The organism is Staphylococcus sp. HMSC062H10, assembly GCF_001836945.1.
GTDB lineage: Bacteria > Bacillota > Bacilli > Staphylococcales > Staphylococcaceae > Staphylococcus > Staphylococcus aureus.
The window spans coordinates 49,779-149,739 of record NZ_KV830993.1; the positions used below are offsets into that span (position 1 = coordinate 49,779).

A 99,961-nucleotide genomic window follows, 5' to 3' on the forward strand; every position below is an offset into this window, starting at 1 on the left:
CTTCTTGTACCAGCCGTAACTTTATCATTAGCCGCATGTGGGAATGATGATGGAAAAGATAAAGATGGCAAGGTAACAATTAAAACGACAGTTTATCCATTGCAATCATTTGCAGAGCAAATTGGTGGAAAACACGTGAAGGTATCATCAATCTATCCAGCAGGGACAGATTTACATAGCTATGAACCAACACAAAAAGATATATTAAGTGCAAGCAAATCAGACTTGTTTATGTATACAGGGGATAATTTAGATCCGGTTGCTAAGAAAGTTGCATCTACTATCAAAGATAAAGATAAAAAACTGTCTTTAGAAGATAAATTAGATAAAGCAAAGCTTTTAACTGATCAACACGAACATGGTGAAGAGCATGAACATGAGGGACATGATCATGAGAAAGAAGAACATCATCATCATGGCGGATATGATCCACACGTATGGTTAGATCCTAAAATTAACCAAACTTTCGCTAAAGAAATTAAAGATGAATTAGTGAAGAAAGATCCAAAACATAAAGATGACTATGAGAAAAACTACAAAAAATTAAACGACGATCTTAAGAAAATTGATAACGATATGAAGCAAGTTACAAAAGATAAGCAAGGTAATGCAGTATTCATTTCACATGAATCAATTGGATACTTAGCTGATCGTTATGGTTTTGTTCAAAAAGGTATTCAAAACATGAATGCTGAAGATCCATCACAAAAAGAATTAACTAAAATTGTTAAAGAAATTAGAGATAGCAATGCAAAATATATTCTTTATGAAGATAATGTTGCGAATAAAGTGACTGAAACAATTCGTAAAGAAACAGATGCGAAGCCTTTAAAATTCTACAACATGGAGTCTTTAAATAAAGAACAACAGAAAAAAGATAATATTACGTATCAATCATTAATGAAATCGAATATTGAAAATATCGGTAAAGCTTTAGACAGTGGTGTTAAAGTGAAAGACGATAAAGCTGAAAGTAAACACGACAAAGCAATTTCTGATGGGTATTTTAAAGATGAGCAAGTTAAAGACCGTGAATTAAGCGATTATGCTGGTGAATGGCAATCTGTTTACCCTTACTTAAAAGACGGTACGCTTGATGAAGTGATGGAACATAAAGCTGAAAATGATCCGAAGAAATCTGCTAAAGATTTAAAAGCTTATTATGACAAAGGATATAAAACTGATATTACTAACATTGATATAAAAGGAAATGAAATTACATTTACTAAAGATGGTAAGAAACACACTGGTAAATATGAATACAATGGTAAGAAAACATTGAAATATCCTAAAGGTAACCGTGGCGTGAGATTTATGTTTAAATTGGTCGATGGTAATGATAAAGACTTACCGAAATTCATCCAATTTAGCGATCACAACATTGCACCTAAAAAGGCAGAACACTTCCATATCTTTATGGGTAATGATAATGACGCGTTATTAAAAGAAATGGATAACTGGCCAACATATTATCCTTCAAAATTAAATAAAGACCAAATCAAAGAAGAAATGTTAGCGCATTAATTCAACAGGTTTGCACACTCTACTCAACTGTTAATAGCTGAATAGAGTGTGTTTTTTATTTCGTAGTTATCAATTTCAACAGAGGGAATGATTAATATTACTATAGTTTATAACAAATGATTTGGTAACATATGTTACTCAATGCATGTTAAGATGAGTAAATATAAAAGATAGGGAGTGGGAAGATGACGATTAAAGTTGAAGATAATAAAATTATTTTTTCAAGAACGATAGAAGCACCGATTGAAAAGGTGTTTGATGCCTATACGACAAAAGCATTATTTGAAAAATGGTTTCATCCAAAAGACGCTAGTACCAAAGTGTTTCGCTTTAATGCTGTTTCAGGCGGTGATGCATTTTACGCGATTAAAACACCTACAATGACCAGCTATACATTAGCAGAATATAAAACGGTTAAGCGTCCATATTTAATTGAATATATTGACTCATTTGCGACACCTCAAGGTGCAAAAGATACGAAAATGCCAAGCATGAAGATTACTTTGTCATTTTCCGAGAGCAATACAACGAAAACGACAGTGACATCAACATCGGTATTTCCAACAAAAGAAGCCGCTCAACAAGTCATAAACATGGGTGTTGAGCAAGGGATGAATCAAACATTAGATCAACTTGATGCTTTATTGAAATAAAGTTGTTGAAAATATGTAAAAAATTTTATATGCCATTCAGTTTATAATAATAACGTAATATTATTAATTGAATGAAGGGTGATTCGATGGCACAACGTTACATTAAAGTATTAATATTATATATTTTTACAACGCTTTTATCTTCAATTACTGTTACTTCGAAATGTGTACCAAATAAAGTTGTTAGATTTATTTTGCGTACAGTCGTAGGCTACGGTATATTTGCATATGGTTTACATTACTTTTCAAATTTAAAAAAGAATAAGTAATACTTTACATAAAGCGAGATGAGCGCAATTAAAATGATACCAATTGTTTTATGTCGCGATATCTATCTCGCTATTTTTATGAGTAAATATTAGTTTTGAATTGGTAAAAAGAATTTTCTGAATTTTAATCTATGAATTACATCTAAATACTAATATAATTAATAGGTAAAATTTATTTGATAATAGTAAATGGGGGAAGTGCTGTGATAAAAAATAATAAAACAGTTGAAGATACGTATTCAACTAAAGCAATCGTAGACTCAATATCATCATCTGTTCAAATGAAACAAGTGATGGTACAGCAAACACCAGGACGATACATGCTTAAATCTATGATGGCAGGTTTCTTATTGTCCATTGTTACTGTTTTTATGTTTGGTATTAAAACACAATTCGCAAGTACACATGTTGATGGTCTCATTAATTTAATGGGAGCAATTGCTTTCAGCTTAGGATTGGTCTTGGTTGTACTAACGAATTCTGAATTATTAACAAGTAATTTTATGTATTTTACAGTTGGCTGGTATTATAAAGTTGTTTCTCTTAATAAGATGATGTGGATTTTATTATATTGTTTCCTTGGAAATATTTTAGGTGGTTTTGTATTATTCTTCTTAATGAAATATGCACATGTTATGACACCAGAAATGACACAAGCCTTAACTGCCTTAGTTCAGAAAAAGACAGTCGATTCGACTTGGTTGAATATTTTTACAAAAGGTATTTTCTGTAACTTCTTTATTAATATCGGTATTTTTATTTCTATGCAATTCAAAGGCGGATTGACAAAAGCATTTTTCATTGCTTGTGGTGTTATAGTCTTTGTATACATGGGATATGAGCACGTTGTATTCAATGCTGGTTTATATGCAGGTATGGTGTTCTTCAACCTTGATGCTGTATCTTGGTTACATGTATTAAAAAATATCGTTTTTGCATTCCTTGGTAACTTTGTAGGTGGCGGTATTTTTGTAGGACTTGTTTATGCATTTTTAAATGGTAAGCGTAATCGTTTAGAGCAACAGTAATTAAGATGTAGTGATTAAATAGCGTAACAATGAATCAACCTTCTAAACCATTCATGAATTTGAATGGTTTTTTTACGTTAAGAGAGTGAATTTTAATATGATTAATGCGAGTATTGGTTTACTCAGCTGAAGCATACCTTCTGACATATGATAAATTTATTGGTACACTTTGATGGATATTTATTTTAAAAACAAAATATGGTTAAATCATTTTAAAAAAAGTGGGGATTAATATGACAAAAACAATGATTCGACTCGCAAATGAAAATGATGCAGAAGTGCTACATCAATTAATGCATGAAGCATTCACACCTCTTAGAGAACTAGGTATTGATTGGCCTTCGGTTAATGCTAATTTAGATGCTGTTAAAGAAAATATAGATAAAAATACTACATTTGTCATGACCATTGATGATGAAATTATATCTACGATTACGGTTAGATATCCTTGGGGAAGTGTGAAAAGCATTTCGGGCTATCCTTTTGTCTGGTGGTTTGCGACAAATCCTGAGTATGAAGGGAAAGGCTATGGTAGCCAATTACTTACTTATGTTGAAGAAGCATTTTTGCGAGATACGTTAAAGTCAGCGGCAGTTACTTTAGGTACATCTGCAAGATTGCATCCGTGGTTACTTAAAATTTATGAAAAAAGAGGTTATGAAATATACAGCGAACATGAAAATGATGATGGCGATTTAGGTGTGATCATGCGCAAAGTATTGATACCCGAGCGCTTTGATGAAACAATATTAGGCCAACCACCATTTTAAGATAATAATATACACTACAAGCGACCGATATATTGATGCTTGCTCAAATAAATGTTGAGTAGGGATTCATATATGGTCGCTTTTTTGATTTAACAAAAAGGGAAAATGTATAAGGAATATGCATGACTACAGGCATCAGGGAATTCCCTGATTTTACACTATAATGTGATTCTTTTCACAAAAACGAAATGATTTGGTATACAATACGTGTGAAAGGGTTGGTAAATGTGAATGGGAATATCATTGTTGCACATGGCATGAGGCGCGGTCGGCAGAATCAAGCGTTAGAAGCGTTTATATCTGAATTAGTAAAAGATGACATACATCATTACCATATTGCATTTTTAGAAAGTGAGCATCAGGATTTAGAAACAGTAATGACAACGTTGATTCAAAGTGGCGTTAAACAGCTTAAGGTTGTACCTTTGCTTCTCTTTAGTGCCATGCATTATCTCAAGGATATACCGAATATCGTTCATGAAATGAAACGACGGTATCCAGACATAAAGGTAGAAGTAAGCGAGCCACTTGGCACACATCCTTTAATGAGACGATTAATTGAACAACGTATTTGTGACGCATTAGCAGGTGACGAACAACAAGTTGGAGTTGTCGTTGTTGCGCATGGCAATATTAATGGCAAGTTTACAAAAGCACATGAAGAGTTACAGACATGCGTTCAACATTTGCAGATTAATAAACCTACTTATGCGAGAACGCTATATGGTGAAATTAGTTTTATACATGATTTAGAAGATATTGCGAGACAGTATCAAAAATTAATTGTCGTACCTTTATTTTTATATGACGGAAGACTTGTTAACAAAGTGAAGCAGCAAATGAGTGACATGGCTATTAATACAGATATACACATCACACCTTCAATTAACTTCGACCCAATTTTAAAGCAAATTATTAAAGATAGATTAGAAAGCTTAATGATTCCAATGAAAATATAAAAGCACAAACGAAATTTAAAACCTTTTTGAAATAAATATTATGAAGTAAAGGGGCATATTTTATGGCAAAGCAAAAACTAGTAATGATTGGTAACGGTATGGCGGGCATTCGAACAATCGAAGAAATATTAGAGCGTGCCAACGATTTATATGATATTACGGTAATAGGTAAAGAACCTTATCCAAACTATAACCGCATCATGCTTTCAAATATTTTACAAAATAAAATGACAGTTGAAGAAACAATTATGAATCCATATGAGTGGTATGAGAAACACGATATTAAGTTAATTACCAATGATCCAGTAGTTGACGTGGATAGAGCAAATCAAAATGTAACGACTGCAAATGGTATTGAAGTATCATACGATAAATTGATTTTTGCGACAGGTTCTAAAGCATTCGTCATTCCAGTTCCAGGTTCGACATTACCGAGTGTAATTGGTTGGAGAACGATTGATGATACTGAACAAATGATGAACATTGCTAAGACTAAAAAGAAAGCAATTGTAATTGGTGGAGGCTTACTAGGTTTAGAGTGTGCACGTGGTTTATTAGATCAAGGTATGGAAGTAACGGTGTTACATTTAGCTGAATGGTTGATGGAAATGCAGCTAGACCGTAAAGCTGGAAATATGCTTAAAGCAGATCTAGAAAAGCAAGGTATGAAGTTTGAAATGCAAGCCAACACAACTGAAATCTTAGGAGAAGATGATGTTGAAGGTGTTAAATTAGCAGATGGACGTGAAATTCCAGCAGACTTAGTTGTCATGGCGGTTGGTATCAGACCGTATACTGAAGTTGCAAAAGAATCAGGTTTAGAAGTTAATCGAGGTATTGTAGTCAATGATGTGATGCAAACAAGTGATAATAACATATATGCTGTCGGTGAATGTGCAGAACATAATGGTAAAGTTTATGGTTTAGTTGCACCTTTATATGAACAAGGTAAAGTATTGGCAGATTATTTAACGAATAAAGAAACAGATGGATACAAAGGTTCCACTACATTTACATCATTAAAAGTTTCTGGTTGTGACCTATATAGTGCTGGTCAAATTGTTGAAAATGCTGAAATCAAAGGTATTGAAATATTTAATAGTGTTGATAATAACTATAAAAAAGTATTTTTAAAAGACGGTAATGTAGTTGGTGCAGTACTATATGGTGATATCGATGATGGTTCACGCTTTTATAACATGATGAAAAAGGGTGAATCAACAGAAGATTATACGCTTGTATCATTACTTACTAAAGGTGGAGAAGAGGCATCGCTATCAATTGCTGATATGGCTGATGATGAAACAATTTGTGGCTGTAATGGTGTCGATAAAGGCACGATAGTAAATGCAATTACGGAAAATGGTTTTACTACAGTTGAAGAAGTTACGGCTAAAACGAAAGCAGGTAATTCATGTGGTAAATGTAAACCGCAAATCGCTCAAATCTTACAGCATACGTTGGGCGATGACTTTGTTGCTGCTAAACCTGCAGGTATATGTGGTTGTACTGATTTGACACGTGATCAAATTGTTACTCAAATACGAGCGAAAGGTTTAAAAACATCTAAAGAAGTTCGACATGTTTTAAACTTTAAAAACAAAGGTGGATGTCCAAAATGTCGACCTGCGATTAACTATTATTTGAATATGGTTTATCCACATGATCATGAAGATGAAAGAGAATCAAGATTTGCTAACGAACGTTACCATGCGAATATTCAAAATGATGGTACATTTTCTGTTATACCTCAAATGCGTGGGGGTGTTACAGATGCAGACCAACTGATTCGTCTCGGAGAAGTGGCTAAGAAATATCATGTGCCACTAGTTAAAGTGACAGGTTCGCAACGTGTTGGTTTGTATGGAGTTAAAAAAGAAGAATTACCAAATATATGGGAAGACCTAGGTATGCGTTCAGCATCAGCTTATGGTAAGAAAACACGCTCAGTTAAAAGCTGTGTTGGTAAAGAGTTTTGTCGATTTGGTACACAATATACGACACGACTTGGTATTCGTTTAGAAAAAACATTTGAATACATCGATACACCTCATAAATTCAAAATGGGTGTATCGGGCTGCCCAAGAAGTTGTGTTGAATCAGGTGTTAAAGATTTTGGTATTATCTCAGTTGAAAATGGATTCCAAATCTATATCGGTGGTAATGGTGGTACAGAAGTTGAAAAAGCTGAATTTTTAACAACTGTAGAAACAGAAGATGAAGTAATCAAATTATGTGGTGCTTTGATGCAATATTATCGCGAGACAGGTATTTATGCTGAAAGAACAGCACCGTGGTTAAGAAGACTAGGGTTTGAAAATGTTAAAGAAGTGTTGCTTGATCCAGAAAGACAGAATGAATTATTTGAACGTATTATGGATGCTAAAAAAGCAGTCGAAGCTGAACCTTGGGAAGCAATCACTAGTAATGCGCAAGCTCGAAAAATCTTTGAAGTGGAGAAGGTGTAATACATGGAAACGAAAGAGAAAATCAAAGTGACAACTTTAGATGAATTGACACCCTTAATTGGTAAAAAGGTTATTGTCAAAGGCAAAGAAATAGGATTGTTTTTAACTGAAAGTGGTACAATTCACGCGATTCACAATGTTTGTCCGCATAAACAAGGTCCATTGTCAGAGGGAACAGTGAGTGGTGAATATGTATTCTGTCCACTCCATGATCAAAAGATTGATTTAAATACTGGGATTGTACAAGAACCTGATGAAGGTTGTGTAGATGTATATGAGGTAGAAGTTACAGACGGGAACGTATATATATGTCTGTAAATGGTTACGGCAAGGTTTACTTGATAGGTGCGGGTCCTGGTAATCCTAACTATTTAACTAAAAAGGCTGAGCGTTTAATACGTGAAGCGGATGTTATTCTATATGATCGATTAGTGAATCCGTTGATTTTACAATATTCGAAGTCGACAACTGAGATTATAGATGTTGGTAAAAAGCCATATGCAAAACACATTCAGCAAGAAAAAATAAATGAATGTATCGTGGAAGCAGCACGTCGCTATAATAAGGTTGTGAGGCTTAAAGGTGGCGACCCAGCAATATTTGGACGAGTTCAAGAAGAAGTTGACACACTAAACAACTTTAATATTGCGTTTGAAATTGTACCTGGTGTGACATCTGCGAGTGCTGCAGTTGCTACGATGCAAACAGGATTAACGATGCGTGCTGTTGCTAAAAGTGTTACATTTTCGACGGGGCATTTTAAAGATTCAGAAGAAAATGAAGTAGATGTCAACGCTTTAGTAAATGGTGGTACGTTGGCGATATATATGGGAGTTAAACGTTTAGGTAAAATTATCGCCCAGATACAACAGTACACAGATATTGATTATCCGATAACGATTGTTTTTCAAGCATCTTGTTTTAATGAATTCGTCGTTAAAGGGCGCTTAAGTAATATTGTTGGGAAATTGGAGCATTACGCAATTGAAGCAAAACCAGGTATATGTATTATAGGTGAAGTAGTGGGTTATACTGAAAATGTCTCAACAACTTCTAATCCGGATCAGCAATTTTATGTAGTAAGTGGTGTTAAGCATGATGCCCTTATGCTTTGCGAACGACTATATGACAAAGGTTATGGATGCTTGCTAAACCCAAATGATACATCGAATGACACATATCATTCGTCGCAATATGATTACTATGATGCGTTTATTAAGCAACAAGAAAATGTAACATATATTTCAACCGATCGTGCAGATACTAATACAGTGTTATGTCACTAATTTATAAAAAATAAATGAATAAGTAAGGTTTCAACCGAGAGAATATATTCGTGTTGAAGCCTTATTTGTCGTTGTGCCAAATTTGAACGATTTAGATTAGCAATAAGTATGACCACACATGATTGTGTATTATTTCAATGAAATCCCGTTATTGATAGGGAGATTCCTATATTTATTAGGTAATTCCCTAATATTCTGCGATTGTGAAAAAATGTACAATCTAATTAAAGCAATAGTCTTGGGCATTTTAAAGTATTTAAAAACACGACATCTACACATCGTATTTTTATACGTAGGAGGATATAAATATGGGAAAATTTGGATTGAATTTCTTTAAGCCAACAGAAAAATTTAATGGGAATTGGTCGATCCTAGAAAGTAAAAGTAGAGAATGGGAAAAAATGTACAGAGAACGTTGGAGTCATGATAAAGAAGTAAGAACAACACATGGTGTTAACTGTACTGGATCATGTTCTTGGAAAGTCTTTGTGAAAAATGGTGTGATTACCTGGGAAAATCAACAAACTGACTATCCAAGTTGTGGTCCGGATATGCCTGAATATGAACCGAGAGGATGTCCAAGAGGTGCGTCATTCTCTTGGTATGAATACAGCCCACTTCGAATCAAATATCCATATATTCGTGGAAAACTCTGGGAATTATGGACTGAAGCATTAGAAGAAAACAATGGTAATCGCGTTGCTGCATGGGCGTCTATTGTTGAAAATGAAGACAAAGCCAAACAATATAAGCAAGCCCGTGGTATGGGTGGACATGTGCGTTCAAATTGGAAAGATGTTACGGATATTATCGCAGCACAATTACTATATACAATTAAAAAATATGGTCCTGACAGAATTGCTGGATTCACACCGATTCCAGCAATGTCGATGATCAGTTATGCAGCAGGTGCTCGATTCATCAATTTACTTGGTGGTGAAATGCTTAGTTTTTATGACTGGTATGCAGATTTACCACCGGCCTCTCCACAAATTTGGGGAGAACAAACAGACGTACCTGAATCAAGTGACTGGTATAACGCATCATACATTATTATGTGGGGGTCTAATGTACCACTAACGCGTACGCCAGACGCACATTTTATGACAGAAGTTCGCTACAAAGGAACAAAAGTTATTTCAGTAGCACCTGATTATGCAGAAAATGTGAAGTTTGCTGATAACTGGTTAGCACCGAATCCTGGTTCAGATGCTGCAATTGCTCAAGCAATGACACATGTTATTTTACAAGAGCATTATGTTAATCAACCGAATGAACGCTTTATTAATTATGCGAAACAATATACAGACATGCCATTTATCATCATGTTAGATGAAGATGAAAATGGATATAAAGCAGGTCGATTTTTAAGAGCAAGTGACTTAGGACAAACGACAGAGCAAAGTGAATGGAAACCGGTAATCTACGACACAATCAGTGACAGTATAGTGGTACCTAATGGCACAATGGGTCAACGTTGGGAAGAAGGTAAGAAATGGAACTTAAAACTAGAAACAGAAGATGGTTCTAAAATTAACCCTACATTATCAATGACAGAAGGTGGATATGAATTAGAAACAATTCAATTCCCATACTTTGATAGTGATGGAGATGGGATATTCAATCGCCCAATTCCAACTCGACAAGTCACTTTAGCAAATGGTGACAAAGTCCGTATTGCTACAATTTTTGACTTAATGGCAAGTCAATATGGCGTGCGTCGTTTTGATCATAAATTGGAATCAAATGGATACGACGATGCAGAATCAAAATATACACCTGCTTGGCAAGAAGCCATTTCAGGCGTAAAACAAAGTGTTGTCATTCAAGTAGCTAAAGAATTTGCTCAAAACGCTATCGATACTGAAGGGCGTTCAATGATTATCATGGGTGCGGGTATTAACCATTGGTTCAACTCAGATACGATTTATCGTTCAATCTTAAACTTAGTGATGTTATGTGGCTGTCAAGGTGTGAATGGTGGCGGTTGGGCTCACTATGTGGGACAAGAAAAATGTCGCCCGATTGAAGGATGGAGTACTGTCGCATTTGCGAAAGACTGGCAAGGACCACCACGTTTGCAAAACGGAACAAGTTGGTTCTATTTTGCGACAGACCAATGGAAATATGAAGAGTCAAATGTAGATCGTTTAAAATCTCCATTAGCTAAAACAGAGGAGTTAAAGCATCAACATCCAGCTGATTATAACGTGTTAGCAGCTAGACTTGGTTGGTTACCATCATATCCACAATTTAATAAAAATAGCTTGTTGTTTGCAGAAGAAGCTAAAGATGAAGGTATAGATTCAAATGAAGCGATTTTGCAACGCGCAATTGATGAAGTGAAATCAAAACAAACACAATTTGCAATAGAAGATCCTGATTTGAAAAAGAATCATCCAAAATCATTATTTATATGGCGTTCAAACTTAATTTCAAGTTCTGCAAAAGGTCAAGAATACTTTATGAAGCATTTACTTGGCACAAAATCAGGATTATTAGCTACACCAAATGAAGATGAAAAGCCAGAAGAAATTACGTGGCGTGAAGAAACAACAGGTAAGTTAGATTTAGTGGTCTCTTTAGACTTCAGAATGACGGCAACACCGTTATATTCTGACATTGTTTTGCCGGCAGCGACTTGGTATGAAAAACATGATTTATCATCAACGGATATGCATCCATATGTACATCCTTTCAATCCTGCTATTGATCCATTATGGGAATCACGTTCAGACTGGGATATTTATAAAACATTGGCAAAATCATTTTCAGAAATGGCAAAAGACTATTTACCTGGAACGTTTAAAGATGTTGTGACAACTCCACTTAGTCATGATACAAAGCAAGAAATTTCAACACCATACGGCGTAGTGAAAGATTGGTCGAAGGGTGAAATTGAAGCGGTACCTGGACGTACAATGCCTAACTTTGCAATTGTAGAACGCGACTACACTAAAATTTACGACAAATATGTCACGCTTGGTCCTGTACTTGAAAAAGGGAAAGTTGGAGCACATGGTGTAAGTTTCGGTGTCAGTGAACAATATGAAGAATTAAAAAGTATGTTAGGTACGTGGAGTGATACAAATGATGATTCTGTGAGAGTGAATCGTCCACGTATTGATACAGCGCGTAATGTAGCTGATGCAATACTAAGTATTTCATCTGCTACAAACGGAAAATTATCGCAAAAATCATATGAAGATCTCGAAGAACAAACTGGAATGCCGTTAAAAGATATCTCTAGGGAACGCGCTGCTGAGAAAATTTCGTTTTTAAATATAACTTCACAACCGCGAGAAGTCATACCGACAGCAGTATTTCCAGGTTCAAATAAACAAGGTCGACGATATTCACCATTTACAACGAATATAGAACGTCTAGTACCTTTTAGAACATTAACAGGACGTCAAAGTTATTATGTGGATCACGAAGTTTTTCAACAATTTGGGGAAAGCTTACCAGTATATAAACCGACATTGCCACCAATGGTATTTGGTAATAGAGATAAGAAAATTAAAGGTGGTACAGATGCTTTGGTACTGCGTTATTTAACGCCACATGGAAAATGGAATATACACTCAATGTATCAAGATAATAAGCATATGTTGACACTATTTAGAGGTGGTCCAACGGTTTGGATATCAAATGAAGATGCTGAAAAACACGATATCCAAGATAATGATTGGCTAGAAGTGTATAACCGTAATGGTGTTGTAACGGCAAGAGCAGTTATTTCGCATCGTATGCCTAAAGGTACAATGTTTATGTATCATGCACAAGATAAACATATTCAAACGCCTGGGTCAGAAATTACAGATACACGTGGTGGTTCACACAACGCGCCGACTAGAATCCATTTGAAACCAACACAACTAGTCGGAGGATACGCACAAATTAGTTATCACTTTAATTATTATGGACCAATTGGGAACCAAAGGGATTTATATGTAGCAGTTAGAAAGATGAAGGAGGTTAATTGGCTTGAAGATTAAAGCGCAAGTTGCGATGGTATTAAATTTAGATAAATGCATAGGATGCCATACGTGTAGTGTGACATGTAAAAACACTTGGACAAATCGTCCAGGTGCTGAGTACATGTGGTTCAACAACGTAGAAACGAAGCCAGGTGTAGGGTATCCGAAACGTTGGGAAGACCAAGAACACTACAAAGGTGGTTGGGTACTAAATCGTAAAGGGAAACTTGAATTAAAATCTGGAAGTAGAATTTCAAAGATTGCATTAGGTAAAATTTTCTATAATCCGGATATGCCACTAATTAAAGATTATTACGAGCCATGGAACTATAATTATGAACATTTAACAACTGCGAAATCAGGGAAGCATTCGCCAGTTGCTAGAGCGTATTCAGAAATTACAGGGGATAACATTGAAATTGAATGGGGACCTAACTGGGAAGATGACTTAGCAGGTGGTCATGTTACAGGTCCAAAAGATCCTAACATCCAAAAAATAGAAGAAGATATTAAATTCCAATTTGACGAAACTTTTATGATGTATTTACCACGTTTATGTGAACATTGCTTGAATCCAAGTTGCGTTGCCTCATGTCCTTCAGGTGCTATGTATAAACGTGATGAAGATGGCATTGTATTAGTTGACCAAGACGCATGTCGTGGATGGCGTTACTGTATGACAGGTTGTCCATATAAGAAAGTTTACTTCAATTGGAAAACGAACAAAGCTGAAAAGTGTACATTCTGTTTCCCGAGAATCGAGGCGGGTATGCCTACGGTATGCTCTGAAACTTGTACAGGACGTATGCGTTACTTAGGTGTTTTATTATATGATGCAGATCGAGTTCATGAAGCGGCTTCAGCAGTAGACGAGAAAGATTTATACGAAAAACAATTAGATATATTCTTAAATCCATTTGACGAAGAAGTCATTGCTCAAGCTGAAAAAGATGGTATTGGTTACGATTGGATTGAAGCTGCACAAAACTCTCCAATTTATAAGTTAGCAATTGAATATAAACTTGCATTTCCGTTACATCCTGAATTTAGAACGATGCCGATGGTTTGGTATTGCCCACCACTTAGCCCAATTATGAGCTATTTTGAAGGTAAAAATACAACTCAAAATCCAGATGCGATTTTTCCGGCTATTGAAGAAATGCGTTTACCAATTGAATACTTAGCTAATATTTTCACTGCAGGAGATACAGAACCAGTAAAAGGAGCCCTACAACGTATGGCAATGATGAGAAGTTATATGAGATCTCAAGTTACTCAACAGCCATTTGACACGTCTCGATTAGAGCGATTAGGTATAACGGAGCGCCAAACTAAAGACATGTATCGTTTATTAGGACTAGCAAAATATGAGGATCGATTCGTTATTCCAACGTCACATAAGGAAACATATTTAGATACGTATCATGCTCAAGGTAGTACGGGATATAACTATGGTGGCGAACACTTTGGTGATAACTGTGAAGGTTGTGGTGTTGCAGTAGGTTCAGGAAAAACTGGTCAAGAAATTTATAATGAGAATTTCTATGGAGGGATTTTCCGTGATTAATTTCGATAATTTTAAAAAGTATCAAGAAAGTTTTGGATATATAGCGCAACAGCTATGCTTTCCGGAAAAATTAACATTTCATCCAAAGACTTTTGAAGAAACAATTTCGAAGGATCATCCAGGGTATGACGATTTAATAGCATTTAGAAATGTAATGATGACATTTTCATTATCAGAAATCAAAGCGATTTATACAGATACATTTGATTTTACGAAAAAAGCACCATTATATATGACGTATAACAAATTTGATACGCAAAAAGAACGTGGGCAAATGTTAGCTAAATTAAAGGTATTATATGAAATGTTTGGACTAGAAATGGTAGATAATGAACTTTCTGATTATCTACCGTTGATGCTTCAATTTTTGCAAGTGGCAGAATGGCGAAATGATCCAAGAGCTGAAGAGAATATTCAATTAATCATTATGATTATTGAGGATGGAACGTATGTGATGGCGAATGCACTTGGTGAAGATAACAATCCATATGCCTATGTGATTCAAGCACTTAGAAAAACATTGAAATTATGTTTGACATCACCAAAAGGAGTGAAACATCATGCTTAATCAGTTTTTATGGGTTATATTTCCGTATTTATGTTTAGTTGTCTTTGTCGCAGGTCATATTGCACGTTACCGTTATGATAAATTTTCTTGGACGGCTAAATCTAGTGAACTAATAGAAAGAAAAAGGTTGATGTGGGGAAGCTTATTATTTCACTTAGGTATTATTCCGGTATTTTTTGGACATGTTGTAGGATTATTAATACCTAAGTCGTGGATGGATGCTGCCGGTGTGTCTGAGCATTTATATCATATTGGTGCTGTTTATATAGGGAGTATCTTTGGTATAATTACATTGGTAGGGATGTTTTTATTAACAGCGAGACGTGTTACTACGAAAAGTATTCGCAGATTAAGTTCAGCGTCCGATATCTTTGTTAACTTCTTATTATTACTTATTGTATTTATGGGATGTTATGCAACATTAGTAACAAACGTACAGCATCCAGATTTTAACTACAGAACTTCATTATCAATTTGGTTTAGACAATTATTTATGTTAAAACCAGATGCGTCATTGATGAGTGGTGTGCCGATTGCATTTAAAATGCATATATTGTTAGGTTTCACTATTATGGCTTGTTGGCCATTTACACGTTTGGTGCATGTTTGGAGTGTACCTTTGACATATATAAATCGCAGATATATTATTTACCGTAAGAATAAAGTGTAAGTATAAGAGGTGAAAGGATTTGACACCAGAAGCAATTATTGAAGATCGTAGATTTCAAGAGACATTAGATAAAATACGCAAAGAAGAAGGTTATGATTTTGCGGCAATCGCTTTCTATGAATCTAACAAACCATCATCTCCAATAAAATGGCACTATGTTTCAGGTAATAAAAATAATCGGTTTAAATTAATTATTTTAAGAAAAGGCCGTGGATTAGCTGGAACTGTTATGAAAACAGGGAAGCGTATGATTATAGCTAATGTCGGTTTAGCATTGGGATCAGAAGAAAAGATTGACTATCCAATTTTATTAAGCGAATCATTAACAGCAGTCTTAGCTGTACCGCTTTGGTACAAAAATCAAGTGTATGGTGTACTATTATTTGGTCAAAGAGATGGACGTCCTTTACCAAAAATATTTGATAACGATGATATTCAACGCAAATTTGGTATTTTCAATGATGATAAATAATGAGATGAATTAGGGTGTAGGTCATGATTAATGAGGACAGTATACAATTAGAAGCTTTATTAAAAAAATACTATGAACATTCAATCGAAAAAATAGTATTTGCCGACGATAGTGGTAAAATTATTGCGATGAATGATGCAGCTAAAGATATATTATCCGAAGAAGATAATTATAGTGCAGTAGCGAATGCGATTTGTCACAGATGTGAAGGGTATACGAATGCCTATGATGTACAATCATGTAAAGATTGTTTCTTAGAGTCCATGCAAGTACAAGCTACGAATTTTCAAGTGTTTATGAAGACGAAAGATCAAAAAGTGATGCCGTTTACTGCAACTTATCAGCTTATTGATCAGGATAGAGGGATTCATGCATTTACGCTTCAAAATGTCTCATCACAAATTGAACAACAAGAAAAATTGCATCAACAACGTATGATGCGTAAAACGATTTCCGCACAAGAAAATGAGCGAAAACGAATTTCTAGGGAATTACATGATAGTGTGATTCAAGAAATGCTCAATGTAGATGTTCAATTGCGATTGTTGAAATATCAAGAAGATACAGCAAAGCTTTTGGAAGACGCAGAAAATATTGAATACATTGTCGCTAAATTAATCGATGATATACGTAATATGTCGGTGGAATTAAGACCAGCCTCTTTGGATGATTTAGGCCTTGAGGCAGCGTTTAAATCATATTTTAAACAATTTGAAGAAAATTATGGGGTTAAAATCATATATACTTCCAATATTAAAAATACCCGTTTTGATAGTGATATTGAAACGGTTGTTTACCGAGTAGTACAAGAAGCTATTTTAAATGCGTTGAAATACGCTGATGTAAATGAAATAAATGTAGGTATCCGTCAAACTGGGCGCCATTTGGTTGCTGAAGTAATAGATGCGGGAAATGGTTTTGATCCAAGTTCTAAGCCTAAAGGTTCTGGACTCGGTTTATATGGAATGAATGAACGAGCTGAATTAGTCAGTGGTAGCGTCAACATCGAAACGAAAATTGGTGAGGGCACCAATGTTACACTGAACATTCCAATTTGAAACATACATTGGGGGAATAAAATTGAAAATAGTCATTGCCGATGATCACGCTGTTGTCCGCACGGGATTCTCTATGATTTTAAATTATCAAAATGATATGGAAGTTGTTGCAACAGCTGCAGATGGTGTCGAAGCTTATCAAAAAGTAATGGAATATAAACCTGATGTGTTACTAATGGATTTAAGCATGCCACCAGGTGAGTCAGGTCTTATCGCTACGAGTAAAATTGCTGACAGTTTTCCTGAAACTAAAATTTTAATATTAACCATGTTTGATGATGAAGAGTACTTGTTCCATGTGTTGCGTAATGGTGCGAAAGGTTACATATTGAAAAATGCACCTGATGAACAATTATTGTTAGCTATTCGAACGGTATATAAAGGTGAAACATATGTAGATATGAAACTTACAACATCTTTAGTGAATGAATTTGTATCTAATTCAAATCAGGACACTGCAAACACATCAGATCCTTTTAAAATCTTATCAAAACGAGAACTAGAAATATTGCCACTTATTGCCAAAGGTTACGGGAATAAAGAAATTGCAGAGAAGTTATTTGTTTCTGTAAAGACAGTAGAGGCACATAAAACGCATATTATGACAAAGCTTGGCTTGAAAAGTAAACCAGAGCTCGTTGAATATGCATTGAAAAAGAAATTATTAGAGTTTTAGAGTTTGAAATTAATACCATACAAAGCGCCAGAGGAAACGGGGAATCTTCTGGCGCTTTTGTATGTTTCGAAATATATTTTTTTATAACCGTATGAAAGCTAATACTTTCTCCTTTTGGAAAGCCATACTTATTTTATTGGAAACGGAATAACTTTTAATATAGTTATTGATATAGAGAATAAATGAGTAGTTGTTTATTTTGGACATGACATGTTAGTTAGGGTGTATTCAGTGTTTTAGTCTCTATGTGAGGATTAAAAATTGTCTTTCTTATTCTCATTGCTCAAAAAATAATTAACAGCTTCTGAAATATATGATGCTAAATTTTGATTATCATATGAATTAAAGTAATCTTTGAAACGCGTATCATTTTCATATGTTTTAGCAATACAGCATAATGTTTCATCATCAAAATCAGCGATTGTGTTCATAAAAGATTTCCATTCTGCCACGATATCATTACAGTTTTGGATAGGAAAGTGACTCAAAGACATTTGATTGAATTGATTGAAGATCGTTGTCAATTTCTGTCTGATATCCTGTGATTGTAAGTTATCTTGACGGTTAATAAATGATTGATATGCCTTCGTATGACCATACTTTATAGATGCTTCTTTATCATACTGTGTCTGTAGTGACTTGTTTAAAATGCTGGTATCTATTAGAGAGTGTCCTTTAATAAATTCACATACAGAGCGTCTAATTAATTGTAATTCAGAAATCTTTTTATCTAACTTGCTTACTTGCTCTGATAATAACTGGCGCATTTGTTCATTATCATATGAAATGTATTGTTTTATTTTAGCGATATCAAAATCAAAAGACTTGAGTATTAAAATTTTTTGTAATTTTTCTAAGTCTTGCTGTTTATAAACGCGATAATTTTTATCATTTTTATCTGGAACTAATAATCCTATTTCATCGTAATAATGTAAAGTTCGTTTAGTTACACCTGTAATTTCAATAATATCTTTTAAAGTGTATGTGTATGCCAAAATTCAGTCACCTCATTTATTATTTTTTGTGCTGGAAGTGTTGTGGCAACTTCAATAGGTATGTTTGTTTTTTGTAAAAAGTATTTCACCAAGTGATAGCCACATGCATACCCGGCAGCATGAGATAAGCCAACGATAGACCTACCTTGAAGTTTATTAATATCATCACCATAGAGAAAAGGCATCGATTCAAATATATGCTTTAAATGTAAATGATTATAAATAGTATTTTTAATTTTTACGTTATCACGACTCCAATTAGTATTTGTTACCCAAGGTCCAATATGCGCTTTACCATACAATGATTCTACATAGTTTTCAGCTAATCCTTCTGCGATAATCAATTCAATCAAACTTCCGCCATCCCAATCAATATATTGATAGCGCATATTATGATTTACTTCATGTGCAATTAAGCTTTTCATAGAATTAATTGTACTTGTACTCGGCACTAAATAAATCATAATATAACCTGGTATGCCACCATCACCACCGCGATTTTTATTTAGATACATAAGTGGTTTTTGGCTATCTCCAAGTAATACTGTGAAATGATAGTTAGAAACTTGAGATGAGATACTATAATTTGCAAATTGATCTATAGCAGCTTTTAAATGTTTTTCGCAATTACTCCAGAAATCATTATTCAGGTATTGTATTGATATTTGGTCAGTTTCAACCAGTTCTTTGGGTGGAATTTGAAAGGCATTTAAAAATTGAATCGCACTCATTGTCTGTTTGGCATCATTATAAATAGGCATCTGTTGCACCTCAAATTTCTTTTTAAAAGGTACTAATATTTCTTTAGTGAAAATTGAATCACGGTCCTTTAATGGTGCCTTGAGTATATTCTTATAGACTGAATCTGATCTAATAATATTGATTTTATACATGATAAACCTCCTTACGTTGTAAGAATAAAGGGTAACGTAACGTGATTTTCAAGCAGTAATTGTAACTAATTGAAAAAGTTTTAAGAAAAGTATGTGAGTGTTCCTTAATAATCTGATTAAAATGATGACAAAATAGTGTCTAAATGCATCGTAAAGGGACATTGTATAGGGGAAATTACACCATAAATAAGGGAAAATCCTTATGTTCACTTTTTCACAATCATAATAAAATATATATGTAGTCAATACTTTGTCTATATTGAATGCTTTCATATAAATGAATGCATGATTAAATAACATTGACCTCTAACATATAGGCAGAGTATTGATATCTATTAAAAAAAATGATTTTGGTGAAGGTGAAACGTATGTACAAAACAAAAGGTGGCTTTCAACTTACATTACAAACATTAAGTTTAGTGGTTGGATTTATGGCTTGGAGTATTATTGCTCCTTTAATGCCTTTTATTAAACAGGATGTCAATGTAACTGAAGGTCAAATATCAATCATTTTAGCGATACCAGTTATTTTGGGATCAGTGCTCCGTGTGCCGTTTGGTTATTTAACAAATATTGTTGGTGCTAAATGGGTATTCTTTACAAGTTTTATCGTATTGTTATTCCCGATATTTTTCTTGAGCCAAGCACAAACGCCGGGGATGTTAATGGCATCAGGATTTTTCCTTGGCGTAGGTGGCGCAATTTTCTCTGTTGGTGTTACATCAGTTCCTAAATATTTCCCTAAAGAAAAAGTAGGTCTAGCAAATGGTATTTATGGTATGGGGAATATCGGTACAGCAGTTTCTTCATTTTTAGCACCACCGATAGCGGGTATTATTGGTTGGCAAACAACAGTTAGAAGTTACTTAATTATTATCGCTTTATTTGCATTAATTATGTTCATTTTTGGTGACACACAAGAACGTAAAATTAAAGTGCCATTAATGGCCCAAATGAAAACATTATCTAAAAACTACAAATTATATTACTTAAGTTATTGGTATTTCATTACTTTTGGTGCTTTTGTTGCATTTGGTATTTTCTTACCTAACTACTTAGTAAATCATTTTGGAATTGACAAAGTAGATGCTGGTATTCGTTCAGGTGTATTCATTGCGCTGGCAACATTCTTGAGACCAATAGGAGGTATACTAGGTGATAAATTTAATGCAGTTAAAGTACTGATGATTGATTTTGTTATTATGATTATCGGTGCCGTTATTTTAGGTATTTCAGACCATATCGCATTATTTACTGTAGGTTGTTTAACAATAAGTATTTGTGCAGGTATTGGTAACGGCTTAATTTTTAAATTAGTACCATCATACTTCTCAAATGAAGCAGGATCAGCAAATGGTATCGTATCAATGATGGGTGGTTTAGGAGGATTCTTCCCACCGTTGGTCATCACATACGTAGCTAATTTAACAGGTTCAAGCCATTTAGCATTTATTTTCTTAGCGGTATTCGGATGCATTGCATTATTTACAATGCGCCATTTATATCAAAAAGAATATGGTTCATTGAAACACAGTTGATATGTAATACGAAGCATTCTTAAATTTAAATGACAAAGCCTTAATACCATGTGTAACGTTAGTAGCATGACATTAAGGCTTTAGTAATGTATTCATTTTAAATTTAACTAAGAAATTGGAATAGATGTTGATGAAGTAGTGTCATTGCTTGGTTTGATTTTAGGCAGGGTAATGGTTAATAGCCCATTTTCAAAACTAGCAGTAATATTTTGCTTATCAACAGCTTCAAAATCAAATTGGCGTATTAATGATTCGAAGTTTCGCTCATCTAAAATGAGTTTTCCGGATTTATATTTAGCACTTCTAGTAGCTTGAATAGTAAGCACATTATTATTGAAATCGATACTAATGTCTTCTTTATTTGCACCTGCTAGCTCAGCTTCTAAGTAATATAATTCGTCTGTTTCATATATATTCGTTACAAATGAAGGTGTTGCAAAGTAATTAAATACTTGTTTACCTAAATCTTTAAATGTATCACTTGGATTACCGTTAAAAAAGTTTTGATTCTCGAATTGATTGAAGTTCAATATCATCACTTCCATTATATAAATTTGTATTACAAAGTCATTATATGAGTAGAATAAAAAAAGATAAAGTAAAAGGGGGGATAAAAATGTTATAAATGGGTAGATTTGTGCCTGATAAGGAATCAGGGCAAAAGAACTGAGCATCGAGATTTATACAAGTAATAAAGATAATGAATAAACATAGCGATGCATACTTCTGCCCATCACCTTATGATAGGGAGTTACTTTTTGTCGGAATTGTCGAAATTTTTCGAAACAAAATTTCGCAAATTATGAACAATGTCTGATGCTTCTCGTTCTGAAATGTTGAATTCATTAAATACTTTAACAGAAATTTCAGCAAGAGGACTTTTTATTGCTTTACCTTGTTCTGTTAGAGAAATTTGTAGGTTTCTTTCATCTTTCTCTTCGCGTGTTCGAACAACGTAATCTTTCTTTTCTAATTTCTTTAGTAATGGTGTCAGTGTTCCAGAATCTAAGAATACACGTTCACCTAATTTTTTGATGTTAAGTTTTTCATCATTTTCAATCGCCATTAAAACAATGTAACCAGTATAGGTTAAATCATAATCCTTAAGATAGTTTGTGTATTTTTTAATTATTTCTTTTGAAGAAACATAAAATAAAAAACACAACTGTTTGCTAAGATAGCTGTTTTCTACATACATCCAATCACTCCTTGTTAAAATAAACAATATTATGAAGTGTAATAGTTGTCAAGTACTGATTTCATCGCAATTATCGAATTGTCTATAATTGAATTTAAATGTTAAATAATGCAAAACATATCAATATCTTAGTATTTTCATCGGTAATGACTGATATGACTGATTTTTTAAATTGAAAAAAATGTAATTGTATCATCCTTAATTGTTAAAAGTAGTCAATTATTTTGATAGATAGTAAAATGAAATTTGTTATTAAATTTTTTAAAAGCATCGTGTATGTAATTCGATTTCTATAATAATATTGAGAAGAAAAAATTGTTACAATCTGGTAAAAACTCTTTATTAAATAAATTGATTCGTTCATACTGAATAGATAAGCAAAAAGGAGTTACATAATGAAGAAGAAAAAAAACGCGATTAAAGTTATCATTATATTATTTATTTCATTAATTGTTGCTGTAGCATTTTTCTTTGGTCTGAAAACATATCAAGGCCATAAGAATATTCAACTTATTGACAGTTACTTGGAAGAGAAAAATCTAAAAGATAAAATTAAATCAGAAAAAACAGAGTATAGTGCTAAAAAAGGTCTCTTCTATAAGGAAGTTACGTTTAAAGATGAACCTGGTGTAACTTATGTTGTGCAACCAATCAGTACTAATAAAGGATTATTTGTTGAAGGCTTTGATACAGAGACTAAGAAAAGTTTGAAAACTGCAAAGCATAAATATTTCAATCAGAATTATAAACCATCAAAATAGTGAAACGTATAACTGGTGAAACAGTTTAGTGCCTGCAATTTTAATTATTTAAGGTAAACAGTTTTTGTATGGAAATTAGTGATTTTTGACATCTATAAAAGATAAATATTTTAATTTTTTATAGATAATTATCAATTTTCTGATATAATTGAGTGATGTCAGATGAAGGGGAGTTTGTACTATGGCTCTATTCAAGAGAAAAATTAGCCTACCTATGCAAGTAGTTATTGCATTAGTGTTAGGTGTTGTCGTAGGACTTTTATTATATGGACAAGAAAACGTAGCAAATTACATTAAACCATTTGGTGACGTATTTTTAAATTTAATTAAAATGATCGTTATACCAGTTGTATTTTGCTCACTAGCGCTTTCTATTTCGAACGTTGGGGAATCGAAAACTGTAGGGCGTTATGGCTGGAAAACAATTTTATACTTTGAAATTATTACAACAATCGCAATAGGTTTAGGGATTATCTTCGGTAACCTATTTAAACCAGGTGCTGGATTAGACCCAACAAAATTACCTAAAGGTGATATTTCTAAATATCAATCAACTGCACATGCAGCAGAACAATCTACATATGGAAATCATTTTATTGATACCATTGTACATATTATTCCGACAAACTTTTTTGAAGCTTTAAATAAGGGTGAATTATTACCTATTATCTTCTTCGCAGTATTCTTTGGATTAGGATTAGCTGCAGTAGGTAAAAAAGCAGAACCAGTTAAAGAATTTTTAAGCGGATCGCTTGAAGCTGTGTTCTGGATGATTAATAAAATTTTAAAATTAGCACCACTTGGAGTGTTTGCATTCATTTGTACTACAATTATTACATTTGGTGCATCAGCATTATTACCACTATTAAAATTAGTATTAGTTGTTGTCTTTGCAATGGTGTTCTTTGTATTCGCTATACTAGGACTAGTTGCATGGATGTGTGGTATTAATATCATGAATATTATTAGAATCTTGAAAAGTGAATTGCTTTTAGCATTTTCTACATCAAGTTCGGAAGCTGTTCTTCCTGTAATGATGAAGAAAATGGAAAACTTTGGTTCACCAAAAGATATTACATCCTTTGTTATACCGATTGGCTATACGTTTAACTTAGACGGATCAGCACTTTATCAATCTATTGCAGCATTATTCGTTGCACAGATGTATGGAATGCACTTAACATTATCAGAGCAAATTGTGTTGATGTTAACATTAATGATTACATCTAAAGGTATGGCGGCAGTACCAGGAACTTCAATCGTTGTTTTATTAACAACATTAGGTGCCATGGGCTTACCGGCACAAGGTTTAGCATTAATTATTGGTGTTGACCGTATTTTAGATATGGTTCGTACATGTGTAAACGTTATTGGTAACGCATTATCAACAATTGTTATTGCTAAATGGGAAAACGTATACGATAAAGCAAAAGGTCAAGAATATTTAAAATCAATTTAAAAAATACTATCTGACATTTAAAGCCCCTTACAACCTTCGGTTGTTAGGGGCTTTTATGCATGCGCTAAAGCGCAGGCGAACCGAAACGAAGGTACCTTTGGTTGTTAGGGGCTTTTATGCATGCGCTAAAGCGCAGGCGAACCGAAACGAAGGTACCTTCGGTTGTTAGGGGCTTTTATACATGCGCTAAAGCGCAGGCGAAACGAAGCGAAGGGACCTCTGGTTGTTAGGGGCTTTTATGCATGCGCAAAGCGCAGGCGAACCGGAAATAGATTGACACATTAATTCTTAAAAAGCAGCAGTAAGATAATTTTCAATTAGAAAACATCTTACTGCTGCTTTTAATATCTTATATAATACTCAAAATTAAAGCTTAATTAGTGTTTCATGTGCATTTTACCCATGTCATGAATTTTCATCATTAAACCATGTGGTACATCGTCATGATCAACTTTTTTTACTTTAACAATTTTATTAGAATCTGCTAATTTATAAACAATTACAAAATCACCTTTTTTAACTGAAACGTCTGCATCTGAAGGTAATTTAACGTTCTTCTCAATGCTTTCATCTTTTTCACTAATCATTTTTTCAATTGTAGCATTGTCTTTCATAATTCCATAATATGTATCTTTCTTTCCACCAGTCATCATCATGATTACTAGTACAATACATACAATCAACATGATGGCAATTAAACTAATACCAAGACCAAAACCTTTTTTATTTTTCACGGTTCATCAATCTCCTTAAATGTAGTTAATTCTGTTATACCTAAAAGTACAACAGTTTGCAAATGCAGTATTTATATTACATAAAATTAATTTAAAAAGACACACCTTAATCACAATAAATGTGAATAAAATGTGTCTAAAATATTGTTATATAATAAAAATATAGTTAAAAGTATTAAACGCTTTCAAAAGCGAAATATATATAAATAGGATACTGTTGAAATTTATAGCTAACATGTTCAATTGCTGGATAATTTTAAAGCCAAAAACTTACATATTATAAATCAATTTTAATAGGTGTTTCTAATGATTTATCATTCATTAGCTTAATGGATTGCGGAATTACTCTTAAAACACATAACTCTGGGTCTTCTTTTGAACTGAAAAAGCTTTTGTCTTGTGTTTCCCATAGCCAATCAATCACTTCTTGTTCTGTAACGATTTCGATTGTCGCTTCCATCTCAACGAAACTACGGTTAGTTGTGTCGTTATAGCCTAACAAAACATATGCTGCTGGATTATCTTTAATTTCTTTGACCTTAGCAGAATGGATATTCGTTTTAGTATATAAAGTAAGACCATCATTATAAAAGACCATATATCTGCTATTAGGTTTGTTATTATATGCAGTTGATAATACGCCGACTTTTGACGTCTCTAGCACGCCTCCAATTACTTGAATTGCTTGTGAGTTACTCATTACATATCATCTCCTTATGATATAAATAGCCTTTAACGTAAGAAACTAAACACAAGAGGACTGTTAGTATTTAACTTGGTTTAAAGCAAATATATTTAACCTCGTCGTGATTTAACTTGAGTTCAAATGTACGACCAGTTTCTTCTTGAACTGCAAGCTCCGTTTTAGGGTAATTCGTTTTGTCTAATTCATCTAGAATTTCTTTTTCTATATAGACAAGTTGATCGCTTGTTGGAAGCAAATGTTGAATTGAACCATGTTCATGATTCAATGTTTTAATAATCATCAAAGAGTCTTGAGGTAATTCATTATGGAAAATGAAGTCTTGTTTTACGTCTGACATATATCGGTCATTAATTTTATTGAATAATAAGAAATGGTAGTTATTATCTTTACGACTCAATACATAATTATTTGTAATTTCAATGTCTTCATTAACAAAAGGTCTAAACATTTTATATAAATGCATTAATGGTAGGGGGCTACCATATTTGTTGTACAAGGAAATATAATTTGAATGGTCATCTAATAATTGATAGCTAATGCCACCGCCATATCGTAATAATGCGATTAAGTGATACACTATGTCAGATAATTGAATTGGATTCTTACCATCATTAGTATATTTAAATCCGCTTACAGACAGGTTATTATATACAAATTGTGTTGATGATATACCTGAATCTAAAATAAATTTCTTATACTGTTCAAAATGAGTGTCAGTTTGATGATAGTGTTGGTTTTTAGTGATAAGATGTGTTGCAGTTTTTGAATTTTCAATATCAATAAAGTAATAATGGAATTTAAGACGCTGCATGACATCATAAACTTGTTCCACGGTTGAATAAGTTTCTAAAAAGCCATCGACTGTCACACTATATTTAATTTCTTTATTTTTGTTTTTAATTTTAAGATGACATAAATGAATTTCTTCTGCTGTCATAGAGTTAGAGCAAAATACGAGCATAAATTTAACTAATTTCTTGCTTGTCTTATAGTCTTGATTGCCTTGTAAAAATGTTAGTATTAATTGCTTCATCGTTTCGAATTGTTGTGTTGATTTAATAGCGATTGCTAAACCTATATTTTTTTCAAAAAGCTTTTCAAAACATCTATTTAACAGGTTGTAATTCGTTTGGCTAATCTCAATATCGTGAATATCGTCAATGAAAACGACAGGTTTTGGTAAGTGCTCAAAGTTAATATCGTAATATTCATTGAAAATAAATTGAAATAGTTCATTGAAATTACTAAATCGAACAAATACTTTGGCACGCTGACTTCGATCTTTTGGATTAAAATCATCTATATGAATATCTGTTGTATTTGTAGCCAGCTGAGCTGTTAAATCGATTGTTGAAATTAGCTCAGTGAATTGTGATACGTTATCTTGTTGGAAATGTATTTGTGGTGGTTCAGTAATCTTGGAAACGAGTGAACGGAACTGTTTAGGACTAAAATGCAAGTAATTCTTAAATTGATTTGCAAAATTTGTATGACTGTTAAAACCGGCCAATTCAGAAACAGTTGTAATAGAATGTTTTGTAGAAAGTAATAAATTGATGGCGTTAACAAGTTTAATACTTGTAAAATAATCTTTAAAATTCATACTCAAATATCGAACAAAAAGATTAGAACAATATGATTCAGAGATGTTGCAATGCATCGCTATATCTTTTAAAGACAAGTGCGCATCAATATTGTCATGAATATAGTTTACACAGTCTATAAACACCGGATTGCTTAAAGCAATATTTGGTAAATATTCATGATCTATTCTTATAAAAGCTTCTTTAAGTAAAGTGTCAATAATACTTTGACCTATATTTTTACCCATTAAAGAAGAACTTGTTGGTGTACTGATTAAATCGGCAATTAATGACTTAATATAATTACTTGATTGTAATAAATGACGATCTAAATAACCATTAAAGAAATCATCATCTTGTTGATAAAAATAAAAAACGGGTATCATTAATTCGATTATATTTTCGCCGTGGTTAATATTATAAATATCACCATGGTTAATTAAGATAATATAATTACTTACGTCTTTGGTTTCACCATTAATCGTAATATTGAGTTTACTTGTAAGTGAAAATAGCACCATAATATTATTAATATTACGACTTGGTATTGTCGATAATGTATGATGTATTTTAAGTTGGCATGTCATATTTCTCTCTCCTGCCTAATATATATTGAAATCTATCATTTAAATGTAAAACATGGAAATTTTTAAAATCATGGATAGTATACCTATTATAGTTGAATATTTTTGAAAAGGTAATAGTGAAAAATAAAAGAAATTAATGAAAACTCCTAGGAAAACGCTTGTTTTTATGCATTGTGCACAATATAAAAGTAAAATTAGAAAGATAGCAAGCAAAATTTGGAAATTTTCGATAGAGTCTAATTAAATTATTTGGTGCATAATTAATATAGATTTCAAACCTATGTATTTCATAAAACAATACATAGCCATTTTGAACTAACTTGCTAATCTTTTATTGATATTCAACTATGTTATAAAAAAAGCAAATTGACCAAAATGGAAGTTTGAATCAAAAAACATTAAATGTACCCATGACTTAAATTTTATCGCCATTATTTAAGTTTGGACATACACTTTTGTCATCAAACGCTGAAAATTAGTACGATTGAAATCACTTCTTGTTATAAAAATTCTTAGTAGCCCTGTTACAAAATATTCGCTACAAATTATTCAAATCAACAACAATAACCATCAACTAAGAAATTTTAAACAATCTACTAAAAAATAAAGCGTTTAAAAGTTCTGTTTAGAAAACATCAAGATAAGTATAAACATCTAGAAAAGTGAACATCTAAGAAAATCCATCTAGTTATTGCCGTAACAATTAGAATAATCATTTGAAAAAGTGCATTAGACAACGAAATTCACCATCAAGATAATGAAGCAACAAGAAACAGCACACATCAATGAATTAACACCTTAGATTCATCATGAGAAAATGCATGGCACAACTAGATTTACCATCAAGATAATTCTTAAGCAGCGAAGAATTAACATCTAGAAATGCATAAACATCTTAGATTTTACATCAAGAGATGCGATAACTATAAACAACTAGAAACGGCACCAAGATAGTGCAACAACAAAGAATCAGCATCTTGAAATCGCACTAACATCTAAGAATCAACATCAAGTATTATATTAACATCATAGATAACTTCATCAAGACAGGCATCCACATCTAAGAAACTCATCTAGAATAGCTAACACCTAACATCAAAGAATATTCATCAAGAACAGTATCTAACAGAACTTTTTGACTATATATGAATTAATTATGTTACTAGCTAAATCATCTATTATTAACTTTCACACTCAATTTCTACATCTAATATCAATTTATTAACAATAGAATTAGCAGCAACAAGATATTACTTAAAATTACTCCCCCGAATTTAAAATATAAACAATGTAATAATTAAGGGTATAAATTGATTTATGCTGTAACTAATTAAATGTGTATGGTATCTTCTAACATCATGAAACGCATTTTAATATAGATATGTACATTTAAACCTTGAGAGATAGATTATAGTAAACTTTAGTACAAAGTATGAATTGCTGAACTCCAATGACTACTATTTGTCCGTTACAACTAAAGTTTCAATCTATCTCTTTCTTTTTGTGTTTAAAACACGACTTTGTAGTAAATATTGAACATCATATTTATTAGCAAGTTCTGCTAAAAAATCTAATAAAGTTTGGGTGTCGATTTTACCATTAATAAAATCAGCTTTAAGTAGTTTTGATTGTTGTCTTTCTTCTTCATTCGCACATTTTTTAAAATATCCCCACATATGATCAAAAGCATTACATACACTTCCTATACTCGGTTCAATTAACAAAGCATCATCAATCATTTGTTGGACTTGATGAAGTGATAAATTCTTTTTTAAAGCATTCCTTATCATTTGGTAAGACTGTTGACTGTGTAACAATACATGATATTTTTCTTCACGCCAAAGCTGTTCGATATGGCCACGTTCTTTCATAAAATTACCTCCGATAATTAATGTTAATATACATGCATGTAGTATAGCAATAAAAATGAATGCGCTATCAAAAGTGATGTAATTGTTTATATAAAATGATAATAGAGTGTTGCAAATATTTTTGGAACCGGTTACAATAAAGTGGAATAAATGGAACCGGTTCTAATTAGGAGGCTAAATATATGAATTATAAGCAATCCGCAGAAGATATTTTGAACGCGATAGGCGGAGAAGAGAATTTAGATGCAATGGCGCATTGTGCAACGAGACTACGATTAGTTTTAAATGATGAAAGTTTAGTAAATGAAGAGGCGCTAAACAATATGGATGTAGTTAAAGGGACATTTTCTACTGGGGGACAATACCAAATTATTATTGGGTCTGGTACAGTCAATAAAGTATTTAGTGAACTGGAAAAATTAACTGGAAAAGAAGCATCAACCACTTCGGAAGTCAAAGCACAATCTGCTAAAAATATGAATCCGTTACAGCGATTTGTAAAAATGCTGTCAGATATCTTTGTTCCGATTATACCAGCCATCGTTGCTGGTGGTTTATTAATGGGGTTAAATAACATTTTGACTGCGAAAGATTTATTCTTTTCAGGTAAATCATTGATAGATGTATATAGTCAATTTGCTGGATTAGCTGAAATGATAAATGTTTTTGCGAATGCACCATTTACATTATTACCAATTTTAATTGGATTTAGTGCAGCAAAACGTTTTGGTGGCAATCCGTTTTTAGGTGCTGCATTAGGTATGATATTGGTTCATCCATCGCTAATGAGCGCATACGATTTCCCAAAAGCAGTTGAAGCAGGTAAGGCTATTCCATATTGGGATGTATTTGGTTTGCATATTAATCAAGTAGGTTATCAAGGACAAGTGTTACCTATGCTTGTAGCAGCTTATATCTTAGCCTCAATTGAAAAAGGGTTACGCAAAGTTATTCCAACGGTGTTAGATAATTTGTTAACACCATTGTTATCTATTTTTATAACAGCATTTCTAACATTTTCATTTGTAGGTCCAATCACTCGACAATTAGGTTACTGGTTATCAGATGGTTTAACATGGCTTTATGAATTTGGTGGTGCAATTGGTGGATTAATATTCGGATTATTGTATGCTCCAATTGTTATTACAGGTATGCATCATAGCTTTATAGCTGTAGAAACGACATTAATTGCAGATGCCACTAAAACGGGTGGATCATTTATATTCCCGATTGCGACAATGTCTAATGTTGCACAAGGTGGTGCAGCAATTGCAGCGTTCTTTATTATTAAACAAAATAAGAAGTTAAAAGGTGTGGCATCTGCCGCAGGTATTTCAGCATTACTTGGTATTACAGAACCGGCTATGTTTGGTGTTAACTTAAAACTAAGATATCCATTTATTGGCGCTATCGTTGGATCAGGTATTGGTTCAGCATATATTGCTTTCTTCAAGGTTAAAGCAATCGCATTAGGAACTGCTGGATTGCCTGGATTTATCTCAATCAATCCAGTACATGCAGGATGGTTACATTACTTTGTTGGTATGACAATATCATTCATCGTTGCCATAACAGTTACTTTAATTTTATCGAAAAGAAAAGCAAATAAAAAAGTTGTAGAATAAAAAAATAGGTATGACAGTAATCAAAGTATCAGTCATTGCAAATGCAATAGGATGAAACTTTAAGCTGTCATACCTTTTAATTTAGTTATAATTTCTGTTTTCGCCATAAGAAAATACTAACAATTACGACAAGAATTAATGAAATACCTACCACAATAATCCAAGATATATAACTATGGTCATCAATTGGCAACGGCACATTCATACCGAAGAAACTAAATACGAGCGTTGGTAACGTTAATAGTACCGTGAAAAGTGTTAATGTCTTCATAATCGTATTCATATCATTAGATAATAAGGAAGCGTATGATGTTGTGATACTTTCTAAGATACGTTGATGTAATTCTGTTGTTTCGATGGCTTGGTTATTTTCAATGATTAAATCTTCTAGTAATTCTTCATCTTCTTCAAAACGTTTAATTGCAGGTAAACGGAATAATTTTTTAATAATTGTATCGTTACCTTTTAAGGCAGCTAAAAAGTATACTAAACTTTTTTCAACTTCCATTAATTTGAAAAGTTGTTTGTTAGTAATGTTATTTTTTAGTTCTTTCTCAATACGAATTCTACTTTTATTAAGTAATCGTAAGTTACGATTATAATGGTCGGCAATAGTAGTTAAAATTTCTAATGCAAATCTGCTGTGAAATTTTAAATTAATATCACGCTTAGGTAAATTTTCTAAAAATTCATTTTCAGCGTCACAAACTGTTACGATAATACCGTTGCCAATAATAATGCCTAATGGAATCGTTACAAAAGATAGAACGCTACGATTAGTTGAATTGACGATAGGTAAATCAATAATGATTAATGAGTAACCAGTATCTTCGTCATATTCAATACGGGAACTTTCTTCTGAGTCCAAAGGGTCACGTATAAAGTCTTCAGGTATATTATATTGTTCCATAAGATTTTCAATTTCTTCTCGGTCTGGTTCTACTACATTAATCCATGACGCTGTATGATCTAATGGTGTTTTTATAATATGTTTATCTATATCTTCAGAATGTCTGAATGAAGTAATCATGATATATAGTTCCTTTCTAAAGGATTTAGGAAAAGCGAGTATTACTTAAGTTAGTGAATCAAGGTTTGATTTATGCAAACGGTTTTCTGCCATTATTCTTAATGGACCATTAAAAACAATATTATGCACATGTTTAGCTAATTCATCAACTGAAATGGGCTGTTTGTCCATTACCCAGTATTTAATAATTGAAATTGTTGCTCCGGAAACGTAACTGTAAAAATACATCTCTGGAATGCCTCCGATAGAATGATTGATACTAATATAACGTTGCATATTATTTTTAATATGTTCGTTGATTTTCAATTCTAATTGACTCGTGCGTTCCAATTGTAAAATAGTATGATAAAACTCTAAATTATCATGAATATGCTGGAAAATATTTTTGAGTATATTATTTACAAAAGTATTCGCAATGTCTTCAATTGAAGAACCGCGTAACAAATCAAATTGAGTATATGTCGTTAGTTCTGAAATATACTCATCTTCCATATCTGCGAGTAACATATATTTATCCTCGTAATGTAAGTAAAATGTCCCTCTATTGATATCAGCGCGTGTTGTTATGTCGCGAATGGTAATCTTTTCTAAATCTTTTTCTTGTAGTAATTTAGTGAACGCTTGTTTAATGGAGGACTTTGTCTTTCTAATTCGCCTATCTTCTTTCAAAAATAAATCAACCTCCTTGTGTTATTGAACAATGTGGGTGTATTTGTCTATTAATAAACGTATTGATGAACATTGTGTATTGTTTATTCCCACTTACATATTATAATAGACAACATGCGAAATATTCAACACATTGTCTAATAAGGAGGTAATTAATAAAATGAATATATTTAAAAATAAATTATTATGGATTGCACCAATAGCAACTATGATTATCTTGGTAATTTTTTCTTTAGCTTTTTATCCTGCATATAACCCTAAACCAAAAGATTTACCAATTGGTATATTAAACGAAGATAAAGGTACAACGATTCAAGATAAAAATGTTAACATTGGTAAAAAATTAGAGGATAAATTATTAGATAGTGATTCTAATAAAATTAAATGGGTTAAGGTTGATAGTGAAAAAGATCTTGAAAAAGATTTGAAAGATCAAAAAATCTTTGGAGTAGCTATTATTGATAAAGACTTTTCAAAAGATGCTATGAGTAAAACACAAAAAGTAGTTATGGATAGTAAAAAAGAAGAAATGCAACAAAAAGTTGCTTCAGGTGAAATTCCACCACAAGTAGTTCAACAAATGAAACAAAAAATGGGGAATCAACAAGTAGAGGTTAAGCAGGCTAAATTTAAAACGATTGTAAGTGAAGGATCAAGCTTACAAGGTTCACAAATTGCATCAGCTGTGTTAACTGGTATGGGTGATAATATTAATGCTCAAATTACGAAGCAAAGTTTGGAAACATTAACGAGTCAAAATGTTAAAGTCAATGCCGCGGACATCAATGGTTTGACGAATCCAGTGAAAGTGGATAATGAAAAACTTAATAAAGTTAAAGATCACCAAGCAGGTGGTAATGCACCATTCCTAATGTTTATGCCAATTTGGATAGGTTCAATCGTAACGTCTATCTTATTGTTCTTTGCGTTTAGAACTAGTAACAATATCGTCGTGCAACATCGTATCATTGCTTCAATTGGACAAATGATATTTGCAGTTGTTGCAGCATTTGCAGGTAGCTTCGTTTATATTTATTTCATGCAAGGCGTTCAAGGATTTGATTTTGACCATCCAAATCGTGTCGCAATTTTTGTAGCACTTGCGATTCTTGGTTTCGTGGGCCTTATTTTAGGTGTTATGGTATGGCTAGGTATGAAGTCAATTCCAATTTTCTTCATTTTAATGTTCTTTAGTATGCAACTTGTAACGTTACCTAAACAAATGTTGCCTGAAAGTTATCAAAAATATGTATATGATTGGAATCCATTCACACACTATGCAACAAGTGTAAGAGAACTATTGTACTTGAATCATCATATTGAATTAAATAGTACAATGTGGATGTTTATAGGGTTTATGATTTTTGGCGCTGTATCAAGTTTAGTTTCAGCTATTGTTAGAAAACATAGCACAAAACGTACTGAAGTGCCGTCATAATTTAATAAATAGGACTATAGCTATACAAGACGTTTGTAGCGAGCGTCATGGTATAGCTATTTTATTTGTATAGCACTTGATGTAAAGTTATTTTAGCTGTCATACTGTGTGCTAAACCAAATTCAGTTGTGTCACATCTTCGCTTTTTTGTCACTGTTATAATAGGTATAATCGGATATAATGAAAAGGTGAGGGAGGATTCAAAATGCGTAGGTTATTATATTCATTTCTTTTTTATATGATCATAGGTTTATTTAGTGGCTTTTTCTATAGAGAGCTAACAAAAGCATATGATTTTACTGGTACAACACAATTATCACTTGTACACACACATACACTTATTTTAGGTATGTTTATGTTTTTAATATTATTACCATTGGAGAAGTTATTTAAATTATCAAGTTACTACTTATTTAACTGGTTCTTCTATGTATATAACATAGGCGTTATCGTTACTATAGGTATGATGGTGACAAAAGGATTCTTCCAAGTCACTGGTAAATCATACTCTCCAGAAGCATTTGCAGGCTTTGCAGGTATTGGGCACACAGGTATGCTTGCAGGTTTATTGTTGCTATTTTTCCTTTTAAGACAAGCAATTCTTAAAGAACCACGTGATGAGTCTTTAAAAAAATAATATAACTAGAACTAAAAAATATACACATCTTTCAAAGGGACATTGTTGTTTCGTACTTTGAAAGGTGTGTTTTTATATTGTGATGGGATAGTTATTGATAATTCATGGCTAACTATGCGATTTATTTTAACAATATAAATATTAATAGTATAATGTCTTTAAATGATAATAATTATCAATTTGAGCGCGTTAATGAAAGAAATGAATATAGAGAGTCATAGGAGGCACATAATGAAAGACGTTACAATCATTGGTGGCGGTCCGTCTGGTTTGTATGCAAGCTTTTATGCTGGATTGCGAGATATGTCTGTAAGATTAATAGATGTTCAATCTGAATTAGGGGGTAAGATGAGAATTTATCCTGAAAAAATTATTTGGGATATTGGCGGCATTGCGCCAAAACCTTGTCATGAAATTTTAAAAGATACAATTAAGCAAGGATTATATTTTAAACCGGAAGTTCATTTGAATGAACGTGTGGTAGATATTAGGAAAAAGGCAGAACGTCATTTCGAAGTTGAAACAGAAGCGGGAGAAATATATACATCGAAAGCAGTTATCATTGCTATTGGTGCAGGTATTATTAATCCAAAACAATTAGATGTTAAAGGTGTAGAGAGATATCAATTAACTAATTTACATTATGTTGTACAAAGTTACAGACGTTTCAAAGATAAAGACGTATTAATTTCAGGTGGAGGAAATACAGCATTAGATTGGGCGCATGATATTGCCAAGATTGCTAAAAGCGTGACAGTTGTTTATCGAAAAGAAGATGTAAGTGGTCATGAAGCGATGAAAACGCTGGTGACAGATTTAAATGTGAAACTATGCCCGAAAACACGTATTAAATACTTGATCGGCAATGATGATGAAACGCATATAAGTGAAGTTGTTTTGGAACATGTTGAAAGTGGTGATACGCATACAGTTAAATTTGACGATGTCATTATTAGTCATGGCTTTGATCGTTGTAATACATTATTGAGTGAAACATCTTCAAAGCTAGATATGCATGATGATTGTCGTGTTAAAGGATTTGGTAATACGACAACAAGTATACCTGGTATCTATGCGTGTGGAGATATTGTTTATCATGATGCAAAATCACATCTAATTGCAAGTGCATTTAGTGATGGTGCAAATGCAGCGAACCTTGCTAAAACATATATCCAACCAGATGCGAATGCAGAGGGTTATGTTTCAAGTCATCATGAAGTGTTTAAAGAAGCGAATAAGACTATTGTAAATAAACATTTATACTAGGTTGATATATTGTGTGATGAAAAGTGGGGTAAATAATGGTTAAAGTGACATATGATATTCCGACTTGCGAGGATTATTGCGCATTAAGGATTAATGCAGGTATGAGTCCAAAGACGCGCGAAGCAGCTGAAAAAGGATTACCTAATGCCTTATTTACAGTAACCTTGTATGATAAAGATCGGTTAATTGGTATGGGTAGAGTGATTGGCGATGGAGGAACTGTTTTTCAAATTGTTGATGTTGCAGTTTTGAAAAGTTACCAAGGTCAAGGTTACGGCAGTCAAATTATGGAACATATTATGAAGTATATTAAAAGTGTGGCTGTCGAAAGCACCTACGTAAGTCTGATCGCAGACTACCCGGCGGATAAATTGTATGCAAAATTTGGATTTATGCCTACCGAACCAGATTCAGGCGGTATGTATATTAAGTTTTAAAAATGAAAAATCGTACCGATAAACATACTGAGTTTTCTTCACAGCTTAACTTAGTATGTTTTTGTTTTTCTAAGTAATGATATTAAAAAAATGTGTGTTTTATGGTAAAGTTCAAGTTGATATGATATAGAAGTTTCGACTTTGTAACTAAGGGAGTTAGAACAATGAAAATCGATACATTAAGACAAGCTATAATATATTATTTTGTTGCACTTGTGTTATCAGCTTTAATGATCTATTTATTTTTAACAAATATTGAGAGAGTTATTTTGTATAGTTGTGTATTCACAGTCGTTTATTGGGTAATTTATGCCTTTGATGTATATAGAAAGAGAAATTAAATTTTATTTTTAGACACACTAATCAGTATTTGACTAGTGTTGCAAGTATGATAGGGGCGGAGAATACATGATTCCCTAAAATGTATTAAAGTAAAGTGCTATTTGATGAAGTATCAGAAATTTTATAAACAAAAAGAAATTAAAAAAGACATCTCGCATAACGGGATGTCTTTTTCACGAATACTATTTATCTACACCGAAATCGATAACAATGCGGCCTTTATTTTCATGTTTAATTACTTTGTTAAGTTGTTCTGGAAGTTCATCAAATGTAATAACTTGCTTGATCTCATGTAAATTTTCAGGCTTTAAATCTTTTGCGAGACGACGCCAAACGCGCTGTCTTAATTTTATAGCAGTAAATACTGAGTCAATTCCCAAAATGTTTACGCCTCTTAAAATGTGAGGGAATACAGAATTAGTATAAGTATTACCGGCAGTCATACCAATAACTGCAATTGATCCACTATGATTTAAACGCTTTGTAACATAATTAATACCTTCGCCACCAACAGGGTCTACACAAGCTTGCCAAGTTGATGATGCGAGTGGCTTTTTATGATCAACTTCAACAGGAAGTCGATCGATAACTTCTTTGGCACCAAGATCAAGTAATTGATCGCTAACATCTTGTTTACCTGTACTTGCGATAACTTTATAACCAAGTTCATTAAGCATGAGTACTGCTAAAGTACCGACACCACCTGAAGCACCGCGAACGAGTACAGGACCATCTTCAATATTCATTCCAACTTTTTCAAGTCTTTCAATTGCTAAACCGGCAGTATAACCAGCTGTGCCATATATCATTGATTCTTCTAATGTTAAAGTATCAGGAAGCTTGATAATCCATTCTGATTTTACACGCGCATATTCACTAAAACCGCCATAATGGCTGACACCTAGGTCATAACTCGTTACAATTACTTGTTCTCCTTTTTCAAAGCCTGGTGCTTCGGATTCAACAATTGTACCAGCTAAATCTATTCCTGGAATCATAGGATACGATTTTACGACTGCATTATGATCTTGACTCGCTAAAGCATCTTTATAATTTATACCAGAGTAATGTACTTTAATCAGCACATCTCCTTTAGGTAAATCAGTAGTCGATAATTGTTTGAAAGTTGGTGTCACTTTACCGCTCTCATCTTTATCAATTACAAACGCTTTAAATGTTTCTGTCACAACGATACATCCTCTCTTTTTCTCTTTTAAAAATACGGCCATTTTACTGGAATAAATGTATCATTTATTGATGTTACACACAATCAATACAATTTGTAATTGATTTGTGTTAATGTATTTTTAAATAGTTTTGGCAGAAAAATACATAAGTAATATTTTGATTCGATCACTGTTTATTGGAGGATTTATATGGCTGGGATAATCAAAGAAATTTCAAAACAAGATGCTAGTGAATTAGTTGAATTAGCAACTAGAACATTTTATGACACGTTTGGTTCTTACTATGATGACAAAGATTTTGATCAATTTTTTAAAGATAATTATACTGTAGAAAAATTTACACAAGAGATTAACCATGTAGATTCATTTCATTATTTTTATCAAGAAGATGGTGCGAATGTTGGTTATATAAAGATGAATATTAATAGTGCTCAAACTGAAGAAATGGGGGAGACCTATTTAGAAGTGCAGCGCATATATTTTTTGAAAGACTTTCAAGGTGGCGGAAGAGGTTCACAATTGATAGAATTGGCCGAAAAAATTGCACAAGAACATAATAAACATAAAATTTGGCTAGGAGTTTGGGAGCATAATCCTCGTGCTCAAGCATTTTATAAACGTCATGGATTTAAAGTGGTTGGTGAACATCATTTTCAAACAGGTGATGTAACGGATACAGATTTAATTATGGAAAAAGAGTTATAATGATTGTTTTTGCAGCAGATAAAATGAAATCATAGTAATAAATATTGTGTATGCCTTGAAATGCTAAATGCGTAATGAAGTGTTAAAGTAAAATAATTAAATTTATAGAAAACATAAAATTCACAAAAATTAAATAATAATGAACAAAAATTAGGGTATAATAAAAAGAACCTTAGATTGTAGTTATGGGTATTGTGATTATTCAAATCATATTAATGTTTACGTCTTTGGTAACAAGCCATGAAATGATACACATGGTAGATATGTATTTCAAGCTTATTCAATGAATATCGAATTATAGGAGGAGATATGTATGAAAAGATTAGTTACAGGGTTACTAGCATTATCATTATTTTTAGCTGCATGTGGTCAAGATAGTGACCAACAAAAAGACAGTAATAAAGAAAAAGATGATAAAGCGAAAACTGAACAACAAGATAAAAAAACAAATGATTCATCTAAAGATAAGAAAGACAATAAAGATGATAGTAAAGACGTAAACAAAGATAATAAAGATAATAGTGCAAACGATAACCAGCAACAATCTAATTCAAATGCAACAAACAATGACCAAAACCAAACAAATAATAACCAATCAAGTAATAATCAAGCGAATAACAATCAAAAATCAAGTTACGTTGCACCATATTATGGACAAAACGCAGCGCCAGTGGCTCGTCAAATTTATCCATTTAATGGTAATAAATCACAAGCATTACAACAATTGCCTAATTTCCAAACAGCTTTAAATGCAGCTAACAACGAAGCAAATAAATTTGGTAATGGTCATAAAGTTTATAATGATTATTCAATTGAAGAACATAATGGTAACTATAAGTATGTGTTTAGTTTTAAAGACCCAAACGTAAATGGAAAATATTCAATTGTAACGGTTGATTATACTGGACAAGCAATGGTTACTGATCCAAACTACCAACAATAATGTTAATGTAATTATGATGCAAGTTAAAAAATTAAAACGGTAAACTCTATAATATGAATTAGGGTTTACCGTTTTTTGCGTATTTTAAAGTAAAAAGGTTTACGTTCTATAGTACTTTTAAACCTCATTCACAGCCACTGAGGGATTTAAACACTATTGATTAGATGTCATCTTAGACAATATAAGTTGTGAAATAGATTCTAATGGTTGTTCTTTATGTTGTATTTGTGGATATTTAATCACTGGTATTGCCTGGGAAATTAAATTATTAATTAATAATTGTCGGTCTGTATACCAAATTTTTGATAGATGACGCCAAATATCTTCGTTAACACCTTGAGACTCAATATATTGACTGTGATTTGGAGTATATAATGCTACTGTTTTGTCTATAGCCATCGCATCAAATATTATATTTGAGTAATCAGTGATAACGACATCAGACATTAGAATTAAGTCTTGAGCACTAAGATACTTTGGTGCAACAAGCGCCTCTTCTGGTAACATCGCTTCGTCAACCCCCTGAACCACAACATGATAGGCTTTGAATAAAGCATCTGATAGTGGTAATTGTTGCGCACTCACTAATCCAATAGGTGCGTATAATAAAACTGGTTTTTGATCATTTATTTTAAACGATTTCTTATACTGTTGTTGAGTAGTACTTTCGTTACGCTTTTGTAGTAAGTATTGGTGTTTAGGATTACCATAAGCCAATACATTTGCTTGGTGACTAGGAAAAGCCGTTTGATAAAAGTGGCTAATATCATCAGCAGAATGTATAACATAATCGAATTGCAACCAGCGATTATACCTTTTAGCACGATAAAAAGGTGTTTCTATATTTTTAATAGGTTCTTTACTATCTAAAAATAATTGCATTATTGGTGTGCCTTGATGTAATTGAATTAAAGTACCGTTTGGTTGTAACGTTTCAGGTATATCATTTTCAACTAAAACTACGCGTGCGCTGTTAATTAATTCGTCAGCTTTTTCAGACTTAGGTGATATGAAATGTGGTCCGCGACGATCGTCAGTAACAAAATAACAGGCAGTCATTGGGTTATGTTTAACGAAGTAAGTAAATAAATATTTTGAATTACCTATATATTGATGATGATCACCGATAAAAACGATGTGATCTTTTAAAACGTTTGGTTGCTTCGTATACAAGCCGAAGTTTTGTAATTGTTTGTTATCAGCACGTTGCTTTGCTATTTTATATAACCATTTAGGTAGCATAAACTTGGTAGAATACAACCAATTGTCTGGCGAATTAAGTTGTTCTGAATCCTCGATAAAAAGGTTGCGAAAAGGTATAGGATGATGATCAATATAAGCCATTTTATTCAAATAAAACTGAGACATCATATCAAAATCTTCAATAGTTTTAATAGTTTCCCATATTGAAGCACTTGTTGCTAAAGGGGCTTTAAAATCAAAAACGACATGACCATCGATTGATAAATCACCTTTCAGAAGTGTCAATAAAGCTAAATCGAAAATCGTTTCTACAGAGTAATAATGTATTAAATCAAGAGTCTGTTGAATCGCATATATTAGGTTAGGATAATAATTATTGTTTTGAGCCCAATCGGCAATGTTAATCGATGATTGACCGAAATAGTGACAATCATTTTTGTATTGTCCATCCACAGTATAATCAACCACGATAGACTTAGGATATAATTGAACCGCATCTAACATAGATTGATAAATCATTATCTCATTGGCATATGGAACGACATGTGTATAACCTTCAGACTGAGCTTTCATTAATTGAGATTCAAACTTTTGCATATTAGAAACATTTATCTGTTTAATCATTGCTATAACTTCCATTTCTCATCGTAGTATCTTCCTTATTTTAGCACGGTCTTATGTAAAATTCATGAATAGTATAAGTTACTTCATTACATTAAGTACAATTCATTTTGATGAACAGATTTAAAATGAAAAATAAAACAATTAAATAGGAAAGTGATATTGTTAATAGTCTGAAAAAATGGTATATTTTAATTGTGAAAAAAATCACATTAATCTCACTGTTCTGTAAAATGTTATCGATAACAAAATGCTATAGCCAGAGCATGATTTTAATGAAGCAATTACACTACTACTTTATGGAAAGAAGAGTCAGCCTATGTTAGTAAATACGTTTAACCCATTTGATAATTTATTATTATCGTCTTTAATTGCAGCAATACCGATTGTACTGTTTTTACTATGTTTAACTGTTTTTAAAATGAAAGGTATTTATGCAGCCATTACAACACTTGTTGTAACATTACTCATTGCAATACCATTTTTCAAATTGCCAGTTGGTATCGCTTCTGGTGCAGTAGTCGAAGGTTTCTTCCAAGGTATCATTCCGATTGGCTATATCGTTATGATGGCAGTATTGTTATACAAAATTACTGTTGAATCTGGACAATTTTTAACAATTCAAGATAGTATTACAAATATTTCACAAGACCAACGTATTCAAGTTTTACTTATTGGATTTGCATTCAACGCATTTTTAGAAGGTGCAGCAGGATTTGGTGTACCAATTGCAATTTGTGCACTTTTATTAACACAATTAGGATTTAATCCATTAAAAGCAGCGATGTTATGTTTAGTTGCAAATGCAGCGTCTGGTGCTTTTGGTGCGATTGGTATCCCTGTAGGTGTTGTAGAAACGTTGAAATTACCTGGAGATGTTTCAGTATTAGGTGTTTCTCAATCAGCAACTTTAACATTGGCAATCATAAATTTCATTATTCCATTCTTACTTATCTTTATTATTGATGGTTTTAGAGGTGTTAAAGAAACATTACCAGCAATTTTAGTAGTTTCAATCACTTATACACTTACTCAAGGATTATTAACTGTATTCAGTGGACCTGAATTAGCAGATATTATTCCACCGTTATTAACAATGTTAGCATTAGCAGTATTTTCTAAAAAATTCCAACCAAAACACATTTATCGTGTTAATAAAGATGAAGAAATTGAACCTGCAAAAGCACATTCTGCAAAAGCAGTATTACATGCATGGAGTCCATTCATTGTATTAACAGTCATTGTAATGATTTGGAGTGCGCCATTCTTTAAAAACTTATTCTTACCAAATGGTGCTTTATCATCATTAGTATTTAAATTCAACTTACCTGGAACAGTCAGCGAAGTTACGCATAAACCATTAGTATTGACTTTAAATATTATTGGACAAACAGGTACAGCTATTTTATTAACTATTATTATTACAATTTTAATGTCTAAAAAGGTTAACTTTAAAGATGCAGGTAGATTATTCGGTGTTACATTTAAAGAATTATGGTTACCAGTTCTTACAATTTGTTTCATCTTAGCAATTTCTAAAATCACAACTTATGGTGGTTTAAGTGCGGCAATGGGTCAAGGTATTGCTAAAGCAGGTAATGTCTTCCCAGTTCTATCACCAATCTTAGGTTGGATAGGTGTGTTTATGACAGGATCAGTTGTAAATAACAACTCATTATTTGCACCAATTCAAGCTTCTGTTGCACAACAAATTGGAACAAGTGGTTCACTTCTTGTATCTGCTAATACAGTTGGTGGTGTAGCGGCAAAATTGATTTCACCACAATCTATTGCAATTGCAACTGCAGCAGTAAAACAAGTTGGTAAGGAATCAGAATTATTAAAAATGACATTGAAATACAGTGTATGTTTACTGATCTTCATCTGTATTTGGACTTTCATCTTGTCATTACTATAAATTAACGTATTTCAAAATATAAATATACAGAGGGTGAGATGTTTTCTAACATCTCATCTTTTTTAATGGATCATTAATGAAAGAAGTTTGACATTATAATAATGGTAGCGCTTTATGTTAAAATGAAGAGTGAGTAATCAGCAATCAAGTTAAATTGGTTGATAGCTGTTAAGGTTTATGGTTTTGTCTTTGTGCTATCGCACATAAAGTATATAATTAAAGTGGTTTCGTTATTATAAAATATTAATATACATAGTAGATAGCAATAGAGCATCACCATGGGAACCTATTGAGACACTTATTGATTCAAAGTGGTATTAATATGTCGTATTTGTCGAACGTTCCATTATTCATTTTAAAAAGGGGGACTGTATTTGTTATGACAACACAACATAGCAAAATAGATGTCATCTTAATTGGTGGCGGTATTATGAGTGCAACATTAGGAACATTACTGAAAGAATTATCACCTGAGAAAAACATAAAAGTGTTTGAAAAATTATCGCAACCTGGCGAAGAGAGTTCAAATGTATGGAATAATGCTGGTACAGGTCACTCAGCATTATGCGAGTTGAACTATACAAAAGAAGGTAAGGATGGCACAGTTGATTGTAGTAAAGCAATTAAGATAAATGAGCAGTACCAAATTTCAAAGCAGTTTTGGGCATATTTAGTTAAAACAGGACAATTAGATAACCCAGATCGCTTTATTCAAGCGGTGCCACACATGAGTTTTGTCATTGGCGAAGATAATGTAGCTTTTATAAAAAGTCGTGTTGCAACGTTAAAGAAAAGTGTTTTATTCGAAAAAATGAAATTATCGCAAGATGAAGAAGAAATGAAATCTTGGGTACCGTTAATGATTGAAGGTCGTAAGTCTGATGAACCAATTGCTTTAACTTATGATGAAACTGGTACAGATGTTAATTTTGGTGCGTTAACTGCAAAGCTATTTGATAATTTAGAACAACGTGGTGTGGGAATTCAATATAAGCAGAATGTATTAGACATCAAGAAACAGAAACCTGGAGCATGGCTAGTTAAAGTTAAAGATTTAGAAACTAACGAAACGACAACATATGAATCTGATTTTGTATTTATTGGTGCTGGCGGTGCGAGTTTACCATTACTCCAAAAGACTGGAATTAAACAATCAAAACATATTGGTGGTTTCCCGGTAAGTGGATTATTCCTGCGCTGTACAAATCAAGAAGTGATTGATCGTCATCATGCTAAAGTGTACGGAAAAGCAGCAGTGGGTGCGCCACCAATGTCAGTGCCGCACTTAGATACACGTTTTGTAGACGGCAAGCGTTCATTGTTATTTGGTCCATTTGCAGGTTTCTCACCTAAATTTTTAAAAACAGGTTCACATATGGATTTAATTAAATCGGTTAAACCAAATAATATCGTGACGATGTTATCTGCAGGTATCAAAGAAATGAGTCTTACGAAGTATTTAGTGTCACAATTGATGTTATCTAATGATGAGCGTATGGATGATTTAAGAGTCTTTTTCCCAAATGCTAAAAATGAAGATTGGGAAGTGATTACAGCAGGGCAACGTGTCCAAGTAATCAAGGATACTGAGGATTCTAAAGGTAACTTACAATTTGGTACCGAAGTCATTACGTCAGATGATGGCACATTAGCTGCATTACTTGGTGCATCACCTGGTGCGTCAACAGCTGTAGATATTATGTTTGATGTTTTACAGCGATGCTATCGTGATGAATTCAAAGGATGGGAACCAAAGATTAAAGAAATGGTGCCGTCATTTGGTTATCGCTTAACAGATCATGAGGATTTATATCACAAAATTAATGAAGAAGTAACTAAGTATTTACAAGTTAAATAATAAACGAAACGGTAATGTCTTTTAAATGTGATAGACATTACCGTTTTTTAGTGGTTGTTTTTATTATCAGTGCTTTATATTTAGAAGCTTATCTTGATTGAAGTCATTTAAAAGTTTTGTAGTATTTATACCTGTCTGTATCGTTTTAAACCAACTATATTTAAGATAATAAAGACCATGATAAAAATCATTAGAATTAGTAAATCGAACCATATATTACTCCAACCTTGCCCCTTAATCATAACATTGGTTAAAGCATCACCAGCATATCTGAGGGGGAAGATATAGCCAATGTTACCTAGCCAATCAGGCATATTTTCAAGTGGGAAAATTCCTGAAAAGAATACCTGAGGTACAGCAACTAGTGGAATAAATTGAATCATTTGAAACTCAGAATTAGCAAACGTTGAAATGAAAATTCCCATAGATAATGCTGTAATAGCTAAACAAATATTAATCAAAATTACATACCATAAGCTACCTGCTAAATTAATGTTCAATAAATATATTGAAAATAGGACTATGATTAATGTTTGAATGATTGCGAATATACCATAGCCAATCAGATAACCAAGGACGATTTCACTTCGACGAATTGAAGTTGATAATACACGTTCTAACGTACCTGTTGTACGTTCACGTAATAAAGCTATACCTGATATTAGAAATACAAATAAAAATACAAAGAAGCCCATTAGTATTGGAAACATTTTATCGAAATAAGTACTATCAGAATTACCGTATAAATAGGAATGTGAAATCTTAATATCTTGTTTGTTTGGTGCTTTCATGGTCGGAGGTGCTTTTTCAATTAGATGCTTTATACTGCTTATTTTATCTTGTTGTAAAGCTTTGCCAATCATTTGTTTGATCATATTAGATTTGTTAGGATCTTCATTTGTGTAAATGACATGTAATGTTTGATTTTCTTGGTAAATATAACCATCAAGATGATTTTTCTCGATTTTAGATTTGATATTTTCATGAGAATGGAACGTTTGAGTTTTTATGTCGGATGATGGCAATTGTTTTGTTATATTTGATGAAACAGATGTATCGATACCGATTTTTAAATCGTTTTCATCACCGTTAAAAATAAAATACATAAGCGTCAATATTAAAATTGGTGCTAGAAACATTAGCGCAAGTGTACGTTTATCACGTAACATTTCTTTTAATACTCGTCTAACAATAGCTAAAATTTTCATGATTGACGAACCTCCTCAGCTTTAATAAATACCGCTTCAATTGTATCTACATTAAATCTTTGTTTTAAATTGGTTGGCGTATCTATAGCAAATATTCTTCCGTCGACAATAAGTCCAACTTTATCGCAACGTTCCGCCTCATCCATAACATGTGTTGTGATGACGACACTCTTTCCGTCTTTGGTCATTTGCTTGAATTGTTGCCATATTTGTTGGCGCAATTTAGGGTCAATGCCTACAGTTGGTTCATCTAATATGATTAATTCTGGTTCGGCCAACAATGTTATTGCTAAAGATAATCGGCGTTTCATGCCTCCTGAAAACTGTGCAACTTTTTTATTTAACGCTTGCTCTAAATTCACTAGAACGATATGTTTTTCAATATTATCTTTTAATAAATTTCCTTTTAGTCCTGACAAACGACCGTAAAACTCTAGGTTTTCATAAGCAGTTAAGTTTTCGTATAATGCATCAGTTTGCCCCATATAGCCTAATCGATTTAAAGCTTTGCGATTAGGCATCTTATGAGCGAAAATTTCTGCAGATCCAGAATCTATCTTTTCCATACCTAGTAAACACTTTATTGTTGTTGTTTTACCAGAACCACTAGGACCTATTAACCCTAGCAGTTCACCTTTATTGATTGACATACTAATTTCGTTTAATACGTGATGCTTGTTATACGTTTTTACAACTTTATCCAACTTCGCGATAGTTGCGTCCATGACAACCCCTCCTAAATTGAGATACATTTCACTTTATTTATATATCATCTTAAGCGTATATTAAGATTGCGAATAAAATATTAATAGATAGTGAACATATCTCCTTTTAGTGTTCAGAAAAAAGGTGAGGCATATGGATCAAACAGCTTTTACGGATAGTCGTGTAACGAAAACGATAAATCGCATACATGATGGAATGATAAATCTATTAAAAACGAAGGCATATAATGATATAACTGTTAAAGATATATGTGAAAAGAGTCAAATAAGTCGGACAACCTTTTATACACATTACAAAACTAAAGATGATTTTATATACAGCTATCTTAATACATTGTTAAAAGAAGCAAAAAAGAAATTTCTTAAAAGTGAAACTCTGACACAAGCAATATTTTTAAAAAAGATGATTTATTTTTGGCTAAGCGAAGGTCAACTCATTTTAATGTTATTAGGTGATGAGAGTGCTTATAAATTACATCAAGTCATAAAAAAATCACTACAACAACGTATCGAAATTAATGTTGTACCAGTATTAAATACAAAAATGTTAACGACGAAGGAAAAGTATTTTTTACTTATTTTTATGAGTAATGCAATCATTGGTGTGTTACAAGATTGGGTCAAACGAGGATATAAAGAGAGTCCTAAAGAAGTAGCAGAAATTATGAATAAAATATTTGAAAATGCATTTCGTTAGGTTTTTATCATGATGAGTTGATGTCGTAAAGGACAGTTGTAGTTACAATTCAATTTGAAAATAGTAAAAAGATATTATTCAGTTCATGCGTATTTAAAATAAATACAACATAAAGCTATACATTGCAGAAGAGACTACTTTAATGCAATGTATAGCTTTTATAATTTTAATAAAAATCATTTTAATTGTTTCAGTTGCTCGTTAATAGTGTCTACGTAGTTCTTGTTTTTAAAGAATTGAATAATCCAAATCAATGTGTAAACCACAATAAAGATAATTGTAAATATGATTAGGTAATTTATTGTTAGTGGAAACCAACCGGCAAGTATTGCTAAAGGTAAGAATCCGACATACGTTGTTATGAAATGCACTATAGTTGCTTTAGTAATGCCCCAATCTGTGTATTTAAAGATAAAATCTCCAAGGAAAAAGACGACGCCTATGAGTAACCATAAAATGATAGAAATCAACATTACGGTAGTTTCTGTGAAATTCGTATAATACCATATGCCAATAGTTGATTGTGGGTTCAGTGGATAATATTTGCCGTCTGCAAATAACATACTAAAGAACAGTGAAAGGGACAAACCAATGATTAAGCTAATAAATAATGAGTTTTTCAAATTTTTCATATTGATAAGCGCTCCTTTATAGATTTTAAAAAACGTCTAGAAGAATAGGTGTAGTGTGCATCTTTAAGATACATACGTATAAGTCCATTTGGCTCTAATAATAATTTTTCAATGTAATACTTGTTGACGATTTCTGATTTGGAAATGCGAATGAAATGTTGTGGTAATTGTTTTTCTAGTTCATAAAGTCGTAATTTTAGTTTGAATTTTTGATTGCTTGTAATGGCTGTTACATTTTTATTAATAACTTGGAATGTTATAACATCTGATATCTGAATGATATGGATTTCTTTGTCTATGTATCCGACTAATGTATGTGATTTGTCTAAATCATTGACTGCATTAATAATACTTTGAACGTGATCATTCATTTTAGGTGCATGTATATCAATATAAGATTCCGTCTCATTTGCATTGATAAATAAATTGAGTTTCATCATAGGTTAATGCCTCCTTCAAAATTATTAAACCATAAACGACCATAGATATATTTAAATTGTGTTGAATGGTAGAAATTAAATGTTAAGTGGCTAGAAAGCGCTAATCAATATAAAAGATACCTCCTGAAATAAAAACAGAAATGTTTTTCAGGAGGCAGAGTAGAGATTAATGTGAATTATTTGGCAGTGTAATAGTAAAGGTAGTTACATACTCGTTACTTTGTGTGAATTGGATTGTACCATGATGCAATTCAATGATGGATTTTGTAATTGCAAGACCTAAACCATTGCTATTATCATGTTTGCTCACTTTATAGAAACGTTCAAATAAACGTGCTTCAGCTTGTGGACTAATTGGTGAACCATCATTACTTATTGTGAAAATGATGTTGTTGTGACTATGTTGCAAAGCGATGTCAATGGCACCACCAACATCTGTATACTTAATAGCATTTATTAATAAATTACTCAATGCTTGATGTAACAAACGTTGATTTCCTAGGAAATCGATTGATTCTAGGTCAGCTAAAATGATTAACGACTTTTCATCAGCAGCAAATTGTTCATGTCGAATGATATCTTTAATGAGTTGATCGACTTGAATCTTATCATCGAATAATAAATGTTGATGATTATCTAATTCGGATAAGAGCAACAATTCAGTTGTTAATCCGCTCAGCTGCGTTGTAATGGTATAAATATCATTTATATATTGTTGTCGTAATGTTTTATCAGAAGTTTGTTGTAACTCGCTTAATAAATGATGAATATGTGTTAATGGTGTTTTGATTTCATGAGATACATTTTGTACAAAATGCTGCCTCATTTGATCAACTTGTCCCAATGACTCTCTCATCTTATTAAAGTGATACTGTAATGTTCCAATTTCATCTTTGCGTGTTTGTTTGATAGGTGTTTCAAAATCACCATCAATTAAGCGTTCGGTCGCTAGCTTTAACTTTTTTACTGGACGAATGATTGAATAGGTTGATGCGATAACTAATGAAATCGAGATAAATAATAACAACATTAACAAGACGGCTAAGAATGTTCTAAACTCGCTAAATGTTTCTCCAATATCTGGACGCATGAATACTGCTATTGAACCGTCGTTTGTCTTAAAGTTAATACCAACAGTATTGTCTGTTACATTGTCGAAAAATCCAGTTACGAATAATGCGAATGGTTTATCTTTAATACCATGGTAATCTTTATTATTTAATACGTTGTTAATAGCATTTTGTGATAAAGTATCTTCTCTAAAAGGTTCACCATAAAATGTCTTATGACCTTTTTGATCAACGGTCATTATTTGGTAATTCATTTGCCCTAAATGTTTGAAATATTGTTGAATGTGCGTTGGTTTAGCTGATTGTTCATATTGTCTTGCTTCTTTAAGCGTCTTCATGATTTTCGCGTCATTAGATGCTTTTAAATTATAATGATAGTAAACATTTGTTAATACAAAACTTATTAATGCACTAAATAAAATAACCGTAATGGAATAAATCGCAATTCTAGCATAGAGTGTTTTAAACATGATTCTCCACCTTATAGCCTTGTCCTCTTACTGTTTCAATTGTAAGTGTGGCATTTAATTTTTTTAATCTTTGGCGTAGTCGCTTAATATGAACGTCAACTGTTCGTTCATCTCCTTCATAATCATAGCCCCAAATTTTTTCTATTATCTGTTCACGAGTAAAGATTTGCTTAGGACGTGCTGCAAGCATAAATAATAATTGAAATTCCTTGTTCGGTAACGTCATCGTTTTATTAGATACTTGGAGTTCCAAATAGGATTGGTTTAGCGTTAAGTTGCCAATGGTCATTTCTGAATTTGAATTGATATTATATCGACGTAATACCGCACGAATTCTAAAAATAAGTTCCTTAACCTCAAAGGGCTTGGTTACATAATCGTCAGTACCACTTATAAACGCACGCTCTTTGTCACTAAGTGCATCCCGTGCTGTTAACATAATAACTGGTATATCATAATCATTTTTTAATGTATTACATAATTGAAAGCCGTCCATACCATCCATCATAATATCTACCACTACAATATCGACACGCTGTTTTTCTAAAAGTTTTAATGCAGCTTCACCACTTGGTTGTGTGTATGCATCAATGTGCTCTGTTTGTAAATGGCTAGCTATATAATTTAGGATTCGAGGATCGTCATCGACAACAAGACATTGCACCATAGCTATAAACTCCCTTATCTTTTTCATTTATTATACATGTAAAATATTTTTGCGTAAAAAAACAATTGTTCATATTGAGTTCATATTTCAACCTTATACTGACGCTAAAGAAGAAATAGGGAGAAGTGAATCGATATGAAATTAGCGATAAAAGAGATTATGTTTTACAAATTTCGTTATATTTTAATCACATTAATCATTCTTTTATTAAGTATTATGGTGTTATTTATTAGTGGTTTAGCTCAAGGGCTTGGTAGGGAGAATATTTCGTTATTTGAACACTTTGATAATGATGAATATGTTGTTCAAAAAATGAAAGAGCCGCAAATTGAGAAATCGCAACTTAGTGATACGCAACAGAATCAAATTAAAAAGGTAATTCATCAAGAACCATATAAAATGAATGTTCAAACATTGAAATTATCTAATAAAGAACAAGATGTGATTACAATGAATGACGTTAAACAACAACGCTTACAACTTAAAAAAGGTGATTATCCTAAAAATGCTCATGAGGTCGCTATTAATGATAAGTTAGCTGCAGACAACATTAGAGTCGGGGATAGATTACATTTTAAAAATAATTCAACTAGTTATAGAGTTTCTGGTATTTTAAACGACACAATGTATGCGCATAGTTCCATTGTGCTATTGAACGATAACGGATTTAATGCATTGAATAAGGTTAATACGGCGTTTTATCCAGTGAAAAATTTAACGCAACAACAACGTGATGAGCTTAATAAAATAAATGACGTTCAAGTTGTGAGTGAAAAAGATTTAACAGGTAATATTGCGAGTTATCAAGCAGAGCAAGCACCGTTAAATATGATGATTGTTAGTTTGTTTGCTATTACAGCAATTGTTCTAAGTGCATTTTTCTATGTTATGACGATTCAAAAAATATCACAAATTGGCATTTTGAAAGCAATTGGTATTAAGACAAGACATTTATTGAGTGCATTAGTTTTACAAATTTTAACACTAACAATAATTGGGGTAGGTATTGCTGTGATCATCATAGTAGGACTATCATTTATGATGCCTGTAACGATGCCTTTTTACTTAACAACGCAAAATATTTTATTGATGGTGGGGATATTTATATTAGTAGCGATTTTAGGTGCCTCACTATCATTTATCAAATTATTTAAAGTGGATCCTATCGAAGCAATTGGAGGTGCAGAATAATGGCATTAGTCGTTGAAGATATCGTCAAAAATTTCGGGGAAGGTTTGTCTGAAACAAAAGTTTTAAAAGGTATTAATTTTGAAGTAGAACAAGGGGAATTTGTCATTTTAAATGGTGCCTCTGGTTCTGGGAAAACAACATTGCTAACGATATTAGGCGGATTGTTAAGTCAAACGAGTGGTACAGTACTTTACAATGATGCACCATTGTTTGATAAACAGCATCGTCCTAGTGATTTACGATTGGAAGATATTGGTTTTATTTTTCAATCTTCACATTTAGTTCCTTATTTAAAAGTGATAGAGCAATTGACACTCGTAGGCCAAGAAGCGGGAATGACCAAACAACAAAGTTCGAAAAGAGCAATACAACTTTTGAAAAATATTGGTTTAGAAGATCGCTTGAATGTATATCCGCATCAGTTATCTGGCGGTGAAAAGCAACGTGTTGCGATTATGAGAGCATTTATGAATAATCCGAAAATCATTTTAGCAGATGAGCCCACAGCAAGTTTAGATGCCGATAGAGCAACAAAAGTTGTTGAGATGATACGTCAACAAATTAAAGAACAACAAATGATTGGTATTATGATTACACACGATCGAAGATTATTTGAATATGCAGATCGAGTGATTGAATTAGAAGATGGCAAAATAACTGATTAGTGGCTTGCAAAGACGCTAAATGTTAATGATTTAAGACGTAGTAGTATAAAAGTTAGAAAAGAGAATACGATTTGGGTTTACAAAAAAGCACGTCACTATTGTATAAAATGATGACGTGCTTTAGTTTATTTATTTTCAATATAACAATTGTCTAATCAAGGATTAACGAATATTTAAAGATAGTTTGACGCAATATTAAAAACAACCTATAATAATAGTTTATTTGTGGATTAACTATGATAAATAAAAGCGGCGTAAAGACATATAAACCAACTACTTGAACAATATAACGTTAATAACAATCTATACTGATACATTACGCCTAGATAATCTTTAATGAGCACATGTAAGAAAAAGTGATATGGTGTATGGCTTCCGACACCATCGATAGATAAACCTAATTTTTGGGCTAGTCGTAAGGCGCGTAATACATGAAACTGACTTGTTACACAAACAATTTTAACTGCTTCATGATACAAATTGTTGATGATTTGTTTAGAATATAAAAAGTTTGTGTATGTATTTATAGAGTGAGATTCCATTAGTATATCTGTTTTATCAACACCATGTGCAATCAAATAACGTTGCATAGCTAAAGCTTCAGGAATTGGTTCGTCTGGTCCTTGTCCGCCAGATACAATGATCTTTGTTGCTGATGCTTGTTGTTGATAGATATCAAGTGCACGGTCTAAACGCGCTGCAAGCATTGGTGTGACAAATTCGGTAAAAATACCAGCACCTAACACAATTATGATATCAACTTCTTTGTTGTATGATCTATGTCTATATGATACTGTCCAAACGAGATAACAAATAAAGGTTAGTAACAGGGAAAGACATAATATAGCTAACCACATAGACAAACCTTTCACAATAGGTGACTGAATCGTACTTATAAATAGAAGTGCTGATGTGTAGAGTACAAATTTATATGAAAAAGATAATAATTTTTTAATAAATAAGCGACTAGAAGTATGAGAAAATAAATATCTATGTTTGAATAGCATGATAATACTGATTATTATAAATGTTACAAACATAGACCAAGGGAAAGTATAGGTCATGATGCTATAGATGAGTGACAAAAATATCGATATGACAACTAAGATGTAGCATGTTAAATTTAACGTCAGAGTATAGTTGAAAATTAACGGACAAATAACGATAAGTATAAATATTAATAATAAATTCAATAACATACTGACACCTCGCTTATAATAAATATTAAGTATAAATGTAGATGATTTAAATTATTAAAGCAAGGAGAACGTAGCAACATGTAAGTCTTAATTTGTTATATTATATATGGGTCAATATTTTTGTGTTTTTTAGATGTGCGATACAATGATTGCTGAGGATACTTTATAAAAATAGTAATTAGGGAGAAATAATTATGGTAAAACATTTACAAGACCATATTCAATTTTTAGAGCAGTTTATAAATAACGTTAACGCATTAACTGCAAAAATGTTGAAAGATTTACAAAATGAATATGAAATTTCATTAGAGCAGTCTAACGTATTAGGTATGTTAAATAAAGAACCTTTGACAATTAGTGAAATCACGCAAAGACAAGGTGTGAATAAGGCCGCAGTAAGCCGACGAATTAAAAAGTTAATCGATGCTAAATTAGTTAAGTTAGATAAACCAAATTTAAATATTGATCAACGTTTGAAATTCATAACCTTAACTGACAAAGGTAGAGCATATTTGAAAGAACGTAATGCGATTATGACAGATATTGCGCAAGATATTACTAATGATTTGAATTCTGAAGATATTGAAAATGTAAGGCAAGTATTAGAAGTCATCAATCATCGCATTAAAACATATAGCAATCATAAATAGGTTTTTGAAGGTGTTCAAATATAAGACTAAATATGTATGTATTGAACACCTTCTTTTTAGTTATAATTGAGAGAGTACTTTCATAAATAATGTAATAAGGTACAATTCTAAAGTAAAGTTAATCATTTCTTGAATTGTATTCTTGGGATAATATTTGTAAAATAATAATGGTAAAATAATAAAATAATTTTTGTGATATACATATAACAATTGAAGAGGAACAGAATTGAGGTGAAAGTATGAAATCTTGCCCGAAGTGCGGACAACAAGCACAAGATGATGTACAGATATGTACACAATGTGGACATAAATTTGATAGCCGTCAAGCATTATATAGAAAGTCAACCGATGAAGATATACAAACTAATAACATCAAGATGAGAAAAATGGTGCCTTGGGCAATTGGTTTTTTCATTTTAATCTTAATTATTATATTGTTCTTTTTACTAAGAAACTTCAATTCACCTGAAGCGCAAACTAAAATATTAGTGAATGCGATTGAGAATAATGATAAACAAAAAGTAGCAACATTATTAAGTACTAAAGATAATAAAGTAGATTCTGAAGAAGCGAAAGTATACATTAACTATATCAAAGATGAAGTTGGGCTTAAGCAATTTGTCAGCGACCTTAAAAATACGGTACATAAATTGAATAAGAGTAAGACCAGCGTAGCTTCTTATATTCAAACCAGATCAGGTCAAAATATATTACGTGTAAGTAAAAATGGCACGCGTTATATCTTTTTCGATAATATGAGCTTTACTGCACCTACCAAGCAACCAATTGTTAAACCGAAAGAAAAAACAAAATATGAGTTTAAATCTGGTGGTAAGAAAAAGATGGTTATAGCTGAAGCAAATAAAGTGACGCCAATAGGTAATTTTATACCGGGGACATATAGAATTCCAGCTATGAAATCAACTGAGAACGGTGATTTTGCAGGCCATTTAAAATTTGATTTTAGACAAAGTAATTCTGAAACGGTAGATGTTACTGAAGATTTTGAAGAAGCAAATATAACTGTAACTTTAAAAGGCGATACAAAATTAAATGATAGTTCTAAAAAAGTAACTATAAATGACCGTGAAATGGCATTTTCAAGTTCCAAAACGTATGGTCCATATCCACAAAATAAAGATATTACCATTTCAGCTTCAGGTAAAGCGAAAGATAAAACATTTACAACACAGACAAAGACGATTAAAGCTAGCGATTTAAAATACAATACAGAGATAACTTTGAATTTTGACAGTGAAGATATCGAAGACTATGTTGAAAAGAAAGAAAAAGAAGAAAACAGCTTGAAGAACAAATTGATAGAATTCTTTGCTGGATATTCTTTAGCGAATAATGCTGCGTTTAATCAGTCGGATTTTGATTTTGTATCGTCATATATAAAAAAAGGATCATCTTTTTATGATGATGTAAAGAAGCGTGTATCTAAAGGAAGTTTAATGATGATTAGTTCACCACAAATTATAGATGCCGAAAAACATGGTGATAAGATTACCGCAACCGTAAGATTAATAAATGAAAACGGTAAGCAAGTAGATAAAGAATATGAGCTTGAACAAGGTTCACAAGACCGCTTGCAATTAATCAAGACATCAGAAAAATAGAGTATAAATCTTAAATAAGATGCATGTGTCATTGAATACAAACAACATCCTTTCAAAGTATTTACAATTAGTGTGAATTACTTTGAAGGGATTGTTTTTTGTGAAAAAATTATGGAGTGCTGAGGTTTATATCATTTTATACCTTTTATAAGTTGTAATGATGTTCATGAAACTTGTGAGTAATGCTAATATATAAAAGAGCATATTTAAATTTAGTTTCTGTTCGTGATAGTTATAAACTAATCATAATATAAAGGAGATAGTCATATGAATGATTTAACGCATTTTAACAAGCGTTCACCGATATTTATTATTATTTTAGGATCTTTGACTGCCATTGGAGCATTATCAATAGATATGTTTTTGCCTGGATTACCAGATATTAGACATGATTTTCAAACAACGACGTCTAACGCACAATTAACATTATCGATGTTTATGATTGGTTTAGCGTTCGGTAATTTGTTTGCTGGTCCAATTTCGGATTCTACTGGGCGCAGAAAGCCGCTTATTATAGCTATGATTATTTTTACATTAGCAAGTTTAGGTATTGTTTTTGTACATAATATTTGGCTGATGGTTGCATTAAGATTTCTTCAAGGAGTGACAGGTGGAGCAGCAGCAGTTATTTCAAGAGCTATAGCAAGTGATATGTATAGTGGTAATGAACTAACTAAGTTTATGGCATTATTGATGCTTGTTAATGGTATTGCACCAGTTGTTGCGCCAACAATAGGGGGCATAATTTTAAATTATTCTGTCTGGCGTATGGTCTTTGTCATTCTGACTATCTTTGGCTTCGTCATGGTCATAGGTTCTTTATTAAAAGTACCTGAATCATTAACAGTGACAAATCGTGAGTCAAGTAGTGGATTAAAGACAATGTTTAAAAACTTCAAAATATTATTGAAGACGCCACGTTTTGTATTACCAATGCTCATTCAAGGTATGACATTTGTAATATTATTTACTTATATTTCTGCGTCTCCGTTTATTATTCAAAAAATTTATGGCATGACTGCAATACAATTTAGTTGGATGTTTGCAGGAATTGGTATTACGCTCATTATATCAAGTCAACTTACTGGGTACCTTGTTGATTTTATAGACTCACAAAAATTGATGAGAGGCATGACGATGATTCAGATTATCGGTGTAATTTTAGTGACGATTGTATTGCTTAATCATTGGAACTTTTGGATTTTAGCGATAGGATTTATCATTTTAATAGCACCAGTGACAGGTGTTGCGACACTTGGTTTTACAATAGCTATGGATGAAAGTAGTAGTGGTAGAGGGAGTTCATCAAGTTTATTAGGTTTAGTGCAGTTTTTATTTGGTGGTGTTGCTTCGCCATTAGTGGGGGTAAAAGGTGAAGATAATCCTATACCTTACATAATTATTATAATAGCTACAGCAGTTATATTAATTATTTTACAGATTTATAATATGAAGGTATTTAAAACAAATCGATGATAAACATAGTTTCTTCTATTATATTGAATTAAAAAATTAAAAAACAAAACTTGAGCTATTCATAGACCTATGAATTTAGCATCAAAAATAAAAATGCCGAGATTATTATGTGGAAATCTCGGCATTTTTGTATTGATAGCACCGTTACATGTGTACTATTATCTGTCCATTTGGTTTAACTTTATCTGATTGTTTTATAGCATTTCTTTATTAGAATGAAACCGTATTATTGGTTTTGAAGTTTAATCGTATTAGCCAATAAAATGTCAGCAACTTCTTCAGGTGATTCATTACAACCATTCGAAAGCCAATTAATAAATACCCCAGCTTGACCGCCTATGATATATGTAACATAAAGTTGTTTATTGGTTACTGTAGTACTATAGTCATTCATAATTTGTTGATAGTAATCTCTCGCTAAATTTATATAGTCTATGAATAATGTTTTCATTGGATAGGTAACTAAAATGTCTTTGAAAAACTGCTCATTGCGCTTGATATACTTAGCAATAATAATGAAGAATTTATAAAGTTTAAGCTTATCCTGTTTAATATTTTCGAAATTATGATGTAGCGCGCTTAGAAGAAATTGGAATTTTTCTTTATGCTTTGAGTTGATGGTATCCAATAAATCAAATTTATCTTTGTAATAATCATAAAAAGTAGAACGATTAATATTACAATATGCGCAAATCATTTTAGTGGATATTTCTTGAAAAGGATATTCAGCCATCAAATCAACAAGTGCGTTTTGAATTTCTATTTTGGCTTGTCGTTTCATATTGTTACACCTTTGTGAATTTTAACCAACACTCTTATAAAAATTGTTGGTGTTTTTTTAGTTATCATGTCTCTATAATAAATTAAGTGAATTTTAAAAGCAAATAGGAGGAAATGTTTCATGAAAAAGATGATATTAATTAATGTCATTACGGTTGTTGTACTGCTAGCAATTGGGATTGCTGGTTTTTATTTCTGGAATAAAACAACAAGTTATATAACAACTGATAATGCTAAAGTAAATGGCGATCAAATTAAAATAGCAAGTCCAGCTTCTGGGCAAATCAAATCACTAAATGTTAAGCAAGGTGATAAACTTGATAAAGGTGATAAAGTAGCAACAGTTACTGTTCAAGGTCAAGATGGCGAAACTAAAGATATGGAACTTAAAATGCCACAAAAAGGTACAATTGCTAAATTAGATGGCATGGAAGGTTCTATGGTACAAGCAGGCAATCCAATTGCATATGCTTATAATTTAGATGATTTATATGTAACTGCAAATATTGACGAAAAAGATATTAAAGATGTTGAAGTTGGTAAAGATGTTGATGTGACTATTGACGGTCAAAAAGCTTCTATTAAAGGTAAAGTTGATAGTATTGGAAAAGCTACTGCTGCAAGCTTTTCATTAATGCCATCATCAAATAGTGACGGTAACTATACTAAAGTATCTCAAGTTATACCTGTTAAAATTACTCTAGAATCAGAACCGTCTAAACAAGTTGTTCCTGGAATGAACGCTGAAGTAAAAATCCATAAAAATTAAGGGGGTCATTAAATGACTACGACCTTCATTATAAGTTACATTGTTTTAGCGCTCATTATTGTTGGTGTGATCAATTTATTTTTAATAAGATCTAGAAGAAAAGCAAAACGCCAACAAAAGGAACAACATTTTGCAACACGTCAATCAAATCAATCTAAATTTAAAGCAAGTGATTTAGACAAAACTACTGATCAGTCGTCACAACATACGGCTCGTGAGGAGGCACGTATTGACAATCAAGATAATCAGAATCAAGTTAGTCTAAACAAACAGACAGAGGGGTCTGAACAAGATCAAGAATTATTCAATGATAATAAGGATGATGTAGCATTTGCTGCTAAAAATCCTGAATCAGAAGAATATAAAGTAAATGAGAAAATTAAAAAAGAACATAAAAACTTTATTTTTGGTGAGGGTGTTTCACGCGGTAAAATATTAGCGGCATTATTATTCGGTATGTTTATTGCGATTTTAAACCAAACATTATTAAATGTTGCTTTGCCAAAAATTAATACGGAATTTAATATTTCTGCGTCAACAGGGCAATGGTTGATGACGGGATTCATGTTAGTAAATGGTATTTTAATACCAATTACGGCGTATCTATTTAATAAATATTCATATCGAAAATTATTTTTAGTTGCGTTAGTACTCTTTACAATTGGTTCATTAATATGTGCAATTTCAATGAATTTCCCAATCATGATGGTTGGACGTGTATTACAAGCCATTGGTGCAGGTGTACTAATGCCATTAGGTTCAATTGTTATTATTACAATTTATCCACCTGAAAAACGTGGTGCTGCCATGGGTACAATGGGTATCGCAATGATTTTAGCACCTGCAATCGGCCCAACATTATCAGGTTATATTGTACAAAATTACCATTGGAATGTGATGTTTTACGGTATGTTCATTATCGGAATTATTGCAATCTTAGTTGGTTTTATATGGTTTAAGTTATATCAATATACAACAAACCCTAAAGCTGATATCCCAGGCATCATTTTTAGTACGATTGGTTTTGGTGCTTTGTTATACGGCTTTTCAGAAGCGGGTAACAAAGGCTGGGGTTCTGTTGAGATAGAAACAATGTTTGCGATTGGTATTATCTTTATTATTCTATTTGTAATAAGAGAATTAAGAATGAAAGCACCAATGTTGAATTTAGAAGTATTGAAATTTCCAACATTTACACTAACAACAGTAATTAATATGGTTGTAATGATGAGCTTGTATGGTGGTATGATTTTATTACCAATTTACTTACAAAATTTACGTGGTTTCTCAGCATTAGATTCCGGGTTGTTATTATTACCTGGTTCTCTAATTATGGGTCTACTAGGACCATTTGCTGGTAAGTTGTTAGACACGATTGGTTTAAAACCTTTAGCCATTTTTGGTATTGCTGTCATGACTTATGCAACATGGGAATTAACTAAATTGAATATGGATACGCCATATATGACAATCATGGGCATCTATGTACTACGTTCATTCGGTATGGCATTTATTATGATGCCAATGGTAACAGCAGCTATTAATGCGTTGCCGGGACGACTTGCCTCCCATGGTAATGCCTTCTTAAATACGATGCGTCAACTAGCTGGTTCTATAGGAACAGCAATCTTGGTTACTGTAATGACAACACAAACTACACAACATTTATCAGCTTTTGGGGAAGAGTTAGATAAAACGAATCCTGTTGTACAAGATCATATGCGTGAATTAGCATCGCAATATGGTGGTCAAGAAGGCGCAATGAAAGTGTTATTACAATTTGTAAATAAACTAGCAACAGTTGAAGGAATTAATGATGCATTTATAGTTGCAACGATATTTAGCATCATCGCTTTAATTTTATGCTTATTTTTACAAAGCAACAAAAAAGCAAAAGCTACGGCTCAAAAGATAGACGCAGATAATAGTATCAATCATGAATAAATAAAATAAATTAATTGAAGTGTGACTAATCAAAAATTATGTTGTGGGGACATGATTTTTAAAGTATCGGTGCCAATATATGGTTATCGATACTTTTTTTATTCGTTGATTTGTAAAATGTTAGAGGAATTATATTAAAATCTGGCATTGACGTAGTAGGTCATTAATAAAGAAAAAGCAGGAAGTGGGTCAACGAAATGAATTTTGTGAAAATAACATTTCTGTCCCAATCCCTACTATATAACATTATTTTAAACGAGGCATGCGATTACGGAAGAATAAGCTTATAACAAGTAAACCGATGCTACAGCCCAGTAAAATGATGCCGTTATGAATAGCGTCAGCTTCTGTAATCACTTGATCTGGTGGTACATTTAAATAATATTTTTTTAAAGCATCTGCAATTTCTTGTGCGAGTGCTTTAATAATATAACTGAAATACAATGTAATGACTAACATAATTGTTAACACTAAAATATTTACTACTTTTAGAACTGTGCGATTAAATACAATTGTCAGTATTGTTATGACTAGGCTAACGATACATAAAATAAAGAAACCGTTAAAGACTAAAATTAAGCGATCGATTCCTTGTTGTAAATCATTGATATTACCCAAATTAATATTTAATTGATGCATTTTTCCAATTGTCTCGTTAAAATTTTTAATGCTATCAAAATCTACAGATTCTTTGGTGAAGACAATATTAAAAATGGGTTGTTTCCACATGCTGTATCCAGCGATTGCGGTTAATATAACAACAATGATTTGAATAATCATGCTTACCAATGAACGTTTTTTCTTACCATATCGCTTACCACGATGAATATTCGGTTGTTGAAATGTCTCATCAAATGGTTCTAATCGTTGATTTGGATTTGTCATGCAAGGCACCTCCGTATAAAGTTCTTTTCTTTACTTATCAATATGTCTAGTTGTCTGTTATAATGATGAAAAATCACTGTTCAATTGTAGTCTTAAATTTGAAAGTGAAAAAGAAAATATCTTCTACATTATATACTTTTTTTGGCAAAGAATGTAGGGGATAGACAATCATTGGATACATAAAATATATAAAGGTAGGTTAAGACATTGATTAGAAACCGTGTTATGAATAGCGTTGTCAATAAATATTTGCTTCACAATCGCTCGATTATGTTTAAAAATGATCAAGATGTTGAAAGATTTTTTTATAAAAGAGAAATTGAAAATAGAAAAAAACATAAGCAGCCTTCAATATTAAATGTTAAAGCAAATTTAGAAAAATTATCATTAGATGATATGCAAGTCTTTCGCTTTAATTTCAGACATCAAATTGATAAGAAAATTTTATATATTCACGGTGGATTCAATGCACTACAACCATCACCGTTCCATTGGAGATTGTTGGATAAAATCACTTTAAGTACATTATATGAGGTTGTACTGCCTATCTATCCAAAGACACCAGAGTTTCATATTGACGACACTTTCCAAGCGATACAACGTGTTTATGATCAATTAGTATCTGAAGTAGGCCATCAAAATGTCGTAGTCATGGGTGATGGTTCAGGTGGTGCACTGGCATTATCCTTTGTACAATCTCTTTTAGACAATCAACAGCCATTACCGAATAAATTGTATTTAATCTCACCAATTTTAGATGCAACACTATCTAATAAAGATATTTCGGACGCTTTAATCGAACAAGATGCGGTTCTAAGTCAGTTTGGTGTCAATGAGATTATGAAAAAGTGGGCGAATGGCCTACCATTAACAGATAAGCGCATATCGCCGATTAATGGCACAATAGAAGGATTACCACCAGTTTATATGTTTGGTGGTGGACGTGAAATGACACATCCTGATATGAAGCTATTCGAACAAATGATGTTGCAACATCATCAATACATTGAGTTTTATGATTATCCTAAGATGGTACATGATTTTCCAATTTATCCAATTAGACAATCACATAAAGCTATTAAACAAATTGCCAAATCGATAGATGAGGATGTAACACAAAATAACTAATAACGTACAATTGACCCAGTTACGATTTCATGGAAGAAGATATTTGACATGAAAACGCAACTGGGTTTTGTTTTTGAAAATATAGCAAGGATTATATAGACTAATTGTTAATGAGCTTCTGAGTGAAAATCACCAATAAGTGTATTGATATGTGTGATGATAAAGTATTGCCCTTTAATTTGATAAAACTGATCTAAAAAATTATCGAATTGACGTGGAATATCACTAAGTTCTGCAAAGTTAGCTGTTTTATCATAATTGCGATGAGCAACCTCATTTTGAAATTTATCATAATGTTCTAGGAAATGTTGATCTTCAAGCTGTTGTTCCACAATAGTCATAATATTATCGATAGCTTGCTTTTGTCCTTGAACATAAGCCATATGTACGCCACGCTTAAGTAGCTGATTTGCTGGTCCGTTAATGTATAACCCTTTTTGTGCATTTAATTCTGTTAATTCAAACTTAACATCATCTAATAAATCTAGTAATTCGATATGAATCTTTTGTTGTAATGCATCTGTCATTTTAATGCTCCTTTGTGTGGAATTGCTATTTTATGTCCTAATTGTTCAGGCCAAGTGATAGTTGGTTGATTTTTATAATAGTGTGCTATTTGTGTTGAAAATGATTCAGGAAAAGCATCAGAACGACGTGTGTGCTGATTAATTCCCATCATCATTACTTCATTTGTTGATGCTAGTGTACCATCTTCTTTAGTTAATGTTAAAAATAAATGCAACCGCTTATAATCGTAATCATAAATATATAAAGTAACAGTAAATACATCGCCAAGAGACAATTCTGAGAGGTATGTCGTATGTTCTTCTAGTGTAAATAGCGTATATGCTAAATTTTCGCGTTCTTTTAAAGAAAGACCGTGGCTGTAATTAAAACGATTCACAACGTCACTAAAAATGATATTATAATTTGCATCATGCATATGATTGTTATGGTCAATGAATTCAGATGTTACGGTTTGAGTATGTGTAAAAAGTTGTTTGATAATAACCATCTCCTTAGTAACTATCATACTAAAATAAATTAAGACATACACGTTATTTAATTCATGATAAAATAATAGAGAATTTGTTATTTAGGGGGAGTATCGATGGCTTTAACGATACGGTATCAAACTACATACGAACCGTTTAAAGTAGTTGATGATATCAAAGATATACCAAAAGATGCGACTATTGTTTGGTATGATTTTGATGAACCGAATGAACAAGAAAATGAATGGTTTAAAGCACATTTTAGTTTTAATGATTTAGAAGTGGATGATGCAATTAACGGTATGCCACGAGCTAAATATAAATCTTATAAAGATTATCAATACTTAGTATTCCATAGTATTATGGGGTCAAACTATTCACCAATAGCACTAAATATTTTTATACAAGACAATGTATTAGTAACATATCATCATCAAACGTTGGAATCATTAAATAAAGTAGTCTATAAGTATATGAATACATTAGATGCAGAATTAGATTGTGCAGATGTCGTCATATTAATTTTAGATATGATGGTTGATAAATATTTCAACTTTGTATATGCACTTGAAGATAGTGTTTATCATTTTGAAGACCGCCATGTAGATGATCGCTTTAATAAAATGGTCATGGATAGTGTTTTTAAGTTACGTTCGGATTTGATTAAAGTAAAACGTGTACTGTTTCCTATGCAAGAGCTAATTGATACAATGAAACAAAATGGTGATTTGATTATAGATAATAAACATTCGCTATACATTCAACATATCGATGACCACTTGATTAAGCAACGTAATATCATTCGTACTGCTCAAGAAATGACAAACGAAATACGAGAAAACTTTGAGTCATACACATCATTTAGAATGAATAGTATTATGCAAGTATTAACGTTAGTATCAGTTATATTTTCACCGTTAACATTCATAGCTGGGATTTATGGTATGAACTTTGTAAATATGCCGGCATTACATTTACATTATGGATATTATATTTGCTTAGCTGTAATGTTTGTTATAGCTGTCGTATTAATCATCTTTTTCAGACGTAAAAAATGGTTTTAAATTAGAAATGACGAAAAGGTAGGTTTAATCATGAGTGATTTTCAAAGAGAACAGAGAAAAAATGAACATGTTGAAATAGCAATGGCCCAATCTGACGCAATGGATTCAGATTTTGATAAGATGCGTTTTGTGCATCATTCTATCCCATCAATTAATGTAAATGATATCGATTTGACATCACAGACATCTGACTTAACGATGGCATATCCGGTTTATATTAATGCAATGACGGGTGGTAGCGAGTGGACGAAAAACATCAATGAAAAGCTAGCTGTAGTTGCAAGAGAAACTGGCTTAGCGATGGCAGTTGGATCAACACATGCGGCATTGAGAAATCCACGCATGGCTGAGACATTTACGATTGCGCGAAAAATGAATCCTGAAGGCATGATTTTTAGCAATGTTGGTGCGGACGTACCAGTAGAAAAGGCTTTGGAAGCAGTTGAATTACTTGAGGCACAAGCGTTACAAATCCATGTTAATTCTCCTCAAGAATTAGTTATGCCTGAAGGGAATCGTGAATTTGTGACTTGGTTAGATAATATAGCGTCGATTGTATCACGAGTGTCTGTTCCAGTCATTATAAAAGAAGTTGGATTTGGTATGAGTAAAGAATTAATGCATGACTTACAACAAATAGGCGTTAAGTATGTCGATGTTAGTGGCAAAGGTGGTACTAACTTTGTAGATATTGAAAATGAACGTCGTGCAAATAAAGATATGGATTACTTATCATCATGGGGACAGTCTACAGTTGAGTCATTACTTGAAACAACGGCTTATCAAAGCGAAATTTCAGTTTTCGCGAGTGGTGGTTTACGTACACCACTCGATGCAATTAAAAGTTTAGCACTTGGTGCAAAGGCAACTGGTATGTCACGTCCGTTTTTAAATCAAGTTGAAAATAATGGCATTGCACATACAGTAGCTTATGTAGAATCATTTATTGAACACATGAAATCAATAATGACGATGTTAGATGCTAAAAATATTGACGACTTAACACAAAAACAAATCGTATTTAGTCCGGAAATATTGTCATGGATAGAACAACGTAACTTGAATATACATCGAGGATAAATAAAAGAGGAGGCGAAAGCCTCCTCTTTTATTTATGAGTTGGGTGTTTAACTAAACCATTGAATGAATCCCATAATGACTATAACACCTATTAAATCGATTAAGAATGCACCAACAATAGGTACAACTAAATATGCTTTAGGTGAGTTTCCATATTTTTTAGTGATAACATCTAAATTTGCCATGGCATTTGGCGTTGCACCAAGCCCATGCCCGATAAAACCACCTACCATTACTGCAGCATCATAATCTTTTCCTAAACCTCTAAATAAAATTAAAACAGCAAATAAAATCATAACGACAACTTGAACTAAAACGATAATAATAAGAGGTATAGCAAGTTTATAAATTTCGATTAATTGAATGCTCATTAGCGCAAGAGATAAGAAAATACCTAATGCGACATCGCCAATTTGATTAGTAATTTTTAAATCTACAATATTAAAATTAAAACTTTCAGAGATATTTCGGACAATAACAGCTACAAATAATGAGCCAACGTAAATTGGAACATTAATCCCTGTTTGAGCTGTAAACAAATGACTGAAATAACTTCCAACTGCCATACAGAATACAACGATTGTAAATTGAATGAAGAATACTTCAGTGGCATTAAATTTACTATGTAAATGTTCGTTATATGCTACTTGGCTATAATCTTTAAATGTATCGTCACTATGTTGAGGCTTTAAGTTATAACGTTTGATCAAAAATTTTACAACTGGTCCGCCGATAAGCCCTCCAAATACAAGACCTAAAGTTGCAGCTGCAAGAGCCGCTGTCAGTGCTGAATCAATACCTAAATCTTGAATTGTCTTACCATAAGCGGCAGCATTACCGTGACCACCTTCCATAGACATAGAACCAGCTGTTAATCCTAGTAACGGTTTAATATTTAATACTTTTGCTAGTGATACACCAACTATGTTTTGAATAACTGAAATGATAGCACAAAACATAAAGTATAATAGCAAGACTTTGCCACCTAATTTAAATAATTTCAATGATGCACCAAGACCGATTGTCGTAAAGAATGCTAACATGAAGAAATCTTGAATGAATGAAGCATCTAATTTAATCTTAACCATGCCAAATGAATCCAAAGCCGCAACTAAAATAGCAAAGATTAAGCCGCCAATCACTGGTGCTGGTATACAAATGCGTTTTAAAAAATTAACGTGATTAACGATAGCTTTACCAAGTAAGTAAAGTATACAGGCTAAACATAATGTTGTAATTGCATTAAGTTCTATCATTTTCAAATCCCCCTTGTTGAATATCCCTCTCCCTAAATAAGCTTTTATATGTAAGCGTTATAAAAGGGCACTTTTAACATTATACATGCAATAAATCAATATTTCTAGTTTTTGAAAATAATATCAATAATATTAATGTATCTAAATTTAATAATTATAAATAATTCTATTGTTATATTTTAAAATTAAGAACAAGTTCAAAAAGAGGAGATGAATCAAAAAGTATGATGGATACAAAGAAAAACAATCAACCCATCCGCATGTTGACGGCACGATTGATTGACTTATAAGGAGATAGATTTCATTTTCATGATAGTAATCAATGAAAGATGACATTTATTTCCAAGTATCTTCGGGAAACATACAATCTGATTTACGCATGCGAGACACAAATGGATTACCTTTCACTGTGTAACGTAAAGATTTATGTGTCCAATCACCTTTATTTGGAATACCGATTCGTGGACTAGCAATAATATCTTTAGGATATTTACGATTCTTAGTATCAATAGACAATCTACAGTCATTTAACGTAGCGCCATCGATAGCCCGTGGAATGTTAAATGCCTTAGTCCATTTTCCTGGGCCATTCGTTACCTCGTAGCCTTTCTTACCTCTGTTACGGAACATAGCGGATAAACCGTCTTCTGGTTCAATTGCACGGATAAGTACGCCTTCAGGTATACCTTCAGATTTTGTTACAAAATTAATGAGTAAATGCGTATGCATGACATGTGCATAAATTGTACCACCACGTTTATATAATGACGTAACTTTAGGTGTTATTTTACCACCATAGCCATGAGCCGCACGATCATTCAAACCTAAGTATGCTTCCGTTTCCACGATGTAGCCTGTATACGTTTGAGTGGTATCCTGATAAATCACTTTGACACCTAATAAGTTTTTAGCAATTTGTCTTGTATCATTATTAACGAAATCCATAATATTCTCCTCACAATTATATGATTAATTTAAATAAAAATGAAAAAGATATTTTTATTGTGGTAAATGTTTGTTAAAATAGTATTGTTAAGAATTATAAAAATGTAAAGTATATACTTTGTTATGGAATATTTTATTTGCATAGATTGAGACTCTTCTAAACGTGAACATTACAGTGTGACATATTTTTAGTATAGTTAACGAAGCGTTGACTTTCAAATGAGTCTCCATATAGATGCGTACTTGTAGCGGGTTTTCATTTAACTAGTGATGAAATATAAAGTTCATTTTCCAAAGTGAATGACGATTGAAATGAAGTGGCTTGATAATGAATCTTGTAAATTATAACGGTAATAATAATTAAAAATATAAATATGATTAACGAAAGGGAGATTACAATGGAACAATTACCTCAAGTAGGTTTTATGAAATCATTCGTATTATTTTGGAAAAATTATGTAAATTTTAAGGGGAGATCAAGACGTAGTGAATATTGGTATATGATGTTGTGGCATTTAATATTTATACTTCCTGCTTTCTTCGTGTTCTTTATGGGAGCAGTATTTGTGGGTATAGGTGATGAAATAGATGCTAAAGTATTATCTATGTTTGGTGTGATGATATTAATACTTACAGTTATATATATGCTTCTTTATTCTTTAGCAACCTTTATTCCCAATTTGGCATTAAGCGTCCGAAGATTCCACGATATATCAAGAACAATGGTATTGCCTATTATAATGTGTGCATATAGTATTGTATTCTCTATAGTGGTGCAGTTTATCGAATCATATTATGATAATGATTTTATGTTTATGCCAATTGGAATTGTTATTTTGTTAGTACTTCTATATCTTATTTATTTTGGACTTACAGTTACAATGATAGTATTCCTATGCTTTGACAGTAAGCCGGCAAATAAATATGGCGAAAGCCCAAAATACCCATCTTCAATTAAAAATCAACCAGTGACATCTGAAACACCGAAAAAACCGGAAGAAACAGATAATCAATTGTAATGATATAGATATCTCAGCAGATTGTTGCTGGGATATTTTTTTTACCAATAAGGCAATAAAGGCATGGAAAAAAGCATATCTAGCGCTCATGATACTTAACATGCAAAGAAGATACTATTTAAATATTTCAATTTCAGAAATTTTAAAAATAAATTCACTTTAAAAATATTGTATTTATAGAGAATAGAAATGTTATATTAAGATAAATACATATTGTTTTAGGAGGCAAAAGATGGGACTTGTAATTGAGCATGTTACGAAACGTTTTGGTAAGATGACGGCAGTAAATGATATGTCATTAGAGTTAGAATCAGGCAAAATGTTAGGTTTTCTAGGAAGAAATGGTGCAGGTAAAACAACGACATTTCGTATGATTTTAGGCTTAAGTGAACCAACTGAAGGACACATTACGTATAACGGTAAAAAACTAGATAAAACAATGTACAATCGTATTGGTTATTTACCGGAAGAACGCGGTTTACATGGGAAATTGACAGTTGAAGAAGAATTGAAATATTTGGCAACTTTAAAGGGAATGTCAAAAACAGAAATACAACAGCAAATATGGTATTGGCTTGAGCGTTTTGATATTACTGAAAACCGTAAAAAACGAATTGATAGTCTATCAAAAGGGAATCAACAAAAAATTCAGCTGTTAGCAAGTATGTTACATAAACCAGAATTACTAATATTAGATGAGCCTTTCAGTGGTCTAGACCCAGTTAATGTTGAGTTATTAAAAGAAGCAGTTAAAGACTTAAATGATTGGGGCAGTACAATCGTTTATAGTTCTCACCGTATGGAACATGTTGAAGAATTATGTGATGATGTTTGTATTTTAGATAAAGGTCAACTTGTTGTTTCTGGTGATATCAATCATGTACGTGCATCTAATGGTAACAAGAAAGTTGTCATTGAATCAGAAACAACACTACCAGATTTAACACACATTAGAGGCATCATTCATAGTGAAAACATGAAGCAAGGTCTTCAATTGACGATTGAGAATGAAGACGTAGCCAAAGATATTTATCAAGTTGTGGCACATCAAGGTTATGTTAAACGATTCCAAGTTGTAGAACCATCATTACAAGATATATTCATTGAGAAGGTTGGTGGCAAGGATGCATAAGTTTTGGGCGACATTTACTTTGACATATATCAAAAAAATTAAAGCTAAATCATTTGTAATTTTTATGATTATCATTGCTGCCTTAATGATTGGCCTATCTAACATTGATAAGATTATTAACATGTTTGATGATGGTCCAGATAAAATTGGTGTAGCGGCACCGAATGAACAAATATATAAGGTTTTCAAGCAACAGGCGAATACATTTCATAGTGATGCTAAGTTTACTAAAGTTTCTATAGAAGATGCTGAAAAAGAAGTAAAAAAACATAAACTTGATAAAGCTTATATTATCAAGGTGAATCAAAATCGCTCGTTACAAGGGACAATCATTAGTGAGAAGCGAGTAAGTCATGAAGATTTACAAAAAGTACAAGCACTGCTTACAGCTATTCAAACAAATATGGTAGCCGGGGAATTAAATATCAACAAAGAAGACTTACAAAAATTACAAGCACAAAGTAAAGTTGATAATAAGGTGATTTCTAATGATGAAGTCGATAAAGTATCAGAAGGACAAAAGATTTTCAACTATGCTTTAGCTTATGGCATTATCTTTCTAATGTTCTTTATTGTTTTAAATTATGCATCTCAAATAGCTATGGAAATTGCTAGTGAGAAAACATCACGTGTCATTGAAATGATTATTACAAGTATTTCACCAATCCAACATATTTTCGCTAAAATTTTAGGCGTTATAGCAGTTGCCGTGACTCAGATTATTTTAATTGTATTGATGGCAGTTATATGCATTTTTGCCTTTGACTTAAAAGACTTGCTACAAGGTTTTAACGTGGAAATGAATCAATTGTCTTGGCAAATTATTATTGTCGGAATTATAAGTAGTATTGTTGGAATTATGGCGTATGTATTACTTGCAGCCATTCTCGGATCATTAACATCTAGAATAGAAGATTTAAATCAATCTTTGATGCCACTGACATTACTTGGTATGATTGCATTTTATATCGCGATATTCACGATAAATAATCCTGATGGGCAACTTGCTTTAATCACAAGTTATGTTCCGTTTTTAGCGCCATTTCAATTAGTTGTACGCGCTCAAACTTCAGGGCTTCAAATACATGAAGTCATCTTAAGTTCATTAATCTCAATTGTAATGGTAGCTGTCTTGATATGGATTGCAATTAAAACATATAAAGATTCAGTACTTACATTTGAACGTGGCTTATTTAATTCAATGAAACGTGTATTTAAAAAATAAAATTGATGAGAGTGACACACATTTATCATATAAAATGATGATGAAAGCGTGTTACTCTTATTTTTTTATATTTAGCTATAGAATAATGTCTAAAAAAGTGTACAATATGAATGTGAAAACGAACTTTTTAAAATGGGAATGTGAAGTAAGAAGAAATGTAAACAAATGATATGTAGCCGAAAGATTATTGGTAGCAAATGTGTGATGGAGTGATTTCATGTTATATCCGATTTTTATATTTATATTAGCTGGCTTATGTGAAATAGGTGGGGGATACCTGATTTGGCTGTGGCTTAGGGAAGGACAGTCTTCACTTGTTGGGCTAATAGGCGGTGTGATACTCATGTTATATGGAGTCATTGTGACATTTCAATCATTTCCATCATTCGGAAGAGTATATGCAGCATATGGTGGCGTATTTATCATCATGAGTTTGATTTTTGCGATGGTCGTAGATAAACAAATGCCAGATAAATATGATGTTATCGGTGCAATCATTTGTATTGTAGGTGTTTTAGTAATGTTGCTGCCCAGCAGAGCTTGAACACTTGTGGTTAGAAGGGAGAAGTAAAAATGATAGTTGAAGTTGAGCACCAAAGACAAGGTGTAGATTTAATCAAAATTGATAATGATGAAACTAAAATTATTTTTACGAATTATGGAGCAAGAGTAGTGTCTTGGAAATATCATGATAATAATATTGTTCTTGGAAATGTTGTTGAAGCGGATGAATTTTATCATAGTAATCCTTTTAAATTTGGTGCTTCTATAGGAAGATATAGCGGTAGAATTGATAATGCTAAATTTAAGTTGAAAGGTAAAGAATATCAGTTAGAAAAAAACAACGGCGAACATCATTTACATGGTGGATGTCATGGTTTGGACAATAAGTTATTTGATTATGAAATTAGAAATGAAATTGCTCAAATTAAAGTGATATTTAAGACGGTGTTGAAATCAGCTGATGATCATTTCCCGGGTGATATCGATGTGACGATTACACATATTTATGATGCGGATCACCAATGGTCGATTGAATACGAAGCAGTTGCATCAGAAGACACATTGTTTAGTCCTACGAATCATGTGTACTTCAATTTGAATCGAGATAATAATGTCGTTGATAATCATCGCATTTCAAGTAATCAATTAGATATGTATGTATTAGATGAGCGAAATATTGTTACAGGTGATATTCTAGATTTACATGAAGTGTTTGAAGATAACAAGATAAAATTGAGTGATATTTTTACATCACAACATGCGCAATTAAGCCAACAAATGACACGTTTTGGTGGTCTCGATCACCCATTTACAGTTGGTGAACATAAAATGTATGTTGAAAATCATGAATTTATGTTAGAGGTCGATACAGATATGCCTCATGTTGTATTCTTTACTTTTAATCAGCCTGATGAGTGGGATAGTCCATTTAATATTTATAAACCACATTCTGGTTTTACATTAGAAACACAATTTTTACCAAATGATATTAATTTATATGGTGAAAAAGCACCGTCAATTTTAAAAGCTGGTGAAGTGTTCAATTCGAAAACAAGTTTCCGTATCGAAGAAAAAGTAGAAAATGATTAAAAGTATCGGCATTTATATAATATTTATGTTATTTGGCGGAATTTTGAATAGGTTATCAAGAATCGTATCAAATGAAGTGACATCATTAATATACAGTTTGAAATAAAGAAAATATATAACATAAAAAAGGAATCAATAGCATCAGTAGTTATAGATAAGACTATTATACAAACGATGTGTAAGTTGATTCCTTTTTGTTTTGAAAAGTTCATTTAACACTTATAATGAAAGGTAATTATTTCAATGTTCTGTTATACATTTTTTGAAGTTTATCGCGTCTTGTTGGTGACAGAAATGGATTGTTTAGTGCATATCGTAACATATCTTGATTTTGTCTATCATTATAATATAGGTCATTAAGCTGTTGTACAGATAAACGATGTTCGATTGGTGCTTCTTGTATTAAGTAAAGCTGATCATTTGGAGATACATAGCCTTGTTTTAATACCCGGAAATAGAAACCTGTTTTACCAGATGTAGACATGCGCTTCACTAAATCAGGAATATTATATTTTGCTTGAATTTTCCAGCATGGTTCTCTAATTTCAGAAACCTCAATTAACGCTTCACCTAAACGATATTGATTACCAAAGTAAACATCAGATTCGTCTAAATAATCAAATGTTAAATTCTCTCCAAACATCGCATGAGTAGGTAGTGAAGGTAAATCATCTTGATACAGTGCATAGTTATGTTTACTAAACCCACAAACTGCTTTATGTGGCCCACCATGATCTTTATAAGCCTGTTCATCACCAGTGAAACCAGTTGAAGATAACCATGTTGTTTGTGAAATCTTAGTTTTATCTAAAGCAGAGCGCATCGGTCTTTTCGAGCTATAAGGCAAATCTTGGATTTTTCCTGTCGAAATTGCGTGAATTGATATCATATCATTCTCCTTAACGTTAAGTTAAAGTATATTGTACTATAAAAAATTTTTAGAATTGTAAATTCTGATTGATATGTTTAAAAAATGTTAGAAATAAGGGTATGTTAATTTATACGAGTCATGTAAAATATGAATTGAATAGATTACATAAATATGGGAGGCTACCTTCATGAAAGATGTCAAAGCACTCAAGTTAATGACATTAAATGATGTTTTAAGTCAAATCAATGGTGACATGACGCTGGGAATTGGTACAGGAAGTACAATGGAATTACTCTTACCTCAAATGGCGCAACTAATAAAAGAACGTGGTTACAATATTACAGGTGTATGTACGTCAAATAAAATTGCATTTTTAGCAAAAGAACTAGGTATTAAAATATGCGAAATCAATGATGTTGATCATATCGACTTAGCCATTGATGGTGCTGATGAAGTAGATCCATCTTTAAATATAATTAAAGGTGGCGGTGGTGCGCTGTTCAGAGAGAAAGTGATAGATGAAATGGCATCGCGTTTTGTTGTGGTTGTCGATGAAACGAAAATGGTTCAATACTTAGGTGAGACGTTTAAGTTACCAGTAGAGGTGGATAAATTTAACTGGTATCACATATTACGTAAAATTGAATCATACGCTGATATAAAAGTAGAACGCCGTGTAAACGAAGATGTCGCATTTATAACTGATAATGGCAATTATATTTTAGATTGTAAGTTACCAAAAGGAATTGACCCATATAAGTTCCATGAGTATTTAATTCATCTGACAGGTGTGTTTGAGACAGGATACTTCTTAGATATGGCAGATCAAGTTATTGTAGGCACTCAAGAGGGTGTTAAAATTTTAGAAAAATAATATATAGTATAGAAAAGCGCTTGCTAGCATCATCTTCTTAAGAGGTGCTAGCAAGCGCTTTGTTATTATTTGTTTTTATCTGAAGATTGTTCTTCAGTTTTTTCGATATGTTTTTCTGCATCGATTACAACTGATGAACGTCTGTCTTCTTTATAAGTCGCAGGTTCTTTTAATGATTGCTCTGTTTCATCTTCGTTTGAATCGTTTGTTAAATCGTCACTTTGTGGTGCATGTTTAACTGATTCTACTGATTCTACTGACTCCGAAGTGATGTCATGATCTTCATCATGATTAGATTCAGTTTGATTATCTATGTGATGTTGAGATTCTGTTTTTTCAGTACCTTCATGAATGCTTGGTTCGTCAGCCACTGTATTTTCAGTATCATTTTTAGCAATACCGATCGTTGATGCAGTAGCTACACCTGTTTTTTCAACATCTTTAATATTTGAAGAAGATTTTTCAGCCTCAGTATGATTAGTTTCTTCATCGTCATTGACATGGTCTAAATAATTATTAGGCTCAAGTTCTTCAAGGTTTCGTCTAGTTGTTAAATAAGCAATACCTCGAATAATTAAGCTTAAACCAATGTATCCTACTGCAACGATTGCTGTTGAAATGGCGATGACTTTGATTGAAAATAGATCGCCGATTTCTTCGCTAAACAAGAAAATAAGGCCAAATGTCATTGAAGCATGGAATGTTGTTGCGATGTAAATCGTACGTCCTTTTGTAGCTCTAATTAACTCACCTAGAATCATTGAGAATGAGAATGTGTAAAGGAAATTATAAGCTGCAAATTCTGTACCGTAAGTTGTATTTGCTGAAAATACAGAGTACATTAAACCAACAACTATGCTTGCGAAGAACGTATTCATTTTCGTTTCGACAATGTTTTGTAAATATGAACGGAAACCAAATTCTACGACGAATGCCATTAAAATATGACCAATTAAGATATGTGTAATGGGTACTGATAAGCCCGTTGATTGTAATAAGATAAAACTATCAGCAAATGTATTAAAGCTGTACATACCTATAATTAAAATGATTAAAGGTAAAATCAGAGCGAGTAAAATACGTTCGATGACTTTTAAGCTGATTGAGAACTTTAAACCAGCAAGCTGAACCTTTTTATATTTGAAAATAACTATACAAATGATTGCAGCTATTAATGGTGCTAAATCTGTAACTTCAAATATAAAGTGTTTGACACCAATGACAGACTGGAAATCTCTAAGCATAATGGATAACGCCATTGTAATAACGAAAAAGACGAAGATCGTCATTGCCCATTGAAAACCAGAAATTTTATTGTTTTTCATTATATGTAACCTCCATTAGGTAACAAGCAAAATATCATTTTGTAACAATTATACATATTACAAGCCGTGAGTTAAATTGTCTGTGCTAATATTAATGAAAATGTAATAGTCTTGACGTATTTTATTAACATAAATCGCTTTCGTGTTCGTTAGTGAATAGAAAATAGGGGTAAAAGGTATATAGATAAGTACTTTTTAATTATGAATTGAATTCAAAATTTGTAGTACGTTATACTTTAATTGTTAAAAAGCCACATAAATAAGAGGGGGAAATGCTGTGTACAAGCAAGGTGAACCAAATTTATGGACTGGAAGGTTAGATAGTGAAACAGACCCGAAAAAATTCAGGCATTTTCAAACAGTGACATTTGAAGATTTGTCGAAATTGGAAAAAAGTAGTACACCATCAGGGGTTGGTATATTAGGCTATGCTGTTGACAAAGGTGTTGCTTTAAACAAGGGGCGCATTGGTGCAAAAGAAGGACCAGATGCGATTAAACAAGCATTTGCAGGTTTGCCGGATTTGAATCAATGTGAAACTTTAGTCGATTACGGAAATGTTTATCATGATCATGAGGAATTAATTGATACTCAAAAAGAATTTGCAACACTTGCAGCGAAGTCAATTGTTAATCATAGACAAACGTTTTTATTAGGTGGTGGACATGATATTGCGTATGCTCAATATTTAGCAACACGTAAAGTCTATCCAACACAATCTATTGGTGTGATAAATATTGATGCGCATTTTGATACACGTGCTGAACAACAATCTACATCTGGAACGAGCTTTAGACAAATTTTAGAAGAAGATGATAATACAGATTATCTAGTGCTTGGTATTTCGCAAGGGGGTAATACGCAAAGTTTATTTGATTATGCTAAAGAGAAAAAGATTGATTATGTCTTTGCAGATGAATTATTGAGTCACGTATCACCAACAATTAAAGATATGATTGAACGTTTTGTACATGAACATGATGTCATTATGTTTACGATTTGTATGGATGTCATTGATAGTGCGTTTGCGCCTGGGGTAAGTGCGCCGGCAGTGTTAGGTTTGTATCCACATACTGTTCTTGAATTGGCAAAACGTATTATTCCAAGTGATAAGGTGTCTTCAGTTAGTATTGCTGAGATGAATCCAACATATGACGCTGACAATAGAACTGCAAAGCTTGTTGCTAATTTAGTGCATCATTTTTTAAAATAATTAAAAATATTTATATGTGACGAAATTTGCATTGAAGGGCAGAATGTGAGTATTTCGTAATAGAAGTTATATTAACGTTGATATATTTGAAAGATAATTGCAGTAAGAAGACTCTTAAGTTGTAGTCATCTTACTGCTTATTTATGTTTGCTGGTCTGAATTTAATGATTTATACATGGAAATCATAAAATTGGTTATGAAATTATTATACAGTTGACTGCGCAACTGCATAAGAGGCTCTAATAACTTAAGTTAAAGAGCCTCTAAAAGTCCATATAAATAATCTTGGCATTGTTGTACGAATGTATGTACTTGTTCGGAGTGTTTACGCTTTTTATGATAATTGATATAAATTTTTCGGCCTAAGTTTGGACGAATTTTTTTATATTCTAAATTGGACGTGTGAAATGATTGGTAATAAAATCTCGGAATGATAGCGTAACCTAAGCCAAGATGAACAAATCCAACTGCTGATTCGAATCGATCTGTTTCTACAACGACATTTGGACGAATATTTCTTCTATTAAAATAGTCATCTAAGTGTTTGCGCACTTGAGAATTTTTGTTTGGCAATATGAGTGGCAAATTTTCAACATCTACCCAATTTTGATTTTTAAATGTTTCTTTGGGTGCTAATAAAATGTAAGATTCCTCATATAAAGGAATGGATCTTATATCTTCGTGGGTTATTTTTTCATTTGTTATAGCTAAATGAATATTAAAATTCAGTAATTGCTCTATAGATTGGTGTTTGTCATGTATTTCATATAAACGATATTGCTGTTCAGGGTAGTCGGAATGGTGCTTTCGAATTAAATTCGCAATCCATTGATTCGTAGATTCAAGAGTCCCAATTTTTATCCTTGGTTCTGATGTAACGCTTAAATCATACATTTTTTCCATCGTGGATCGATATTGTTGAACTAATTCGCTCGCATAACGATAAAACTGTATTCCTTTTTCGGTAATCTTGATGTCTTTTGTTGAACGTGTAAATAAGTCATAACCTAAATCTGCTTCCATTTTTTTAATCGTAGCAGTTAAAGATGGCTGGCTAATATGTAAAAATTGTGCAGCTTTAGTAAAACTATTATATTTCACGATAGCCAAGAAGTATTCTAACTGAATAATTTTCATGTATTTTGCTCCTTTTATTTATAGATTCAAGCTATGGATAATTAGTTTATTTATATTTGTTGGCTATATTTTAACATACTATAATGAATATTGAAGATAATGATGTAAGCGTTTTAAATTCAGTGGAATTAACTTCTAAAAAGAACAGGAGCGAATTTTATGAGAAAAATTCAAGCAAAAAAAGGTTTGAGTATTGAGTGTAAAGGTTGGGAACAAGAAGCAGTACTTAGAATGTTATACAACAATTTAGACCCAGAAGTTGCTGAAAGACCAGAAGATTTAGTTGTTTATGGTGGTATTGGAAAAGCAGCTCGTAATTGGGAAGCTTTTGAAGCAATAGAGAAAACGTTACGAGAATTAGAATCAGATGAGACAATGTTAGTACAATCAGGAAAGCCAGTTGCTGTATTTAAAACACATGAAGAAGCGCCACGTGTATTAATTTCAAATTCAGTATTAGTGCCTGAATGGGCAAACTGGGATCATTTTAATGAATTAGATAAAAAAGGTTTAATCATGTATGGGCAGATGACAGCCGGTAGTTGGATTTATATTGGTTCTCAAGGTATTGTGCAAGGTACTTATGAGACATTTGCCGAGCTAGGTAATCAACACTTTAATGGAGATTTAGCAGGCACTGTTACACTAACAGCAGGTTTAGGTGGTATGGGTGGTGCGCAACCGTTAGCAATTACTATGAATCATGGGGTAGCAATTTGCGTGGATGTTGATGAAACACGTGTTGATAAGCGAATTGATACGAAATACTGTGATGTTAAAACAGCTGATTTAGATGAAGCATTAAAATTAGCAGAAGAGGCGAAAGAACGTGGAGAAGGATTGTCAATCGGGTTAGTTGGAAATGCTGTAGACATCCATCAAGCGATTCTAGAAAAAGGGTTTGAAATTGATATTATTACTGACCAAACAAGTGCACATGACCCGCTAAATGGATATGTGCCACAAGGATACTCTGTAGAAGAAGCGAAAGTATTACGTGAAAAAGATCCGAAAAAATATGTTGAACTCTCACAAGCTTCAATGGCAAAGCATGTTGAATTAATGCTTGAATTCCAAAAACGTGGCGCTGTAGCATTTGATTATGGTAACAATATTCGTCAAGTAGCCTTCAATAACGGAGTGAAAAATGCTTTTGACTTCCCAGGCTTTGTACCAGCTTACATTAGACCATTATTCTGTGAAGGTAAAGGGCCATTCCGCTTTGCTGCGTTGAGTGGTGATCCAAAAGATATCGAGCGTGCGGATGAAGAAATGCGCAAACTTTTCCCGGAAAATGAAAAGTTATTAAGATGGCTTGATTTAGCTGAAGAAAAAATCTCATATCAAGGACTACCATCACGTATTGCTTGGTTAGGCTATGGAGAAAGAGCGAAAATGGGCTTAGCTTTAAATCGTCTTGTACGCGATGGTGAAATTTCAGCGCCAATTGTGATTGGACGAGACCATTTAGATGCTGGTTCAGTTGCTAGTCCTAACCGTGAAACAGAAAGTATGAAAGATGGTAGTGACGCGGTTGGTGATTGGGCTGTATTGAATGCACTAATTAACACAGCTGCAGGTGGTTCATGGATTTCATTCCATCACGGTGGCGGTGTTGGCATGGGATATTCACTTCATGCGGGTATGGTGGTTGTAGCAGATGGATCAGAGCGTGCTGAAAGAAGATTGGAACGCGTATTGACGACTGATCCAGGTATGGGTGTTGCCCGACATGTTGATGCTGGCTATGACATCGCTATTCAAACAGCTAAAGAAAAAGGTATTCATATTCCAATGATTGATAAAGCAGGTGATAAGTAATGAATGATTTAATAATTAATCATATAGCAGAATTAATTTTACCGAGATCAACAGATAAACCTTTGAAGGGTAAGGAATTAGATGAATTAAATGTTGTGAAAAATGGAACAGTTGTCATTAAAGATGGCAAAATTGTATATGCTGGAACACATACAGATGACTACGATGCGACTGAGACGATTGATGCTAGTGGGAAGGTAGTGTCCCCAGCATTAGTAGATGCACATACACATTTAACATTTGGTGGATCTCGAGAACATGAGATGTCATTAAAACGTCAAGGTAAGTCTTACCTTGAAATATTAGAAATGGGTGGTGGCATATTATCTACCGTTAATGCTACTAGAGAAACATCCGAAGATGACTTGTTTAAAAAAGCAGAGCATGATTTGCTTACTATGATTAAACACGGCGTGCTTGCAGTTGAAAGTAAGAGTGGTTATGGATTAGATAGAGAAAATGAACTGAAGCAATTGAAAGTGTCTAATCGTTTAGCTGAGAAATATGATTTAGACATGAAACATACTTTCCTAGGGCCTCATGCTGTACCTAAAGAGGCAAGTTCAAATGAGACATTTTTAGAAGAAATGATTGCGTTACTTCCGGAAGTAAAACAATATGCAGACTTTGCGGATATTTTCTGTGAAACAGGTGTATTTACAATAGAACAATCGCAACATTATATGCAAAAAGCAAAAGAAGCAGGTTTTAAAGTGAAAATACATGCGGATGAAATTGATCCGTTAGGCGGACTGGAATTAGCAATTGATGAACAAGCAATATCAGCAGACCACTTAGTAGCTTCAAGTGATAAAGGAAAAGAAAAGTTGCGAAATAGTGATACTGTAGCTGTCCTCTTACCTGCAACGACGTTCTATTTAGGTAAAGAAGATTATGCAGATGCAAGAGGCATGCTTGACAATAACGGTGCGATTGCATTAGCAACTGATTATAACCCTGGTAGTAGTGTCACAAACAACTTACAACTTGTTATGGCGATTGCAGCCTTGAAATTAAAGCTATCACCTAATGAAGTTTGGAATGCTGTTACGGTCAATGCTGCTAAAGCAATAGACATTAACGCGGGTACAATTAACACAGGTGATAAGGCTAATTTAGTAATTTGGGATGCACCAAATCATGAATATATTCCATATCATTTTGGTATCAATCACGCAGAAAAAGTTATTAAAGACGGTAAGGTCATCGTAGATAACACATTATCTTTTAAAGCATAAAATAATTAGAAAGCTCTAAGCATTGATTTACACTAATGTTTAGAGCTTTTTGTGATTTGTGAAAACAACTTTATCCGAGAACACGTTTTTATATAGATTCTTAATTATAAAAGTTAGAATAGTTTGACAATAGTGTTACGATATTATTAAACAATTGTCTATCATTAGCGAAAGTAATTAACAAGAGTACATTGTTGTGAAATCATCGTTTAATAGTTAAAGACGATCATCGTAGGGTAGACAACATATCATTGACTTAAGGAAGGGGAATGACCGATGGGATTAAAAGATCAAGCTGTTGCCTGGAGAAGGTATTTTCATCAATTTCCAGAACTATCCGATAAAGAATTTAAGACTACACAAAAAATTAAAGATATTTTAACAGAATATAATATTAGAATATTAGACTTACCACTTGCGACTGGGCTTGTTGCTGAAGTGGGGCAAGGTCTGAGTTGTATAGCTGTTCGGGCTGACATTGATGCTTTACCAATTCAAGAGCTTGTTGAACAGGATTTTAAATCTGAAAATGAAGGTGTGATGCATGCGTGTGGTCATGATATTCACATGGCTAGTATTTTGGCTACAGCTGTAAAGTTAAAAGAAATTGAGGGCACTCTTACTGGGCGTGTTAAATTCATTTTTCAACCAGCAGAAGAACTAGGACATGGCGCTTTTAAAATTATTGAAACACATGCATTACAAGATGTACAAGCAGTATTGGGTTTTCATAATGACCCATCGCGTTCGGTAGGTACATTTGCAATCAAAACAGAGGCAATTACATCAGCAGTAGATCGTTTTGAGTTTCATATTAAAGGCGTGGGTGGTCATGCTGCAAAGCCAGAACAATGCAACGATCCAGTTATTGTGTTGGCGCAATTGATTAATAGTATTCAATCCATAGTTAGTAGAAATCTATCTGCGTTTGATGAAGCGGTAGTAACAATAGGACAAATATCATGTGGTAATACTTGGAATGTCATTGCTGATCATGCGTATGTACAAGGCACAGTGCGTAGTTTTGATCCTGTGGTGCGAAAGCTTGTAGAAACACGATTACAAGATATTGCGGACGGGTTAGCTCAAGCATATAATATGAAAATTAATTTAAATTATACACATTTACCTGGCGCTGTGATGAATGATGAGGCATTGACGCATAAAGCAATTTCAGTAGCCCAACATGTTGGATATAAGGTGGAAATGATGGAACAGCCGCTTACGATTGGAGAAGATTTTTCAGGTTATAGTCAACATTTTCCAAGTGTATTTGCGTTAATTGGTTCTCATAGTGAATATGATTTACATCATCCTCAATATAAACCGGATGAAAGGATTATGGAAAAAGTACCTGAGTATTTTGTTGAATTTGTAAAGAGACTATTGCATGAGTAATTCGAGCTTGTTTTTATAAAGAAAAAAGTAATTTTTAGTGTAATCATGATTAAGTTCCTAGGAAGATTGGGTAAATAATAACCATTAAGCGAATAAGGAGATGTTAAAAAATGGCAGCTCAAGATCCTAGAACAAAATTTAAAACAACGGATTATGAAAAACAAGAACAAGAGGTACCGGGTTTACAATCTGAAATGACGCCAGCACCTGATTGTGGCGAAACGTCTTACCAAGGTCATCAACGCTTACAAGGCTATAAAATGTTAGTTACAGGTGGTGACTCAGCAATAGGGCGTGCAGCAGCGATTGCGTATGCTAAAGAAGGTGCAGATGTAGCGATTAACTATCTTCCGAGTGAAGAACAAGATGCACAAGAAGTACGCCAAGTGATTGAAGAAAGTGGTCAAAAGGCAGTGCTAATTCCTGGTGATATAAGAGATGAGCAGTTCAACTATGACCTTGTTGAACAAGCATATCAACAATTAGGTGGCTTAGATAATGTTACTTTAGTTGCTGGACATCAACAGTATCATGATGATATTCATGGATTTACAACTGAGGCATTTACAGAAACATTTGAAACGAATGTCTATCCGCTATTTTGGACAGTTCAAAAAGCATTGGAATATTTAAAACCGGGTGCGTCAATTACGACGACATCATCTGTACAAGGTTATAATCCTAGTCCTATTCTTCATGATTATGCCGCTTCAAAAGCAGCAATTATTTCACTAACTAAAAGTTTTTCAGAAGAATTAGGACCAAAAGGAATTAGAGTGAACTGTGTAGCGCCTGGTCCATTCTGGTCACCATTACAAATTTCTGGTGGACAACCTCAAAGTAAAATTCCAACATTTGGTCAAAAAACACCTTTAGGTCGTGCAGGTCAACCTGTTGAGTTATGTGGAACTTATGTGCTATTAGCGTCAGAAGAATCAAGTTATACAACTGGACAAGTGTTCGGTGTTAGCGGTGGAGTGCAAATAGATTAGGTTTGTATGAAGCTTTTAATTGAACAACATAATATTAATTTAGCTACTTCAATCAAGTAAATTAAAATGAATTGGTGAAGTGTATTTTAAATAGTCGGTAAAGGTGTGTATCTTTATCGGCTTATTTTAATACTCTGTCATAAGGAGCGTTTGCTCAGGGTGTGGATTATAAGTTTTAAGCAGAATAAACTTTCTTAATGAGGATGTCAGGACAACAACGAAAAAGTTAAAATCTATTGCGGGATTGGGTTTAGGGACGGTTAGTGGAAGAAAGTTAAATTCATTAACAAGTGAAATGCCTAAGGTTAGATATTAGACGTCAGAACGGACAAAGAATAATAGGATATGTTTTTAATTATATAGCGAAGTATTTATATGTTAAGATGATGTAAATTACATAGAAACGCTGCCCTTAGAAGTACTGATCATAGAAATGCTGATAAACGTAAATTTGCAAACTCGATATTAAACAAAGGGGTTGTTATTATGGCATTAATAGTATCTAGAGCTATATTATTTTTGATTTTAGCATTAGCTTTTGGAATAGCGACTGTTTTTCCTGAACAAAAATTACCATTATATATAGTATTCACATTATTTGTAGCAGTTGCGATTATTATGAATGTATGGTTTACCCATCAAAATATTAAAAAGCATATCATTAAGTTTAACAAATACGTCGCATACTTTTTAGCCTTTGTCTCAGGGTTACTTTACATTGGATTTGTAATTTATACATTAACTATAGGGAGCTATGATGTTTTACCAATTATTATATTTGCAATAACTATCGTATTGGTTCAAATATTAGAAAATATACTGGGAATCAGTATAAGAAATACGCGTCCATCAAACAAACAGCTGAAAGTTATTTCTGAACAAAGCGCACAGCAATTTAAAGTCATATCATTAATATTAGTAAGTGTATCTATCGTGTTCATTTTTATTGCATTAATGCTTAAATGGTGGCTTTTACTTGTTATTAGCATTATTGTTTTGATTATTATTACAGTAGCAATGATTGTTTATCAAAAATATTATACGACTCCTGATTAATTTATGATTGACGTACTAAGGATTATCTTGTAACGTAAACGTAAATAAGCATCACTTATCTAGAGAGGTGGAGGGACTGGCCCTATGAAGCCTCGGCAACATCTCGAATGTGCCAATTCCAGTAACCGTAATGGTTTGAAGATAAGCAGGTAAAGCACATGAAAACCTCTTTCTTCATCGTTTGTGAGAAAGAGGTATTTTTAATTGGAAAGCAGGTAAAAAGGATGGAAGTACATAAAAAGAGCAATGCTTGGGCATTATTCCCCTTGTTATTATTTGTGGCGTTGTTTTTAGGCGTAGGTATTATCACAGGTGATTTTACTTCAATGCCATTAAATGTTGCAATTACGATAACGGTAATAGTGGCGTTATTAATGAATCGAAAAGAATCATTTGCTAAAAAAGTTGAGGTCTTCACGAAAGGTGCAGGCCATTCAAACATTATTTTAATGATGTTGATTTTTATTTTAGCAGGTGCATTTTCAAATACAGCTGAAAAAATGGGTGGCGTAAAGTCGACAGTTAATTTAGGACTATCATTAATCCCAGAAAATTTAATTATTGTAGGATTGTTTGTGATTTGTATGTTTGTTTCTATATCTATGGGAACGTCAGTAGGGACTGTTGCTGCAATAGCACCTGTTGGTTACGGGTTTGCACAAGCGACAGATGTACCAACTGCGCTAGCAATGGCTACAGTTGTTGGAGGTGCAATGTTCGGCGATAATCTATCAATGATTTCAGATACAACAATTGCTGCGGTTAGAACACAACATACGAAAATGAAAGATAAATTCAGAGTAAACTTTAAAATTGTATTGCCAGGTGCTATTTTAACGATTATTATTCTGTATTTCTTAACGAATGGCATTTCTTTAAATCATGCTAAAAACTATGATTATAATCTAATTAAAGTTGTACCGTATATTTTAGTATTGGTATTAGCATTATTAGGTGTAAATGTCATTATCGTATTGATTGGCGGAACATTATTAGCCGGAATCATTGGTCTCATAGATGGTTCATTCGGTTGGATGGGGCTACTAGATGCAGTGTCCAAAGGTATTATAAGCATGGAAGATATTGCTATGATTGCGTTGCTAATTGGTGGTTTAGTCGGTATTATTCAACACAATGGTGGTATTGAATGGTTGTTGCAATTTGTTCGCTCTAAAGTGAAATCAAAGCGTGGCGCAGAATTAGGAATTGCGAGTTTGGTAAGTGTCGCAGATATTGCCACGGCAAACAACACCATCTCTATTATTATGTCAGGTCCTTTAGCTAAAAATATTGCAGATGAATATGATGTAGATTCAAGGAAATCAGCAAGTATTCTTGATATATTTGGAGGCTGCTTCCAAGGTTTATTACCATATAGCCCGCAAGTCATTTCAGCGGCTGGTGTAGCTGGGATTTCACCGTTAATGTTATTCCCATACAGCATTTATCCTATATTATTAGGTGTATGCGGACTTATTGCGATTTTATTTAATTTTCCAAAGCTAAAAAAAGAACACTAGTCAAGAAATGAAACATTAATGCTTAACAATATATCGATGTAGCCAAGTAAGGTGGCTTGTTATATTAACAGATCATGTTGTACTCACCGTATAACGCTAATCTTTTAAAAATGATGATCATCTATGTTTGGAACTGAGCAAAAATACGTTAAAATAAAAGTAAGAGCGAAAGTGGGTGGACAACAGTGGCAAAATTTAATGTAGAGAATGAACATGTCGAAGTTGAAATTGAAAAGCTTTATAAATTTTCTCCAGAGTTAGTATACGAAGCTTGGACAAAGAAAGATTTGTTGAAACAATGGTTTATGACATCAGCCAGAACGAATAAAGAGATTGAAGCGGATGTTAAAGAAGGCGGTAAATATCGTATTGTAGATCAACAACGTAATGGCAAAGTAAATGTGATTGAAGGTATTTATGAATCTTTAGTTATGGATGAATACGTTAAGATGACTATCGGTATGCCTGGACTAAGTGAAACACAAGATGTCATTGAGGTAGAATTTTTTGAACGTGAAACAGGTGGCACCCAAATGCTATTTTATTATCGTTCATTAGTTGAAAAAGAAAGACGATTTACTAATTTAGAATACAAGCAAAAGAAAAAAGAATATCATGATGCCATGGTGCATGGTTTCGAATTGATGTTTGATAAGATGTACCACGTTATCGAAACATCAACACAACAATAAAATGATAAAAGGAAGTTATGATAGGCTCAAGGCCATTAAATCATAACTTCCTTTTTTCTAATTTGAAATATCATGATGTAGTAAATACTCATTATATTTTCTTACAAGTGTTTCAAAGAATATATGATAACTGATGAAGCTAGAATAGTCTGTACCATCAGTTAAGTAGAATGTGTTACTGGATACATAGACGTTGTAATTTGCTTTTGAGCAAGGGTATTATCTTTCATTGTAGTAACAGAAATAAAGTATTTTTGTCTAAGTTGAAGCAAGTTTGTTACTTCTAATAATTCATGTGTTTCACCTGATAATGAAATAATAAAGAATAAATCATTAGGTTCACTCTTATTCAAAATCATTTTAAGTTCATGTTCATCATGAAGTACAATGACATGATTATGTAATGTTAACAATATACGCTGTGCCTCTGAAGCAACGTTTAACTGTGCACGCCCGGTACCATACAAATATATTGTTGAAGCTGTATGCATTTTTTCAGTAAGAAGCTGGTAATCAACGCGTTCTAAATAACTGAATGTACTATCGATTTCTTGTTTGAAACTATCGATAGAGTTAGATGGTAATTGGTGTGTCTTATTACTTTCAAATTTAAGGTACGATTTAAAATCACTATAACCGTCAAAACCTAATTTGCGTGTAAATCTGTGAATGGTTGCATTCGAGGCATGTGTGAATTGCGCTAAATCTTGTATTTTCATATTTTTACATTCATCTATATGTGTATTGATAAAGTGAGCGATATGTAAATCATTATCATTCAGTTTGTCAAAGTTTCTATTAATGTGTTCGTCTAAAAACATATTCAACCTCCTTGGAAAATAAATTTGTGATAGATCGTTATTACATTAAAACCTTGTATGTCATTATGTATATTTGTGTATTGATATAGGTTTGATTATGCGTTTAAAACGAATGTATTACAAATACAACGATGTCATATATAAGGTCGTGAAAATTTTTTCACTATATGAAAAGATAATCTGATTATACAAAATACTTTCAAAATACGTCAATGTCGTTGTAGGTGTGTAAGCGTTTACTATATATTATATTTAAATAGTAAGGCATCTATTTATAAATGAATCTAATTAGATGTATTGTTAGGAAAGATGATATGGAGGGAATAGAAGATGAATGCGATAAAGCGTTTCGGTAGTGCAATGATTGTACCAGTATTAATGTTCGCTTTCTTTGGGATAGTGCTTGGCTTTGCGACATTATTTAAAAATCCTACAATCATGGGGAGTTTAGCAGATCAACATACGTTTTGGTTTAAATTTTGGTCAGTGATAGAATCTGGTGGCTGGGTTATTTTTACGCATATGGAAGTTGTATTTGTTGTAGGTTTACCACTTTCTTTAGCTAAAAAAGCACCAGGTCATGCAGCACTTGCAGCATTGATGGGTTACTTAATGTTTAATACATTTATAAATGCCATTTTAACGCAATGGCCACATACGTTTGGCGCTAATTTAGAAAAAGGCGTTGAAAATGTACCTGGTTTAAAATCAATTGCAGGTATTGCCACATTGGATACGAATATTCTAGGTGGTATTATTATTTCAGCTATTATTACTTGGATTCACAATAGATACTATAGTAAACGATTACCAGAAATGGTTGGTGTATTCCAAGGTTTAACATTTGTTGTTACGATTTCATTTTTTGTGATGTTACCATTAGCAGCAATTACTTGTGTTATTTGGCCAACTGTTCAGCACGGTATTGGCTCAATGCAACACTTTATCATTGCTTCAGGCTATATCGGTGTATGGTTGTATCACTTCTTAGAACGTGTATTAATACCAACAGGATTACATCACTTTATTTATGCACCAATTGAAGTTGGTCCAGTGGTAGTTAATCACGGCTTGAAAGCTGAATGGTTACAACACTTAAATGAGTTTGCTAAGAGCAGTAAGCCATTAAAAGAGCAATTCCCTTATGGCTTCATGCTTCAAGGAAATGGGAAAGTATTTGGATGTTTAGGTATTGCCTTAGCAATGTATGCTACGACACCTAAAGAAAATCGTAAAAAGGTGGCGGCACTACTTATTCCTGCCACATTAACAGCAGTAGTTGTAGGTATTACTGAGCCATTAGAATTTACATTCTTATTCATCGCGCCATACTTATTTGTTTTACATGCAGTTTTAGCAGCATCAATGGATACTTTAATGTACGCATTTGGTGTTGTAGGTAACATGGGGGGTGGCTTGTTAGACTTTATTTCAACCAACTGGTTACCACTTGGGAAAGAACATTGGGGCACTTATGTAGCACAAGTTGTTATAGGCTTAATATTTGTAGCGATTTACTTCTTCTTATTCAGATTCTTAATTTTGAAATTTGATATTCCATTACCTGGACGTAAGAAAACAGAAGAGGAAGTTAAGTTATTCTCTAAACAAGATTATAAAAATAAAAAAGGCGAAGATACGGATTCAAAACGTGCTTCAACTGGTAATGAATACGAAGACAAAGCTGCGTATTACCTAGACGGTTTAGGCGGCAAAGAAAATATCAAAGATGTTACTAACTGTACAACAAGATTACGCTTAACTGTTTATGATGAAAATAAAGTTGCGGATACGGAATATTTCACGCATCAACAAATGGCACACGGATTAGTAAAGAGTGGTAAGAGTATCCAAGTTGTAGTAGGTATGACAGTACCACAAGTTCGTGAAGCATTTGAACAAATGGTTGAGGATCAATCGTCCGAAGATAAATAATACAAAAAAAGACACATCACTATACGCAATCATTGTAAATGATCATCGTATAGATGTGTCTTTTATTATGATATACGAGCTTTGCTCATAGATGACGATCTATAATTGGCAGATAGAATGTCGATATTTCTAGTTGCAATCGTATGTAACAATTTAGCGAATATTTCTGGCGTACATATAATATGCGCATGAGACTTATTCAACGTATAAGTGATATCAGTGTGATTTTGGAACATGTTCATAATATCGATGACTTTGTCTTTAATGAAAGCATCTTGCAAGCCATCAATATTGATATCGAAACGCTTTGCAGATTGATATAAATTATCAGAATCAAGTAATTCATTTATTTTCTTTGGTGAAAGTACTTGGAAAATACTATACTGATGAAAACTTAAAAATGAAATGAAGTATGGAAGTTGTTGCTTTGGTAAGCTAATTTCTAATATATACTGATTAAACTGTTTGTTTATTGAGAATTGCAACGCATCACAAAATTGTACACTTTTGCATAACTTACTTAATTTTTTTCTAGTAGTACGGTCATTTAAACCGGCGATGTTGATGATGTATGTTTCGAATTTATCAATTAACATGTGAGGACCTCCCGAGGAATACATGGCATTAAATACACGTTTAATATTTATAAAGGTGACTTAATTTTGTTCAAGTTGATTTTACCACGCTTTTTTTCTTTATTCACTAAGACTTTTGAATGAAGTTTAAAATAATTGCTTATCAGTGATAAAATATTTGCAATAAGAAAAAAATAGCTAAATAATCTTAATTTTCAGAAAAGTAATTGTAACCTTACTGGTCTTATGGTAATATTTTTCAATATTATCGACGAGGATGTGTTAACAATGTTTCAAAAATTGAGTATATTTGCCACGAAGAGTTTTTTGGTATGGATGTTAGTAGCAGCTGTTATTGGATTTATTTTCCCACAACATGTTGCGACATTAGGTAAGTGGGTACCTTATTTACTTGGTATTGTTATGTTAGGTATGGGATTAACAATTACACCTAATGATTTCAAAATGGCCTTTAAAGCACCTAGAGCAGTAATTATTGGTGTCTGTCTACAATTCAGTATTATGCCCACATTAGCATTTATAATTGCAAAGTCTTTTCATTTACCACCTGATATTGCTGTTGGCGTAATATTAGTTGGATGTTGTCCGGGTGGGACATCAAGTAATGTAATGAGTTATTTAGCCAAAGCTAACGTAGCACTTTCTGTTTCTATTACGACGGTCTCTACGTTGCTAGCGCCGTTCGTTACACCTGCGTTAATATATCTATTTGCAAATGAATGGTTGGAAGTATCTTTCCTGAGTATGTTGTGGTCAGTTGTTCAAGTTGTATTAATTCCAATTGCTTTAGGTATTGTTTTGCAAATTATTAATCGTAAAATTGCTGAAAAAGCTTCTACAGCTTTGCCGATTATATCAGTTGTTGCTATTTCATTAATTTTAGCAATAGTTGTAGGTGGCAGTAAGCACCAAATCTTAACTACAGGATTATTAATATTTTTAGTAGTTATGTTACATAACGTATTAGGGTATACGATTGGATATTGGTTAGCTCGTCTTTTAAAATTAGATCGACAAGATCAAAAAGCAGTCAGTATTGAAGTTGGAATGCAGAACTCTGGTTTAGCTGTGTCATTAGCAGCATTGCATTTTAATCCAATTGCAGCAGTACCAGGCGCAGTGTTTAGTTTCATTCATAATATAACAGGGCCTATTTTAGCAAAGTATTGGTCAAAAAAGTTATAATTGCACTAATAGAATGAAGTGGTCATCGGACTGTGTTAAGCTTTGATAAAGAGAAAAAATAGAGGAGTAAATATATGTATAGAGCAGTTATATTTGATTTCGATGGAACAATAATAGATACGGAACAACATTTATTTAATGTTATTAATAAACATTTAGAGATGCATAATGCCGATCCTATAAGCATTGATTTTTATCGTTCTTCTATTGGGGGAGCAGCTACAGATTTGCATGACCATTTAATTAAAGCGATTGGTTCGGAAAATAAAGATAAACTTTATGAAGAACATCATCTTACTAGTACGACATTACCGATGATTGATACGATTAAATCATTGATGGCATTTTTAAAGCAACGTCACATTCCTATGGCGATTGCCACAAGTAGTGTTAAATCGGAAATAATGCCTACCTTTAAAGCATTAGGTCTAGACGATTATATAGAGGTAGTTATCGGTAGAGAAGATGTTGAACAAGTTAAACCTGACCCTGAATTATATTTATCTCCAGTACAACAATTAAATTATATGCCGACACAATGTTTGGCTATAGAAGATTCTGTAAATGGTGCAACAGCCGCGATTGCAGCTGGATTAGATGTTATTGTTAATACGAATAAAATGACAAGCGCACAGGACTTTTCTAATGTAGATTATGTAGCAAAAGATATTGATTACGATCAAATTGTAGCGCGTTTCTTTACGAAATAGGAGGCGTATCATGATGGGTTACATTATATTGTTTTTTCTAGCTGGTCCAGTAATTTTAGGCGTTGGAAATTTGGTGATTGGTCCTATATTTAACAAACAGACACCATTTCACGTGCAAGTAAGATCTTTTGTTGTTGGTTCAATGATTTACTTAATACTTGCAACAATTGGCTATTTTTTACTATTACAAGGTAAACTTTAACGAGAAAACCACCTTACCTCATTAAATGGACGACCATATGTATGTAAAATGGTAGAACGTTCATGTTTATGTATGAGATAGGGTGGTTTAAATAGTTACATATATTTTAATAATAACGTCACGATGATAAGTACAATTAAGATAATATCTATGCCTACCATAATTGTAGCTCTTGTTGCATTACTTCCTTGTTCTTTTGCTGATTTCATAGCACGGTAGTTTGGCACAACGCTAATAATTAGTAAGATTAATACAATTACACCAATTAATGCTGTTGTCATGATGAACGACCTCCTTTATTTTTTTCAATCAATTCCCAAATAAACGTAGCAATCACACCGATGATTAACCCAGTGATGACACCGATTTGTACCGTTAAAAATATGGCGCCGAAAATGATACCAATAATTAATGCAATCGGTAAAGTCGTACCGAGTTTAATCTTGCGCTCTGGAGAATTAATAATAGTAAATACTGTAAGACAAATGAGTATGAAAGCAAGTGTTGCAATAATAGTTCTTCCAACTAAATATAGGATGTCAGGTTTTTCCATACCGATATAATTTATGATGAAAAATGCTACAGCAAAGATTACCGATATTTTTGTAGCACGTGGCAGTATTTGTTTTAACATTGATATACTCCTTTTTAATATTATTAAAATTATATCATAATTACCGAGAATAGCTGAAGTTGTATGTGACGCAACAGTTCACGGACAACTTTTTTAATTTTTTAGAAAAATCACAAAATAATTGTTTGCAAAGTTGCAAAAGCCTGCTATAGTAGTTCTGTAAACGATTGCATGGTATGCAAATATTAATGTACCAAAATCGGTAATTTATAGTATAATTACGGCAATAAGTTTTTTTATGGATTTATCTAGTATCAATCAGAGATGGGGTAAGAAGTTATGGAGAACAATGAACTACAAAGGGGATTGAGTGCCCGTCAAATTCAAATGATTGCACTTGGTGGTACGATTGGCGTGGGGCTTTTCATGGGTGCCACAAGTACAATTAAATGGACAGGCCCATCAGTTATCCTTGCATATTTAATTGCGGGTATCTTTTTATTTTTAATCATGAGAGCAATGGGGGAAATGATTTATTTAAACCCTACAACAGGATCATTTGCAACATTTGCAAGTGATTATATACATCCTGCAGCAGGTTATATGACAGCATGGAGTAATATATTCCAATGGATTGTTGTTGGTATGAGTGAGGTCATCGCAGTAGGAGAATATATGAAGTTTTGGTTCCCGGAATTGCCAACTTGGATTCCTGGTATTATTGCTATTTTATTATTAATGGCAGCGAATTTATTCTCGGTAAAAGCGTTTGGAGAATTTGAATTTTGGTTTGCTTTAATTAAAGTTGTAACAATTATTTTAATGATTATTGCTGGTTTTGGTCTTATTTTCTTTGGTTTTGGAAATGGTGGCCATGCGGTAGGTATTTCTAATTTATGGACAAATGGCGGATTTATGCCAAATGGTATTGTTGGTTTCTTCTTTGCATTATCAATTGTAATTGGTTCATACCAAGGTGTGGAACTGATAGGTATTACTGCAGGTGAAACTAAAGATCCTCAGAAAAATATTGTTAAAGCAGTGAATGGTGTTATTTGGAGAATTTTAATTTTCTATTTAGGTGCTATTTTTGTTATTGTTTCAGTGTATCCTTGGAATCAATTAGGAGACATTGGAAGTCCGTTTGTTGCAACATTCGCTAAAATCGGTATTACATTTGCAGCTGGATTAATTAACTTTGTCGTATTAACTGCAGCAATGTCTGGATGTAACTCAGGTATTTTCAGTGCGAGTCGTATGATTTATACACTTGCTCATAAAGGTGAAATGCCGAAAATATTTACTAAAATCATGAGAAATGGTGTGCCATTGTACACTGTTGTTGCAGTATCTCTTGGTATTTTAATTGGTGCTTTATTAAATGTAATTTTACCTTTATATATCGATGGAGCGAAGAGTATTTTCGTATACGTATATAGTGCGTCTATTTTACCAGGTATGATTCCTTGGTTTATGATTTTATTCAGTCACTTACGTTTTAGAAAATTACACCCTGAAGAAGTGGAAGGTCACCCATTCAAAATGCCTGGTGGCGCAGTAAGTAACTATTTAACAATCTTATTCTTAATATTAGTATTGGTTGGTATGGTATTTAATGTTGAAACTAGAATATCAGTGCTTATTGGTGTCATCTTCTTAACGATTGTAACGATTTATTATTTTATTAGATATAATAAAAATAATGTAAAAGCAAAATAGTATGATTATAATGTGCGCTTATTTTATGACAAACTTGGCCCTAGCTTATTAAAGTTAAATAGCCAAAGAAGTGTTATGAGTAGGCGCATTTTTTTATAAATTTAGCTTAAATCAAAGATGTAGTATGAAAAACTTATAAGTGGCAATACTATCGATAGTTTTTACTGTGGGCTTTAAAATAAAAAATAGCATTATTAAAATAACAAACGCAATTGATATATGGAATAAATCCGTTAATCAACTGCGTTTGTTTTTAATATAAGAAATAGAATGGCCTTATCAAATCATTGGTCATATGCGTATGTTATACAAGATAAAAGACATGTAAGCTTTGAAAATGATGCATAAATTATTATATGACATGATTAAAGAATTTATATAAGACTGTTAATGTTTAAAGTTAATATTTGATAAATGTTTACGATAGTTATCTAAAGCCATTTTAGATTGTGTTATGAAGTCTAATGATGCGTGATAATTTAATGCAACATAACGATAATATAATATATCAATAGTGAACATTTGAGCAAATAATGAAGTTGTTGCTCCCATATGCATCTCATTTTCATCAGTTTTCCCATAAGTTAAAACAATATTTGATGCCTGTGCTACGGGATTATCCCTTGTACTAGTAATTGTAATTATAGGTATATGGTAGTCATCAATAACTTTAACCATTGATTGCATTTCACTTTGCGTACCATTGTTAGTAATAAGAATAACACTGTCGTTCGAATTGTGAGTTGCTAATAATGTTGCAAAAATATGTGTTTCTTGAACAAGTTGAATATTAAGACCTATTCTTGATAACTTTTGGTATAAGTCGGTAGCAACTACAAAAGATGCGCCAAAACCATATATAAAAATCGTCTCAGAACGTTTTAAACAATGACATATTTGATCAATAGTTTTATCATTTAATTCGTTATTTGCATGATTAAGTGCGCGTGTAGTACGTGTATGGAGTTTAGTTCTTAAAGATTCTGTGCTTTCGTTATTCATTAATTCAACATTGTAAATTGATGATGCTTTAGGAACATACTTAGATATATTTATTTTCAAGTCGTGAAAACCGCCATCAGTAATTTTCTTGCTGAATCGAATGACTGATGATGTACTAATATCTAATAAGCTTGCTAAGTCTTGAGACCTCATTTTAATCACCTTTTGAGGTGAATTTAGTATAAATTTAGCTATCTTTTTTTCATTTTTAGTCATATATGGATATTGACTATCTATTTCTGTTAGTACGTTTGACATATTAATCACTCCACTTTAACGCAATATATTTTATTAGCGTTGGCTATTGTTGTTTAACGCGATGGTATTTACAACTTGTAACGTAAGAGAATGAAAAATAAGCTGAATATGTTGTTTGTTTAATGATATTGAATTATAAAACTGTAAATTTTTTTAAGATGTATAGATAAAAAATAGCATACTCCCATGTGCAAATAATATATCAATATATTGATATATTACCGTAAGTCATACTGTATATTCCCAATTTATACATTATGTACTCATCTATTTAAATCTTAGTAAATGTAGTTATATAAGACTAAATCTACCATCTTAATCATTATGATTATAACTCGATTAATGCATCTTTACAATTTGAAGAAACTTTTTAATTGTATAATTTATGTAATAAAGTGAATTTTAATAAATAACTTGTTTAAATGACATTTTATGAAAAATAGGTTAATGGGCAAATTTAATTGCAAATAATGCGTTAGATAGTTCTGTATGATAAAAATTAAGATATTGAATTTTGTTACCATAGTCGACTTGTCGGAGGGGACGTTTATTAAGTAGTGTTATAATTTCATAATAGAAAACTTGATTTTCGTTTATTATATATGATGTTTCAAAGCCTTTGAACTTATTCAATTCATTAGTAACTATTTGGTTAAATTTATAAATATGCGTTTGAATGTTCCAATCTGTCATTAAAGTATTATATTTAATCGTATCAATGATTTGAATCAAATTAGTAATTTGTTGTCTCATATACTTAGTTTCGTTTATCATGTAGAAGTACCTCCAAATATCAATTATTAAACAGGAAAGGATATAACAGTGGAAAATGAAAAAAAGAAATACACGTTTAAAGATATAGCATGGAGAGATTTGCTTATAATTCCAATTATAGGTGTATTATCATTTGCACTCACAATTGCAGCTTACATAGGACCAATTTTGTTCAATTATTATGAAATCGATAGTAATCTGATATTTGTATCGACTATCACACAAGCTTTAGCATATACGATTGGGATTGGCGCATTTTATTTATTTCATTTAAAAGTGATGCCATCAAGGCTTCGAGCTGGTTTTGCGTATATCAAAAAATATTGGCTTAGATTGTCAATAACGTATATTATTGCTCTCATCTTAATTTATACATATGAATATATGACACAGTTTCTACCTAAACATTTGCAATATAGTGAAACAGCCAATGAACTTGAGCTAAATAAAATGTTTGAAGTGCCTGCATTTTTACCTGTAGCATTCTTATTAATTGTGATTGTAGGTCCAATAGTTGAAGAAATCGTATTTAGACATATTTTAATTGGAGAATTAGGTAAGAAGTTTAATTTTATAGCTATGAGTATTGTTTCGGTGTTCTTATTTGCATTTATTCATGTGACTGATGCAAAGTCGCCGTTTGAGTTTGGTCCATATCTCATACTATCCATCATATTAGTTTTCACTTATTTAAAATCTGGAAGAAACCTAGGTTCAACAATTGCATTACATATAGCAAATAATTTTGTTTCTTTCGTTATATCAGTAATAAGTATTTATGCGTAGATAAAGAGGTCGGGATATTAAGTTTTTAGGCAATGAAAAAAAGCTGATTTCTATTAATTATTTGATAGAAATCAGCTTTTTTGATATGCATTTTATTATGAAACTGAATAAATAAAGATTCAATTAGCGCATCAGTATTAGGATTCACTCTAAAAAGATTAATAGTTTATAAGAAGGTGTTTGATCTTGAGCTAACCACATCATTCGAATACTGTTATGAAGTAATTTTTCTATTCTACGGCCAGAAAATTCAGATTGAGTATATGAATATGAGTTGATTTTTAACATCATTTTTAGATGATAGGATGTTGCGCCACGATGATGTCTGAATTCATCGAATTCGCTATCAGGTATCGTTTCAACAATTTCATTAACATATCGCGAAATATCATTTTGAGGAATTCTAACAGCAGTTTCTATTGGTAGTGTAAGTTGGGCAAAGTGTTTTATTTTTTTAAGTATTTCAAAGTAAAATTACATGTTAATACGTAGTATTAATGGCGAGACTCCTGAGGGAGTAGTGCCAGTCGAAGACAGGGGCCCCAACATAGAAGCTGACATATAGTCAGCTTACAACAATGTG

Annotated in this window: 94 protein-coding genes, 3 pseudogenes and 1 riboswitch; of the genes and pseudogenes, 62 read left to right on the top strand and 35 right to left on the bottom strand. The window is 32.6% G+C overall.

Annotation, left to right across the window (positions count from 1 at the left end):
• The 16 genes from adcA to nreC form a co-directional block, all read left to right on the top strand.
• Positions 1-1,524, top strand: a 1,524-nt coding sequence (adcA, locus tag HMPREF2658_RS10870; protein WP_070854410.1) for a zinc ABC transporter substrate-binding lipoprotein AdcA, incomplete at its 5' end; no start/stop codon positions are given.
• Positions 1,525-1,709: 185 nt separating this feature from the next.
• Entirely contained in the window at positions 1,710-2,177 is a 468-nt protein-coding gene (locus HMPREF2658_RS10875) for an SRPBCC family protein (protein WP_000153343.1), read from the top strand.
• A gap of 86 nt (positions 2,178-2,263) precedes the next feature.
• Positions 2,264-2,446 (top strand): hypothetical protein, encoded by a 183-nt coding sequence (locus tag HMPREF2658_RS10880; protein ID WP_000079140.1) that lies wholly within the window; start codon positions 2,264-2,266, stop codon positions 2,444-2,446.
• Between the two features lie 203 nt (positions 2,447-2,649).
• The gene (locus HMPREF2658_RS10885; protein ID WP_000594640.1) at positions 2,650-3,474 is read left to right on the top strand and encodes a formate/nitrite transporter family protein; all 825 of its coding nucleotides are present in this window, start codon (positions 2,650-2,652) and stop codon (positions 3,472-3,474) included.
• 233 nt (positions 3,475-3,707) lie between these two features.
• A complete protein-coding gene (locus HMPREF2658_RS10890; RefSeq protein WP_000169314.1) occupies positions 3,708-4,244 on the top strand; it encodes a GNAT family N-acetyltransferase in 537 nt (178 codons plus the stop codon).
• 227 nt (positions 4,245-4,471) lie between these two features.
• Positions 4,472-5,203, top strand: a complete 732-nt coding sequence (locus HMPREF2658_RS10895) for a sirohydrochlorin chelatase (protein ID WP_001014085.1) — start codon at positions 4,472-4,474, stop codon at positions 5,201-5,203.
• A 62-nt stretch (positions 5,204-5,265) separates the two neighbouring features.
• A complete protein-coding gene (nirB, locus tag HMPREF2658_RS10900; protein ID WP_001118738.1) occupies positions 5,266-7,671 on the top strand; it encodes a nitrite reductase large subunit NirB in 2,406 nt (801 codons plus the stop codon).
• 3 nt (positions 7,672-7,674) lie between these two features.
• Positions 7,675-7,989, top strand: a complete 315-nt coding sequence (gene nirD, locus HMPREF2658_RS10905) for a nitrite reductase small subunit NirD (RefSeq protein WP_000448228.1) — start codon at positions 7,675-7,677, stop codon at positions 7,987-7,989.
• Positions 7,980-8,957, top strand: a complete 978-nt coding sequence (gene cobA / locus HMPREF2658_RS10910; protein ID WP_000115657.1) for a uroporphyrinogen-III C-methyltransferase — start codon at positions 7,980-7,982, stop codon at positions 8,955-8,957. The genes nirD and cobA overlap by 10 nt, the downstream gene beginning before the upstream one ends.
• 308 nt (positions 8,958-9,265) lie before the next feature.
• Positions 9,266-12,955 carry a nitrate reductase subunit alpha gene (locus tag HMPREF2658_RS10915; RefSeq protein WP_054194511.1) on the top strand — a complete coding sequence of 1,230 codons (3,690 nt, stop codon included), beginning with the start codon at positions 9,266-9,268 and terminating at the stop codon, positions 12,953-12,955.
• Positions 12,945-14,504 (top strand): nitrate reductase subunit beta, encoded by a 1,560-nt coding sequence (gene narH / locus HMPREF2658_RS10920; RefSeq protein ID WP_000692645.1) that lies wholly within the window; start codon positions 12,945-12,947, stop codon positions 14,502-14,504. Before HMPREF2658_RS10915 ends, narH begins: the two co-directional genes overlap by 11 nt.
• Complete coding sequence (gene narJ / locus HMPREF2658_RS10925; RefSeq protein ID WP_000606763.1) at positions 14,497-15,072, top strand: nitrate reductase molybdenum cofactor assembly chaperone; 576 nt, start codon at positions 14,497-14,499, stop codon at positions 15,070-15,072. The genes narH and narJ overlap by 8 nt, the downstream gene beginning before the upstream one ends.
• Positions 15,065-15,742, top strand: coding sequence for a respiratory nitrate reductase subunit gamma (gene narI, locus HMPREF2658_RS10930; RefSeq protein ID WP_000934154.1), 678 nt, complete (start codon positions 15,065-15,067; stop codon positions 15,740-15,742). The genes narJ and narI overlap by 8 nt, the downstream gene beginning before the upstream one ends.
• Positions 15,743-15,761: 19 nt before the next feature.
• On the top strand, positions 15,762-16,214 hold the full coding sequence (nreA, locus tag HMPREF2658_RS10935; RefSeq protein ID WP_054194510.1) for a nitrate respiration regulation accessory nitrate sensor NreA: 453 nt from the start codon (positions 15,762-15,764) through the stop codon (positions 16,212-16,214).
• Between the two features lie 23 nt (positions 16,215-16,237).
• Positions 16,238-17,272, top strand: coding sequence for a nitrate respiration regulation sensor histidine kinase NreB (gene nreB, locus HMPREF2658_RS10940; protein WP_000606550.1), 1,035 nt, complete (start codon positions 16,238-16,240; stop codon positions 17,270-17,272).
• A 22-nt stretch (positions 17,273-17,294) separates the two neighbouring features.
• Positions 17,295-17,948 (top strand): nitrate respiration regulation response regulator NreC, encoded by a 654-nt coding sequence (gene nreC / locus HMPREF2658_RS10945; RefSeq protein ID WP_000706314.1) that lies wholly within the window; start codon positions 17,295-17,297, stop codon positions 17,946-17,948.
• Between the two features lie 254 nt (positions 17,949-18,202).
• Here nreC and HMPREF2658_RS10950 read toward each other — a convergent pair whose 3' ends face one another.
• Both HMPREF2658_RS10950 and HMPREF2658_RS10955 read right to left on the bottom strand, forming a co-directional pair.
• Positions 18,203-18,943 carry a MerR family transcriptional regulator gene (locus tag HMPREF2658_RS10950; protein WP_000332070.1) on the bottom strand — a complete coding sequence of 247 codons (741 nt, stop codon included), beginning with the start codon at positions 18,941-18,943 and terminating at the stop codon, positions 18,203-18,205.
• Positions 18,922-19,836 (bottom strand): DUF2268 domain-containing putative Zn-dependent protease, encoded by a 915-nt coding sequence (locus HMPREF2658_RS10955; RefSeq protein WP_000276762.1) that lies wholly within the window; start codon positions 19,834-19,836, stop codon positions 18,922-18,924. The genes HMPREF2658_RS10950 and HMPREF2658_RS10955 overlap by 22 nt, the downstream gene beginning before the upstream one ends.
• 368 nt (positions 19,837-20,204) lie before the next feature.
• On the opposite strand from HMPREF2658_RS10955, the gene HMPREF2658_RS10960 reads away from it, so the two are divergent.
• Positions 20,205-21,374 (top strand): nitrate/nitrite transporter, encoded by a 1,170-nt coding sequence (locus HMPREF2658_RS10960; RefSeq protein ID WP_000278556.1) that lies wholly within the window; start codon positions 20,205-20,207, stop codon positions 21,372-21,374.
• Between the two features lie 107 nt (positions 21,375-21,481).
• On the opposite strand, the gene HMPREF2658_RS10965 is transcribed toward HMPREF2658_RS10960, so the two are convergent.
• Complete coding sequence (locus HMPREF2658_RS10965; protein WP_072460372.1) at positions 21,482-21,910, bottom strand: Hsp20 family protein; 429 nt, start codon at positions 21,908-21,910, stop codon at positions 21,482-21,484.
• Positions 21,911-22,125: 215 nt separating this feature from the next.
• On the bottom strand, positions 22,126-22,572 hold the full coding sequence (locus tag HMPREF2658_RS10970) for a MarR family winged helix-turn-helix transcriptional regulator (RefSeq protein WP_000289210.1): 447 nt from the start codon (positions 22,570-22,572) through the stop codon (positions 22,126-22,128).
• A gap of 395 nt (positions 22,573-22,967) precedes the next feature.
• On the opposite strand from HMPREF2658_RS10970, the gene HMPREF2658_RS10975 reads away from it, so the two are divergent.
• Positions 22,968-23,333: a DUF3139 domain-containing protein gene (locus HMPREF2658_RS10975; RefSeq protein WP_000727537.1), complete on the top strand. Its 366-nt coding sequence runs from the start codon at positions 22,968-22,970 to the stop codon at positions 23,331-23,333.
• Between the two features lie 181 nt (positions 23,334-23,514).
• Positions 23,515-24,792, top strand: a complete 1,278-nt coding sequence (locus HMPREF2658_RS10980; RefSeq protein ID WP_001173164.1) for a cation:dicarboxylate symporter family transporter — start codon at positions 23,515-23,517, stop codon at positions 24,790-24,792.
• Positions 24,793-25,169: 377 nt separating this feature from the next.
• Here HMPREF2658_RS10980 and HMPREF2658_RS10985 read toward each other — a convergent pair whose 3' ends face one another.
• The 4 genes from HMPREF2658_RS10985 to HMPREF2658_RS11000 form a co-directional block, all read right to left on the bottom strand.
• Positions 25,170-25,526, bottom strand: a complete 357-nt coding sequence (locus HMPREF2658_RS10985; protein WP_000791211.1) for a DUF4889 domain-containing protein — start codon at positions 25,524-25,526, stop codon at positions 25,170-25,172.
• A gap of 277 nt (positions 25,527-25,803) precedes the next feature.
• Positions 25,804-26,226 (bottom strand): pyridoxamine 5'-phosphate oxidase family protein, encoded by a 423-nt coding sequence (locus HMPREF2658_RS10990; protein WP_000071914.1) that lies wholly within the window; start codon positions 26,224-26,226, stop codon positions 25,804-25,806.
• A 70-nt stretch (positions 26,227-26,296) separates the two neighbouring features.
• The gene (gene rsp, locus HMPREF2658_RS10995; protein WP_000128367.1) at positions 26,297-28,402 is read right to left on the bottom strand and encodes an AraC family transcriptional regulator Rsp; all 2,106 of its coding nucleotides are present in this window, start codon (positions 28,400-28,402) and stop codon (positions 26,297-26,299) included.
• A 1,487-nt stretch (positions 28,403-29,889) separates the two neighbouring features.
• Complete coding sequence (locus HMPREF2658_RS11000; RefSeq protein ID WP_000664356.1) at positions 29,890-30,273, bottom strand: YbgA family protein; 384 nt, start codon at positions 30,271-30,273, stop codon at positions 29,890-29,892.
• Between the two features lie 182 nt (positions 30,274-30,455).
• Between HMPREF2658_RS11000 and HMPREF2658_RS11005 the strand changes: the two genes are divergently transcribed.
• Positions 30,456-31,898, top strand: a complete 1,443-nt coding sequence (locus HMPREF2658_RS11005; RefSeq protein WP_001107110.1) for a sucrose-specific PTS transporter subunit IIBC — start codon at positions 30,456-30,458, stop codon at positions 31,896-31,898.
• An 85-nt stretch (positions 31,899-31,983) separates the two neighbouring features.
• Here HMPREF2658_RS11005 and HMPREF2658_RS11010 read toward each other — a convergent pair whose 3' ends face one another.
• Positions 31,984-32,928: a magnesium transporter CorA family protein gene (locus HMPREF2658_RS11010; RefSeq protein WP_000633068.1), complete on the bottom strand. Its 945-nt coding sequence runs from the start codon at positions 32,926-32,928 to the stop codon at positions 31,984-31,986.
• Between the two features lie 45 nt (positions 32,929-32,973).
• Positions 32,974-33,597 (bottom strand): TetR/AcrR family transcriptional regulator, encoded by a 624-nt coding sequence (locus HMPREF2658_RS11015; protein WP_000656768.1) that lies wholly within the window; start codon positions 33,595-33,597, stop codon positions 32,974-32,976.
• Between the two features lie 160 nt (positions 33,598-33,757).
• On the opposite strand from HMPREF2658_RS11015, the gene HMPREF2658_RS11020 reads away from it, so the two are divergent.
• The 5 genes from HMPREF2658_RS11020 (at position 33,758) to HMPREF2658_RS11045 (ending at position 37,375) form a co-directional block, all read left to right on the top strand.
• On the top strand, positions 33,758-35,035 hold the full coding sequence (locus HMPREF2658_RS11020) for a YhgE/Pip domain-containing protein (RefSeq protein ID WP_001020020.1): 1,278 nt from the start codon (positions 33,758-33,760) through the stop codon (positions 35,033-35,035).
• Between the two features lie 205 nt (positions 35,036-35,240).
• Complete coding sequence (locus HMPREF2658_RS11030) at positions 35,241-35,672, top strand: DUF2871 domain-containing protein (protein ID WP_001253466.1); 432 nt, start codon at positions 35,241-35,243, stop codon at positions 35,670-35,672.
• A 104-nt stretch (positions 35,673-35,776) separates the two neighbouring features.
• Positions 35,777-35,893: a hypothetical protein gene (locus HMPREF2658_RS11035; RefSeq protein WP_001805726.1), complete on the top strand. Its 117-nt coding sequence runs from the start codon at positions 35,777-35,779 to the stop codon at positions 35,891-35,893.
• A gap of 10 nt (positions 35,894-35,903) precedes the next feature.
• Positions 35,904-36,938, top strand: a complete 1,035-nt coding sequence (locus HMPREF2658_RS11040; RefSeq protein ID WP_069806349.1) for an NAD(P)/FAD-dependent oxidoreductase — start codon at positions 35,904-35,906, stop codon at positions 36,936-36,938.
• 35 nt (positions 36,939-36,973) lie between these two features.
• On the top strand, positions 36,974-37,375 hold the full coding sequence (locus HMPREF2658_RS11045) for a GNAT family N-acetyltransferase (RefSeq protein ID WP_000241609.1): 402 nt from the start codon (positions 36,974-36,976) through the stop codon (positions 37,373-37,375).
• A 524-nt stretch (positions 37,376-37,899) separates the two neighbouring features.
• Here HMPREF2658_RS11045 and HMPREF2658_RS11050 read toward each other — a convergent pair.
• Positions 37,900-38,904 (bottom strand): oxidoreductase, encoded by a 1,005-nt coding sequence (locus HMPREF2658_RS11050; protein WP_000140780.1) that lies wholly within the window; start codon positions 38,902-38,904, stop codon positions 37,900-37,902.
• 189 nt (positions 38,905-39,093) lie between these two features.
• Here HMPREF2658_RS11050 and HMPREF2658_RS11055 point away from each other — a divergent pair, with 189 nt between their 5' ends.
• Both HMPREF2658_RS11055 and HMPREF2658_RS11060 read left to right on the top strand, forming a co-directional pair.
• Positions 39,094-39,609, top strand: a complete 516-nt coding sequence (locus tag HMPREF2658_RS11055; protein WP_000907323.1) for a GNAT family N-acetyltransferase — start codon at positions 39,094-39,096, stop codon at positions 39,607-39,609.
• Between the two features lie 313 nt (positions 39,610-39,922).
• Positions 39,923-40,552, top strand: a complete 630-nt coding sequence (locus tag HMPREF2658_RS11060; protein WP_000827005.1) for a hypothetical protein — start codon at positions 39,923-39,925, stop codon at positions 40,550-40,552.
• Positions 40,553-40,705: 153 nt separating this feature from the next.
• Here HMPREF2658_RS11060 and HMPREF2658_RS11065 read toward each other — a convergent pair whose 3' ends face one another.
• Positions 40,706-42,379 carry a CDP-glycerol glycerophosphotransferase family protein gene (locus tag HMPREF2658_RS11065; RefSeq protein WP_000595300.1) on the bottom strand — a complete coding sequence of 558 codons (1,674 nt, stop codon included), beginning with the start codon at positions 42,377-42,379 and terminating at the stop codon, positions 40,706-40,708.
• A 316-nt stretch (positions 42,380-42,695) separates the two neighbouring features.
• Here HMPREF2658_RS11065 and HMPREF2658_RS11070 point away from each other — a divergent pair, with 316 nt between their 5' ends.
• Both HMPREF2658_RS11070 and mqo read left to right on the top strand, forming a co-directional pair.
• A complete protein-coding gene (locus HMPREF2658_RS11070; RefSeq protein WP_000960862.1) occupies positions 42,696-44,294 on the top strand; it encodes an L-lactate permease in 1,599 nt (532 codons plus the stop codon).
• 379 nt (positions 44,295-44,673) lie between these two features.
• Positions 44,674-46,152: a malate dehydrogenase (quinone) gene (gene mqo / locus HMPREF2658_RS11075; protein WP_070854412.1), complete on the top strand. Its 1,479-nt coding sequence runs from the start codon at positions 44,674-44,676 to the stop codon at positions 46,150-46,152.
• Between the two features lie 125 nt (positions 46,153-46,277).
• Here mqo and HMPREF2658_RS11080 read toward each other — a convergent pair whose 3' ends face one another.
• The gene (locus HMPREF2658_RS11080) at positions 46,278-47,360 is read right to left on the bottom strand and encodes an ABC transporter permease (RefSeq protein ID WP_000696068.1); all 1,083 of its coding nucleotides are present in this window, start codon (positions 47,358-47,360) and stop codon (positions 46,278-46,280) included.
• The gene (locus tag HMPREF2658_RS11085) at positions 47,357-48,085 is read right to left on the bottom strand and encodes an ABC transporter ATP-binding protein (protein ID WP_000340143.1); all 729 of its coding nucleotides are present in this window, start codon (positions 48,083-48,085) and stop codon (positions 47,357-47,359) included. Before HMPREF2658_RS11085 ends, HMPREF2658_RS11080 begins: the two co-directional genes overlap by 4 nt.
• Before the next feature lie 133 nt (positions 48,086-48,218).
• Here HMPREF2658_RS11085 and HMPREF2658_RS11090 point away from each other — a divergent pair, with 133 nt between their 5' ends.
• Positions 48,219-48,782, top strand: coding sequence for a TetR/AcrR family transcriptional regulator (locus tag HMPREF2658_RS11090; protein WP_000372850.1), 564 nt, complete (start codon positions 48,219-48,221; stop codon positions 48,780-48,782).
• 176 nt (positions 48,783-48,958) lie between these two features.
• Here the strand turns inward: HMPREF2658_RS11090 and HMPREF2658_RS11095 are convergent, their stop codons facing one another.
• The 4 genes from HMPREF2658_RS11095 to hssR all read right to left on the bottom strand — a co-directional run bounded on the left by HMPREF2658_RS11095 (position 48,959) and on the right by hssR (position 52,061).
• Positions 48,959-49,414 carry a DUF3021 domain-containing protein gene (locus HMPREF2658_RS11095; protein ID WP_000793171.1) on the bottom strand — a complete coding sequence of 152 codons (456 nt, stop codon included), beginning with the start codon at positions 49,412-49,414 and terminating at the stop codon, positions 48,959-48,961.
• A complete protein-coding gene (locus HMPREF2658_RS11100) occupies positions 49,411-49,854 on the bottom strand; it encodes a LytTR family DNA-binding domain-containing protein (RefSeq protein ID WP_000977035.1) in 444 nt (147 codons plus the stop codon). Before HMPREF2658_RS11100 ends, HMPREF2658_RS11095 begins: the two co-directional genes overlap by 4 nt.
• Before the next feature lie 166 nt (positions 49,855-50,020).
• A complete protein-coding gene (gene hssS / locus HMPREF2658_RS11105; RefSeq protein ID WP_000477342.1) occupies positions 50,021-51,394 on the bottom strand; it encodes a heme sensor histidine kinase HssS in 1,374 nt (457 codons plus the stop codon).
• Positions 51,387-52,061: a DNA-binding heme response regulator HssR gene (gene hssR / locus HMPREF2658_RS11110; RefSeq protein WP_000249501.1), complete on the bottom strand. Its 675-nt coding sequence runs from the start codon at positions 52,059-52,061 to the stop codon at positions 51,387-51,389. The genes hssS and hssR overlap by 8 nt, the downstream gene beginning before the upstream one ends.
• A 135-nt stretch (positions 52,062-52,196) precedes the next feature.
• Here hssR and HMPREF2658_RS11115 point away from each other — a divergent pair, with 135 nt between their 5' ends.
• Complete coding sequence (locus HMPREF2658_RS11115) at positions 52,197-53,252, top strand: ABC transporter permease (protein WP_000761401.1); 1,056 nt, start codon at positions 52,197-52,199, stop codon at positions 53,250-53,252.
• Positions 53,252-53,917, top strand: coding sequence for an ABC transporter ATP-binding protein (locus HMPREF2658_RS11120; RefSeq protein WP_001229907.1), 666 nt, complete (start codon positions 53,252-53,254; stop codon positions 53,915-53,917). The genes HMPREF2658_RS11115 and HMPREF2658_RS11120 overlap by 1 nt, the downstream gene beginning before the upstream one ends.
• A gap of 230 nt (positions 53,918-54,147) precedes the next feature.
• Here HMPREF2658_RS11120 and HMPREF2658_RS11125 read toward each other — a convergent pair whose 3' ends face one another.
• Positions 54,148-55,116 carry a YdcF family protein gene (locus HMPREF2658_RS11125; protein WP_001621959.1) on the bottom strand — a complete coding sequence of 323 codons (969 nt, stop codon included), beginning with the start codon at positions 55,114-55,116 and terminating at the stop codon, positions 54,148-54,150.
• A 194-nt stretch (positions 55,117-55,310) separates the two neighbouring features.
• On the opposite strand from HMPREF2658_RS11125, the gene HMPREF2658_RS11130 reads away from it, so the two are divergent.
• The 4 genes and pseudogenes from HMPREF2658_RS11130 to HMPREF2658_RS11150 all read left to right on the top strand — a co-directional run bounded on the left by HMPREF2658_RS11130 (position 55,311) and on the right by HMPREF2658_RS11150 (position 58,864).
• Positions 55,311-55,766, top strand: coding sequence for a MarR family transcriptional regulator TcaR (locus tag HMPREF2658_RS11130; RefSeq protein ID WP_000238542.1), 456 nt, complete (start codon positions 55,311-55,313; stop codon positions 55,764-55,766).
• Positions 55,767-56,005: 239 nt separating this feature from the next.
• Complete coding sequence (tcaA, locus tag HMPREF2658_RS11140) at positions 56,006-57,388, top strand: glycopeptide resistance protein TcaA (RefSeq protein WP_000833804.1); 1,383 nt, start codon at positions 56,006-56,008, stop codon at positions 57,386-57,388.
• A 30-nt stretch (positions 57,389-57,418) separates the two neighbouring features.
• A pseudogene (locus tag HMPREF2658_RS11145) lies at positions 57,419-57,546 on the top strand (hypothetical protein).
• Between the two features lie 109 nt (positions 57,547-57,655).
• Entirely contained in the window at positions 57,656-58,864 is a 1,209-nt protein-coding gene (locus tag HMPREF2658_RS11150) for a putative multidrug effflux MFS transporter TcaB (protein ID WP_000999131.1), read from the top strand.
• A 226-nt stretch (positions 58,865-59,090) separates the two neighbouring features.
• Here the strand turns inward: HMPREF2658_RS11150 and HMPREF2658_RS11155 are convergent, their stop codons facing one another.
• On the bottom strand, positions 59,091-59,645 hold the full coding sequence (locus HMPREF2658_RS11155; protein WP_000828573.1) for a TetR/AcrR family transcriptional regulator: 555 nt from the start codon (positions 59,643-59,645) through the stop codon (positions 59,091-59,093).
• 120 nt (positions 59,646-59,765) lie between these two features.
• On the opposite strand from HMPREF2658_RS11155, the gene HMPREF2658_RS11160 reads away from it, so the two are divergent.
• Entirely contained in the window at positions 59,766-60,413 is a 648-nt protein-coding gene (locus HMPREF2658_RS11160; RefSeq protein ID WP_000738243.1) for an HlyD family secretion protein, read from the top strand.
• A gap of 12 nt (positions 60,414-60,425) precedes the next feature.
• Positions 60,426-62,357 (top strand): DHA2 family efflux MFS transporter permease subunit, encoded by a 1,932-nt coding sequence (locus tag HMPREF2658_RS11165; protein WP_000213890.1) that lies wholly within the window; start codon positions 60,426-60,428, stop codon positions 62,355-62,357.
• A gap of 246 nt (positions 62,358-62,603) precedes the next feature.
• Here the strand turns inward: HMPREF2658_RS11165 and HMPREF2658_RS11170 are convergent, their stop codons facing one another.
• Positions 62,604-63,242 (bottom strand): hypothetical protein, encoded by a 639-nt coding sequence (locus HMPREF2658_RS11170; RefSeq protein ID WP_070854414.1) that lies wholly within the window; start codon positions 63,240-63,242, stop codon positions 62,604-62,606.
• A gap of 207 nt (positions 63,243-63,449) precedes the next feature.
• Here HMPREF2658_RS11170 and HMPREF2658_RS11175 point away from each other — a divergent pair, with 207 nt between their 5' ends.
• Positions 63,450-64,370, top strand: coding sequence for an alpha/beta hydrolase fold domain-containing protein (locus tag HMPREF2658_RS11175; protein WP_000620859.1), 921 nt, complete (start codon positions 63,450-63,452; stop codon positions 64,368-64,370).
• Between the two features lie 107 nt (positions 64,371-64,477).
• Here the strand turns inward: HMPREF2658_RS11175 and HMPREF2658_RS11180 are convergent, their stop codons facing one another.
• A complete protein-coding gene (locus tag HMPREF2658_RS11180) occupies positions 64,478-64,897 on the bottom strand; it encodes a hypothetical protein (RefSeq protein ID WP_000128656.1) in 420 nt (139 codons plus the stop codon).
• The gene (locus HMPREF2658_RS11185) at positions 64,894-65,385 is read right to left on the bottom strand and encodes a thioesterase family protein (RefSeq protein WP_000234727.1); all 492 of its coding nucleotides are present in this window, start codon (positions 65,383-65,385) and stop codon (positions 64,894-64,896) included. The genes HMPREF2658_RS11180 and HMPREF2658_RS11185 overlap by 4 nt, the downstream gene beginning before the upstream one ends.
• A gap of 96 nt (positions 65,386-65,481) precedes the next feature.
• On the opposite strand from HMPREF2658_RS11185, the gene corA reads away from it, so the two are divergent.
• Positions 65,482-66,429, top strand: coding sequence for a magnesium/cobalt transporter CorA (gene corA / locus HMPREF2658_RS11190; protein WP_001229242.1), 948 nt, complete (start codon positions 65,482-65,484; stop codon positions 66,427-66,429).
• Positions 66,430-66,459: 30 nt separating this feature from the next.
• Positions 66,460-67,509, top strand: coding sequence for a type 2 isopentenyl-diphosphate Delta-isomerase (gene fni / locus HMPREF2658_RS11195; protein WP_001279372.1), 1,050 nt, complete (start codon positions 66,460-66,462; stop codon positions 67,507-67,509).
• Positions 67,510-67,556: 47 nt separating this feature from the next.
• On the opposite strand, the gene gltS is transcribed toward fni, so the two are convergent.
• Both gltS and HMPREF2658_RS11205 read right to left on the bottom strand, forming a co-directional pair.
• Positions 67,557-68,765 carry a sodium/glutamate symporter gene (gene gltS / locus HMPREF2658_RS11200; RefSeq protein ID WP_000571584.1) on the bottom strand — a complete coding sequence of 403 codons (1,209 nt, stop codon included), beginning with the start codon at positions 68,763-68,765 and terminating at the stop codon, positions 67,557-67,559.
• Positions 68,766-69,101: 336 nt separating this feature from the next.
• Positions 69,102-69,710: a DNA-3-methyladenine glycosylase gene (locus HMPREF2658_RS11205; RefSeq protein ID WP_000348297.1), complete on the bottom strand. Its 609-nt coding sequence runs from the start codon at positions 69,708-69,710 to the stop codon at positions 69,102-69,104.
• A 398-nt stretch (positions 69,711-70,108) separates the two neighbouring features.
• On the opposite strand from HMPREF2658_RS11205, the gene HMPREF2658_RS11210 reads away from it, so the two are divergent.
• The 6 genes from HMPREF2658_RS11210 (at position 70,109) to HMPREF2658_RS11230 (ending at position 74,679) form a co-directional block, all read left to right on the top strand.
• A complete protein-coding gene (locus tag HMPREF2658_RS11210; RefSeq protein ID WP_000436828.1) occupies positions 70,109-70,729 on the top strand; it encodes a DUF805 domain-containing protein in 621 nt (206 codons plus the stop codon).
• Positions 70,730-70,961: 232 nt separating this feature from the next.
• The gene (locus HMPREF2658_RS11215) at positions 70,962-71,861 is read left to right on the top strand and encodes an ABC transporter ATP-binding protein (protein WP_000524843.1); all 900 of its coding nucleotides are present in this window, start codon (positions 70,962-70,964) and stop codon (positions 71,859-71,861) included.
• The gene (locus HMPREF2658_RS11220; protein ID WP_000548695.1) at positions 71,854-73,086 is read left to right on the top strand and encodes an ABC transporter permease; all 1,233 of its coding nucleotides are present in this window, start codon (positions 71,854-71,856) and stop codon (positions 73,084-73,086) included. The genes HMPREF2658_RS11215 and HMPREF2658_RS11220 overlap by 8 nt, the downstream gene beginning before the upstream one ends.
• Entirely contained in the window at positions 73,070-73,255 is a 186-nt protein-coding gene (locus HMPREF2658_RS14380; protein ID WP_001789152.1) for a hypothetical protein, read from the top strand. The genes HMPREF2658_RS11220 and HMPREF2658_RS14380 overlap by 17 nt, the downstream gene beginning before the upstream one ends.
• Before the next feature lie 48 nt (positions 73,256-73,303).
• Positions 73,304-73,630: a YnfA family protein gene (locus tag HMPREF2658_RS11225; RefSeq protein WP_000966698.1), complete on the top strand. Its 327-nt coding sequence runs from the start codon at positions 73,304-73,306 to the stop codon at positions 73,628-73,630.
• 29 nt (positions 73,631-73,659) lie between these two features.
• Positions 73,660-74,679, top strand: coding sequence for an aldose epimerase family protein (locus tag HMPREF2658_RS11230; protein ID WP_000634685.1), 1,020 nt, complete (start codon positions 73,660-73,662; stop codon positions 74,677-74,679).
• 235 nt (positions 74,680-74,914) lie between these two features.
• On the opposite strand, the gene HMPREF2658_RS11240 is transcribed toward HMPREF2658_RS11230, so the two are convergent.
• A complete protein-coding gene (locus tag HMPREF2658_RS11240) occupies positions 74,915-75,568 on the bottom strand; it encodes an MOSC domain-containing protein (RefSeq protein ID WP_000623445.1) in 654 nt (217 codons plus the stop codon).
• Positions 75,569-75,737: 169 nt separating this feature from the next.
• Here HMPREF2658_RS11240 and HMPREF2658_RS11245 point away from each other — a divergent pair, with 169 nt between their 5' ends.
• On the top strand, positions 75,738-76,424 hold the full coding sequence (locus HMPREF2658_RS11245) for a ribose 5-phosphate isomerase A (protein WP_000655867.1): 687 nt from the start codon (positions 75,738-75,740) through the stop codon (positions 76,422-76,424).
• A gap of 65 nt (positions 76,425-76,489) precedes the next feature.
• On the opposite strand, the gene sdpC is transcribed toward HMPREF2658_RS11245, so the two are convergent.
• Positions 76,490-77,749: a lysostaphin resistance protein LyrA gene (gene sdpC / locus HMPREF2658_RS11250; protein ID WP_000794465.1), complete on the bottom strand. Its 1,260-nt coding sequence runs from the start codon at positions 77,747-77,749 to the stop codon at positions 76,490-76,492.
• Positions 77,750-78,026: 277 nt separating this feature from the next.
• On the opposite strand from sdpC, the gene hutG reads away from it, so the two are divergent.
• Positions 78,027-78,962, top strand: coding sequence for a formimidoylglutamase (hutG, locus tag HMPREF2658_RS11255; RefSeq protein WP_000277979.1), 936 nt, complete (start codon positions 78,027-78,029; stop codon positions 78,960-78,962).
• Between the two features lie 252 nt (positions 78,963-79,214).
• Here the strand turns inward: hutG and HMPREF2658_RS11260 are convergent, their stop codons facing one another.
• Entirely contained in the window at positions 79,215-80,099 is an 885-nt protein-coding gene (locus tag HMPREF2658_RS11260) for a LysR family transcriptional regulator (protein WP_000691839.1), read from the bottom strand.
• 159 nt (positions 80,100-80,258) lie between these two features.
• On the opposite strand from HMPREF2658_RS11260, the gene hutU reads away from it, so the two are divergent.
• The 7 genes from hutU to HMPREF2658_RS11295 all read left to right on the top strand — a co-directional run bounded on the left by hutU (position 80,259) and on the right by HMPREF2658_RS11295 (position 88,816).
• Positions 80,259-81,920 carry a urocanate hydratase gene (gene hutU, locus HMPREF2658_RS11265; protein WP_001226821.1) on the top strand — a complete coding sequence of 554 codons (1,662 nt, stop codon included), beginning with the start codon at positions 80,259-80,261 and terminating at the stop codon, positions 81,918-81,920.
• On the top strand, positions 81,920-83,158 hold the full coding sequence (gene hutI / locus HMPREF2658_RS11270; protein WP_000998769.1) for an imidazolonepropionase: 1,239 nt from the start codon (positions 81,920-81,922) through the stop codon (positions 83,156-83,158). The genes hutU and hutI overlap by 1 nt, the downstream gene beginning before the upstream one ends.
• Before the next feature lie 276 nt (positions 83,159-83,434).
• Positions 83,435-84,556 (top strand): M20 peptidase aminoacylase family protein, encoded by a 1,122-nt coding sequence (locus HMPREF2658_RS11275; protein WP_000523142.1) that lies wholly within the window; start codon positions 83,435-83,437, stop codon positions 84,554-84,556.
• 110 nt (positions 84,557-84,666) lie between these two features.
• Positions 84,667-85,548 (top strand): SDR family oxidoreductase, encoded by an 882-nt coding sequence (locus HMPREF2658_RS11280; protein WP_000730049.1) that lies wholly within the window; start codon positions 84,667-84,669, stop codon positions 85,546-85,548.
• A 486-nt stretch (positions 85,549-86,034) separates the two neighbouring features.
• Positions 86,035-86,604 (top strand): hypothetical protein, encoded by a 570-nt coding sequence (locus tag HMPREF2658_RS11285; protein ID WP_001185185.1) that lies wholly within the window; start codon positions 86,035-86,037, stop codon positions 86,602-86,604.
• A 52-nt stretch (positions 86,605-86,656) separates the two neighbouring features.
• Positions 86,657-86,752: riboswitch (SAM riboswitch) on the top strand.
• A 76-nt stretch (positions 86,753-86,828) separates the two neighbouring features.
• Entirely contained in the window at positions 86,829-88,124 is a 1,296-nt protein-coding gene (locus HMPREF2658_RS11290; protein WP_000451827.1) for a Na+/H+ antiporter NhaC family protein, read from the top strand.
• A 185-nt stretch (positions 88,125-88,309) separates the two neighbouring features.
• The gene (locus HMPREF2658_RS11295; RefSeq protein WP_001051556.1) at positions 88,310-88,816 is read left to right on the top strand and encodes an SRPBCC family protein; all 507 of its coding nucleotides are present in this window, start codon (positions 88,310-88,312) and stop codon (positions 88,814-88,816) included.
• 57 nt (positions 88,817-88,873) lie between these two features.
• On the opposite strand, the pseudogene HMPREF2658_RS11300 reads toward HMPREF2658_RS11295, so the two are convergent.
• A pseudogene (locus HMPREF2658_RS11300) lies at positions 88,874-89,637 on the bottom strand (MurR/RpiR family transcriptional regulator).
• Between the two features lie 330 nt (positions 89,638-89,967).
• Between HMPREF2658_RS11300 and HMPREF2658_RS11305 the strand changes: the two are divergent.
• The gene (locus HMPREF2658_RS11305) at positions 89,968-91,572 is read left to right on the top strand and encodes an alpha-glucoside-specific PTS transporter subunit IIBC (protein WP_000991496.1); all 1,605 of its coding nucleotides are present in this window, start codon (positions 89,968-89,970) and stop codon (positions 91,570-91,572) included.
• Between the two features lie 65 nt (positions 91,573-91,637).
• Here HMPREF2658_RS11305 and HMPREF2658_RS11310 read toward each other — a convergent pair whose 3' ends face one another.
• On the bottom strand, positions 91,638-92,168 hold the full coding sequence (locus HMPREF2658_RS11310; protein WP_000904061.1) for a hypothetical protein: 531 nt from the start codon (positions 92,166-92,168) through the stop codon (positions 91,638-91,640).
• A gap of 267 nt (positions 92,169-92,435) precedes the next feature.
• On the opposite strand from HMPREF2658_RS11310, the gene HMPREF2658_RS11315 reads away from it, so the two are divergent.
• The 3 genes from HMPREF2658_RS11315 to HMPREF2658_RS11325 all read left to right on the top strand — a co-directional run bounded on the left by HMPREF2658_RS11315 (position 92,436) and on the right by HMPREF2658_RS11325 (position 94,265).
• Positions 92,436-93,353 carry a bile acid:sodium symporter family protein gene (locus HMPREF2658_RS11315; RefSeq protein WP_000486803.1) on the top strand — a complete coding sequence of 306 codons (918 nt, stop codon included), beginning with the start codon at positions 92,436-92,438 and terminating at the stop codon, positions 93,351-93,353.
• 74 nt (positions 93,354-93,427) lie between these two features.
• Positions 93,428-94,063: an HAD family hydrolase gene (locus tag HMPREF2658_RS11320; protein ID WP_054194507.1), complete on the top strand. Its 636-nt coding sequence runs from the start codon at positions 93,428-93,430 to the stop codon at positions 94,061-94,063.
• A 10-nt stretch (positions 94,064-94,073) separates the two neighbouring features.
• A complete protein-coding gene (locus HMPREF2658_RS11325; RefSeq protein WP_001796542.1) occupies positions 94,074-94,265 on the top strand; it encodes a hypothetical protein in 192 nt (63 codons plus the stop codon).
• A gap of 95 nt (positions 94,266-94,360) precedes the next feature.
• Here the strand turns inward: HMPREF2658_RS11325 and HMPREF2658_RS11330 are convergent, their stop codons facing one another.
• Together HMPREF2658_RS11330 and HMPREF2658_RS11335 are read right to left on the bottom strand one after the other, a co-directional pair.
• Complete coding sequence (locus HMPREF2658_RS11330) at positions 94,361-94,546, bottom strand: hypothetical protein (protein WP_000205310.1); 186 nt, start codon at positions 94,544-94,546, stop codon at positions 94,361-94,363.
• A complete protein-coding gene (locus HMPREF2658_RS11335) occupies positions 94,543-94,899 on the bottom strand; it encodes a hypothetical protein (RefSeq protein WP_000917675.1) in 357 nt (118 codons plus the stop codon). Before HMPREF2658_RS11335 ends, HMPREF2658_RS11330 begins: the two co-directional genes overlap by 4 nt.
• A gap of 279 nt (positions 94,900-95,178) precedes the next feature.
• On the opposite strand from HMPREF2658_RS11335, the gene HMPREF2658_RS11340 reads away from it, so the two are divergent.
• Positions 95,179-96,558, top strand: a complete 1,380-nt coding sequence (locus tag HMPREF2658_RS11340; RefSeq protein WP_000429669.1) for an amino acid permease — start codon at positions 95,179-95,181, stop codon at positions 96,556-96,558.
• 387 nt (positions 96,559-96,945) lie between these two features.
• On the opposite strand, the gene HMPREF2658_RS11345 is transcribed toward HMPREF2658_RS11340, so the two are convergent.
• Positions 96,946-97,818 (bottom strand): pentose phosphate pathway transcriptional regulator RpiRC, encoded by an 873-nt coding sequence (locus tag HMPREF2658_RS11345; RefSeq protein WP_000073195.1) that lies wholly within the window; start codon positions 97,816-97,818, stop codon positions 96,946-96,948.
• Positions 97,819-98,262: 444 nt separating this feature from the next.
• The gene (locus tag HMPREF2658_RS11350; RefSeq protein ID WP_000606724.1) at positions 98,263-98,592 is read right to left on the bottom strand and encodes a hypothetical protein; all 330 of its coding nucleotides are present in this window, start codon (positions 98,590-98,592) and stop codon (positions 98,263-98,265) included.
• A gap of 48 nt (positions 98,593-98,640) precedes the next feature.
• Between HMPREF2658_RS11350 and sdpB the strand changes: the two genes are divergently transcribed.
• Positions 98,641-99,378 carry a CPBP family intramembrane glutamic endopeptidase SdpB gene (gene sdpB / locus HMPREF2658_RS11355; protein ID WP_000426710.1) on the top strand — a complete coding sequence of 246 codons (738 nt, stop codon included), beginning with the start codon at positions 98,641-98,643 and terminating at the stop codon, positions 99,376-99,378.
• Positions 99,379-99,469: 91 nt separating this feature from the next.
• Here the strand turns inward: sdpB and HMPREF2658_RS14385 are convergent.
• Positions 99,470-99,828, bottom strand: a pseudogene (locus HMPREF2658_RS14385) (transposase); the annotation flags it as partial.
• Positions 99,829-99,961: the final 133 nt, after the last annotated feature.

Excerpts from the sequence above, each read along its gene's own strand:
- HMPREF2658_RS10875 (WP_000153343.1), top strand. The coding sequence starts at position 1,710 with ATGACGATTAAAGTTGAAGATAATAAAATTATTTTTTCAAGAACGATA.
- HMPREF2658_RS10880 (WP_000079140.1), top strand. The coding sequence starts at position 2,264 with ATGGCACAACGTTACATTAAAGTATTAATATTATATATTTTTACAACG.
- HMPREF2658_RS10890 (WP_000169314.1), top strand. The coding sequence starts at position 3,708 with ATGACAAAAACAATGATTCGACTCGCAAATGAAAATGATGCAGAAGTG.
- nirB (WP_001118738.1), top strand. The coding sequence starts at position 5,266 with ATGGCAAAGCAAAAACTAGTAATGATTGGTAACGGTATGGCGGGCATT.
- nirD (WP_000448228.1), top strand. The coding sequence starts at position 7,675 with ATGGAAACGAAAGAGAAAATCAAAGTGACAACTTTAGATGAATTGACA.
- cobA (WP_000115657.1), top strand. The coding sequence starts at position 7,980 with ATGTCTGTAAATGGTTACGGCAAGGTTTACTTGATAGGTGCGGGTCCT.
- HMPREF2658_RS10915 (WP_054194511.1), top strand. The coding sequence starts at position 9,266 with ATGGGAAAATTTGGATTGAATTTCTTTAAGCCAACAGAAAAATTTAAT.
- narI (WP_000934154.1), top strand. The coding sequence starts at position 15,065 with ATGCTTAATCAGTTTTTATGGGTTATATTTCCGTATTTATGTTTAGTT.
- nreB (WP_000606550.1), top strand. The coding sequence starts at position 16,238 with ATGATTAATGAGGACAGTATACAATTAGAAGCTTTATTAAAAAAATAC.
- HMPREF2658_RS10955 (WP_000276762.1), bottom strand. The coding sequence starts at position 19,836 with ATGTATAAAATCAATATTATTAGATCAGATTCAGTCTATAAGAATATA.
- HMPREF2658_RS10960 (WP_000278556.1), top strand. The coding sequence starts at position 20,205 with ATGTACAAAACAAAAGGTGGCTTTCAACTTACATTACAAACATTAAGT.
- HMPREF2658_RS10965 (WP_072460372.1), bottom strand. The coding sequence starts at position 21,910 with ATGATATTGAACTTCAATCAATTCGAGAATCAAAACTTTTTTAACGGT.
- HMPREF2658_RS10970 (WP_000289210.1), bottom strand. The coding sequence starts at position 22,572 with ATGTATGTAGAAAACAGCTATCTTAGCAAACAGTTGTGTTTTTTATTT.
- HMPREF2658_RS10975 (WP_000727537.1), top strand. The coding sequence starts at position 22,968 with ATGAAGAAGAAAAAAAACGCGATTAAAGTTATCATTATATTATTTATT.
- HMPREF2658_RS10980 (WP_001173164.1), top strand. The coding sequence starts at position 23,515 with ATGGCTCTATTCAAGAGAAAAATTAGCCTACCTATGCAAGTAGTTATT.
- HMPREF2658_RS10990 (WP_000071914.1), bottom strand. The coding sequence starts at position 26,226 with ATGAGTAACTCACAAGCAATTCAAGTAATTGGAGGCGTGCTAGAGACG.
- rsp (WP_000128367.1), bottom strand. The coding sequence starts at position 28,402 with ATGACATGCCAACTTAAAATACATCATACATTATCGACAATACCAAGT.
- HMPREF2658_RS11000 (WP_000664356.1), bottom strand. The coding sequence starts at position 30,273 with ATGAAAGAACGTGGCCATATCGAACAGCTTTGGCGTGAAGAAAAATAT.
- HMPREF2658_RS11005 (WP_001107110.1), top strand. The coding sequence starts at position 30,456 with ATGAATTATAAGCAATCCGCAGAAGATATTTTGAACGCGATAGGCGGA.
- HMPREF2658_RS11010 (WP_000633068.1), bottom strand. The coding sequence starts at position 32,928 with ATGATTACTTCATTCAGACATTCTGAAGATATAGATAAACATATTATA.
- HMPREF2658_RS11020 (WP_001020020.1), top strand. The coding sequence starts at position 33,758 with ATGAATATATTTAAAAATAAATTATTATGGATTGCACCAATAGCAACT.
- HMPREF2658_RS11030 (WP_001253466.1), top strand. The coding sequence starts at position 35,241 with ATGCGTAGGTTATTATATTCATTTCTTTTTTATATGATCATAGGTTTA.
- HMPREF2658_RS11035 (WP_001805726.1), top strand. The coding sequence starts at position 35,777 with ATGGCTAACTATGCGATTTATTTTAACAATATAAATATTAATAGTATA.
- HMPREF2658_RS11040 (WP_069806349.1), top strand. The coding sequence starts at position 35,904 with ATGAAAGACGTTACAATCATTGGTGGCGGTCCGTCTGGTTTGTATGCA.
- HMPREF2658_RS11045 (WP_000241609.1), top strand. The coding sequence starts at position 36,974 with ATGGTTAAAGTGACATATGATATTCCGACTTGCGAGGATTATTGCGCA.
- HMPREF2658_RS11055 (WP_000907323.1), top strand. The coding sequence starts at position 39,094 with ATGGCTGGGATAATCAAAGAAATTTCAAAACAAGATGCTAGTGAATTA.
- HMPREF2658_RS11060 (WP_000827005.1), top strand. The coding sequence starts at position 39,923 with ATGAAAAGATTAGTTACAGGGTTACTAGCATTATCATTATTTTTAGCT.
- HMPREF2658_RS11065 (WP_000595300.1), bottom strand. The coding sequence starts at position 42,379 with ATGATTAAACAGATAAATGTTTCTAATATGCAAAAGTTTGAATCTCAA.
- HMPREF2658_RS11070 (WP_000960862.1), top strand. The coding sequence starts at position 42,696 with ATGTTAGTAAATACGTTTAACCCATTTGATAATTTATTATTATCGTCT.
- mqo (WP_070854412.1), top strand. The coding sequence starts at position 44,674 with ATGACAACACAACATAGCAAAATAGATGTCATCTTAATTGGTGGCGGT.
- HMPREF2658_RS11080 (WP_000696068.1), bottom strand. The coding sequence starts at position 47,360 with ATGAAAATTTTAGCTATTGTTAGACGAGTATTAAAAGAAATGTTACGT.
- HMPREF2658_RS11085 (WP_000340143.1), bottom strand. The coding sequence starts at position 48,085 with ATGGACGCAACTATCGCGAAGTTGGATAAAGTTGTAAAAACGTATAAC.
- HMPREF2658_RS11090 (WP_000372850.1), top strand. The coding sequence starts at position 48,219 with ATGGATCAAACAGCTTTTACGGATAGTCGTGTAACGAAAACGATAAAT.
- HMPREF2658_RS11095 (WP_000793171.1), bottom strand. The coding sequence starts at position 49,414 with ATGAAAAATTTGAAAAACTCATTATTTATTAGCTTAATCATTGGTTTG.
- HMPREF2658_RS11100 (WP_000977035.1), bottom strand. The coding sequence starts at position 49,854 with ATGATGAAACTCAATTTATTTATCAATGCAAATGAGACGGAATCTTAT.
- hssS (WP_000477342.1), bottom strand. The coding sequence starts at position 51,394 with ATGTTTAAAACACTCTATGCTAGAATTGCGATTTATTCCATTACGGTT.
- hssR (WP_000249501.1), bottom strand. The coding sequence starts at position 52,061 with ATGGTGCAATGTCTTGTTGTCGATGACGATCCTCGAATCCTAAATTAT.
- HMPREF2658_RS11115 (WP_000761401.1), top strand. The coding sequence starts at position 52,197 with ATGAAATTAGCGATAAAAGAGATTATGTTTTACAAATTTCGTTATATT.
- HMPREF2658_RS11120 (WP_001229907.1), top strand. The coding sequence starts at position 53,252 with ATGGCATTAGTCGTTGAAGATATCGTCAAAAATTTCGGGGAAGGTTTG.
- HMPREF2658_RS11125 (WP_001621959.1), bottom strand. The coding sequence starts at position 55,116 with ATGTTATTGAATTTATTATTAATATTTATACTTATCGTTATTTGTCCG.
- HMPREF2658_RS11130 (WP_000238542.1), top strand. The coding sequence starts at position 55,311 with ATGGTAAAACATTTACAAGACCATATTCAATTTTTAGAGCAGTTTATA.
- tcaA (WP_000833804.1), top strand. The coding sequence starts at position 56,006 with ATGAAATCTTGCCCGAAGTGCGGACAACAAGCACAAGATGATGTACAG.
- HMPREF2658_RS11150 (WP_000999131.1), top strand. The coding sequence starts at position 57,656 with ATGAATGATTTAACGCATTTTAACAAGCGTTCACCGATATTTATTATT.
- HMPREF2658_RS11155 (WP_000828573.1), bottom strand. The coding sequence starts at position 59,645 with ATGAAACGACAAGCCAAAATAGAAATTCAAAACGCACTTGTTGATTTG.
- HMPREF2658_RS11160 (WP_000738243.1), top strand. The coding sequence starts at position 59,766 with ATGAAAAAGATGATATTAATTAATGTCATTACGGTTGTTGTACTGCTA.
- HMPREF2658_RS11165 (WP_000213890.1), top strand. The coding sequence starts at position 60,426 with ATGACTACGACCTTCATTATAAGTTACATTGTTTTAGCGCTCATTATT.
- HMPREF2658_RS11170 (WP_070854414.1), bottom strand. The coding sequence starts at position 63,242 with ATGACAAATCCAAATCAACGATTAGAACCATTTGATGAGACATTTCAA.
- HMPREF2658_RS11180 (WP_000128656.1), bottom strand. The coding sequence starts at position 64,897 with ATGACAGATGCATTACAACAAAAGATTCATATCGAATTACTAGATTTA.
- HMPREF2658_RS11185 (WP_000234727.1), bottom strand. The coding sequence starts at position 65,385 with ATGGTTATTATCAAACAACTTTTTACACATACTCAAACCGTAACATCT.
- corA (WP_001229242.1), top strand. The coding sequence starts at position 65,482 with ATGGCTTTAACGATACGGTATCAAACTACATACGAACCGTTTAAAGTA.
- fni (WP_001279372.1), top strand. The coding sequence starts at position 66,460 with ATGAGTGATTTTCAAAGAGAACAGAGAAAAAATGAACATGTTGAAATA.
- gltS (WP_000571584.1), bottom strand. The coding sequence starts at position 68,765 with ATGATAGAACTTAATGCAATTACAACATTATGTTTAGCCTGTATACTT.
- HMPREF2658_RS11205 (WP_000348297.1), bottom strand. The coding sequence starts at position 69,710 with ATGGATTTCGTTAATAATGATACAAGACAAATTGCTAAAAACTTATTA.
- HMPREF2658_RS11210 (WP_000436828.1), top strand. The coding sequence starts at position 70,109 with ATGGAACAATTACCTCAAGTAGGTTTTATGAAATCATTCGTATTATTT.
- HMPREF2658_RS11215 (WP_000524843.1), top strand. The coding sequence starts at position 70,962 with ATGGGACTTGTAATTGAGCATGTTACGAAACGTTTTGGTAAGATGACG.
- HMPREF2658_RS11220 (WP_000548695.1), top strand. The coding sequence starts at position 71,854 with ATGCATAAGTTTTGGGCGACATTTACTTTGACATATATCAAAAAAATT.
- HMPREF2658_RS11225 (WP_000966698.1), top strand. The coding sequence starts at position 73,304 with ATGTTATATCCGATTTTTATATTTATATTAGCTGGCTTATGTGAAATA.
- HMPREF2658_RS11230 (WP_000634685.1), top strand. The coding sequence starts at position 73,660 with ATGATAGTTGAAGTTGAGCACCAAAGACAAGGTGTAGATTTAATCAAA.
- HMPREF2658_RS11240 (WP_000623445.1), bottom strand. The coding sequence starts at position 75,568 with ATGATATCAATTCACGCAATTTCGACAGGAAAAATCCAAGATTTGCCT.
- HMPREF2658_RS11245 (WP_000655867.1), top strand. The coding sequence starts at position 75,738 with ATGAAAGATGTCAAAGCACTCAAGTTAATGACATTAAATGATGTTTTA.
- sdpC (WP_000794465.1), bottom strand. The coding sequence starts at position 77,749 with ATGAAAAACAATAAAATTTCTGGTTTTCAATGGGCAATGACGATCTTC.
- HMPREF2658_RS11260 (WP_000691839.1), bottom strand. The coding sequence starts at position 80,099 with ATGAAAATTATTCAGTTAGAATACTTCTTGGCTATCGTGAAATATAAT.
- hutU (WP_001226821.1), top strand. The coding sequence starts at position 80,259 with ATGAGAAAAATTCAAGCAAAAAAAGGTTTGAGTATTGAGTGTAAAGGT.
- hutI (WP_000998769.1), top strand. The coding sequence starts at position 81,920 with ATGAATGATTTAATAATTAATCATATAGCAGAATTAATTTTACCGAGA.
- HMPREF2658_RS11275 (WP_000523142.1), top strand. The coding sequence starts at position 83,435 with ATGGGATTAAAAGATCAAGCTGTTGCCTGGAGAAGGTATTTTCATCAA.
- HMPREF2658_RS11280 (WP_000730049.1), top strand. The coding sequence starts at position 84,667 with ATGGCAGCTCAAGATCCTAGAACAAAATTTAAAACAACGGATTATGAA.
- HMPREF2658_RS11285 (WP_001185185.1), top strand. The coding sequence starts at position 86,035 with ATGGCATTAATAGTATCTAGAGCTATATTATTTTTGATTTTAGCATTA.
- HMPREF2658_RS11290 (WP_000451827.1), top strand. The coding sequence starts at position 86,829 with ATGGAAGTACATAAAAAGAGCAATGCTTGGGCATTATTCCCCTTGTTA.
- HMPREF2658_RS11305 (WP_000991496.1), top strand. The coding sequence starts at position 89,968 with ATGAATGCGATAAAGCGTTTCGGTAGTGCAATGATTGTACCAGTATTA.
- HMPREF2658_RS11310 (WP_000904061.1), bottom strand. The coding sequence starts at position 92,168 with ATGTTAATTGATAAATTCGAAACATACATCATCAACATCGCCGGTTTA.
- HMPREF2658_RS11315 (WP_000486803.1), top strand. The coding sequence starts at position 92,436 with ATGTTTCAAAAATTGAGTATATTTGCCACGAAGAGTTTTTTGGTATGG.
- HMPREF2658_RS11320 (WP_054194507.1), top strand. The coding sequence starts at position 93,428 with ATGTATAGAGCAGTTATATTTGATTTCGATGGAACAATAATAGATACG.
- HMPREF2658_RS11325 (WP_001796542.1), top strand. The coding sequence starts at position 94,074 with ATGATGGGTTACATTATATTGTTTTTTCTAGCTGGTCCAGTAATTTTA.
- HMPREF2658_RS11330 (WP_000205310.1), bottom strand. The coding sequence starts at position 94,546 with ATGACAACAGCATTAATTGGTGTAATTGTATTAATCTTACTAATTATT.
- HMPREF2658_RS11335 (WP_000917675.1), bottom strand. The coding sequence starts at position 94,899 with ATGTTAAAACAAATACTGCCACGTGCTACAAAAATATCGGTAATCTTT.
- HMPREF2658_RS11340 (WP_000429669.1), top strand. The coding sequence starts at position 95,179 with ATGGAGAACAATGAACTACAAAGGGGATTGAGTGCCCGTCAAATTCAA.
- HMPREF2658_RS11345 (WP_000073195.1), bottom strand. The coding sequence starts at position 97,818 with ATGTCAAACGTACTAACAGAAATAGATAGTCAATATCCATATATGACT.
- HMPREF2658_RS11350 (WP_000606724.1), bottom strand. The coding sequence starts at position 98,592 with ATGATAAACGAAACTAAGTATATGAGACAACAAATTACTAATTTGATT.